117 protein-coding genes, 5 pseudogenes and 4 riboswitches (2 of these 126 only partly in view) are annotated in these 115,343 nt (G+C 41.1%); of the genes and pseudogenes, 41 read left to right on the forward strand and 81 right to left on the reverse strand.

Translation table 11 applies throughout. The annotated features are described in order from the left end of the window. The 4 genes from ACIROD_RS07060 to ACIROD_RS07075 form a co-directional block, all read right to left on the reverse strand. Positions 1–416, reverse strand: partial view of an Nramp family divalent metal transporter gene (locus tag ACIROD_RS07060; RefSeq protein ID WP_402938995.1) — the beginning only. It extends 823 nt beyond the left edge of the window; the window shows 416 of its 1,239 coding nt (coding positions 1–416); its start codon is at positions 414–416; its stop codon lies off the left edge, out of view. Positions 417–619: 203 nt separating this feature from the next. Then, positions 620–1,474, reverse strand: coding sequence for a D-amino-acid transaminase (gene dat, locus ACIROD_RS07065; RefSeq protein WP_101222980.1), 855 nt, complete (start codon positions 1,472–1,474; stop codon positions 620–622). Between the two features lie 20 nt (positions 1,475–1,494). After that, positions 1,495–2,907: a dipeptidase PepV gene (pepV, locus tag ACIROD_RS07070; protein ID WP_402938999.1), complete on the reverse strand. Its 1,413-nt coding sequence runs from the start codon at positions 2,905–2,907 to the stop codon at positions 1,495–1,497. Positions 2,908–3,231: 324 nt separating this feature from the next. Beyond that, positions 3,232–4,569, reverse strand: coding sequence for an MATE family efflux transporter (locus ACIROD_RS07075; protein ID WP_101222982.1), 1,338 nt, complete (start codon positions 4,567–4,569; stop codon positions 3,232–3,234). A 453-nt stretch (positions 4,570–5,022) separates the two neighbouring features. Here ACIROD_RS07075 and ACIROD_RS07080 point away from each other — a divergent pair, with 453 nt between their 5' ends. Further along, entirely contained in the window at positions 5,023–5,757 is a 735-nt protein-coding gene (locus ACIROD_RS07080) for an SDR family NAD(P)-dependent oxidoreductase (RefSeq protein WP_101222983.1), read from the forward strand. Positions 5,758–5,843: 86 nt separating this feature from the next. On the opposite strand, the gene ACIROD_RS07085 is transcribed toward ACIROD_RS07080, so the two are convergent. The 12 genes from ACIROD_RS07085 to ACIROD_RS07140 all read right to left on the reverse strand — a co-directional run bounded on the left by ACIROD_RS07085 (position 5,844) and on the right by ACIROD_RS07140 (position 15,337). Beyond that, positions 5,844–6,329, reverse strand: coding sequence for a DedA family protein (locus ACIROD_RS07085; protein ID WP_101222984.1), 486 nt, complete (start codon positions 6,327–6,329; stop codon positions 5,844–5,846). Between the two features lie 233 nt (positions 6,330–6,562). Further along, on the reverse strand, positions 6,563–7,111 hold the full coding sequence (lepB, locus tag ACIROD_RS07090) for a signal peptidase I (RefSeq protein ID WP_232782922.1): 549 nt from the start codon (positions 7,109–7,111) through the stop codon (positions 6,563–6,565). 94 nt (positions 7,112–7,205) lie between these two features. After that, a complete protein-coding gene (locus ACIROD_RS07095) occupies positions 7,206–7,589 on the reverse strand; it encodes a DnaJ family domain-containing protein (protein WP_402939005.1) in 384 nt (127 codons plus the stop codon). 439 nt (positions 7,590–8,028) lie between these two features. After that, entirely contained in the window at positions 8,029–9,786 is a 1,758-nt protein-coding gene (locus ACIROD_RS07100; protein WP_402939008.1) for an immunoglobulin-like domain-containing protein, read from the reverse strand. Beyond that, positions 9,767–9,910 (reverse strand): hypothetical protein, encoded by a 144-nt coding sequence (locus ACIROD_RS07105; RefSeq protein WP_402939011.1) that lies wholly within the window; start codon positions 9,908–9,910, stop codon positions 9,767–9,769. Before ACIROD_RS07105 ends, ACIROD_RS07100 begins: the two co-directional genes overlap by 20 nt. Positions 9,911–10,090: 180 nt before the next feature. Beyond that, positions 10,091–10,504 carry a DUF4064 domain-containing protein gene (locus ACIROD_RS07110; protein WP_101222988.1) on the reverse strand — a complete coding sequence of 138 codons (414 nt, stop codon included), beginning with the start codon at positions 10,502–10,504 and terminating at the stop codon, positions 10,091–10,093. 172 nt (positions 10,505–10,676) lie between these two features. Next, positions 10,677–10,850 (reverse strand): hypothetical protein, encoded by a 174-nt coding sequence (locus ACIROD_RS07115; RefSeq protein ID WP_402939014.1) that lies wholly within the window; start codon positions 10,848–10,850, stop codon positions 10,677–10,679. A 205-nt stretch (positions 10,851–11,055) separates the two neighbouring features. Next, the gene (gene cobA, locus ACIROD_RS07120; protein ID WP_402939017.1) at positions 11,056–12,504 is read right to left on the reverse strand and encodes a uroporphyrinogen-III C-methyltransferase; all 1,449 of its coding nucleotides are present in this window, start codon (positions 12,502–12,504) and stop codon (positions 11,056–11,058) included. Positions 12,505–12,517: 13 nt separating this feature from the next. After that, positions 12,518–13,333, reverse strand: coding sequence for a uroporphyrinogen-III synthase (locus ACIROD_RS07125; RefSeq protein ID WP_101222990.1), 816 nt, complete (start codon positions 13,331–13,333; stop codon positions 12,518–12,520). A gap of 350 nt (positions 13,334–13,683) precedes the next feature. Continuing rightward, positions 13,684–13,965, reverse strand: coding sequence for a hypothetical protein (locus tag ACIROD_RS07130; protein ID WP_101222991.1), 282 nt, complete (start codon positions 13,963–13,965; stop codon positions 13,684–13,686). Between the two features lie 131 nt (positions 13,966–14,096). Further along, positions 14,097–14,807 (reverse strand): DsbA family oxidoreductase, encoded by a 711-nt coding sequence (locus tag ACIROD_RS07135; RefSeq protein WP_101222992.1) that lies wholly within the window; start codon positions 14,805–14,807, stop codon positions 14,097–14,099. A 74-nt stretch (positions 14,808–14,881) separates the two neighbouring features. Further along, positions 14,882–15,337, reverse strand: coding sequence for an RrF2 family transcriptional regulator (locus ACIROD_RS07140; RefSeq protein ID WP_101222993.1), 456 nt, complete (start codon positions 15,335–15,337; stop codon positions 14,882–14,884). Between the two features lie 135 nt (positions 15,338–15,472). Between ACIROD_RS07140 and ACIROD_RS07145 the strand changes: the two genes are divergently transcribed. Continuing rightward, the gene (locus tag ACIROD_RS07145) at positions 15,473–15,670 is read left to right on the forward strand and encodes a hypothetical protein (protein WP_402939024.1); all 198 of its coding nucleotides are present in this window, start codon (positions 15,473–15,475) and stop codon (positions 15,668–15,670) included. Positions 15,671–15,790: 120 nt separating this feature from the next. Here the strand turns inward: ACIROD_RS07145 and ACIROD_RS07150 are convergent, their stop codons facing one another. Beyond that, positions 15,791–16,231 (reverse strand): ferritin-like domain-containing protein, encoded by a 441-nt coding sequence (locus ACIROD_RS07150; protein ID WP_230176719.1) that lies wholly within the window; start codon positions 16,229–16,231, stop codon positions 15,791–15,793. 121 nt (positions 16,232–16,352) lie between these two features. On the opposite strand from ACIROD_RS07150, the pseudogene ACIROD_RS07155 reads away from it, so the two are divergent. After that, positions 16,353–16,499, forward strand: a pseudogene (locus tag ACIROD_RS07155) (hypothetical protein); the annotation flags it as partial. Here ACIROD_RS07155 and ACIROD_RS07160 read toward each other — a convergent pair. From ACIROD_RS07160 to ACIROD_RS07170, 3 genes are all read right to left on the reverse strand, one after another. Further along, complete coding sequence (locus ACIROD_RS07160; RefSeq protein ID WP_402939028.1) at positions 16,470–17,234, reverse strand: TIGR03943 family putative permease subunit; 765 nt, start codon at positions 17,232–17,234, stop codon at positions 16,470–16,472. The pseudogene ACIROD_RS07155 and the gene ACIROD_RS07160 overlap by 30 nt on opposite strands. After that, positions 17,234–18,244, reverse strand: a complete 1,011-nt coding sequence (locus tag ACIROD_RS07165; RefSeq protein ID WP_101222996.1) for a permease — start codon at positions 18,242–18,244, stop codon at positions 17,234–17,236. The genes ACIROD_RS07160 and ACIROD_RS07165 overlap by 1 nt, the downstream gene beginning before the upstream one ends. 116 nt (positions 18,245–18,360) lie before the next feature. Beyond that, a complete protein-coding gene (locus tag ACIROD_RS07170) occupies positions 18,361–19,029 on the reverse strand; it encodes a YdeI/OmpD-associated family protein (protein ID WP_402939031.1) in 669 nt (222 codons plus the stop codon). A gap of 632 nt (positions 19,030–19,661) precedes the next feature. Here ACIROD_RS07170 and ACIROD_RS07175 point away from each other — a divergent pair. Beyond that, positions 19,662–20,165 (forward strand): DinB family protein, encoded by a 504-nt coding sequence (locus ACIROD_RS07175; RefSeq protein ID WP_057276759.1) that lies wholly within the window; start codon positions 19,662–19,664, stop codon positions 20,163–20,165. A 506-nt stretch (positions 20,166–20,671) separates the two neighbouring features. Here ACIROD_RS07175 and ACIROD_RS07180 read toward each other — a convergent pair. Both ACIROD_RS07180 and ACIROD_RS07185 read right to left on the reverse strand, forming a co-directional pair. Beyond that, positions 20,672–21,373, reverse strand: a complete 702-nt coding sequence (locus ACIROD_RS07180; protein WP_402939035.1) for a GntR family transcriptional regulator — start codon at positions 21,371–21,373, stop codon at positions 20,672–20,674. A 228-nt stretch (positions 21,374–21,601) separates the two neighbouring features. Continuing rightward, complete coding sequence (locus tag ACIROD_RS07185; protein ID WP_402939038.1) at positions 21,602–22,459, reverse strand: PHP domain-containing protein; 858 nt, start codon at positions 22,457–22,459, stop codon at positions 21,602–21,604. Between the two features lie 1,718 nt (positions 22,460–24,177). On the opposite strand from ACIROD_RS07185, the gene guaC reads away from it, so the two are divergent. Next, positions 24,178–25,161 carry a GMP reductase gene (gene guaC, locus ACIROD_RS07190; protein WP_101223016.1) on the forward strand — a complete coding sequence of 328 codons (984 nt, stop codon included), beginning with the start codon at positions 24,178–24,180 and terminating at the stop codon, positions 25,159–25,161. A gap of 45 nt (positions 25,162–25,206) precedes the next feature. On the opposite strand, the gene ACIROD_RS07195 is transcribed toward guaC, so the two are convergent. Next, positions 25,207–25,548, reverse strand: a complete 342-nt coding sequence (locus ACIROD_RS07195) for a zinc ribbon domain-containing protein YjdM (RefSeq protein ID WP_402939041.1) — start codon at positions 25,546–25,548, stop codon at positions 25,207–25,209. A 153-nt stretch (positions 25,549–25,701) separates the two neighbouring features. Here ACIROD_RS07195 and ACIROD_RS07200 point away from each other — a divergent pair, with 153 nt between their 5' ends. The 4 genes from ACIROD_RS07200 (at position 25,702) to ACIROD_RS07215 (ending at position 30,190) form a co-directional block, all read left to right on the forward strand. Further along, positions 25,702–26,391, forward strand: coding sequence for a response regulator transcription factor (locus ACIROD_RS07200; RefSeq protein WP_054400643.1), 690 nt, complete (start codon positions 25,702–25,704; stop codon positions 26,389–26,391). Beyond that, on the forward strand, positions 26,388–27,392 hold the full coding sequence (locus ACIROD_RS07205; RefSeq protein ID WP_260358370.1) for a sensor histidine kinase: 1,005 nt from the start codon (positions 26,388–26,390) through the stop codon (positions 27,390–27,392). Before ACIROD_RS07200 ends, ACIROD_RS07205 begins: the two co-directional genes overlap by 4 nt. A gap of 100 nt (positions 27,393–27,492) precedes the next feature. Further along, positions 27,493–28,254: an ABC transporter ATP-binding protein gene (locus ACIROD_RS07210; RefSeq protein WP_402939046.1), complete on the forward strand. Its 762-nt coding sequence runs from the start codon at positions 27,493–27,495 to the stop codon at positions 28,252–28,254. Next, on the forward strand, positions 28,244–30,190 hold the full coding sequence (locus ACIROD_RS07215; RefSeq protein ID WP_101223019.1) for an FtsX-like permease family protein: 1,947 nt from the start codon (positions 28,244–28,246) through the stop codon (positions 30,188–30,190). The genes ACIROD_RS07210 and ACIROD_RS07215 overlap by 11 nt, the downstream gene beginning before the upstream one ends. A 52-nt stretch (positions 30,191–30,242) precedes the next feature. On the opposite strand, the gene ACIROD_RS07220 is transcribed toward ACIROD_RS07215, so the two are convergent. Both ACIROD_RS07220 and ACIROD_RS07225 read right to left on the reverse strand, forming a co-directional pair. Beyond that, on the reverse strand, positions 30,243–31,307 hold the full coding sequence (locus tag ACIROD_RS07220; RefSeq protein ID WP_402939051.1) for an NAD(P)/FAD-dependent oxidoreductase: 1,065 nt from the start codon (positions 31,305–31,307) through the stop codon (positions 30,243–30,245). 257 nt (positions 31,308–31,564) lie between these two features. After that, complete coding sequence (locus tag ACIROD_RS07225; protein ID WP_402939054.1) at positions 31,565–33,205, reverse strand: PucR family transcriptional regulator; 1,641 nt, start codon at positions 33,203–33,205, stop codon at positions 31,565–31,567. Between the two features lie 445 nt (positions 33,206–33,650). On the opposite strand from ACIROD_RS07225, the gene ACIROD_RS07230 reads away from it, so the two are divergent. The 3 genes and pseudogenes from ACIROD_RS07230 to ACIROD_RS26205 form a co-directional block, all read left to right on the forward strand. Then, positions 33,651–34,772 carry an alanine dehydrogenase gene (locus tag ACIROD_RS07230; RefSeq protein WP_101223022.1) on the forward strand — a complete coding sequence of 374 codons (1,122 nt, stop codon included), beginning with the start codon at positions 33,651–33,653 and terminating at the stop codon, positions 34,770–34,772. Between the two features lie 343 nt (positions 34,773–35,115). After that, positions 35,116–36,471: an APC family permease gene (locus tag ACIROD_RS07235; protein ID WP_101223023.1), complete on the forward strand. Its 1,356-nt coding sequence runs from the start codon at positions 35,116–35,118 to the stop codon at positions 36,469–36,471. 47 nt (positions 36,472–36,518) lie between these two features. After that, positions 36,519–36,661: pseudogene (locus tag ACIROD_RS26205) on the forward strand (IS110 family RNA-guided transposase); the annotation flags it as partial. Positions 36,662–36,723: 62 nt separating this feature from the next. On the opposite strand, the gene phnX reads toward ACIROD_RS26205, so the two are convergent. Genes phnX through ACIROD_RS07260 form a run of 5 tightly spaced genes read right to left on the reverse strand, consistent with a single transcriptional unit; the run spans position 36,724 to position 42,023 of the window. After that, positions 36,724–37,539 carry a phosphonoacetaldehyde hydrolase gene (gene phnX / locus ACIROD_RS07240; protein ID WP_402939059.1) on the reverse strand — a complete coding sequence of 272 codons (816 nt, stop codon included), beginning with the start codon at positions 37,537–37,539 and terminating at the stop codon, positions 36,724–36,726. Then, on the reverse strand, positions 37,536–38,630 hold the full coding sequence (gene phnW, locus ACIROD_RS07245) for a 2-aminoethylphosphonate--pyruvate transaminase (RefSeq protein WP_402939062.1): 1,095 nt from the start codon (positions 38,628–38,630) through the stop codon (positions 37,536–37,538). The genes phnX and phnW overlap by 4 nt, the downstream gene beginning before the upstream one ends. A gap of 25 nt (positions 38,631–38,655) precedes the next feature. Then, positions 38,656–39,648 carry an extracellular solute-binding protein gene (locus ACIROD_RS07250; protein ID WP_402939065.1) on the reverse strand — a complete coding sequence of 331 codons (993 nt, stop codon included), beginning with the start codon at positions 39,646–39,648 and terminating at the stop codon, positions 38,656–38,658. Between the two features lie 13 nt (positions 39,649–39,661). Continuing rightward, positions 39,662–41,278 carry an ABC transporter permease subunit gene (locus tag ACIROD_RS07255; protein ID WP_402939068.1) on the reverse strand — a complete coding sequence of 539 codons (1,617 nt, stop codon included), beginning with the start codon at positions 41,276–41,278 and terminating at the stop codon, positions 39,662–39,664. Beyond that, entirely contained in the window at positions 41,271–42,023 is a 753-nt protein-coding gene (locus ACIROD_RS07260; RefSeq protein WP_402939071.1) for an ABC transporter ATP-binding protein, read from the reverse strand. The genes ACIROD_RS07255 and ACIROD_RS07260 overlap by 8 nt, the downstream gene beginning before the upstream one ends. A 228-nt stretch (positions 42,024–42,251) precedes the next feature. Between ACIROD_RS07260 and ACIROD_RS07265 the strand changes: the two genes are divergently transcribed. Then, positions 42,252–43,010, forward strand: a complete 759-nt coding sequence (locus tag ACIROD_RS07265) for a DeoR/GlpR family DNA-binding transcription regulator (RefSeq protein ID WP_230176695.1) — start codon at positions 42,252–42,254, stop codon at positions 43,008–43,010. A 408-nt stretch (positions 43,011–43,418) separates the two neighbouring features. Here the strand turns inward: ACIROD_RS07265 and ACIROD_RS07270 are convergent, their stop codons facing one another. From ACIROD_RS07270 to ACIROD_RS07285, 4 genes are all read right to left on the reverse strand, one after another. Beyond that, positions 43,419–43,895, reverse strand: coding sequence for a methylated-DNA--[protein]-cysteine S-methyltransferase (locus ACIROD_RS07270; RefSeq protein ID WP_402939075.1), 477 nt, complete (start codon positions 43,893–43,895; stop codon positions 43,419–43,421). Between the two features lie 29 nt (positions 43,896–43,924). Next, positions 43,925–44,497 carry a bifunctional transcriptional activator/DNA repair enzyme AdaA gene (locus ACIROD_RS07275; protein ID WP_402939078.1) on the reverse strand — a complete coding sequence of 191 codons (573 nt, stop codon included), beginning with the start codon at positions 44,495–44,497 and terminating at the stop codon, positions 43,925–43,927. 22 nt (positions 44,498–44,519) lie between these two features. After that, positions 44,520–45,281 (reverse strand): isocitrate lyase/PEP mutase family protein, encoded by a 762-nt coding sequence (locus ACIROD_RS07280; RefSeq protein ID WP_402939081.1) that lies wholly within the window; start codon positions 45,279–45,281, stop codon positions 44,520–44,522. Between the two features lie 686 nt (positions 45,282–45,967). Beyond that, on the reverse strand, positions 45,968–46,318 hold the full coding sequence (locus ACIROD_RS07285; RefSeq protein ID WP_101223034.1) for a hypothetical protein: 351 nt from the start codon (positions 46,316–46,318) through the stop codon (positions 45,968–45,970). A gap of 525 nt (positions 46,319–46,843) precedes the next feature. On the opposite strand from ACIROD_RS07285, the gene ACIROD_RS07290 reads away from it, so the two are divergent. Beyond that, positions 46,844–47,065: a DeoR family transcriptional regulator gene (locus tag ACIROD_RS07290; protein ID WP_034309346.1), complete on the forward strand. Its 222-nt coding sequence runs from the start codon at positions 46,844–46,846 to the stop codon at positions 47,063–47,065. An 84-nt stretch (positions 47,066–47,149) separates the two neighbouring features. Here ACIROD_RS07290 and ACIROD_RS07295 read toward each other — a convergent pair whose 3' ends face one another. Continuing rightward, entirely contained in the window at positions 47,150–47,872 is a 723-nt protein-coding gene (locus ACIROD_RS07295; protein ID WP_101223035.1) for a pseudouridine synthase, read from the reverse strand. Positions 47,873–47,996: 124 nt separating this feature from the next. Further along, complete coding sequence (locus ACIROD_RS07300) at positions 47,997–49,598, reverse strand: putative polysaccharide biosynthesis protein (protein ID WP_230176692.1); 1,602 nt, start codon at positions 49,596–49,598, stop codon at positions 47,997–47,999. 205 nt (positions 49,599–49,803) lie between these two features. Between ACIROD_RS07300 and ACIROD_RS07305 the strand changes: the two genes are divergently transcribed. Continuing rightward, positions 49,804–51,069 (forward strand): BaiN/RdsA family NAD(P)/FAD-dependent oxidoreductase, encoded by a 1,266-nt coding sequence (locus ACIROD_RS07305; protein WP_260358629.1) that lies wholly within the window; start codon positions 49,804–49,806, stop codon positions 51,067–51,069. 172 nt (positions 51,070–51,241) lie between these two features. Here the strand turns inward: ACIROD_RS07305 and ACIROD_RS07310 are convergent, their stop codons facing one another. The 3 genes from ACIROD_RS07310 to ACIROD_RS07320 form a co-directional block, all read right to left on the reverse strand. Beyond that, complete coding sequence (locus ACIROD_RS07310) at positions 51,242–51,574, reverse strand: MGMT family protein (protein WP_101223038.1); 333 nt, start codon at positions 51,572–51,574, stop codon at positions 51,242–51,244. Position 51,575: 1 nt separating this feature from the next. After that, positions 51,576–52,136, reverse strand: a complete 561-nt coding sequence (locus ACIROD_RS07315) for an MEDS domain-containing protein (protein ID WP_402939088.1) — start codon at positions 52,134–52,136, stop codon at positions 51,576–51,578. Positions 52,137–52,374: 238 nt separating this feature from the next. After that, positions 52,375–52,545, reverse strand: a complete 171-nt coding sequence (locus ACIROD_RS07320) for a hypothetical protein (protein ID WP_402939091.1) — start codon at positions 52,543–52,545, stop codon at positions 52,375–52,377. Positions 52,546–52,693: 148 nt separating this feature from the next. On the opposite strand from ACIROD_RS07320, the pseudogene ACIROD_RS07325 reads away from it, so the two are divergent. Then, positions 52,694–53,621 (forward strand): annotated as a pseudogene (locus ACIROD_RS07325) (SDR family oxidoreductase). 123 nt (positions 53,622–53,744) lie between these two features. Here the strand turns inward: ACIROD_RS07325 and ACIROD_RS07330 are convergent. From ACIROD_RS07330 to ACIROD_RS07355, 6 genes are all read right to left on the reverse strand, one after another. Continuing rightward, the gene (locus tag ACIROD_RS07330; protein WP_048682016.1) at positions 53,745–53,930 is read right to left on the reverse strand and encodes a sporulation protein Cse60; all 186 of its coding nucleotides are present in this window, start codon (positions 53,928–53,930) and stop codon (positions 53,745–53,747) included. A gap of 64 nt (positions 53,931–53,994) precedes the next feature. After that, the gene (locus ACIROD_RS07335; RefSeq protein ID WP_402939094.1) at positions 53,995–55,077 is read right to left on the reverse strand and encodes a tartrate dehydrogenase; all 1,083 of its coding nucleotides are present in this window, start codon (positions 55,075–55,077) and stop codon (positions 53,995–53,997) included. A 267-nt stretch (positions 55,078–55,344) separates the two neighbouring features. Further along, positions 55,345–55,656, reverse strand: a complete 312-nt coding sequence (locus ACIROD_RS07340) for a rhodanese-like domain-containing protein (RefSeq protein ID WP_260358392.1) — start codon at positions 55,654–55,656, stop codon at positions 55,345–55,347. A gap of 161 nt (positions 55,657–55,817) precedes the next feature. After that, a complete protein-coding gene (locus ACIROD_RS07345) occupies positions 55,818–56,846 on the reverse strand; it encodes an NADH:flavin oxidoreductase/NADH oxidase (protein ID WP_402939099.1) in 1,029 nt (342 codons plus the stop codon). Between the two features lie 165 nt (positions 56,847–57,011). Further along, a complete protein-coding gene (locus ACIROD_RS07350; RefSeq protein ID WP_402939102.1) occupies positions 57,012–57,854 on the reverse strand; it encodes an aldo/keto reductase in 843 nt (280 codons plus the stop codon). 181 nt (positions 57,855–58,035) lie between these two features. Next, positions 58,036–59,241 carry an MFS transporter gene (locus ACIROD_RS07355; protein WP_402939105.1) on the reverse strand — a complete coding sequence of 402 codons (1,206 nt, stop codon included), beginning with the start codon at positions 59,239–59,241 and terminating at the stop codon, positions 58,036–58,038. A 187-nt stretch (positions 59,242–59,428) separates the two neighbouring features. Between ACIROD_RS07355 and ACIROD_RS07360 the strand changes: the two genes are divergently transcribed. From ACIROD_RS07360 to ACIROD_RS07370, 3 genes are all read left to right on the forward strand, one after another. After that, positions 59,429–59,800, forward strand: a complete 372-nt coding sequence (locus tag ACIROD_RS07360) for a winged helix-turn-helix transcriptional regulator (RefSeq protein WP_063232600.1) — start codon at positions 59,429–59,431, stop codon at positions 59,798–59,800. A gap of 227 nt (positions 59,801–60,027) precedes the next feature. Then, a complete protein-coding gene (locus tag ACIROD_RS07365) occupies positions 60,028–60,333 on the forward strand; it encodes a hypothetical protein (protein WP_101223496.1) in 306 nt (101 codons plus the stop codon). A 29-nt stretch (positions 60,334–60,362) separates the two neighbouring features. Then, positions 60,363–61,514 (forward strand): CAP domain-containing protein, encoded by a 1,152-nt coding sequence (locus tag ACIROD_RS07370; RefSeq protein ID WP_402939110.1) that lies wholly within the window; start codon positions 60,363–60,365, stop codon positions 61,512–61,514. An 89-nt stretch (positions 61,515–61,603) separates the two neighbouring features. On the opposite strand, the gene ACIROD_RS07375 is transcribed toward ACIROD_RS07370, so the two are convergent. Next, the gene (locus ACIROD_RS07375) at positions 61,604–62,797 is read right to left on the reverse strand and encodes a nucleoside transporter C-terminal domain-containing protein (RefSeq protein ID WP_101223498.1); all 1,194 of its coding nucleotides are present in this window, start codon (positions 62,795–62,797) and stop codon (positions 61,604–61,606) included. A gap of 166 nt (positions 62,798–62,963) precedes the next feature. After that, positions 62,964–63,064: riboswitch (purine riboswitch) on the reverse strand. 255 nt (positions 63,065–63,319) lie between these two features. Here ACIROD_RS07375 and ACIROD_RS07380 point away from each other — a divergent pair. Continuing rightward, a complete protein-coding gene (locus tag ACIROD_RS07380) occupies positions 63,320–64,024 on the forward strand; it encodes a DUF421 domain-containing protein (RefSeq protein ID WP_402939113.1) in 705 nt (234 codons plus the stop codon). 102 nt (positions 64,025–64,126) lie between these two features. Here ACIROD_RS07380 and ACIROD_RS07385 read toward each other — a convergent pair whose 3' ends face one another. Next, positions 64,127–64,873 (reverse strand): alpha/beta hydrolase, encoded by a 747-nt coding sequence (locus ACIROD_RS07385; RefSeq protein ID WP_101223046.1) that lies wholly within the window; start codon positions 64,871–64,873, stop codon positions 64,127–64,129. Between the two features lie 310 nt (positions 64,874–65,183). Here ACIROD_RS07385 and ACIROD_RS07390 point away from each other — a divergent pair, with 310 nt between their 5' ends. Then, positions 65,184–65,504 carry a PadR family transcriptional regulator gene (locus ACIROD_RS07390; RefSeq protein WP_101223047.1) on the forward strand — a complete coding sequence of 107 codons (321 nt, stop codon included), beginning with the start codon at positions 65,184–65,186 and terminating at the stop codon, positions 65,502–65,504. Between the two features lie 397 nt (positions 65,505–65,901). Here the strand turns inward: ACIROD_RS07390 and ACIROD_RS07395 are convergent, their stop codons facing one another. Both ACIROD_RS07395 and ACIROD_RS07400 read right to left on the reverse strand, forming a co-directional pair. Beyond that, on the reverse strand, positions 65,902–66,051 hold the full coding sequence (locus ACIROD_RS07395; RefSeq protein WP_402939118.1) for a hypothetical protein: 150 nt from the start codon (positions 66,049–66,051) through the stop codon (positions 65,902–65,904). A gap of 21 nt (positions 66,052–66,072) precedes the next feature. Next, positions 66,073–66,615, reverse strand: coding sequence for a VUT family protein (locus ACIROD_RS07400; RefSeq protein ID WP_402939121.1), 543 nt, complete (start codon positions 66,613–66,615; stop codon positions 66,073–66,075). 50 nt (positions 66,616–66,665) lie between these two features. Further along, a riboswitch (PreQ1 riboswitch) is annotated at positions 66,666–66,708 on the reverse strand. A 249-nt stretch (positions 66,709–66,957) separates the two neighbouring features. Between ACIROD_RS07400 and ACIROD_RS07405 the strand changes: the two genes are divergently transcribed. Both ACIROD_RS07405 and ACIROD_RS07410 read left to right on the forward strand, forming a co-directional pair. After that, entirely contained in the window at positions 66,958–67,440 is a 483-nt protein-coding gene (locus ACIROD_RS07405) for an SRPBCC family protein (RefSeq protein WP_402939124.1), read from the forward strand. 28 nt (positions 67,441–67,468) lie between these two features. After that, positions 67,469–67,909 (forward strand): SRPBCC family protein, encoded by a 441-nt coding sequence (locus ACIROD_RS07410; protein WP_402939127.1) that lies wholly within the window; start codon positions 67,469–67,471, stop codon positions 67,907–67,909. 136 nt (positions 67,910–68,045) lie between these two features. On the opposite strand, the gene ACIROD_RS07415 is transcribed toward ACIROD_RS07410, so the two are convergent. Then, positions 68,046–69,017, reverse strand: a complete 972-nt coding sequence (locus ACIROD_RS07415; RefSeq protein WP_402939130.1) for an HD domain-containing protein — start codon at positions 69,015–69,017, stop codon at positions 68,046–68,048. A 23-nt stretch (positions 69,018–69,040) separates the two neighbouring features. Next, positions 69,041–69,364 carry a hypothetical protein gene (locus ACIROD_RS07420; protein WP_402939133.1) on the reverse strand — a complete coding sequence of 108 codons (324 nt, stop codon included), beginning with the start codon at positions 69,362–69,364 and terminating at the stop codon, positions 69,041–69,043. A 230-nt stretch (positions 69,365–69,594) separates the two neighbouring features. Here ACIROD_RS07420 and ACIROD_RS07425 point away from each other — a divergent pair, with 230 nt between their 5' ends. Then, positions 69,595–70,164, forward strand: a complete 570-nt coding sequence (locus ACIROD_RS07425) for a TetR/AcrR family transcriptional regulator (RefSeq protein WP_101223052.1) — start codon at positions 69,595–69,597, stop codon at positions 70,162–70,164. A gap of 50 nt (positions 70,165–70,214) precedes the next feature. Further along, entirely contained in the window at positions 70,215–70,562 is a 348-nt protein-coding gene (locus tag ACIROD_RS07430) for a DUF4260 domain-containing protein (protein WP_101223053.1), read from the forward strand. A gap of 52 nt (positions 70,563–70,614) precedes the next feature. On the opposite strand, the gene queE is transcribed toward ACIROD_RS07430, so the two are convergent. From queE to queC, 3 genes are read right to left on the reverse strand one after another with little or no spacing between them, the layout of a single operon-like run. After that, complete coding sequence (gene queE, locus ACIROD_RS07435; protein ID WP_402939139.1) at positions 70,615–71,343, reverse strand: 7-carboxy-7-deazaguanine synthase QueE; 729 nt, start codon at positions 71,341–71,343, stop codon at positions 70,615–70,617. Beyond that, the gene (queD, locus tag ACIROD_RS07440) at positions 71,336–71,806 is read right to left on the reverse strand and encodes a 6-carboxytetrahydropterin synthase QueD (RefSeq protein WP_402939141.1); all 471 of its coding nucleotides are present in this window, start codon (positions 71,804–71,806) and stop codon (positions 71,336–71,338) included. Before queD ends, queE begins: the two co-directional genes overlap by 8 nt. Next, positions 71,806–72,471, reverse strand: a complete 666-nt coding sequence (gene queC, locus ACIROD_RS07445) for a 7-cyano-7-deazaguanine synthase QueC (RefSeq protein ID WP_101223056.1) — start codon at positions 72,469–72,471, stop codon at positions 71,806–71,808. Before queC ends, queD begins: the two co-directional genes overlap by 1 nt. A gap of 55 nt (positions 72,472–72,526) precedes the next feature. Beyond that, a riboswitch (PreQ1 riboswitch) is annotated at positions 72,527–72,569 on the reverse strand. A gap of 185 nt (positions 72,570–72,754) precedes the next feature. Here queC and ACIROD_RS07450 point away from each other — a divergent pair. From ACIROD_RS07450 to ACIROD_RS07485, 8 genes are all read left to right on the forward strand, one after another. Continuing rightward, a complete protein-coding gene (locus tag ACIROD_RS07450; protein ID WP_402939143.1) occupies positions 72,755–74,434 on the forward strand; it encodes a methyl-accepting chemotaxis protein in 1,680 nt (559 codons plus the stop codon). A 438-nt stretch (positions 74,435–74,872) separates the two neighbouring features. Next, complete coding sequence (locus ACIROD_RS07455; protein ID WP_101223058.1) at positions 74,873–75,088, forward strand: hypothetical protein; 216 nt, start codon at positions 74,873–74,875, stop codon at positions 75,086–75,088. Positions 75,089–75,874: 786 nt separating this feature from the next. Beyond that, positions 75,875–77,056: a poly-gamma-glutamate synthase PgsB gene (gene pgsB, locus ACIROD_RS07460; RefSeq protein ID WP_101223059.1), complete on the forward strand. Its 1,182-nt coding sequence runs from the start codon at positions 75,875–75,877 to the stop codon at positions 77,054–77,056. 15 nt (positions 77,057–77,071) lie between these two features. Next, complete coding sequence (gene pgsC, locus ACIROD_RS07465; RefSeq protein WP_048687555.1) at positions 77,072–77,521, forward strand: poly-gamma-glutamate biosynthesis protein PgsC; 450 nt, start codon at positions 77,072–77,074, stop codon at positions 77,519–77,521. Between the two features lie 10 nt (positions 77,522–77,531). Beyond that, positions 77,532–78,809 (forward strand): CapA family protein, encoded by a 1,278-nt coding sequence (locus ACIROD_RS07470; RefSeq protein WP_402939147.1) that lies wholly within the window; start codon positions 77,532–77,534, stop codon positions 78,807–78,809. 69 nt (positions 78,810–78,878) lie between these two features. Further along, positions 78,879–80,462 carry a gamma-glutamyltransferase family protein gene (locus tag ACIROD_RS07475; protein WP_402939150.1) on the forward strand — a complete coding sequence of 528 codons (1,584 nt, stop codon included), beginning with the start codon at positions 78,879–78,881 and terminating at the stop codon, positions 80,460–80,462. A 69-nt stretch (positions 80,463–80,531) separates the two neighbouring features. After that, positions 80,532–80,681 (forward strand): CapE family protein, encoded by a 150-nt coding sequence (locus tag ACIROD_RS07480; protein WP_402939153.1) that lies wholly within the window; start codon positions 80,532–80,534, stop codon positions 80,679–80,681. Positions 80,682–80,750: 69 nt separating this feature from the next. Further along, positions 80,751–81,380, forward strand: coding sequence for a poly-gamma-glutamate hydrolase family protein (locus ACIROD_RS07485; protein ID WP_101223061.1), 630 nt, complete (start codon positions 80,751–80,753; stop codon positions 81,378–81,380). A 5-nt stretch (positions 81,381–81,385) separates the two neighbouring features. Here the strand turns inward: ACIROD_RS07485 and ACIROD_RS07490 are convergent, their stop codons facing one another. After that, a complete protein-coding gene (locus ACIROD_RS07490; RefSeq protein WP_402939157.1) occupies positions 81,386–82,588 on the reverse strand; it encodes a C40 family peptidase in 1,203 nt (400 codons plus the stop codon). A 394-nt stretch (positions 82,589–82,982) separates the two neighbouring features. On the opposite strand from ACIROD_RS07490, the gene ACIROD_RS07495 reads away from it, so the two are divergent. Beyond that, positions 82,983–83,207, forward strand: coding sequence for a hypothetical protein (locus tag ACIROD_RS07495; protein ID WP_402939160.1), 225 nt, complete (start codon positions 82,983–82,985; stop codon positions 83,205–83,207). On the opposite strand, the gene ACIROD_RS07500 is transcribed toward ACIROD_RS07495, so the two are convergent. The 9 genes and pseudogenes from ACIROD_RS07500 to ACIROD_RS07540 form a co-directional block, all read right to left on the reverse strand. Continuing rightward, a complete protein-coding gene (locus ACIROD_RS07500; RefSeq protein WP_101223063.1) occupies positions 83,178–83,843 on the reverse strand; it encodes a DUF2642 domain-containing protein in 666 nt (221 codons plus the stop codon). The two genes, ACIROD_RS07495 and ACIROD_RS07500, sit on opposite strands and share 30 nt — an antisense overlap. 24 nt (positions 83,844–83,867) lie before the next feature. Then, positions 83,868–85,223, reverse strand: coding sequence for an arsenic transporter (locus ACIROD_RS07505; protein WP_402939163.1), 1,356 nt, complete (start codon positions 85,221–85,223; stop codon positions 83,868–83,870). A 247-nt stretch (positions 85,224–85,470) separates the two neighbouring features. Continuing rightward, a complete protein-coding gene (locus tag ACIROD_RS07510; protein ID WP_402939166.1) occupies positions 85,471–87,552 on the reverse strand; it encodes a methyl-accepting chemotaxis protein in 2,082 nt (693 codons plus the stop codon). 284 nt (positions 87,553–87,836) lie between these two features. After that, positions 87,837–87,965: pseudogene (locus tag ACIROD_RS07515) on the reverse strand (DJ-1/PfpI family protein); the annotation flags it as partial. Positions 87,966–88,130: 165 nt separating this feature from the next. Next, positions 88,131–88,328, reverse strand: coding sequence for a hypothetical protein (locus ACIROD_RS07520; protein ID WP_402939169.1), 198 nt, complete (start codon positions 88,326–88,328; stop codon positions 88,131–88,133). A gap of 128 nt (positions 88,329–88,456) precedes the next feature. Next, complete coding sequence (locus ACIROD_RS07525; protein ID WP_402939172.1) at positions 88,457–89,707, reverse strand: MFS transporter; 1,251 nt, start codon at positions 89,705–89,707, stop codon at positions 88,457–88,459. 644 nt (positions 89,708–90,351) lie between these two features. Next, the gene (locus ACIROD_RS07530; RefSeq protein WP_402939175.1) at positions 90,352–90,837 is read right to left on the reverse strand and encodes an SRPBCC family protein; all 486 of its coding nucleotides are present in this window, start codon (positions 90,835–90,837) and stop codon (positions 90,352–90,354) included. 23 nt (positions 90,838–90,860) lie between these two features. After that, a complete protein-coding gene (locus ACIROD_RS07535; protein WP_402939178.1) occupies positions 90,861–91,397 on the reverse strand; it encodes a GNAT family N-acetyltransferase in 537 nt (178 codons plus the stop codon). 2 nt (positions 91,398–91,399) lie between these two features. After that, positions 91,400–91,918, reverse strand: a complete 519-nt coding sequence (locus ACIROD_RS07540; RefSeq protein ID WP_397315314.1) for a YfiT family bacillithiol transferase — start codon at positions 91,916–91,918, stop codon at positions 91,400–91,402. A gap of 246 nt (positions 91,919–92,164) precedes the next feature. Between ACIROD_RS07540 and ACIROD_RS07545 the strand changes: the two genes are divergently transcribed. The 4 genes from ACIROD_RS07545 (at position 92,165) to ACIROD_RS07560 (ending at position 96,652) form a co-directional block, all read left to right on the forward strand. Then, a complete protein-coding gene (locus tag ACIROD_RS07545; protein ID WP_402939182.1) occupies positions 92,165–93,265 on the forward strand; it encodes an endospore germination permease in 1,101 nt (366 codons plus the stop codon). Then, positions 93,240–94,724, forward strand: coding sequence for a spore germination protein (locus ACIROD_RS07550; RefSeq protein WP_402939185.1), 1,485 nt, complete (start codon positions 93,240–93,242; stop codon positions 94,722–94,724). Before ACIROD_RS07545 ends, ACIROD_RS07550 begins: the two co-directional genes overlap by 26 nt. Before the next feature lie 4 nt (positions 94,725–94,728). After that, positions 94,729–95,874 (forward strand): Ger(x)C family spore germination protein, encoded by a 1,146-nt coding sequence (locus ACIROD_RS07555; protein WP_402939188.1) that lies wholly within the window; start codon positions 94,729–94,731, stop codon positions 95,872–95,874. 340 nt (positions 95,875–96,214) lie between these two features. Further along, positions 96,215–96,652 carry a GNAT family N-acetyltransferase gene (locus ACIROD_RS07560; protein ID WP_402939191.1) on the forward strand — a complete coding sequence of 146 codons (438 nt, stop codon included), beginning with the start codon at positions 96,215–96,217 and terminating at the stop codon, positions 96,650–96,652. A 61-nt stretch (positions 96,653–96,713) separates the two neighbouring features. Here ACIROD_RS07560 and ACIROD_RS07565 read toward each other — a convergent pair whose 3' ends face one another. Beyond that, entirely contained in the window at positions 96,714–96,998 is a 285-nt protein-coding gene (locus tag ACIROD_RS07565; RefSeq protein WP_053536026.1) for a transition state genes transcriptional regulator AbrB, read from the reverse strand. Positions 96,999–97,484: 486 nt separating this feature from the next. Between ACIROD_RS07565 and ACIROD_RS07570 the strand changes: the two genes are divergently transcribed. The 3 genes from ACIROD_RS07570 to ACIROD_RS07580 all read left to right on the forward strand — a co-directional run bounded on the left by ACIROD_RS07570 (position 97,485) and on the right by ACIROD_RS07580 (position 99,572). Next, positions 97,485–98,456, forward strand: coding sequence for a DMT family transporter (locus ACIROD_RS07570; RefSeq protein ID WP_101223076.1), 972 nt, complete (start codon positions 97,485–97,487; stop codon positions 98,454–98,456). 287 nt (positions 98,457–98,743) lie between these two features. Then, positions 98,744–98,844, forward strand: a riboswitch (guanidine-I (ykkC/yxkD leader). Positions 98,845–98,916: 72 nt separating this feature from the next. Further along, positions 98,917–99,258 carry a DMT family transporter gene (locus ACIROD_RS07575; RefSeq protein WP_063232562.1) on the forward strand — a complete coding sequence of 114 codons (342 nt, stop codon included), beginning with the start codon at positions 98,917–98,919 and terminating at the stop codon, positions 99,256–99,258. Continuing rightward, positions 99,258–99,572 carry a DMT family transporter gene (locus ACIROD_RS07580; RefSeq protein WP_034309447.1) on the forward strand — a complete coding sequence of 105 codons (315 nt, stop codon included), beginning with the start codon at positions 99,258–99,260 and terminating at the stop codon, positions 99,570–99,572. Before ACIROD_RS07575 ends, ACIROD_RS07580 begins: the two co-directional genes overlap by 1 nt. Before the next feature lie 168 nt (positions 99,573–99,740). Here ACIROD_RS07580 and ACIROD_RS07585 read toward each other — a convergent pair whose 3' ends face one another. From ACIROD_RS07585 to ACIROD_RS07660, 16 genes and pseudogenes are all read right to left on the reverse strand, one after another. Next, a complete protein-coding gene (locus tag ACIROD_RS07585; RefSeq protein WP_402940140.1) occupies positions 99,741–100,532 on the reverse strand; it encodes a DUF817 domain-containing protein in 792 nt (263 codons plus the stop codon). A gap of 58 nt (positions 100,533–100,590) precedes the next feature. After that, positions 100,591–100,812 carry a helix-turn-helix domain-containing protein gene (locus ACIROD_RS07590; protein WP_101223077.1) on the reverse strand — a complete coding sequence of 74 codons (222 nt, stop codon included), beginning with the start codon at positions 100,810–100,812 and terminating at the stop codon, positions 100,591–100,593. Between the two features lie 10 nt (positions 100,813–100,822). Continuing rightward, positions 100,823–101,305, reverse strand: a complete 483-nt coding sequence (locus ACIROD_RS07595) for a DUF2975 domain-containing protein (protein WP_402939196.1) — start codon at positions 101,303–101,305, stop codon at positions 100,823–100,825. A 207-nt stretch (positions 101,306–101,512) separates the two neighbouring features. Beyond that, entirely contained in the window at positions 101,513–104,722 is a 3,210-nt protein-coding gene (locus ACIROD_RS07600) for a DEAD/DEAH box helicase (RefSeq protein WP_402939199.1), read from the reverse strand. A gap of 169 nt (positions 104,723–104,891) precedes the next feature. Beyond that, complete coding sequence (locus ACIROD_RS07605; protein ID WP_098186276.1) at positions 104,892–105,125, reverse strand: YczF family membrane protein; 234 nt, start codon at positions 105,123–105,125, stop codon at positions 104,892–104,894. Continuing rightward, positions 105,122–106,261 carry a GerAB/ArcD/ProY family transporter gene (locus tag ACIROD_RS07610; RefSeq protein ID WP_402939203.1) on the reverse strand — a complete coding sequence of 380 codons (1,140 nt, stop codon included), beginning with the start codon at positions 106,259–106,261 and terminating at the stop codon, positions 105,122–105,124. The genes ACIROD_RS07605 and ACIROD_RS07610 overlap by 4 nt, the downstream gene beginning before the upstream one ends. 21 nt (positions 106,262–106,282) lie before the next feature. Next, on the reverse strand, positions 106,283–107,509 hold the full coding sequence (locus ACIROD_RS07615; protein ID WP_402939206.1) for a Ger(x)C family spore germination protein: 1,227 nt from the start codon (positions 107,507–107,509) through the stop codon (positions 106,283–106,285). Further along, complete coding sequence (locus tag ACIROD_RS07620; RefSeq protein ID WP_402939209.1) at positions 107,499–109,136, reverse strand: spore germination protein; 1,638 nt, start codon at positions 109,134–109,136, stop codon at positions 107,499–107,501. Before ACIROD_RS07620 ends, ACIROD_RS07615 begins: the two co-directional genes overlap by 11 nt. 178 nt (positions 109,137–109,314) lie before the next feature. After that, positions 109,315–109,926: a DedA family protein gene (locus tag ACIROD_RS07625; protein WP_402939212.1), complete on the reverse strand. Its 612-nt coding sequence runs from the start codon at positions 109,924–109,926 to the stop codon at positions 109,315–109,317. An 83-nt stretch (positions 109,927–110,009) separates the two neighbouring features. Then, on the reverse strand, positions 110,010–110,660 hold the full coding sequence (locus tag ACIROD_RS07630; protein WP_402939215.1) for a phosphatase PAP2 family protein: 651 nt from the start codon (positions 110,658–110,660) through the stop codon (positions 110,010–110,012). A gap of 290 nt (positions 110,661–110,950) precedes the next feature. Then, a complete protein-coding gene (locus ACIROD_RS07635) occupies positions 110,951–112,186 on the reverse strand; it encodes a cytochrome P450 (RefSeq protein ID WP_402940143.1) in 1,236 nt (411 codons plus the stop codon). 655 nt (positions 112,187–112,841) lie between these two features. After that, entirely contained in the window at positions 112,842–113,021 is a 180-nt protein-coding gene (locus tag ACIROD_RS07640; RefSeq protein ID WP_230176665.1) for a DUF4083 domain-containing protein, read from the reverse strand. A 124-nt stretch (positions 113,022–113,145) separates the two neighbouring features. Then, the gene (locus ACIROD_RS07645) at positions 113,146–113,817 is read right to left on the reverse strand and encodes a DUF975 family protein (protein WP_101223087.1); all 672 of its coding nucleotides are present in this window, start codon (positions 113,815–113,817) and stop codon (positions 113,146–113,148) included. A 446-nt stretch (positions 113,818–114,263) separates the two neighbouring features. Then, a pseudogene (locus ACIROD_RS07650) lies at positions 114,264–114,452 on the reverse strand (amidohydrolase); the annotation flags it as partial. A 117-nt stretch (positions 114,453–114,569) separates the two neighbouring features. After that, positions 114,570–114,824 carry a biotin/lipoyl attachment domain-containing protein gene (locus ACIROD_RS07655; RefSeq protein ID WP_076364404.1) on the reverse strand — a complete coding sequence of 85 codons (255 nt, stop codon included), beginning with the start codon at positions 114,822–114,824 and terminating at the stop codon, positions 114,570–114,572. A 35-nt stretch (positions 114,825–114,859) separates the two neighbouring features. Then, positions 114,860–115,343 carry the 3' portion of a Glu/Leu/Phe/Val family dehydrogenase gene (locus tag ACIROD_RS07660; RefSeq protein WP_260358427.1) on the reverse strand. 782 nt of this gene lie beyond the right edge of the window, so 484 of the gene's 1,266 nt are visible here — the last part of the coding sequence; its start codon lies off the right edge, out of view; the stop codon is at positions 114,860–114,862.

The following is a 115,343-nucleotide window of genomic DNA, read 5'->3' on the forward strand; positions in this document are numbered from 1 at the left end:
GCAAAGGAACCAATCGCTGCAATTATTGCCGATGTGATAAGCGGTAAGTCAAATAGCAAATAAATCCCTAGTGCAGCTCCTATGAATTCAGCCAGGTCGGTTGCCATTATAACGGCTTCGGCCTGAATCCATAAGAAGAAAGATGTTTTTTTCGAAAATTTTTCCCTGCATAACTCTGGAAGGTTCTTTCCAGTGGCTATTCCCAATTTAGCTGATAGTGATTGAATTAGCACAGCCATTAAATTGGATGCGAAGATAACCCATAATAGCGTATAGCCATATTTTGATCCGGCTGTAATATTGGTCGCATAATTCCCTGGATCAATATAGGCCACAGCTGCTATAAAGGCAGGCCCTAGATAGGGAAGAAGTTTTTTTATTCCTCTCGAAGAAGATTGATGCAACGCATCGGACATATCTATGTCAACTCCTTTTTATACGCAACTTAAATTGTTGCGACAGGTAAACTTTTTAGGTTATTAGCAAGTATATTCCTGGTTCTTGAAAATGTCAAAAAGGGAGGATTGCATATGGAGTAATTAACTTGGAGATGTCTATCTCGCTTCCGAGTACACATAAAAAAACCCCTTTGCCAATAGTGGCAAAGGGGCTTTTTTTTCTAGTTAACGGAACCGCATTGCTTTTCGATTTCCTCGGAAAACAGGTTCTGCAGTCTTCGGGTAATCGGACCGGGTTCCCCGGCTGCAATCGATTGGCCATCGATGTTTATAATTGGTGTCACTTCGACGCTAGTGCTTGTATAAAGGACTTCGTCGGCTGCCATCATGTCTTCGACCGTGAAGGCTTCTTCGACATAGGGAATCCCATGATCCGCGCAAAGCTTCAGCATCACCTGACGGGTAATTCCATTCAGGATCAAGTTTGTGGCCGGATGCGTTTTAAGTTGCCCATCCACCACGATTGATACATTTGATGAACTACCCTCCGTCACTGTACCATCACGATGCTGGATCGCTTCATCACAGCCTGCTTCGATCGCTTGCTGTTTAGCCATTATATTACCAAGTAGATTTAAACTCTTGATATTACAGCGCAGCCAGCGTATATCGTCGGTGGTAACAGCATTGACCCCTGGCTTCATTTTGCCTGTATAAGGCATTTCCTTTGTATAGGCGACAAAGACCGGTTCCACCTCTGCAGTTGGAAAAGAGTGTGTACGCGCAGATACTCCTCTTGTCAGCTGCATATAGACGATACCGTCCTTCAGTTGATTTTCAGCGATCAGCTTTTTCATGCGGGTTTTGATTTCCGCTATGGTTAAGGGAACCTTCATCTGTATCAACTTCGCACTGTCGATCAGACGGTTCAAATGCATGTCCCCTGTAAATAATTCACCATTATAAACCCGGATGACTTCATAGACGCCATCACCGAATTGATATCCCCGGTCTTCAATATCTACCTTTACTTCGGACCTGCTTTTAAGGTCCCCGTTAAAAATGATTTTTCCCATGTCTTCTCCCTCTTTACCTCTTATTTAGCCAATTCATGAATGGCACGTGCATAAATGGACGTAGCCTTAAGCATATCCTCAATATCAATATATTCATCTTTCTGATGCGCAATGTCTTCGCTGCCTGGGAAAAGTGGGCCAAATGCAACGCCTTCTTTCAATGAACGGGCATATGTGCCGCCGCCAATCGAAAGAAGCTCGGCTTTATCACCTGTCTCCGCTTCATACACTTCCTGCAAGGTCTTGATCAAGAAGCTTTCACTGTCCACATAATGTGGAGTTGAATGCGAATTAGTCTTCACTTTCAAATTATATGCCGCAAGCCTTTCTTCCAGCGCCGCCTTTTGCTGTTCCCAATCAAACGTGACCGGATAACGCATGCTGAAACCGATCGAGCTGTCGCCTTGTTTAGAATAATTGAAAACTCCGGCATTGATCGTCAATTCTCCTGTTTGCTCATCCGAATAAGCCACACCTAAATTATTTCCGCGGGAATCTTCGAACAAACGATCCTTGATGAAAGTGAAGTAGGCTTTCGCATGCGGATCAAGAGTGAGATCAGCTAAAAATACGGCTAAATGTAGACCTGCATTTCTTCCGTTGTTCGGTTCCATCGCGTGTGCCGAGACACCATTCATTTCAAGCAGCACTTGATTTTTTTGCGGAACGGCTTGCCCCTCCAATGAGTACTTTTGCAAATAATCCTGATAGTTTGCCGCCACTTCAGCAGTGTTGTCCGTTTCCACAATAGCCGTCGCAAAATCCGGTACCATATTCGTCCTTCGACCTGAAGAAAACTCGATGACATTCACGTCTGAGTTCGTGCCATTTCCTGCATCGGCAGGATGGATAACCGAGAAATCCCAGATTCCTTTTTCCGCACTGATGATCGGGAAATCAGCATCTGGTGCGAAGCCTATCGAGGGCATTTCCTCCACTTCAAAGTACCGGTCAACGCAGCGCCAATTCGATTCTTCATCGGTTCCAATGATCATCCTCACACGTTTGTTCAAAGGTTCTCCTAGCTCCCGGACCAGCTTCATCGCATGATAGGCAGCCATCGTCGGCCCTTTATCATCGATTGCACCGCGAGCATATATGCGGCCATTGCGGATTTCAGCGCCGAACGGCTCCGAACTCCAGCCATCTCCCTCAGGTACCACGTCGACATGGCATAATATCCCGATTAACTCCTCGCCTTCACCCATTTCAATATGACCAGCAACATTATCGACATTTTTCACAGTGAAACCGTCTTTTTCGCCTAATTGAAGCATGAATTCAAGAGCTTCCTTCACCCCTTTACCGAATGGGGCCTCCTCTGTAGGATTTTCCTCATCCAGTACACTTTTTATTTTCAATAAGTTTTGAGTATCCAGTAATAAGTCCATTTTCCGTTTTTCAACTTCTTCTCGCCAATTCAATTCACTCAAAATACGACAACTCCTCTTTTATATATATTTTTCATTTTATCACTTTTACTACCACATTCGCCAAGCGTTGCTACCTATTCTTCGTATTCCCGTATTATCGCTACCGTCAAACTACCGATAAAAGCCCTTATATAAATAAAAAACACCCCGTTGATTTCCTCTCCAGGCACTTGCTTTCCGCGGGTGTTCCGGGAGCCTCCTCGGCGCTATACGCCTCCGGGGTCTCCCTTGGACGCGCTTTTCCCGCAAAAGTCTCGCACACCTTTTCCTTCATCAAAAATTTAGATAGACTTCCTTTTGTCTACAAAAAAACACCCTCTTTTATTAAAAAGAGGATGATTTCATTAAACTATCGGCATCCATAAGCTTTGTAACTTTTCGGTTTAGCCTTGGGATGTATAATGCTAAAAACAAAGAACGTCCTAAACTGAAAGCCAAGAATGCAAGCCATAATCCATGATTGCCATGATTGCTTACTGCTGCGAATTGGACTATTAGAAAAGCCATTAGTGCAAGGAGCATCGAGTTCCTTACTGGAACGGCTTCAGTCGCTCCGGTGAACACTCCATAAAAAATGAGTCCGATAAAGGCAGTGAACGGGAATAGAACTATCCAAAGTCCATATTCATGGGCCAATTCGATGACGCCGGGAATATCCGTGAAAAGGAGAATGACCTCATCGCTGAATAGATAGTAAGATGCGGCAAGTATGAACGAAGCATACAAGCCCCACCGTGCCGATAGTGAGAGTGTTTTTTTATAAAGGTTTATATCTCTCGAACCAATCGCCTTCCCGACCAGAAGACTCGATGCATTCGCGAAGCCATCAAAGCAATAGGCCATCAGGTAATGGATTTGAATGAGTACGGCGTTTGCCGCCAGTGTCTCTGTCCCGAAAGTGGCTCCCTTGGCCGTAAAAAGATTGAAAACCGTGATCAGGCAAATGGTCCTGATGAATAAATCCCTGTTGACCACCATCATTTTTTTCAGGGAAGCCCGATCGAACCCCTCCCGGAATGAAAATGAATCCGGTACGTTGACCGCTTTCCGGATCACCCACAAGCCCAGGAAAAACGCGGCAATCTCTGATATCAATGAAGCGGCAGCAACCCCTGATACAGACCATGAAAAGCCATTTACAAAAACGAGGCATAAGACTATATTCATCACGTTCATGAAAACTTGAATGAACAAAGATGTTTTTATCCTGGATTTCCCGATTAACCAGCCTAAGATGACATAATTCAATAGCGCAAAAGGTGCCCCCCATATCCGGATGCCGAAATAGTCTGCGGCAAAGGCGGAAACGTCCGATTCCGGACCGATTGCGCCTAACGAAACATTCAAAATGGGCTTCTGGATCACGATAAAAAGAAGACCGATGATCGCTGCTATGAAAAATGGCCGAACCAAGGCCATCAGGCTTTGCTTTTCATCCCTTGCCCCCTCCGCTTGTGCAGCGAAGGCAGATGTACTGACCCGAAGAAAACCAAAAAGCCAATACATCGTATTAAAAATAATGGTTCCGACAGCCACCCCGCCAATATAGGCGGGATCGCTCAACTTTCCAACCACAGCCGTATCGACCGCACCGAGCAAGGGCGTACTCATCGTCGAAATCGTAAGCGGGATGGCTAAGGAAAGATACATTCTGTTATTCATAAAATGATGACCTCCAATGTACAGAAAAGTTCTGAAAAGTTAGAATTGGAATGATGTTATAAAAATTTGTATCCAAAGTACAAAAAGTTTGCAGTATTCCATTTTAATTACTAGAATTGAACATATGGTGCTCCCCAACATGCATACGATGCCTCTACAAGATTACTTGTTAATCGGTTCAAATAGAACGGATTAAGCTATTTTAGATATTGATGATCTACGGTATCAATTTTGTAGATTAAAAGATTGATAACGCTCTCAACATGGGAATTCCTTTTTCCACAAACGTACATGAATTTTTTTACCCAGCAAGAAAAAGCAAAATCGCAAGCGAAAAAATAAAAAGCTAGACGGATTTTAAAAGGAGTTATAGTATTGCTCGTTGATAATATAACTTTTGAACTTGCTTGAACATTTATTCATCGTTATAACAACCAATTAGGAGTGATCATGATGGGAAGATTGACTAATAAAGTAGCCATTATCACTGGCGGAGCATCTGGTATGGGCAGGGAAATGGTTGACCTATTCACAAAAGAAGGAGCACAGGTCATTGCTGCTGATATCAATGAAAAAGCTGTAGCTGTTGTGAATGAATTGGATAACGTCCATGGAGCTGTACTTGATGTATCTTCAGACGAAAGCTGGAAAAAAGTGACGGATGAAGTTATCGCTAAATTTGGCAAGATCGACATTTTGGTTAACAATGCCGGTATCTCAACGGAAAAAGGCATTAACGATACGTCATTGGCCGATTGGCAGCTAATGTTAAGCATCAATGGATTTGGACCATTCCTTGGAATGAAACACGTTGTTCCTTACATGGCTAAAGAAGGTAAAGGCGCAGTCGTGAACATTTCTTCCTTTACTGCTCAAATCGGAATGGGCTTAAACTCTTATTCTGCTTCAAAAGGTGCCGTTCGTGCTATTTCCAAGGCTGCCGCAACGCAATATGGCCGCATGGGTGTCCGTGTCAACGCTGTATTCCCTGGTATCATCGAAACACCGATGACTCAAAAATTAGAAGAGTCAAAAGAGTTAGTGAACCAAATGATCAAGGCAACACCATTACAACGCTTGGGTCAGCCGGCGGATATTGCAAATGCCGTGCTTTATCTTGCTTCCGATGACGCTTCATACGTAACTGGTGCCGAGCTTGTCATCGACGGTGGATACTCAGCTCAATAATTATAGGCAGAAATGGAAAAACCCGTTTCTGGAATCCAGAAACGGGTTTTTCTGATTCAATAAAGAAATTTTGAAGTTGAAATGATTTAAGTTAACACACCAATGAAATAGCCAAAAGTCGTAAATACCAAACACCAGCTGAAAGCACCTGCTCCGGCAAAGATAAAGTACTTTCGTTTCCCCATTCCATTCATACCGGAAATGTAACTGGCGAAGTGACGGACTCCTGGGATGAAATAGGCTATGATAATGGTCCAAGGACCGTATTTATTGAACCATTTCTCCAATTTTTCCAACCTCGCGGGGGTCATTTTGATCCACTTACCATACTTCCTCAAAAAAGGCTTCCCTACCTTTTTCCCGATGAAATAACTGAAAAGCATCCCGGATATCGATCCAAGGAAACTGACAAGGAATGCTCCCTGGACATTCAAAACGGAAATGGATGACAAATAGCCGACAAAAGTCATCATGAACTCATCAGGAACCGGCAAGCCGATAATCCCAATGGCCAACAGCGCATATATCGCGAAATAACCATAGTTTGATATTAAATCCTTTACTATATCCATCTATAGTACTCCATCTCAGCACCCTTTTTTAAAGTAATCCAATTTCTTATGCGGGCCTGGGTAACGTGATTACTTCTTTTTAATAGGATAACCTAATTTAACCCAAATGAGTTGATTTTCATAAAAAAAGATAAAAAAAGTAGAATTGACACGTTTTTTGTTGAAAAACCTGTATGACAATGGAATGTAAAACGCAACAATAAAGCGGACTCTAAACCTGAGTCCGCTTCTTCTTATTTCACAATCTTTATTTCATTGATCGGCCAATACACTAGATTCGCCTTGCCTACAATTTCATCGACGGAAATCGTGCCGATTTCACGGCTATCCAAACTATTTTGGCGATTGTCCCCCATAAGGAACAGCTGACCTTCCGGCACAGTCATGCTGCCTGTAATATCTTCGAGCTTGAAGGATTCAGTCAGCGGCACCCCTGCCATCTGATTCTTATATTTGTCCAAGTATGGTTCTTCATAAGCTTTCCCATTAATATAAAGCGTATCATCTTTATATTCAATATGGTCTCCTGGCAGACCGATAACCCTTTTTATATAATCTTTATCTACCGTTGCATGAAAAACGACAATATCAAACCGGTCGATATTATCGATACTCGTTCCAAACTTGGTAAGAACAATTCTCTCGTGGTCTTGCAGAGTCGGCATCATTGACTCACCGTCCACGACAATCGGTGCAAAAATATACGTTCGAATTAAAAAAGCTAGAATGACTGCAATCAATATCGCTTTTATCCATGAAAAAACTTCTTTTCTATTTTCCAATCGAAGTCCCTCTCTCTGTTTTTTATTCATGCCATTATATCATAATCCTTTAATGATCACGTCATACAAATACCCACATTTTACACATTGTAAATTACCTCCATTTTTCATATTGGATATCGATGCTTTCCAACTCTATTTCCCTGCGCTGCATTTTGGCTGGACAAATCGCATTATATGTACGTACTTTCTCATTTATTTCATCAATTCGTTTCATTATTTCAGATTCAGGTCCATTCATTTTTTTCAATCTAACCAATCCGGATAACTCTTCCCGAATTTCTTTTTGCCATTTTATCCAAAGCGGAAGGTAGCCGGCATCCTTGGCCTTTGCCAAGAAATTGTCATATATATTTCCCGATAACGCCGACTCCGGAAGCGGTTTTCCAAAGCCAGGATTATTCTTCAACCCGCCGTCACGTTCATATTCCTTAAAAATCTGATCCATCCAGTTTACATGCCCGTGTTCTTTGCCCATAAACAATCCCCCTTCAGATCACTTTATATTACATCTATTTACAATTATAACATTTTTATCAATATCCACTCCACCCTGAAAGACACTTTCTACTATTATATATGCATACCTTTCAGCCAAATACATTTAGACATCAAAAAAGGATTCCCTATGACGGGAATCCTACAGACTGTAAACAAACTCGTAGAAAATCAAGTTTATCTACAGTTTTTATGAGGGTTTGTAAAATCTCGGATGTCGATTGAAACGTAGGGCACTCGCTATCCGCGGGCGGTCCGTTAGCCTCCTCGGCGCTTTTGCGCCTGTGGGGTCTACCCTCGACTCGCTTTTCCAGCAGGAGTCTCGCACACCCGCTCCAATCAACTTTTTTTGAAATTTAGATAAACCCTTGCCTACAAATTCAAGGATTCCCCCTATTGCGGGAATCCTTTTTTGCCATCTATTTAACTGTGATTTTCCTTTTTACTTCTGCCTTGTTCTTCGATTTATCCGTAACTGTGTAAGTCAATGTATAGTTACCTTTTTTCTTCGTATTCACAGTCCCTCTTATTTTAATCTTACTTGTTAAACTTCCATCAAGATTATCTTTCGCAGATACACCTGATTTAGGATTGAATGTCGAGTTATAGGCAATGGTTTTGCTTTTGGCACCGGAAATGACCGGCTTGGTGCTGTCTACCGTAATCTTTCTTGTGACTGTCGCAGTATTTTTCGATGAATCAGTGATTGTATACTTTAATGTATACGTTCCCTTTTTCTTGATATTCACCGTACCTGTCACTTTGATTTTACTTGTCAAGTTGCCATCAAGGTTATCTTTCGCAGAAACACCTGATTTAGGGTTGAATGTCGAATAATAGGCAACTGTCTTACTATTGGCTCCCGAGATGACTGGCTTGGTGCCATCAATCGTGATCTTCCTTGTAACTGTCGCTGCATTTTTCGATGAATCGGTGACCGTATACTTCAATGTATAGGTCCCCTTTTTCTTCGTATTGACTGTACCCGTCACTTTGATTTTACTAGTCAAGTTGCCATCGGCATTATCCTTGGCACTCACGTTCGTTTTTGGACTGAATGAAGAATTAAGTTTGATGGTTTTATTCCCGGCACCTGAAATCACTGGCTTGACTTGATCATAAACAGTTATTTTCCTTGTGACCTTGGCAACATTCCCAGCCTTGTCGGCTACCGTATAAGTCAAATTATAGGTGCCCACTTTCTTGGTATCCACCTTACCTTCAACACGTATGACACTCGTTAAGTCACCATCTTTATCATCCTTCGCCTTTATGCCGGTTTTAGGATTGAAGGTTGAGTTGAATGGTATCGATTTACCGGCAGCTCCTGAAATCACAGGCATATCCGTATCCTTGACAATCGATGGCCCATTGGAGATGTAAGCCGATGAAACATACCCCTTAATACTGTTGTCTTCCGTTTGTACGGGGTAAAAGACAAATTTATTTCCCGTAGATTCGTGATAATCAAAATTCCCTGTGATGATCATGCTTGTATTTGGTGGCACACGTACTGCACCTGCCGTAGTGCTTATTTCTTTCCTGATATTCGCACTGGATGTCGTCACAACTTTGTCTCCTGCCTTGAACCAATAAACGGAGTCATGCGTTTGATCTGTCAGTGTGTATTCAAGATTTTTAAAGATGATATTTTCGGTGCTTTCCCGGTCATATTGAAAGTCCGTTGTTTTGAATGGATATTTGGCCAGTTCTGTGCCATCCAAATAACTTTGTTTTTCTATCTCAGCAAAAACTTCCTCTTGGTAGGCACTCGCATTTCTTTGTCCGTTTTCCTGGTAAAGAGGACTGTTCACCGGTTTTGTCCCATTGTATGCCATGACAGGGAAATACCAATTTTCGATGACCCTGCGTCCTGCACCTTTGATCTTCGGCAAATCACTTCTTGAATACATGCCACTCAGGACCTCGACGCCTGCCTCGATATTGTAGACTATATCATTTTCCAGCTTTTTCTGATCATATCCAGTTTTATTGGTAAGCTGCATTAGACCGATACCGCCATCGTCGGATTTAATCGGTTTACCGTCCTCATTAAATTGCCTCCAATCCCCGTTTTCCTGTGTAGCCACCGCTTTTACCACTTCAGGGGGGATTTCAGCCTCTATTGCTGCATTCGTCAGTAAGCAGTTAATCTGCTTATGGGAAGGATTTTTCATTGGGTTGAATCTCACCGAATGATGAACACGCATTGGTTATACCAGACTCCGCAAAAGCCTGTCCATTGAACAATCCGAGTGTTAAACAGGTCAGTGCCCCAACCTTCAATAATGGTATTTTCATTGATTGAACTCCAGTCTATTTATATTTAAATCTATAATAATAGTAACATGATAGACTGGTTATTGCAGGTATAAAAAGGTATATCCTCCTATAATATCCTTACAGCAAATAAAGGAGCTTACCCGCATTTTCGGGCCAGCTCCTTTATTTTCAAATCACAGAACTATGTATGGTGTCGTATTATACGATCACTTCCACCGTTTCCCTCGGCTTCCTTACAAGGCACATGATTCCCGGTACGATGAAGAAGATAAGCGGCCAAACATGAAAAATCGTCAGAATGCCCGTAATGATCAATAAGATTCCGGCTCCCTTCGCTTTGCCGCCTTTTAATAGAAAGATAGCGATCAAACCGCCTGCCAAGGCAATGAACAGCGATATGATTCCAGCCCATAATAAGCCCATGAAAAATTTGACTGACATATCTATCTCAGATGAAGAAAACTCCTGAGAATCTGTCATTAATGAGTAGTCCACCATTTCTTTCAAATCGATACTGTTGAGATAAACGGCCGTTATGATCGTCACGATTAAAAAAATTGCAGCGATGCTCACGCCTATGATACTTAATACGTATTCCCATGTCCGTTTCATTTGCTTCGCCTCCCTGGAAAAGTCACTTATATATAATACCCAATCCGGGAAGGAATAAAAGACTTTTATTCTTTACTTCTTAAAATCTTACGAGTGTCCATTTGGCAAATGGCTAATCCAATCTACCCCTGCTATAACTCGCAAACAGGAAACCGACCCGGAGATACGGCCGTCACTCATCCTTCGTTTTCAATCGTTCATTTAATTCATCTCTTTTATTTTCAAGGTTATTCATTTTTGTCATATGTTTTATAAAGAAACGGATCGACTTCACAACCATTACGAATAGCAGAACTAGCAGGGCAAGGTAGAATAATTGCCATAAAATATCAACAATATTAAACATTAAGTCACCCCCTGTCTATGAATGGTAAACATCAATTCTGGCCAATAAAAGCAGTAAGTGATGCCTTTTTAAACTTTCCGCATTTTGTTATGTCCCGTAATTAAATGATAACACGATAGACCATAACACTGAATGCAAACAACAGTTCTGCAGGAATGATTAACGAAGCCCCTCCAAAGGAAATAGACTCTGTTATTATCAGAGCCTAAAAAACATACCTATTCACGATTAACTCCACCAATTGTTCGACAGACGGTTCAATGGGCATCATATCCAATGTAAATCCATAGTCTTTAAGTCTATTGCCGGTACTTTCCCCGATTACCCCAATGGAGGCTTGATTTAGCAGCCCTTCAACATCCACGTCTGCCTTGTTCCCATATTGCATCAGCATATCAACAGAATGCCGATTCGAAAAAAGCACCGTTCCGACAGCTTTCCCGTCCAGCATTCTCGGAAGGATTTCAAGGAATCTTTCATCGACGAATTTATCGATTGATTGAAAATAGTCTCCGTCCCCATGGGCCAGATCTCTTTGATCTCTGTTTCGATCTCCGACAACCAACAGTGTCCCGGCTTCCGCCATCTCGGATTTGAGTTCTGCCATCAGTCCCCGTTGCTGTAAAGCCTTTTTTGATTTCCTTGATAACACATAAAGTTTCGAAGAAATCCGTCGGAAATCAATAGCATGTTCAGTGAGTGAATCCAAGAATCCATGGACACTTTCGGGGGAAGTGAAGAGAATTCGATCATACGAAAGAAAAGAGAGCAGCTGACTTTCTTCCATTTTCACTTTTGCCGCATTCCATTTAGGAAACTCGATGACTTCGCCGCCAAGTTCATGCAGGGCTTCTGCCAAGGAACTCTTTGCCGTTCCGGTCCGGGCCACTAAAAACCGCTGTCCATATAGTGGCTTCTTTTCGAACCATTGCAGTTTGCCCCTTAGTGAAATGATATCCCCGACCAAGGTGATCGCAGGATTGCCAAGCGACCTTTCACTTACCCTTTCGACGATATCAGCCAAGGTCCCCTCGACACTTTCCTGACTTCCATATGTGCCCCATTGGATGACGAGTGCCGGCGTGTTCCCCGGCTTTCCATGATTGATCAAATTTTCACGGATATAAGGAAGATTGGCCACACCCATATAAAAGGCGACCGTATCTATACTTTTCACAAGCCCGTTCCAATCTATATCCTTCTTCGTTCGGTCATGGCCCGTCACCATCGCAAAGGAGCGTCCGAAATCCCGATGTGTGACAGGTACTCCTGCGTATATCGATGCAGCAATGCTGGACGTAACCCCCGGAATGACTTCGAATGGGATTCCCTCATCCTTCAACGATTCCGCTTCCTCCCCGACTCTTCCAAAAACGGCAGGGTCACCGCCTTTCAAACGGACGACCCGCTGCCCTGCCTGTGCTTTGGAAACAAGCAGCTCATTGATTTCCCCTTGACTGATGCCAGTAGTATAAGGTGTCTTTCCACAATATATCAATTCACAATTGAGGGTGGCAGCCTCCAACAGTTTGGGATTTAGCAATCTGTCATACAAAATGACGTCCGCTTTTTCAATCGCTTTTTGACCCTTTACGGTAATCAGGCCCATATCACCCGGACCTGCACCCACAAAATAGACCTTGCCCTTGGCCATGCTGAACTCACCCCTATCTGCTTGCTATTCCCTGATAATATTTCACCAGCTCCACCATTGCACTGCCCATCCGTTGATCTTCAGGATAAATGACCCGCTCGATCCCTTCATCGATTACCACCTGCGCCGTTACCTTTCCGACCGCAAGAGCAATTACATCTGATGCAAACAGGTCGGCTATCTTATCCTCCACACCTTGTTCACGGACAAATCTCATTAAATTTCGCGGCTGCGGTGCACTCGTGAACACAACCGAATCGATTTTGCCTTCAAGGAGTTCTTGGATCAGCTGCTGCATCGTTTCCTTTTCGGGCGGTATATGTTCATATGGCAGGATTTCTTTATGCTCCACTTTTTGTTCATCCAACCAGTTCATCAAAAGTGGCGCCGGATCGCCGTGAAGCTGCAAAGCGACCTTTACACCTCCTGGCAGATGGCCTTCCAGATTGCGAACAAGCCCTGCCGTACTGCCATCATCATCACGGATTAATGGCTGCAGGCCAAGCTTTTTCAGCATATTCACCGTTTTATAGCCCCTAGCTGCAATTTTCATAGACTGCAAGGCTTCTACGAAACGATCTCCCGCTTCCATCTTCACGGCCGTTTTATATAATAATTCCGTCCCCACTCCCGTCGTGAGGATAATCCAATCGAACTCCCCTTCCATCAACCGGGTGACATCCTCTTCCAAATGGGAATCATCAAGGAATACCGTCCCCTGTGCCGGGCGAACGAGCGGGACTCCCCCAAGATTTTGAACGATTTTACTAAGTTCTTCCGTCTTCCTTGCTCCCAATAAAGCAACGGTCCTGCCATTAAGCTTACTCATCCATGCCCCTCCTATATGTACATTCAATTAAATCCATCTCACCCATTATACAAATTTTCAGTCTTTGAAACTATAAAAAACCAATTCAATATCAAAATCAACGCTTTTTCTTTCTTTTATCCTATATGAAATCAATCGAAAGATGAATTAGAAGCACCTTGCTTTTTTTAAGTCCCACCCTCGTGAGTTTGGAGCAAATACTCGTGAGTTTCCAAGAAAGTAAAACTGATCTGGAGTTTACTCCAGGTTGTATACTGTGTTCATCATTTAAAAATAATTATGTAAGGGGATATAGTTTGCCTGAACACCGGCAATAAAAAAGCTGCCATCAGGACAGCGATTTACTTTTGTTAATTCTTGTTTAGTGCCCTTTGGGCAATATGTTTCTGTTCTTTTTTCACAAAAACATCATATTGAGTGGTTTCATCGCGATTTTGAAAGCTTTCAGAGCCTAAATTCATAGGCGTTTTCGTTTTGAATTGTATCCCTTCCCTTTCCAATTTCGCAACCGCCTTAAAATAATTTTCATTCCCGAATGCTGAATAAATACATGTCCAATATTTATAGGAAATTAGTTTGGCAGTTACTGCACATGCAATCACGAAGACTAGTATTCCAATCATTATATACACCATTTAGCTTCCTTTCATTTCGGACTTTTTTGAAAAGCCATCCTGTACACTATATTCTTTGCCATATATAACATTTCCTTTTTATGTAAAAAAGGAGACCCCAGTTTCGGGTCTCCTTCTTCATATCTTCATTATTTTTCCGGCACGTTACATGAATCGTCCGTACAAGCGTCGCCTGTTGCTGGATCATTCACGATCGTAAGCGGATTTTCCTCAGCCCATACTTTTTTTAGCGTATCCAGGAACGCTTCTGTTGGCTGGGCACCAGAAATTCCATACTTGCGGTTAATGACGAAGAATGGCACTCCTGTAATACCAAGCAGGCTTCCTTCTTGCTCATTTCCCCTAACCTCAGCCGTGAATGCCGTTCCTGCCAGCATGGCCTCCGTCTCGGACTTTTCAAGGCCAACCTCTTCAGCCAAACTAGCCAATGTAGCGTGATCGCCAATATGTTTGCCTTCCGTAAAGTAAGCTTTAAATAGGCGTTCATTCATTTCTTTCTCTTTACCTTTTGATTCAGCAAAATGCATCAAGCGGTGGGCATCGAACGAATTCGTTAAGACCACTTTGTCCAAATGATAATCGAGTCCCAATTCTTTGGCCTGTTGAGTCAGGTTTTGGCTGTTTGCTTCCACCTGTGCTTGAGACATGCCGTATTTCTTGGCCAGCATTTCATTTTGAGTCATATTGATATCCCGTTCAGCTTCTGGGTTCAACTCAAAACTCCGAAATGAAACCTCTACCTGTTCTTTATTTTCAAACTGCTTTAACGCCTCTTCGAATCGACGCTTTCCTATATAACAGAACGGACATTGATAATCCGACCAAATTTCCACCTTCATGTAAATACCTCCTTATTTCAAATGCAATCGCATTAAGCACATTATATATTCCTAGGTATCCTCTTGCAAGGATATTACCCTAGACACTCATTTTCAAAATTGGTAAAGTCGACTTTTTTCATGAATTCTTCCAATGTATAGCCCTTTAGCAGGCGCAATGTTTCCTTTTCGGCTTCGTTCATGATCTCCTCCAAAGCCGTATCCAGCTGTTTCCCGACTTCACCGCATTCGCTCGTTTCCATACAAACAAGACATTCCGGCCGTACCGCTTGATACACATCGGCCAAAGTCAGCTGAGAGGCAGGCACCTTCAAGCTGTATCCGCCTTCCCGCCCTTCCTTTGTTTCGACGATCCCCTCAGCTGCAAGCTGAGCCATCACCCTTCTTAAAAAAGTGGCATGTGACTTCACCTTTAAAGCGATTGCCGAACTTGTCAGGAGCTTTTCGCTTTGTGCGAGCCAAACCAGAGAGTGAATGGCAATAGCGAACCGCGGCGGCCCAATTTGATTGTTTCGATTACCTGAAGACAAGATTATCCCCCCTTACTCTTATCCATTGTAAGGCCATTATACTATGTTACGTTCTCTCGAACAAATAGGCCCCTTTGACTTAATAGGCACAATCATATAGTCTGAATAGTAAATCTTTATTACAGGATAACTTCCATGAAGGAAAAATACCCTTATTTACTCGTCATCCTTGGGGCAATGCTTTGGGGAACGACCGGAACGGCCCAGTCATTCGCCCCCGATGGAGCCCATCCCATTGCAATAGGTGGTGCGCTGCTTGCGCTGGGGGCCGGAGCTTCATATACGGTATACAAACATTTTTTCGTAGCCCAGGTGAAATCGTCAAAGAGATGATTCCGCATAAGAGCCGACTCCGATCCATTACATGGGGATATTGATGAACCAGGAGCTGTCCTAAAGTGAAAAAAAGTCAGGATAATCTCCTGGCTTTTTTTCACTTTACTTACTATTGAATCAGCCTTTGAGTTTTACTAAGTAAAACAAAAACCAGACGGCATGGTTTTGTTCATCCGCGGCAGCACGCCGGAACGCCTTTCTAATGGTTCTATCAGCCGCACCATCTGCAACATCCTGATAAAAATCTACTGTTTCCTGTTCATCTTGAACGGCAAATTCCAATCCAGCTGCATAGGAGTCCGGGCATGGTTCCGTCACTTTAGGCTGTGGCTGCATCCCGGTCAAGCTGTTGTATATCCGGGTGAATGCTTGAAAATGTTTTATTTCATCTTCCCTTATTTCAATGATTTGTTTCCTCTGCTTTTCATCCGGCGCTAATGCTGCCAATTTCTCATAACACTGGATGGCACTGTACTCGCCATTTATCGCCTTTTCAAGCTGAATCAACATATCCTGCTGTCTGTTCCAATCACCTTCATACATATCATGCCCATACATGGCATAACCCCTCTCTGTTCTTTATCCCATATAGTATGAATAACAGAGAACCAGGTGCCCATCAAATAAATGTTTGCCTTCAAAATATGAATTTGAAGAGAATTCTCACCGCCCACGTTTTCTGCCATTTGGCTGTATAAATAAAAGAGGAATGGGATCTTATGATGGTATATATGGCTTTAAGGCCTTTTTACATGAAAAGGGTGTCTTCGTACAGGCAAAACACCCCTTTCAACTTCTACTGAATGATTGGTACATTTTCATATAAATAAGCTTCTTCGGGTGCCTTTATTTTATTCGACTCTTTTAAATCGATCACCGGTACGGGTTCCCCTTTATAGCTTCCTTTTTTTAATGTTCCTGTAATCGTATACCAATCATTCGTCTTCATTCCTTCCACATTCCCGTTTACCATATATCCGTATAACGTCGCATCGACCACACAGCAGGACATGGAGAGGCGGGAGATGGCCATTTGTTTTTTTGTAAATGTATCCTCACGGTATATGAACCCCGAAATCTCTATTTCCTTACCCTCTATCGTATCGAGGTTGTTCAGTAAATCATCCAGCACTTCAAAATAATTATCATCGGTTACGGAGATTTTCTCCCCATTCGCATGTTTCCCTGAATCATAAGAACTTACCATCTGTGCCTGCTGCTTCGCCATCCCTCTTTTCGCCAGCACTTCCCCGCTTAATGTAAAATCGGTCAAGGTGAAGCCAAGAAGAATCGGAATGAAGAACAAACTATATTTCAGGACCAGTGCGGACGAGGAAGACTCTCCCTTCGATCCGCAATCACAATGTTGTTCACCCTGTTTTTGTTTTTTCATTCGGAGAAGGCTGATCACTAAAAAAGCAAAAAGCGCTGCCAATGCATATGGAACCATTTTGGGTGCAATCAATTTCGTTAAATATCCTGAAACATACAATTTAAAGATCATGAGGCCAATTCCAAGCAGCAGCAATCCTTCAAGTCTTTGGATAAAAAAACGTTTCATCAGAAGCCCCCCTTACTGATCAATCCGCCTGCAATCAGGCACAGGCTGAAGACGACTGCGAAAACAAGCAAGACATACGTGACGACGAAGCTCCGTTTAAAACAGGACATCATGATCAAAACATTTTTCAAATCCAGCATGGGGCCAAATACAAGGAAACCCAGTATCGAGCCTGGCAGAAAACTATGGGAAAAGGAGGCCGCAACGAATGCATCTGCTGATGAACAGAGTGAAAGCACAAATGCAATTCCCATCATCAACGCCGTGCCTTTTATTGGCGCTTGACCAATATCGGCCATTACAGATCGATCCATGAACACTTGAAATACACTGGCAAACAAGGCCCCGATGATAAAGTATCTTCCGACCATAAAAAATTCCTGTGAAGTATGATCAATAAAGCTTGTCCATTTACTGGACTGACTATCATGTTCATGCCCATGTACCAGTTCCAGCTTGTCCTCTTTCACCACATCTTTAGTGCTGAATAAATGAATAAATAAACCTGCTATTATGGCCGTCAGGACACAAAGTATGATTCTTCCATATAGAATGGAAGGTTTATTTTGGAACGCATAATAAGTTGAGCCGAACACGATGACATTCAATATTGGGGCTGTTACGAGCAAGACCACACCTGCATGGACCGGGACTCCTTTTTGAATCAATCTCCGGACGACCGGGATGATTGCACATTCGCAAACCGGAATGATAAGCGCCGCCGCTATCGATGCAAAAATGGCGGTCAGGGGTCTTTTTGGTATCATCCGCTGAATGATTTCTTCACTGATGAACAGCTGGATGAACGATGAAGCAATGGCCCCGAGGAACAGGAAAGGAATCGATTCTAAAAACAATCCCAAAAACACGACGAATACAGAGTGAAGCATCGGATAGCCCGAGAAATCAATCGCTTTGGGAATGAATACATCTCCTAGAAAAAAGAATGCCAGCAGCAAAAACAGCAGTATCACTAACAGCAAATTTCCCGTGTAGCGTTTCAAAAGCATATTTAACCACCTCACAAATCATAATTATTACGATTTAAGTTTGGATTCGGTCTAGTATATGCTTTTGATAGGATGATCAGAACAAGAAAAAAGAGAATGGTAGACATTCCCCACCCTCATTTATTTCTTCGATATAGATCCCTGCTTTTGTAACCCTCTCCTAAAATCATTTTCATTTCCTGGCGCCGTTTCACTTGGGTCGCCTCTTGTTTCGCACTATACACGTAACGGGCCCAATCCTTGCGATACCCTGGGGTAAGTGATTGATAGAACGCAAGCAAATCAGGAGAATCGTGTAAATCTTTCTCAATTTCAGAAATCATTTCGATATAATCATCTACTGATTGGCTTGCTTTGGTAGATGGACGGTTTCTATTTTTCGAATCTTCTTTCAGTCCGACTACCGTAAAGACATCATCCAACCCAACCATACGTGCAAACTTCAGGTCACTCGAGCCAACATAACCTTCATCATCCGCACCAAGGCCTTGCATCAGATCATCACGATGAATATATGTAGCATAGCCCTTATTCCCCTTCTTGGGGTACGCCAAATAAATATAGCCGTTTTTACTCAAATGATTCTTCTCGATTACCTTATCCACGATTCCTTTTAAAGAACCCATATCCAATACAAAGGCAAATATAAGATCATAGGCACTTTCATTAAGCTCTGTATCGTAATCCGGCAGCTCTGTTAAATAATCCGCCCCGGCTGGCAGATTCAAGACTGCTACCCGTTCATATTTATGTAAATTCAGTTTTTCGACTATTGTTTTAGCCATTGCATTCACCATCCAATCCTGGTTGATTTTTTCTACCTTCAGTTTATAAGCTTCCCATTGCGTTAGCAACTTTTCTCTAGACAGTATAAAAAGTCAAAATTCGATGTGGAAACCTTCCGTCTCTTTTCAAATAATCATTTATAGGAAAATATTAACTGTGCTATAATTCAGATATAATAATTTCTAATGTCCAGCATCTATAGATTCTTTTCCCTTTGAATGCCAGCTTCATTTTTCGGTTTATTAGCGGAGGCCCTAGGCGCAACATTCTAAGTAGGCATAAACTCAACTTTTTTGCATAGGCATGATAGGGTATCAAAGCTCCAGAAAAAATGTAGTCCCTGGAAATACAGACCGGATTCCAGATTTGCATTTCTTCCCAAAATTATAAATACCAGTGAACATGTCTTTTCGTTGTACTATAAGAGATATCTTTTAACACTCTTCATTAAATAGAAACCATGCTTCAAAACATAGTGTCGCACTCCTTCAATCATCATGAATCCACTTTAAATCAGGTGTTTTTCCCGTAGTTTTTATGCATTCTTTATGCAATCAGATATCCCTTTTTTTCCTATTTCAAAAAATTCAGTGATGCTTTCATATGTGGGTGTCACAAAAGGGGAGTTCTCATGAATTATATCGAGTATGATTTGCTATTTGAATCAAGAAAACAGTTAATTGAGGAAATTACGGAGTTGGATGAAAAAACGCTCCACCATAAGCCTGTGCCTGAAGTATGGAACATCGCCCAAATTTGCCATCATTTATATCTTACGGAACAGGTTTTTACAGAAGTTATAGCAAATGGCATTCGGGAAAGGGATTTTAATAATATCATTCAAAAAAACATTTACTTCGTTACTGATAGAACAAGGAAATTCTCATCCCCTGAGGCCATTTCACCCTCTTCAGCCCCATTTCAATTATCGAGCCTCATGGATTTGCTGGCAGAATCAAGGGATCGATTATTACAGGTTCTTTATGATATGGATTCAGATATCCTGTTAAATAGAAAGAAAGCCAAACATCCCCTGTTCGGGGACCTCTCATTGGATCAATGGATTGAGTTATTATCCTTACATGAACAAAGGCATATCAAACAGATTCAAGAAATAAAGACCGCCCTAATATAAGCCTTTCATGACAAATTAGATAATCAGCCGGAGACTTTTCAAACAAAACAAAGAGACCACGTCATTTTGTGGTCTTTTTTCATGCATGCTATGAAACGATCGTGACTGTCGGGGGCTGCACCAAGTTGATAGATTGGCAGAGCCCATATTTCCCTAGCCAGCATTCTAGTATCAAGATGATACTTTTAGTTTCCTTTTGATTTGTGTTGCGAAGATTTCAAGGCGACGATCAGGATAAAATATGTTTTAGTTTCAAGCTAACATCTTCAATGTATCTTGTTGCCAAGTGAACGTACGTTAAGAAAGAGTAAATCTTGTATGGAATGTGTTAAAGCCGGACCTACATTATTCAAATTTCGTGCTTCACTCGTGAATTCAATGCATTTACTCGTGAGTTCCGTACTTTTACTCGTGAATTCGGGACATTTACTCGTGAGTTTCTTACTTTTACTCGTGAATTCAGGGCATTTACTAGTGAATTCGACCGATATCTGGAATGGAAGTTTTTATATAACATATGTGAAACAATCGCTCCGATAGATTATGACCGTGTGCTCAAGGACTTGATTACTTCGCTTATCCTGGCATACTGATTCCACTTGCAAAAGTGGAATCAAACTTGAACACTGCAAAATATCCCGTTCGAATAAAGTAGGAAAAATCACATTCAACGTGCTGCTGCTGGATCCGAATTCTACAAAGCCACGCTGCCGATAATATTGAAACATGGAGGTTATATCCGGACCGTCCTTTTCTATTTCAGGAAATGTTGATTTTGCTACAAAAGATGTATGAAGAGCAATCGGGAAATCGTCCATTAACCTAAGCCTGCCAATTTTAAAGACCTTATCATCACTTTCCACCTCAAGGCTTAGAAAGATCTTCTGATCATAAGAAATTTCTTCGCAAAAAATAGTACTCGTTTGAAAGGAAAACTGAAATTCTTTCATTTTCTCGGTGAAACTAACATCTCCGGATAGAATTAACGGAATTTGTTTTTTTGTTTCCTGGACATAACTTCCTTTACCTTGCTTTGAATAGATAAAGCCTAAATCTTGAAGCTGCTCATATGCTTTCCTGACAACCATTCTTGGCACATTAAATTGATCGGCGAGTATATGCTCTGAAGGTAACTTTTTATCCGATTGAAAGGTTCCACTCTTAATTTCAGATATCAAATGATCCACTAAAAAGTTTTTTTCCGCCAACAGAAATCCCCCTTTACATATATTTTTCCTTGTTACTGTCAGTGTAATGAGAAAATATGAAGCTAACATGATTTTCTTGTAAAAAAAAAGTCCTGGTCAATTACCAGAACGAAAGGAATGCTTATTTTATGGATTTTTCTCAATACAACATCATGTTCAGTCTTTCAAATTCCTAATCCAGCAAATGAGCAGGCCGCTTTCACAGCAAAATTCCTGGTTTAATGAACATCATTTAATGGCCATGCTTTTTTTCCTTGATTTCAAAGCAGCCACACATTCCTTTCCTGGGCTCATACTGCCAAGACGAATCGGCTTCTCCCCATAATCCCCATGAAAATCCGAACCTCCTGTCTTAATGAGATTATATTGATCTGCATATGAAATCGCTCTTTCCTCTTCTGCATGCCCATGATGCGGGTGAAGAACTTCAATCCCTTCAAGCCCTGCTTCTACAAGCTCAGGAATAATTTCAAAGCTCCCGTATTGTCCAGGGTGAGCAAGGACCGGGACGCCTCCGGCAGCTCGAATCGCCTTTACAGCCAGAATGGCATCCACATACTCCATAGGAATAAAGGCAATGCCTGGCACTTCTCCATTTTGGCCGCGACTGAAGATTTTCTTATACAAATCACCATAGATGGAATCCGTATACCCCGATTCCCGTAGCGCTAGCATAATATGCTGTTTATAAACTCCGGTTCCTCCCCTGAATTTAGAAACCTGATCCCAAGTTATTCGATAGCCTGCATGAATTAGTCGTTCCACCATTTTTTCAGAAGCTGCATTCCTTTTTTCAATCAATGGATTACAAAGCTCCTCAAGTGCCTTATGACCAGGCTCAACAAAATAGCCCAGAATATGTACACGCCTGCCTCTTGCAAAGTCATAACCAGACACTTCTATACCAGGGATGATTTCAATTCCTATTTCCTTTCCCCGTTCCACCATCTCTTGCAACCTTATCGTTGTATCGTGATTCGTAATGGCTAAATGACCAATGCTCTCCCTTTTTGCAACCTCCAATAGTTCTTCAAAAGAACTGGAACCATCTGAAATGTTCGTATGACAATGTAATTCAACCTTCACGCCAATCCCCCCATTCTTTTTCGTTACCCATTATCATTTTAACTTAGTGCCATGTCGGTCAACGTTAAGATGATGTAAAAAAACGTAAAGGTGTAAAAGTCATACAAATTGGTGAAAATACTTAAGTATTTCAGGCTGTAGATAAATAAAAATGTTCTAGTTGATTTCAGAAATCCGCTCCCTTTCCGCCGACTGTCTGCCAAGCCTCCTCGACTTAAACGTCTCCGGGGTCTCGGCCAGCAAATTACTCGGCAGGAGTGTCGTAAATTTCTTCCATCCATTAAGGATTACAGGAAAAAAAACATGAAGGATAAACTAGTCTTAAATAGGGTTTGGAATAAGACGAGCCAGCAGTTTTTTCTTTTAAAAACTCCAGTTGATTTCAGAAACCCGCTCCCTTTCCGCCGACTGTCTGCCAAGCCTCCTCGACCGTAAACGTTTCCGGGGTCTCGGCCAGCCAGTTATTCGGCAGGAGTGTCGCAAATTTCTTCCATCCATTAAGGATTACAGGAAAAAAAACATGAAGGATAAACTAGTCTTAAACATGATTCGGAATGAGACCAACATGCAGTTTTTTCTTTTAAAAACTCCAGTTGATTTCAGAAACCCGCTCCCTTTCCGCCGACTTTCTGCCAAGCCTCCTCGACGCAAACGTCTCCGGGGTCTCGGCCAGCCAGTTACTCGGCAGGAGTGTCGCAAATTTCTTCCATCCATTAAGGATTACAGGAAAAAAACATGAAGGATAAACTAGTCTTAAATAGGGTTTGGAATAAGACGAGCCAGCAGTTTTTTCTTTTAAAAACTCTAGTTGATTTCAGAAACCCGCTCCCTTTCCGCCGACTTTCTGCCAAGCCTCCTCGACTTAAACTTCTCCGGGGTCTCGGCCAGCCAGTTACTCGGCAGGAGTGTCGCAAATTTCTTCCATCCATTAAGGATTACAGGAAAAAACATGAAGGATAAACTAGTCTTAAATAGGGTTTGGAATAAGACGAGCCAGCAGTTCTTTCTTTTATAACACAAAGTTGATTGGAACGGGTACGAGACTCCTGCGGGAAAAGCGAGTCCAGGGGAGACCCCACAGGCGCAAGGCGCCGGGGAAGCTCCCGGACCGCCCGCGGAAAGCGAGTGCCTGGAGAGAAAATCAACGTTCCCATTTTACAAACCTACAAAAAAGCTATCGGCAAATAATTATATCTAGTTTGTGAACAAAAAGGTTCTATCTAAATAAAACAAAGTTGATTGGAACGGAAGGTACGAAGACTCCTGCGGGAAAAGCGAGTCCAGGGGAGACCCCACAGGCGCAAGGCGCCGGGGAGGCTCCCGGACCGCCCGCGGAAAGCGAGTGCCTGGAGAGGAAATCAACGTTCCCATTTTACAAACCTACAAAAAAGCTGTCGGCAAATTATTATTATCTAGTTTGTGAACAAAAGGGTTCTATCTAAATAAAACAAAGTTGATTGGAACGTAAGGTGCGAGACTCCTGCGGGAAAAGCGCGGCAAGGGAGACCCCGCAGGCGGAAAGCGAGTGCCTGGAGTGGAAATCATTTTCATTGTATATTTCGCTTCCTATCCAGTTACGGATTTTCCATCAAGCTGAAATAAATCAAAATAAAACCATTAAAAATTTTGACTTACTGTCAAAAATGATGTACATTACCTATTGGGCGAACAATTTTAATAAATAAATATAAAAATATTCGTATATAGAGGTGCATAACATGGAAAACGTGTTTGATTATGAAGATATTCAATTAATTCCTGCAAAATGTGTAGTAAATAGCCGTTCTGAGTGTGATACATCCGTTACTTTGGGTAAGCATACATTCAAGTTACCTGTAGTACCTGCCAATATGCAAACGATCATTGATGAAAAGATTGCCATTTACTTGGCTGAAAACGGTTACTTTTATGTAATGCATCGTTTTGAGCCAGAAAAACGAGTGACTTTCATTAAAGACATGCATTCACGAGAATTGATCGCTTCCATCAGCGTCGGAGTTAAAGAAGAAGAATACGGTTTCATCGAACAGTTATCGAATGACAACATTGTGCCTGAATACATTACGATAGATATTGCACACGGACATTCCAATGCCGTGATAAAGATGATACAGCATATTAAAAAACATTTACCTGAAAGTTTTGTCATTGCAGGAAATGTGGGAACTCCTGAAGCGGTACGTGAATTGGAACATGCCGGTGCAGATGCTACAAAGGTGGGCATTGGACCAGGTAAAGTATGCATCACTAAAATCAAGACTGGATTTGGAACGGGCGGCTGGCAATTAGCTGCACTTCGCTGGTGTGCAAAAGCGGCAAGCAAGCCAATCATTGCAGACGGCGGCATTCGCACGAACGGTGATATTGCCAAATCGGTTAGATTTGGAGCTTCGATGGTTATGATCGGTTCACTATTTGCCGGACATGAGGAATCTCCAGGTCAAACGATCGAGAAAGATGGAAAGGCCTTTAAAGAATACTTTGGTTCAGCTTCAGAATTCCAAAAAGGTGAAAAGAAAAACGTTGAAGGCAAAAAGATGTTTGTCGAGCACAAAGGATCTTTGGAAGATACGTTGAAGGAAATGGAACAAGATCTTCAGTCATCCATTTCATATGCAGGTGGTACCAAGTTGGAAGCCATCAGGAATGTGGATTATGTGGTCGTTAAGAATTCAATCTTTAACGGTGACAAAGTTTATTAAGAAGTAACGTAAAAAAGGCCTAATCAATGGATTAGGCCTTTTTTATTACACCTTTTTAACAAATTGGGACTTTAATTTCATTGCACCAAAACCATCAATCTTACAATCAATATCATGATCTCCATCAACTAGACGGATGCTTTTGACTTTAGTGCCCATTTTTAAGACGGATGAGCTCCCTTTCACTTTAAGATCCTTGATTACCGTAACGGTATCACCATCGTTCAAGGCATTTCCATTAGCATCTTTGATCGTCTTCTTTTGATCACCATTTTCCGTTTCCGCTTCCACCGTCCACTCATGAGCGCATTCCGGGCAAACAAAAAGACTTCCGTCTTCGTATGTATATTCTGAATCACATGCAGGGCAATTAGGAAAATCAGGCATAAATTCACTTCCTCCATTCATTATGCCAATTTTAATATAATAATGGTTTACACACAACCAGTAGGTTATACTGCTCCTGTCCCCCTTCCTCTAGAACCTATAAAGGTTTTACTATATACTTTTAAGAAAAAGCTGGAAAGTGCGGTGAATCCATTGTTTAAACTTCTATTGATAGAAGATGATACGACGTTATTCAATGAAATTAAAGATAGATTGGCGCAATGGTCTTATGATATTTACGGAATTGGCGATTTTAGTAAAGTGGTTCAGGAATTCACGGACATAAAACCTGATTTGGTCATCATTGATATACAGTTGCCGAAGTTTGATGGATTTCATTGGTGCAGAATGATCCGGGCCCATTCCAATGTTCCCATCATCTTTTTATCATCACGCGATCATCCGACCGACATGGTGATGTCCATGCAGCTTGGAGCTGATGATTTTATCCAGAAGCCTTTTCATTTCGATGTACTCATCGCAAAAATACAGGCCACCCTCCGCCGGGTATATAATTACAATACCGAAAAAATCGAATTGAAAACCTGGTGCGGCGCAACTGTGGATTATGAGAAGAACACGGTATCGGCCGAGACTGGTACAATCGAATTGACGAAAAATGAAATTTTCATCTTGAAAAAGCTCATTGAACAGAAAAATAAGATCGTAAGCCGCGAAGAGTTAATCAACAGCTTATGGGATGACAAACGTTTCATAAGCGATAACACCCTTACAGTGAATGTGAACCGTTTACGAAAGAGGTTGGATGAACTGGGTTTAGGACATTTTATCGAAACGAAAGTCGGACAGGGCTATATCGCCGTAGAAGAGGCAAATGCATGATCAGAAAATATCTCATGGAAAGGTTCAGCTGGATCACATTCTACATAATTCTTCATCTATTCATTATCTTTGTCGCTTATCTTGATTCGGCTATTCCGTTAAAGCCAATACTGTATATTGCCTTTTTATCATTGCTCATGTTCAGTATCTTTTTGATTTTCCGCTATAAAAAAGAAACTTCCTTTTATAAAAGTCTAGAAGCGCGGGAAGACAACCTGGATATAACGAATATAGCCGAACCAGAGAGCCCTTTCGAAAAAATCATAGAAAACAGCATCATTAACCAAACCGAAGTATTGAAGCAATCCGCAGCAATTGGCCGAATGACTTTAGAGCAGGAGAAGGATGAATTATTATCTTGGATTCATGAAGTGAAGACCCCATTGACAGCAATGCATTTAATGATTGACCGCTTGGATGATGAATTGCTGAAATCGCATTTGACTTATGAGTGGCTGCGCATTCACCTTCTTCTTGATCAGCAGCTCCATCAAAGGCGCATGCCTTTCATCGAAAATGATTTGTATATAGAGAAAACCGATTTGGAAACAATAATCTTTGATGAGATTAAAACGCTGCAATCATGGTGCATTCAAAAAGGGATCGGCTTCGACATACAATTGGATGTAACCGAAGTGCTTACTGATGCCAAATGGCTGGCCTTCATCATGAGACAGCTCTTGACCAACTCCATTAAATACAGTGAAAATTCAGATATCACGATATATTGCCATGAACAAGCCGGACAAACGGTTCTTGAAGTTCAGGATTCCGGACGGGGCATTGACCCAAAGGATTTATCCCGCATATTTGATAAAGGATTCACTTCCACGACAAACCATCATGACAATGCGGCAACCGGCATGGGGTTGTATTTAACCAAGAATGCGGCCGAGTCCCTATTCATCTCCATTGATGTTAAATCAGAGCTTGGAACCGGGACGACCGTTACCTTGACCTTCCCAAAAAGAAATGATTTCGTGAATATCACAAGCATGTGACAAAAGTGTCACATGCTTTTATTCTTTGTTCGTCCAAACGAAGGAAAAGAAATACATGGCCTTTTATAATGAGGATATAGAAAAAAAGGAGTGTATCCAAATGAATATATTAGAAGCGAAAAAAATCCATAAAAGCTATGGTAATAAATTCAATAAACAAGAAGTCTTAAAGGGTCTCGATATAAGCATACAAGAAGGTGAGTTCGTAAGTATCATGGGTGCTTCCGGTTCAGGAAAAACGACTTTGCTGAATGTCCTTTCCTCGATAGATAAAATCAGCAACGGCACCATTACGATCGATGGAAAAGAGATTTCAGGGATGAAAGAAAAGAATTTGGCCGAATTCCGGAAAAACCATCTAGGCTTCATCTTCCAGGAATATAACCTATTGGACACACTGACTGTCAAAGAAAATATCCTTTTGCCCTTATCCATTACAAAAACGCCCGCTAATGAAGCGGCACAAAAGTTTGATAGCGTGGCGAAGGAACTGGGCATATATGAAGTGAAGGATAAATACCCAAATGAAATTTCCGGTGGTCAAAAACAGCGAACGTCTGCAGCACGGGCTTTCATCCATGATCCAAGCATCATATTTGCCGATGAACCGACTGGGGCGCTTGATTCAAAATCAGCTTCCGATTTACTGAACAAACTGAGCGAAATGAATATAAAGCGCAAAGCGACCATCATCATGGTAACCCATGATCCAGTGGCGGCCAGTTATTGCAGCCGAGTCATTTTCATTAAAGATGGTCAAATATATACCCAATTGAATAAAGGTGAAGAATCCAGACAAACCTTCTTCAAGGACATCATGAAAACACAAGGTGTATTGGGAGGGGTTCAAAATGAGCATTAATCAACTCATCTTGCGAAATCTGAAGAAAAATCTGAAGAACTATTATCTGTATGTGTTTGCCCTGGTCTTCAGCGCTTCCCTTTACTTTGCTTTTGTCACCTTGCAATATGACCCATCGCTGGATGAAGCGGAGGGTACGGTGAAAGGGGCCGCCTCCATCAAGGCTGCATCGATCCTGCTTGTTGCGATTGTTTCCATATTCCTTTTATATGCCAATAGCATTTTCATAAAAAGACGCAGTAAAGAAATTGGCTTATTCCAATTGATAGGCATGACGAAGAACAGGATATTCCGTATCCTGAGTGTGGAAAACCTGATCCTGTATTTCTGTTCCGTATTCCTCGGAATCTTTGTAGGGTTTGCCGCTTCAAAATTGATCATCATGATACTATTTAAAATAATGGGTGTCCAGGCGATCGCGACTCTTAAATTTTCTTTTCAGCCGCTAGTGCAAACCTTGCTCGTTTTTAGCGCCATCTATCTTTTAATCATGTTGATGAATTATACCTTCATTAAAAGGCAAACCATTCTATCATTATTTAGAGTGACTTCAATGACGGAAGGAAAAGTGAAAAAGGTTTCGATGTTCGAAATGATCCTCGGGATATTCGGAATCATCCTGATCATTGCTGGCTATGTCGTTTCATCCAAATTATTCGATGGAGCTTTTACAGAGATGACCGAGCTTTTTATGGCCATGATATTCATTTTGGCAACCGTCATCATCGGTACCTATCTGTTCTATAAAGGATCCGTAAGCTTCATCTTTAATATCATCCGTAAAAAGAAAAATGGCTATTTGAACATTAATGAAGTATTGTCCCTTTCATCCATCATGTTCCGGATGAAATCGAATGCGATATTATTGACGATCATCACGACCGTTTCCGCTTTGGCGATCGGGTTATTATCATTAAGCTATATCTCCTACTACTCAGCGGAGAAAATGGCACAAAGCAGTATCCCCACCGATTTTTCGATGACGGATAAGGGAGATGCGAATACATTCAAAAAAGCTTTATCCGACAGTAAAATTGATTATGACGAAAAGGTGATCGATGTCATTCAAGTGGATGTCAATGTAAAGGAAATTATGGAGACTAGCCTCGAAGGAGTGAACTTTGATCCCGACATCATGACCGTTCCCGTCATCAGTGATGAATCCGTTAAAGGAATCAACCTCGCTGAAGATGAGACCCTTTTCAGCGGATACAGTAATATGATGGAGAAGGTCATGTCCTTGAAGGATTCCGGAAAGATTGAACTGAAGGGCAAAAATGAAGTGATTCCGCAAACATATATGGGCTTGAATGATGATACCTTCCTGTCCTATTACTTCACGAATGGCGGACTGCCCGTTGCCATTGTAGACCAAACGATATTCGACCGTTTGAAAAAGGATGTCGACCCGAAAATCCAAAAAGTATCATCCGTTAATATCGGCATTGATGTGAAGGATGAAGCTGAACTTGAAAAAGCGAATGATCTATTCAATAAAATGAGTTTTAAAGAAGAACATGTGAATGATTCCCAATTTGAAATGTTCAACACCCAGAAGAAGAACATGGGGCTTATCATGTTCATCGTCGGCTTCTTAGGGTTAACCTTCCTCATCACATCCGGCTGTATCCTATATTTCAAACAAATGGATGAAAGTGAAGGTGAAAAATCCAATTATACTATCTTAAGAAAACTGGGATTCACGCGTGGTGACTTACTAAGGGGAATCCAAGCAAAACAAGTTTTCAATTTCGGCATTCCTTTAGTCGTCGGTCTGCTTCACAGTTATTTCGCAGTCCAATCAGGATGGTTCTTATTCGGGACCGAAGTTTGGACACCGATGATCATCGTTATGGCATTATACACGGCATTGTATTCGATCTTCGGAATCCTATCCGTATTTCATTACAAGAAGGTCATTAAAGAATCTCTATAAACTGCTATAAGCTCCAGGGCCCATGAGGCCCTGGAGCTTTTTCCGTTTCCCTTTAAAGTACCCCAGCCGGTTTCATCATTTCCTTGATCAATTCCCTGTTGCGCTTTTTAAAGATTTCATTATGGGAAGAAACCATTCCCACTCCGTGAGCGTCAGGCTGGATATATTGCTTTGCCTTGTTTACGGCATTTGCAGCATCTTGAAAAGTGCCTGCTATCAGGTTCAATTTACCTTCATGACTTAAGATATCACCGGCAGCGTATATTCCATCCATCGAGGATTCACTTGAAGGAGTACCTTCAATATAATAATTGTCGGCTATGGCAATATCCACTTTACTATTTCGAAGCAGAGATGTATCACGCTCATAACCATGATTTATGATGACTTCATCGATCGGAAAGTAAGAAACCTCTCCCGTTGCGTGATTCGTCAGTTCAACATGTTCAATTGATTCATGATCAGCGCAGGCGATCAGTTTTGTAATCGTGGTATTCAAGAAACAAACAGCAGAGCTTTCCATCAATTGCCTTGCTTGTGATTCATGACCTGCTAAACTATCTTTCCTGTATGTCAGATACACCTTTTTGGCGATGGGCTCCAATTCATTTGCCCAGTCTATTGCAGAATTCCCGCCGCCTGAAATGATCACCGTCTTATCCTTGAATCGATTGAAAGACTTAACAGTATAGTTTAAATTGGAGACTTCAAACCTTTCAGCCCCGTCTATTTCCAACTTTTGCGGATTCAGAATTCCGCCGCCAACCGCGACAATGATCGTTTTGGAAAAGTGCATTTGCCCTGAAGCGGTATGTAAAACGAAGATACCTTCTTCATTACGAGTGATTGATTCCACTTTTTCATTCAAGACGACTGTTGGATTGAATGTTAAACCTTGCTCCACTAACTGCTCAATTAATTTTTCCCCAGTAGTGGGTGTCAGCCCTCCTACATCCCAAATCATTTTCTCTGGATAGACATGAATTTTCCCGCCTAGCCGTGGCTGGTATTCAATCAGTTTAACTTTCATTTCTCTAAGTCCGCTATAAAAAGTGGAGTAAAGACCTGCTGGCCCTCCCCCAATAACCGTTACATCAAATAAATCTTGCTGTTCCATTTACGTCCACTCCCCGGTAATCAAATGTGATTGATTATCATTCTCATTTAATCGTACACTCTTTTCTCACTTTTTACAATATGGATTTATTAAAAACTTACCATTCATTAAGTACGTATAAATGATAAGTGGAGTATTACAATTAGTATGAAAAATTAGGTTAAAAAAGGAATAAGGGTATGGGACGTCAATGAATATTATTGCTAAAATATTTTTATCCTCGGCCTTAACATCGCCCCGTGGTTGGCGGTTGATAACTACTTCGTAGGTACTTCCACTTGCTGTATAAGTTGATATGCTTTCAAAGCCATTTCAACGTTTAATCTGTTCTCCGGCATATCAAAGTCAAGATCAAGAATCTTTTTTATCTTTTCCAGCCGATGATAGAGTGTTTGTCTTACAACATGTAATTTTTGAGCAGTAAGCTTCTTTGAGCGATCAAGCTCAAAGTATTTTGCTAATGTCAGAAGCAATTCCGTTCCATACTCCTTATCATAGGATATTAAAGGAGAGAGATAGTCTTCAATAAAATGTGCTGTATCTTGATCATGCTGAATTAATTGTATCAACCGAAAGATGCCAAGGTCTTCGTAAAAGGCACTTGTCGAAAACATACGATAATTTAAAGCTAACTGCGCTTCTCGATAACCAGTATGAGCATCCAAAAGTAACTGGTATTGTCGCCCAACGCCTATACGGATTTGGCTAGATTCACCTTCTTTAACATATAGCAAGGCATTGATCACTTTCAAGAAGCGTGCCTTAGAGGAATCGGCAGTTCCAAGATCAATAGCTAATACAATAATCTGATTTCTTACAGACGTGATATAGGGTGTAAAAGAATATTTTGCGAACCCAGACCGAATTTTTAAAGAATAATGATAAATAGCGGATTCATTTTCTTCATCCGATAAACCTAATGAAGACGGATGAAAAACATCTTCGATATCAATGATTGCTATTCGATAATGTATAGAAGCGCGCTTCGATTTTAAAGAAATAAATCCCCTTGCCTGTTCCTCATTATTGATGCGTCTATTAAGTAAATCATTTAGCCATGTAGATTCTAAACGTAATCGTTTTTCATCCAAATAATGTTTGCGCAATAAGTCTTGTGAGATTGCTAGAGAAGCACGATCAAGGATTAGGAAATCAAATTCATCCGATTCACGATCTAAAACCATAACAAGGTACGCCCAGATTTGATCCATTGCTCCGATCGGTTGGAGAAGAATAGTATGGTTCAATGCCTTCCATTCAACGGGCGAATCATTTGTAATTCGGCCATGCCAGTGTTCTTTATCTTCATAAATCGTGTGAAGTAGCTTTTCCATAAATTCATTTTTCAATCCTGGAATCGAAAAAGGTGTTCCTTCTATAGGAAGATAGATTATTGGTGCTTCTGTCTTCTGTTGCAACAACTTTAAAATATTTGATAACCCATGAGTAGTGAGTGACAAAGAATGGAACTTTCTGGAAATAGAATCTAGTGTAACCAACTTCTCATGATGAGCATTAATGATAAACGAATGTAGATCCTGTGCTATTTCGACGAAATTTATGAATTCTTTGAAAATAATAATCGGAAAGTTATACTCATTTGCCATCTCGATCATTTCTTTAGGGACCCTGTCGAAGTGGTGTCCAAGTTCTATACATAAACATGAGGCGTTGCGTTCGATTAGATTTAACAAAAATGAAGTATTAGAGGAGTCTCTCCATTCAAACCCAAATCCGGTGGAGAGTATCAGTTCCCCTCCCTGAAAGATGGTATCATCAAAAAACGGAATTTCAAGGACATGTGTCCATTTGACTTGACGGTGCAACCCGTTTGCCCCCGCAACTACCTCCGTCTTTGAAAAGAGTGAGCGCTTAAGAACATCTTGTACTGTAAGCATATGTACCTCCTCATTTAATAATGGTTAGCTGTATCATCTTATTATAACTATACTAGAAAGTCTAAGCCCATAAAATATGGTACCCTATCTTTGTTTAACCCCAAGTAATACGACCAATGTCTATAGGTAAGTTCTTTTACGTGCTTTGTTGAAAACCTTAATCAACCTGATAATCTATCATAATTCTCACCATTATTCATCAGTTATATGTGTGCATGAACGGTGGAGTACTGAAACTTTAAACGACCAAAACATTCGATAAACAATGGAAAAATCATCACTTTTCACCAATGCTATATTCATAAAAGTACAAAATGGCCAAAAGTGCTTGGTTAAAAAAAAACTAATATAAATTTAACCCCGTGTCTAATGAAAGGGTTATCATTTCCCTGTAAGATTTTAGAATGTTCAATAAATTAAATGCAATTAAAAAGGAGAATGAACAATGATAGTAGGAGTTCCTAAAGAATTAAAAACTGCAGAGACTAGAGTGGGATTAAATCCAACATGGGTAAAAAAATTAACAGCTTACGGTCATGAAGTACTAATACAAAGCATGGCAGGAGAAGCTAGTGGTTTTTGTGACGAGAAATATGTTTTGGCTGGAGCAAAAATAGTAAACACGATTGACGAAATTTATGAGAAGGCAGAATTTGTTGTTAAAGTGAAGGAACTTCAACCCTATGAATACGGCCTTCTTAAAGAAGATCAAATGATAATGGCATGGTTTCATTTGGCAGAAGATGTAAATCATGAAATGACACAGGCATTACTAGATAAAAAAGCCATTTCATTATCAATGGAATTAATCGTTTTACCTGACGGGACAAGACCTACCATTAAACCAATGAGTGAAATTGCCGGAACATTAGCAATGCTTGAAGCAGTCAAATATGCTCAATATGGTTATGGAGGAAAAGGTATACTTCTCCGGAAACTGGCCGGTTTACCGTCGAGCAATGTACTCATACTTGGTGGTGGCAATGCTGGACTCAATACTGCGCAAGTTGCTGTGGGTCTTGGATTGAATGTAACAATCATGGAAGCATCAATGAAACGCATTGATTATTTGAACAACCAGTTGCCACAGGTGGACATTTTGGGTTGGGATAAAGATATGATGTTTGAAGAACTTATTCAAAGTGATGTTTTAATTAATACAATTTATCCGATGCCAGGGGTAACCGAGCCTCTCATTACACGAGAGATGGTCAGTAAGATGAAACCTAATTCTATTATTATTGATATTGCAGGAACGGGTATAATTGAAACCTCACGTTATACGACTTTAGAGGATCCAGTTTACTACGAACAAGAAGTCCTACATTACTGTGTCCCGAATATGCCGGCTCTATGTCCACAAACCTCGACAAACATGATGCTGATGACAACCGGCCCATATATTATGAACATTGCGAATAATGGTTTGAAAGAGGTTGTAGAAAATGATGTAATAGTAAGAAATTGTATCAGCACTTTGAACGGTGAAATTGTTCATCACGAAGTTGGGATCAATCATGACATGCCTTATACAGATATAAAAACGGAGTTACTATTGTCAAAATAATAAAGCGTTCTTAGAGTCATCTCATATCCTACGTTTCATTTCGATTGATTAGAAATCAGTGTACACGTTATTGAACAAGTCGCTACTAAAGAAATTCCAGGAGTCAGTAAAGATGCCGGCGAGAAGATTTTTGCAGGAATTATCTTTGTTATTCTGCAGACGGAATTCCTTACGAGGAATGGGGAAACAAGACAACAAATTCATGGATAATTCAAAGTAGGCTCCCTAGCATCTTTCTGACTTTTTTATGATTTCTAGAAAACCACGCATTAAAAAAGATGTAATAATATTGATCCTATTTCTTGTAAAAAGTTAAATCAGGTAAAAGAGGAGAGTATTTTACATGTCAAATTTAAGTAAAACGGATAGAACACTGACACTCATTCCAGTTGTATTGTTTGGTTTTTCATTTATGGGGTTAACCACAGCTTTTACTACGTATGGTATTGCGGCCAATATTTCCCACGGTACGGTTCCGGGAGCAATGATAGTTGCTCTAGTGGTAATGATGTTTACTGCTTACAGTTATGGGAAAATGGCAATTGCGTTTCCATCTTCAGGTTCTGCATATGTTTATACGCAAAAATCGCTCAATCCCTCTGTTGGATTTCTTGTCGGATGGGTGATCTTAATGGATTATTTATTTATGCCCATGGTGAATTATTTAGTATTTGGTATTTTTTTCTCAGCAGCCTTTCCTACAATTCCAAGTTACATCTGGATTTTAGGTATGCTGATTCTCGTCACTTTTATTAATATTAAAGGATTGAAGATTGCCACAAATGTAAACGCATTCATAACGATTTTTGCTTTTCTTTTTATCGTTATCTTTATAGGTTTTTCCATTAAGGAAATTTTTATGGGAGAAAGCACGGCAACTCTTTTATCTCTTGAGCCATTCTATAATTCGAAAGAACCCTTTTCTTATACAATAGCTGGAGCAGCTTTATTATGCTTTTGTTTCCTTGGGTTTGAATCAGTTACAGCGTTTGCGGAAGAGACAGTGAACCCTAAGAAAACAATTCCCCGAGCTGTTATTTTAATTACTCTTGGTGGTGGTTTAATCTTTACAAGTGTTTCATATTTCTCGTATCTTGTATGGCCAGAGTATAACACATTTAATAATCCTGATTCGGCTGCCTACGAAATTATTAAACTTGTTGGTGGAAAGGCGATGTACTCAGTATATCTTGCGCTTTATGCATTAGCTGTATTGGGTAGTGCCATGTCGTCCCAGGCAAGTGCATCACGAGTCCTCTATACGATGGGGCGAGATGGACAGTTTCCTAAAAAGTTCTTTGGCAGCCTGCATCCGAGATATAGAACACCCGTAAATAATATACTGATCATTAGTTTTGTCTCTTTGCTTGCTTTATTTTTAAGTTTAGATCTTGTAGCATCATTTATTAATTTCGGGGCGTTTCTTGCGTACACTTGTGTTAATATTTCCGTAATTGCTCATTATTATATTAGAAATAGAGAACGTTCGGTAAAAGGAACTGTCTTATATTTATTTGTTCCTATTATTGGAGCTGCCCTTGATATTTTACTTCTTGTGAATCTTGATGCGCACTCAAAAGTACTTGGAGTAAGTTGGTTAATAATAGGCTTCATTTATTTACTTGTATTGACAAAAGGACTTAAAAAACAGCCACCAGTATTAAAAATCGAAGAAAATTATAGTGTAGATTTAAAATAAAGTCACGCTGTTTATAAAAAAGATGAAAAACGGATTAGACATAAACTATTGTCGGTATGAGACCTACAGGCCATTACTGGATTAATCTATCGAATGGTTATCTAATGAAAAGATTGATGTCGTAAGTCTATCCTCACCTTGTAAAAAGAATAAAGAGAATAGAGGTAATAACCAGTCCAAAAGTGAAAAAGTGCAGCCATCCTTCATCCCTACTCAAGGATGAAAGATGCTGCACTTTCTTTGTGATGAATGTTAGTTTGAACGAGGTCTTTTCCCGTCTGCTATAAGAAGGTTGATGGTATCTATGAGTTCAGGCAGTTCCTCCATCGTTTTGATGGTGAAGTCGGCTCCGTTTTGCATAAATGTGCCTGCCGTTTTAGAGATGAGGTTTTGTTTATCTCGTTCTGGTAAACTCGTATACTCATCCAAACTCAATCCCATCTCAGAGCTTCCGACAATGATTCCGACCGACCATACTCCAGCATTCACTGCCTCTTGCATATCGGAAAGGGTATCGCCCACCTTCACTACTTTCCATGAAGCCGCTAACTTCAATTTTTCCATATTCCTATATATCATGTAAGGATAAGGCCTTCCAATCGAATCGGTTTGATCCGGGGTTACATGGAAATCCGGCCGATACCCTTTTTGCAAAGCATTTGCTGTGACGACCTCCATCATTGTATCCGTATATCCCGTTGTCGACCCAATCTTCAGGCCCCGATTCCTTAATGCTTCCACCGTCTCGATAACCCCCGGAATGGGATCTGTATGATCCGCCAATGACATCATCAGTGCCGGTTCGAATTCAGCATATAGTTTTTCAACGTCTTCCTCATTTAATGGCCTTCCGTATTGTTCCTCCCATAACGAAGATATCCTTGGCATGGTCAGCATCGCACGAATATGGTCGATTTTCAGCATGCCCATCGGAGCTCTGGCTTCCTCCATCGTCACGTCCAGTCCAGCATTCTTAAAAATATCCACAAAAACATTCACTGGTGCAAAACATCCAAAATCCACAGCTGTTCCTGCCCAATCCAAAATGATTCCTTCTACCTTATTCATACTGTCACCACTTTCATATATTTTTCTACGATCCTGCCAAGTTCCTCGATATCTTCTTCATGGATTTCGCCAATATTGCCAATTCGGAATGTATCTATGTCAGTAAGCTTTCCAGGGTATATTACGTATCCCCTCTCTTTGATAAAATTATAGAAGTCCTCAAAATCAAAGGCTTCAGTTGGAAAAAGGAAAGTTGTAATGATAGGCGATTGTTTATCAGGTGAGATATATGCATGAATGCCCAATTTTCCCATCAACTCCCTCAGCCTGTCATTATTATTTTTATAGCGGGAGAATCTAGCTGGGATGCCGCCTTCTTCCGTTAATTCTTCCAACGCTTTAGCAAACGCGGCCACTACATGTGTTGGAGAAGTGAAACGCCATTTCCCATCCTTGTCCATCTCTTTCCACTGATCATATAAATCCAAGGACAAACTGCGGGCATTGCCTTCACAAGCCAATAATTTCTCAAGCTTTACGATGACAAAACCAAAACCGGGGATTCCTTGAATGCATTTATTTGCACTGCTGATCAAATAATCAATTCCGAGTTCAGGCACATTCATGTCAACTCCGCCAAAGCTGCTCATCGCATCAATGATCAAAATTTTTCCTTGTTCCTGTGATATCTTCGAAACCATTTCTATCGGATTTAAAATCCCTGTCGTCGTTTCACAATGAACCATTGCTATATGTGTGATGTCACGATCATCCAGTAAAATGTTCCGGATTTCAGCTTCATTTGGAAACTCATTGTACTCAACGCCATACTCCACATGATTCAGCCCGATGCACTCCGCCATTTTCACAATCCGTTTCCCATATGCACCATTCGTTATGATCAGCACTTTATCGGATTTTGAAAGTGCAGTCGTGAGCACAGATTCTACAACAAACGAGCCGCTTCCCTGCATAAGTACAGCCGTATATTCTCCGTTTGCAGCATACGCCAATTCAAGAAGCTGGGATCTGATTTTTTGTGTAATTTCTTTATAATCAATTTCCCACGTACAGCGGTCAACAAGCATTTCCTGTTTCACCGTACTTGTAGTGGTCAGCGGTCCAGGCGTTAATAGTTTATAGGTATTCATTTTACTTCACTCCTCACTGTATTCATCATTGTGCTGATTTAAAGAACTCTTGATGCTGTTTTAATAATTCAACCGTTAGGGGCTGCTTGTATTTCTTAGGATGGGCCGGTTTGTTCTTTTCCGTTACCTTTTCACCTTCATAAAGTGCGACCGGGTAATGTTTCAGCAATTCTTCTCTAGCATCTTTACTGATTGTTTCTGCCATTTTCATTGCTAAACTTGTTTTACCTTCATTATCTTTATTCACGACAGCAACGGATTCCGTGTAAGAGAAATTCCCCTCAACCGGATCGACGAATTTGATCGGTAAACCCGACTCTTTAGCCATCACGGCTTGGTAGCGTAAACCAAAACCGGCAGCCACTTCCCCTGCTTGAACTTTATTGATTGGACCTGAACCTGAGCTCTCAAGATGCGGACCGCTATTTGCTATTAAATCATGGAGAACCTTTTTCCCCTCTGCGTCACCGTATTGACTGATTATTGCTTGAACTAACAGCCACCCTGTTGAAGAGTCCAGGATATTAGGAATTGAAACGAATCCTTTATATTCCGGCTTTGTTAAATCCTTAATCGAGGTAGGCATCGGCAGGCCTTTTTGTTTAAGCACTTCCGTATTTACAAAAATGGAACCGGTATTTGCCAAAATCGGCGTGTAATAGGCTGGATTTTTTTCCAAAGCTTTTGCACTGAATGACAGGTCCTTGAACATGGAGTGCTGATCTTGGGCACTTTCAATGAAATAGGAACTCATCGTCACGACATCGGCCTCGATTTCAGCGCCTTCTGCGAGCAGTTTCCCTCCTAATTCAGATGTGCCTAATGATTGAAGGACGTATTTCCCTTCATATCCGGCATCTTTCAGGGAAGTCTCCATTGCTGCAGTGGCTTCTTCATCTCCATTCGTATAAATGACCACCTTTTCCTCATCCGCTTTGCCGCTGTTACGGCCGACCAATACAAATACCAAACTTAAAGCAACTAAAGAAAGTAAGGCTATCTTCAATGTTTTAGACATAATATCCCCCTCATTAATGTTTGAATTGTCTTTTTTGATAATGATCACAAAGCAGCTTCACGACTAGATTTGTAAAAAAGATAAGTAAAGACAGGATGAATATTTCATTGAATTTCGCAAAATGCTGAAGCTCTTTAATTTTACTGGCCACTAATGTGGTTTGGGCCGTGACCAAAAATATGATTCCGCTGATCGTCACCATACTATTGATGAAATAGTAGCTGAACATCTCGATCACCGTAGATGCCGAATTTGGCAGAATGACACGATAGATTGTCCTGATCCAGCTATCCCCCAATAGATTCCCGGTGGTTTCCCAACCAGGGTTCATTTTGGATAAAGAGTTCTTCGCCATTAAATAGGGTGTTGTAAAGAAGTGGACAATGTTACATAGAATGATGATGGCAAAGGTTCCCTTCCAGCTGCTGCCGTTGAACAGCAGCAAATACGATAAGCCCAACACCATTCCCGGTACTGTATTCGTCAGCATCGAAATGACATCCATTGACGATTTCCCCTTAAGGGGCGTCCGGACATTCAAAACCGCAGAGCTAAAGGCGATGAACGTTCCCATTACAGCCGTCATCAAGGCAACGAATAAGGAGTTTTTATAAACTGCCGTTAAATCGCTTGATTGGAATGTGTCGATAAAGTGCTTTATGGTGAACGAGAGATCGTAAGGGAAACTAGTTAAAAATGGTGTAATGAACATGACCGCAAATACAGAAAACATCCCTATCAAGACCAGCAGCGAGATACCCCCAAAACATATATCCCTTCCTATGTGCTTCGTCATTTCGATATCGCTGAACTTGTCATAATGAAAATTAAGTTTTTCGAGATAGTTTAATAGAAAAACACTGAATACTACCGGAATGAGCATGAGAATGGCAATCACTGCACCGTTATTGAAATCAGGGATTGAACCTAGCATGACTTGATACAGCTGCGTCGCAACAACGGAGTAGGTCCCGCCGACTGAAGCCGGTATCCCAAAATCGGTGAAGCTCAAGATGAATGAAAGTACAAAGGCTCCTCCCAAAGTTCCCGATAATGGCCGTATGATCGTATTCATGAAACTTCTTATCGTTCCGTCACCCATTAATTTTGAAACGATGATGAACTTTTTATCCATGTACTTGAAGGAATTATTAATGAGCAGAAAAGCTGATGGCAATGTATAAATCACATAACCTATCAATAATCCATTAAATCCGTATATATCGAATAGATTCCTTCCAAAAATCTTCGTTATGATTCCTTGATTTCCGAAAGAGTAGATGATCGCAAACCCGAAAGTTATCGTCGGAAGCAGCATCGGAATAAGGATCCCTGTTTTAATTACACTTTTTAACGGCCTATATAATCGGGTGCAATGGATGGAATAGGCCAGAAAAAAGGCTAAAACGGTCGTAATGACAGCTGTGAGCCCTGAGATTTTCACGCTGTTTCCAAATGACATCATCAGCTCTGCATTTGAAAGGACCGTTAGATAATTCGAGAGACTGATTCCATCAGCCGTTTCAAAAGAACGGACGAACAATATCCCAAGCGGCAAGAAAAGAAAAGCGGCAAATAGCAGTAAGATAGGTATATAAATGACTCTCATTGCCGGTTTTACATCAGGCATACTTTTCACCGAATAAGTTGTAAATATTTTCTCTCTTGATCTCCAGTTGTTTAAGAATGAATTCCTTCACAAAATCATTGGCTGGCTGATTGATGATTTCTTGAGGCGATCCAAATTGAGAAATATTCCCTTGATTAATGATCAAAATCTTATCGGACATCGTCAAAGCCTCTTCCGGGTCATGTGTCACTATGATCGTCGTGAGCTTAAATTCTCGGGCAATGGATTTGATGCGTTCCTTTATCGATTCCTTGATCACACCATCCAAAGCACTCAGCGGCTCATCAAGTAATAGGATTTTCGGTTTCATTACAAGAGTCCTTACGATCGAAACCCTTTGCTTCTGACCCCCGGATAATTCGCTGATCCTTTTTTTTAAATGCGGTGTTAATTCCAGGAAATCTATGTATTCTTGAAGCTCTTCCTTGGAAACGGATCCCTTCCTGTTCCTCAATCCATAAACGATATTTTCATAGGCATTCAAATGCGGGAAAAGAGCGTAATCCTGGAAAACGATATTAAATCCCCGGTCTTTCATGGGCACGTTACTCAAATCGGTATCATTGAAAATGATTTTTCCATGATTGATACCCGTCAAGCCCAAAATTATATGTAATAAAGTAGTTTTGCCGCTTCCACTTGGTCCTAATAGTGAAACGATCTCCCCCGTTTTTATTTCAAGATTTATATTATCCAAAACTGATTTTCCATCGAATTGCTTGCTAATATTTTGTAATTTTAGCAAACCGTTCACCTCCTTTAATACACCCTTAGTATAAAAGCCATTTGTAAAACGAATTTGCGATTTTTGTAAATACCCTGTAAATATTGAACACTTTATTACTAACTTAATACTAACTTTTGACCAACTAGTGATATTTTTATCATCTATATGTTGAATATGTTCGCGGTAAACAGTACACTTAAACTGAATATCAGGAAGATAGATATGAAGAATAGGCGGGTGTAACTTATGCTTCCTCTTGAAAGGCAAAAGAAGATCATCGAGTTATTAACGATTAGAAAAGTTATGAAGATTGCCGAGCTTACTGAAGAAATGCAAGTTTCCATCGAAACCATCAGAAGGGATATAAACCTTCTTACAAGGCAAGGAAAAATAGAAAAGATCTATGGCGGCGTTAAGCTGGTTCAATCGAAGTTTGGAGAGTCGACGATAGATGAACGGATGTTCAGTCAATTAGAAGAAAAGGAATCCATCGCTCAAAAATGCAGTGAGTATATCGACGATGGTGATTGCATTTATATCGATAGTGGTTCGACAACCTATCAAATCGCTAAATATATAAAACAGAAAAAGAAACTGACCGTGATAACCAGTTCGATCCCCGTTGTAAATGAGCTCATTCATAGCGACATCGAGATATTGATCATTGGCGGGAAAGTCAGGCGAAATGAACAATCCATCGTTGCATTTGACTACTTATTCAACTTTAGTGAATTGAATATTACAAAAGCATTCATTTGTGCGAGCGGCATAACCGTTGAAAAAGGCATATCCGACTATAATTTAGAAGAAGCGAACACACGAAAAAAAATCATAGATCTATCCCAAGAAGTCTATGTTGCCGCTGACAGCACAAAGTTTGGGAAAGACGTGACCATCGGGATATCTTCACTGGATAAAATCGATTACATCATAACCGACGATCATTTACATAAAGATTTCATCTCTTCGTTTAAAGAGAACGACACACATTTGATTCTTTCTTAAAAGCAAGAAAAAAACGGGAACTATACAATAGTATAATTCCCGTTTTTTTGTTCAAGTTGCAGTTGATTTCAGAAATCCGCTCCCTTTCCGCCGACTGTCTGCCAAGCCTCCTCGACGCAAGCGTCTGTGGGGTCTCGGCTAGCCAGTTTTTCGGCAGGAGTGTCGCAAATTTCTTCAATCCAGAGAGTTTTCATCCTATAAAACAGTAAAAATACGTGAAAGATAACCAAGTTTTGTTTGAAAAATGTGGTAAAAAAAACCCTCACTAAAATCATGAGAGGGATCGGGATGAGACCATTCCTAAATAAAAAACTGTGTCCTCCATCAATGGAGAGTGAAACTCAGGCTAATTTCTGGTTTTGACTCTGACCGGGCCCGGGCGATTCCCATAAAGTTGAGCCTAGTACCTCAATTAAAATTCCTTTCATGCTGAAGGAGCCATTCCTTTCTCCATAAGCCACCCGCATAACCAGTTAATTTCCCATTTGAACCTATTATTCGATGACAAGGAATCACGATGCTTAACTTATTTCTGCCGTTAGCGCTCCCTACTGCCCTAATGGCTTTTTCATTACCGATTGAAACGGCGATGTCTTTATAGGAACCCGTGTTAGCGTACAGGATTCCTGTTAATGCGTTCCACACGTTTTTTTGGAAGATGGTCCCTTCAAGTATATAAGGAAATGTAAATTCCCTGCGTTCACCTTTGTAATACTCATCAAGCTGACTAAAGCACTCCGCCAAAACCTTGGGCGTTTGCTCTTGCATAATATTTATCTTTATATCCCTTTCAGCGAACAGTATGGAACAAATGGCATCATTCGTTCCTGATATCTCGATAACTCCAATCGGCGATTCATAATCTAGTTTATATAATTCAGGCATATAAGGAACTCCATTTCTGTATATGTGGCTTACATTCGATTCTTAAGATTCATGTTACGATATTCACTTGGAGTACAATTTTTCAAACGGCGAAATACTTTATAAAAGTTTGAAGGGCTTTGGAAGCCCACTTCAAGGCAAATCTCAAGGTTCGTTAGACTTGTGCCTGTTAGAAGGTATGAAGCTTTATCCACTCTTATTTTTTCCAAGTACGAACGGGGAGTTTCTAATGTTTCCTTTTTGAACAGCCGCTCCAGATAATAGGAACTTACACCGACATGATTGGCAATATCCTTTAATTCCACTTTTTGATTATACTGATTTACCAAGAAAGCAATGATATCTCTTACAAGTCCCAACTGAGGGGAATCATCAACTTCCGGTTGGCATCGTTTGCAAGCACGGAAACCAGCCTTTTCAACTACATCGATGTCATGATAGAATTTCACATTTATTTTTTTCGGCTTCCTTGACCTGCAGGAAGGGCGGCAATATATTTTAGTTGTCTTTACTGCGGTAAAGAATAGTCCGTCATATTTAGGGTCGCAAGCAATGATCTTCTCCCACATTTCTTCAAAAGTAAGATTTATAGCAACAGCCATTATACTCCGCATCCTTTCAGGTTTAGTTCCCATATAAATGTGAGGTGTCATTTAGCTCTACTATTCGTGCTGTCTCTCGTTCTATCAATGCAAAGACTAGGGCATTTCCGAAACTGAGACGTTTTACGCCTAATTCCTCAAGCTCCTTACCATTCGTCAATCCAGGCAAAGATAATACATTAAGGGGAGCGCCTACATTCAAAGTGATTTCCTTTATATCATCATGGTTCGTTAATCCAGGGATGAATATTCCGCTGGCACCACTCTCCACATACGCTTTTGCCCGCTCTGCCGTTTCCTGGAAATGATTTTCTTTTTGAAAATAAGTATCTGTTCTAGCATTGATGTAAAAACCTTCATACCCATTATAATCCAACGCTTCCCTTATTTTTAATAGTAGGCTGCAGTGTTGAGATATATCTCTTAGACCTTTTTGTTTTTTGAATGAATCCTCAATATTGATCCCGGCTACACCGACGTCTGCCGTCCTTAACACATTATCGACAATCTTTTCTTCGGTTTCACCATAGCCTGCTTCAATTTCCGCAGTGACGGGAATTTTCACATTATCCGCAATTAGTTTAATAATACCTAAATGTCTTTCAAAATCAATCAATTCGCCATCAGAATAACCCAGGGAGTTGGCAATTCCCCAGCTTGTCGTTCCAATCGCCTTGAATCCTGATTTCTCGAGAATCAAGGCCGATAATAGATCCCAGGCATTCCCCAATATCAACAGGTCCTTCGAAAAGTGTAATTCATTGAATTCCTTAATGTTAGTCATTATAGATGCTCCTAAAATTTATTTGACCTCATTTTAACAATCAACCCAGCTCCAAATGTCCTCATTCTTGCTCTTATGGTCCATTTCAAATAATGATTGTGCTGGATTCCCGTGACAAATAAAAAAAATGCCCTTTCATACCAGGGCATTTCAGTTTGTATACAAAAGGGTTCTATCTAAAGTTATTACAAAGTTGTTTGGAACGGAAGGTACGATACTCCTGCGGGATGAGCGAGTCTAAGGGAGACCCCACAGGCGCAAGTGCGCCGAGGGCGGACCACCCGCGGAAAGAGAGTGCCTGAAGTGGGAATCAACATCTACTTTGTACAAGCCATAAAAAAACTGTAGGCAATTCCATTATTATCGGGTTTATCTACAGTATGTAAGGTGTATCATGGCACATTCCTGTTGTCGACAAAAGAGGTTTCATCTAAATGTTAAAACAAAGTTGTTTGGAACGGAAGGTGCGAGACTCCTGCGGGAAAAGCGAGTCCAAGGGAGAACCCACAGGCGCAAGTGCGCCGAGGAGGCTCCCGGACCGCCCGCGGAAAGCGAGTGCCTGAAGTGGAAATCAACGTCTAAATTTGTACAAGCAAAAAAAAACTGTAGCCAAATTCGATTTTCATCGAGTTTGGCTACAGTCTGAAATGCCCTTTCATACCAGGGCATCTTGATGATCCAATTTATTAATTTACAAATAGATATAACTTCCTATGATATTCCTCAAATGCCTGCTGGTCCTTTTCCGTGTAGTCCATCCACTTCACTTTCTTGCATCTTTCCTCTAATCTCTCATTCAGTTCATCTTCTATTTCATTCATGAAACGAATGATTTCCCCATATGGCATGTTGAAATGACGGGCTGCGAGCCTTGGCGGAGAATGCTTTACCAGCAATCTCATGAATTGATCGACCGTGTCCGCCTTCGATGCAAGATAATCTTCCTCGTTCACAATGAATTCATACACTTGTTTTTTGACGCCAGAAAGTCTGGTTACTTCGTCGCGCAATAAAAACTCCATTAATCTTTCGTTCATATGGCTCTACCTCGAATTGGTTTATATTTAAATCCTCTTGGATATGTATGAAAAGTCTATACTGCCCGATACCTCATTATGACATCGTAACCGCAAGCCATCAAGCAATTCCTATACCAATACACAAAGCGTAATTGTTACGATTTACAATCTAACATGTATATGCCTTAAAAGTCAACGTTCGTTTTGTGCGGCATCTCAGGATGCATAGTAAGCATCCTGTATTGGAAAAATATGATCATGAACAAATGGAACAGCTCTTTATTAATTTTTCTATAGGTATAGAGAATAATTTTGTTAAAATTTGATATAATAAATGTAATATTTAGTCAATTAGTATCTTTTCCTAGAATTTGCTTTTGCAAAGGGGTAGAATGAAGCTAATGACATCTTATTTTTTCTAAATGTTTCCGAGGAGTTATAGGGTGGGTATAGCAAGTACATAGTGACAGCTGAAATGCTGTCCGACATATCGGTTGTTTTCATTTGTTCAAAATAACAATGAAAAGAATAAGGAGTGATTTTTTGAAACCTTCAACAAATCGCATGTTAACCCGTATTAAATCCGTTTATATGTTCATTAGTAATAACGGTACGGTTTCTACGCAAGAGCTTGTAGAAGAATTTGGCATCACTCCTCGAACTGTGCAGCGCGATTTAAATGTCTTAGCATACAATGACCTTGTTCAAAGCCCAAGCCGTGGCCTTTGGACGACAACAAGTAAAAAGGTGAAGATGTCATCGTAAAAAGAACGACCACCCGAACAAGATCGATATGTAAAATACTTTGAGGCAGACAATATTGTCCGCCTCATTTTTTGTATCCAGCTATCATTCAGTCGGTTGGCCTGCCTTTAACTGTTCAAGCTCCTCCGCCGTCAACTCACGGTATTCACCAAGCTCAAGTTCCTCATCAAGCTGTAAACTCCCCATGGAAAGACGCTTTAGGTAGACGACACGTTTGCCAACGGACTCAAACATCCGCTTCACCTGATGGAACTTTCCTTCCATGATCGTTAGCTCGATATCCGATGTCAGACCTGATTTTAAAATGTTCAATTCACCTGGTTTTGTTTCGTATCCATCATCCAAGGTCACGCCGTTGCGGAATGCCTCGATATCCCGTTCCGTCACTTCGCCATCAATGACCGCAAAATATGTTTTAGGGACATGTTTCTTTGGAGAAAGCAGTTGGTGGGCAAGCTTTCCATCATTCGTTATTAGCAATAAACCTTCTGTGTCCTTATCAAGACGGCCTACAGGAAATGGCTCGAATACCGAATCCTCCGGCTCCAAGATGTCGATGACCGTTTCTTGGTAGTTGTCTTCCGTTGCCGACAATACGCCTGGCGGTTTATTCATCATTAAATATATGAATTCCCTGTATTCAACCCGTTCACCATGAACCGTAACTATTTCCGTTTCAGGGTCCACTTGTTCCTTCGGGTCCTTAAGAAGCCTGTCATTGACCTTCACGGCGCCGGATTTCAGGAGCTTTTTCACTTCTTTCCTGCTGCCATAACCAATATTGGATAATATCTTATCTATTCTCATCGTTTCCTCCTAAAGCCTTTTTCAGTAAAAAGCCTTGCCCACTTAAATGTCAGGCAAGGCCAATATATTTTAATCTGGGGATTCAACATTCAATACCCTTTATTTTACACATCAAACTTCCAGCTTATAATCCTAATTTAGCTTTTAACCGATCGATCCGGGTACCGAACAAACGATGGGCAAGTTTGCTTTTCAAGGAAAGCGCCGCATAAATGAGCGCTCCAAAAATTGCACAAACGGCCACGATCAAAATCGCCTGGAAGCGCCCTTCCGTTGTAAGCCAAAGCGATAATAAACTGTTCATGCCCCATGCAGCCAGTCCCATTATTATTGAAAAAACTGTGATCAAAACAGATCTTCTGATGGTAAGGCCGTAACGATATCCAGTAAAGTAGGTAATGACATACAAATTCAGCAGCACAGCAGCCAAGTAGCCGAATGCCGTAGCATAAACGGATCCTTCCGTTTCAAACAGCTTGATCAACGGGATATTCAAGCTCAATTTGATTAAAAAGCCCACAAGCAGGCTGAGCACTGTATATTTTTGCTGATTGATGCCTTGTAAAATGGCCGCCGAAACGGAAAAAAGCGCAAATAAGATGGAAACGGGCGCATATGCCTTCAGGACACTGATTCCAAGTGGATCATGGCTGTAAAAGGCACTATAGATTGGATCGGCTAGCACCGACATGCCAACGACAGCTGGAATGGTAATGAACAACAAAATTTGGAAGGCTTGGTTCAGCTGGCGGTTTAACTCTTCCGAATCCTCGCTTACATATGCCTTCGTCACCGAGGGAAGAAGCGCCATTGAAAATCCGGTTGCAAGTGTCATCGGAATCAAGACAAGCTTCTGGGCATATACATTCAACACCCCAAGGGCATCTTCTGCGACGTGCTGCAAACCGATTGAAGACATCGCCTTATTGAAAGACAGCAAGTCCGCAAACTGAAACAATGGCATCGCGATTCCGACAAATATGAAAGGAATCGACGAAAGAAATATTTCTTTATAAATCTCCTTCAGGGAAATTTCCATCGTCCCCCGGTCTTTCTTCATCAAGCTGTCCAAATGGGGTTTTTGTTTTTTCCAATACCAAAATAACACCACTAAACCGCCGACAGCCCCGACCGTTGCCGCGAAGGTAGCTACTTGGATGGCTCTCACTAACTCTCCATCCAGGACATTCAAAACAACATACACACCGGCCAAAAGGAACACGATGCGGACAATTTGTTCGATAACCTGAGAGATGGCCGTTGGTTCCATCGCTTCATGACCTTGAAAGAAGCCGCGGATGATGCTCATGAACGGTACAAAAATCAAGGCGAAGCTGACCGCCCGTATGATCTCGGTGACATCACTGACATCTTCCTGCCTGACCCCAAAGACTCCAGTAAACAGCGGGGCCATCGTATAGAGAATCAAAAAAGCGAGAAAACCTGTGACAACCATTAATTTCAGGCTCGATTTAAATAACTTCTCACCGACTGCGTATTCCTCAAGCGCATTATACTTCGAAATGAATTTAGAAACAGCAAGCGGCATGCCTGCCGTTGCAAAACTAATGAAAATGGTATATGGAACGTACCCATATTGATAGAGGGTAGCCCCTTTATTCCCAACCATATGTTCAAATGGGATAACGTAAAATAAACCAAGTATCTTGGAAATGATCGCTCCCAGCGTTAATATAAAAGCCCCTTTTAAAAACTTAGATGACATCTAATCCCTTCCTGCCTCTGTCAGTTACGTTTCACACGCTCTTTATCTTATCATATTAAAGAATTTTTTCTATAGAAAACTACACTCAAGTTTATCGTTTTCGATGATAATACACAAACAAATAATTCCTTTTCTTCTACATTCGCAATCTGACGGGCTCTTGCTATATAATGAAGGGACTGAAAATGATAAAGTGGTGATCAATTTGAAATATGATGTAGTGGTAATTGGCGGCGGTCCTTCCGGATTGATGGCAGCAATTGCAGCCGGGGAAAAAGGTGCCCATGTCTTGTTAGTGGATAAAGGCGAGAAGCTTGGCAGGAAACTTGCAATCTCGGGCGGCGGACGCTGCAACGTGACGAACAGGCTCTCAATCGATGAAATCATTCAGCATATCCCTGGAAACGGGCGATTTCTATACAGTGCATTCTCAGAGTTCAATAATGAAGACATTATTCAATTCTTTGAAAAATTGGGCGTGGCTCTTAAAGAAGAGGACCATGGCCGGATGTTCCCTGTCAACGATAAAGCGCAAAGTGTCGTGGATGCCCTTCTGACGCGCCTGTCGAATTTAAAAGTAACGATCTATAAGAACTCCCCAGTTGCGGAAGTTCTCTATGAACATGGAAAAACCAGCGGTGTCCAGTTAAAAGATGGCCAGACCATTGACACGGATGCAGTCGTGATTGCAGTCGGCGGAAAATCAGTTCCCCACACCGGTTCAACGGGAGACGGCTACGCATGGGCTAAAAAGGCGGGACATACTATTACCGAGCTTTTCCCAACTGAAGTTCCCGTACTTAGCAATGAAACATTCATTAAAAATCGAACACTTCAAGGTCTCGCACTTCGCGATGTTTCATTGAGTGTCCTTAACCCAAAGGGCAAGGCCCTGATTACACACCGAATGGATATGCTCTTCACCCATTTTGGCGTCTCCGGTCCAGCTGTTCTAAGATGCAGCCAATTCGTCGTGAAAGCGATGAAAAAATGGAACCTGTCTGAAGTGACTATGAAACTCGATGCCCTGCCGGACCGAAACAAGGAAGAGGTTTTTCAAGATATCATGAAGGAAATCAAGGCCGAACCGAAAAAAGCCATTAAAAACACCTTAAAAGGCTTAGTTCCTGAACGATACCTTCACTTCCTGCTTGAGCGAAGCGGGATCGACCTTCAAGAACAAGGAGCTACGATATCAAATGAAAAAATCCGCCGCTTTGCAGAATTATGCAAGGACTTCCAATTCGGAGTGCACGGCACCCAGCCGCTGGAAAAAGCCTTCGTCACGGGCGGCGGCGTATCCGTCAAAGAAATACATCCAAAGGAAATGGCATCCAAACTAATGGACGGACTGTATTTCTGCGGTGAAATTCTGGATATACACGGATACACAGGCGGCTATAATATCACATCGGCATTAGTAACCGGAAGACTCGCCGGAATGAATGCTGCCATGTATGCCCGTTCATAATTCGTAAAAGAGGCTGATCCGCTTGGATCAGCCTCTTTTAATGCGATTTCGTAAGCCTATACATCCATTCGGTGTTTATTGGGCTTTGATTCAGGCGAAGATGCGGTTATTTGGGTCTTCACCGTACTTTTTTGGGCCGTACCCGCGACGCCTCTATTATCCGGCTTTTTGTTTAAAATATTTCTGGATGATGGCGAAAGGCTTCAAGATCAATGGTATTCCGTTTCGTGAAAGTGACGCCTTCACTCTCGAGCATCGCCTTCTGGTGTTCTGCGGCTCCCTCCGCTTTTATGCCGATTTCTCCTTTGGCATTGATTACCCGGTGCCAAGGAAGGTCATGCTTTTTGCTGCTTGAATGAAGGATCCTTACGACCTGCCTTGCACCGCGCGGACTTCCGGCGAGCTGTCCAATTTGACCATATGTCATCACTTTACCGGAAGGGATTTGTTGTATGATATTAATTACCCGTTCAGTAAAACTTTCCAAATAACTCGCCCCTTCCATTCTATCCGTTTGCTAAAATCGTGATTTTTTCATCGGTTATCAGGACCCCATGATGCTTGATCAAGTTTATTTTAAGCTCGGCAGGCACTCTGCAGTCATCGTACGCACAAACAGAAATCAATCCTCGTTCCTTGATCAATTTGTCGATTCCTTTTTCATATTCTCCTATCGCTAAGGTGGCTTGATCGTCATGGCCCCATTCAACATGGCCCCAAGTCCGCACGTGCTGATTGCGTTCAGTATATGTAACGATATTTTCCAAGAAATAATTAACCATCGTCGAAGGATGGAAGTTTCCATGAAAACAATAAAAATCAAAATTGTTCATAAGATGCACTTGCTCCAATTGCTCCTCATTTAAATGAAGCTGCAATTTCTTGTACACAAAAGGAAAGATACGGTCATTTTCGACGACCAGAAGATGGTCTCCCTGTTCAACACCCTCAATGATGAATGTTGCCTCATTTTCAATGTAGGCTTCCAATTCATTAAAACAGTATAAGATATGTCCACCATCCGATTGCTGTAGATTTTCTATTAGTTGTTTCATATTGTTATCCAAAATGGATCTCTCCTTTAAATACACCAATCCGCTCTATGTATTATGTATAACTTTACCTATTATCTCCGTGTTTGTAAAATTCATAGATAAATATAATCAGTTTTTCTTAATGACATCTGTTATGATCCGGAACTTAGTTGAATCGAATTGAGGCTGCTTTTAGTCCACTCATCGAAAGACCAAGGCAGCCCATTTCAGCAAACTCCTTTCTTCATGCATTCCCCCTGGTACGTTGACCTTAAATCACGGGATAAAACGGCACATAGCGCGGGTTATAATAATATGGCGGTCTTGGTCCTATCAGCGGCAATTCAAAGGTATTTGGGTTGGAATCATATAACAACTCCACTTTTTCATCAGATTGATCGACCAATAACAATTTCACTTCTTCGCTATAATAATATGGCATATTGAGGCCTCCAAAAACTTTTTTTCTACACTTCAGCATATTCGAGCTGTACGGCAACGAGCCGGTACCCATACATGTTCTTCATGCACGGCATATACCTGATCGTCATAGAGTAATCCGACTAAATTCTTTTTTAGGAGGACTCCTCATGGCAGAAGATAAGAAAAAGAAATCATCATGTGAAGGCTATCCCATGCATCCGAATTATGGAAAAATCACTCGTTATCAAGACGTCCCCATCACGGTTCCGGAGCAACGCCAATTTCGCCAGCCTGGTGTAGAAAAATTAATGGTGCCACGGCCCATCATCGAAAATCCCAATTATAAGGGCAGTGGAAAATTAACAGGCAGTGTCGCATTGATAACTGGCGGAGACAGTGGAATTGGCGCTGCGGCTGCCATCGCTTTTGCTAAAGAAGGCGCAGATGTTTCCATCGCTTATCTGGATGAACATGAGGATGCCAATCGGACTAAAACGAGAATTGAAGAGCTTGGACAACGTTGCTTACTGCTGCCTGGTGACTTAAGGGATAAACAGCAATGCATCAAGATCGTGGAAGACACCATCGAAACATTTGGAAAGCTCAATATTCTTTGTAACCACGTGGGTATTCAATTTCAACAATTAAGCTTGCTTGATATTACGGATGAGCAATTCGATGATACCTTTAAGGTGAATATCTATTCCCACTTCTACACGACCCGTGCTGCCCTTCCCCATTTAAAAGCTGGGTCCTCCATCATTAATACATCTTCTGTCGTGACGTTTAATGGGAATAAGCAATTAATTGATTACACGGCGACTAAAGGGGCCAACATTGGTTTTACCCGTGCCTTGGCAAACAGTCTTGTCGATCAAGGCATCCGGGTGAACGCCGTTGCACCCGGAAGGTTTTGGACACCCCTCATCCCGGCAAGTTTCTCGGCAGACGAAGTGACAAGTCGATAACCCGATGGAGCGTCAAGGCCAGCCATTTGAACTGGCTCCCACCTTTGTCTATCTCGCTTCTGATGATTCCCGTTTTGTGACAGTACAAACACTTCATGTCAACGGCGGGGAAGCGACATCGTCCTAATTTCCACATCGTATATGCTCCCTTCCGAGGAAGTCAAAATTCTGATTTCCATAAAAAAAAGACTACCTATTGCCTGCCAGCAAGCAATAGGTAGTCTAATGTTGATTATAGGCCAGCCGGCCTTTATTTTTTTTTATAGATGATCATCGCACTAAAACAGTAGATCTGTTCCTCTTCCTCTTCACCTGTAGTGGCGACATTGTATTTGATATCGACTATTTGATTATCACGAATATCTTCAAGGAAAAAGTTCATTTCATCCTCAAGATCCTTTTCATGCTCATAATCAAATAATTTGACTTGTATCATCGGCTCTCCCCGCCCTTTTACTATAATGATAGTTATTGTGCAGGATGCCCATTTTTCAAAAATATTATACTTGATTTGTTTGTAAAGCGGATATTAATGCAACCACTTCATCCCCGACTTCTCCTGAAGAAGCTGTCCCGCCCATATCAGGGGTGAGCGCCTTTTTATCGACCATCACCTGTTCGATCACGTCCAACACTTTAGCACCCCAAACCTCATGTCCAAAGAAATCGAGAATCTGACTGGCGGACCATATGGCCGCAAGTGGATTGGCAATGCCTTGATGTGCTATATCCGGGGCTGAACCATGGATCGGTTCGAACATCGAAGGATAAATCCGTTCCGGGTTTAAATTGGCACCGGCCGCCAGTCCCATCCCGCCTGCAATGGCAGCACCTAAATCCGTGATGATGTCACCAAACAAATTGGAGGTGACCACGATTTGAAACCGTTCGGGCTGCTTGACAAAATACATGCTTGCAGCATCGACCAAATAGGAATTCGTTTCTACATCCGGAAACTCCTGTCCAATTTCTTCAAAAACCTGATCCCAAAAAACCATTGAATAATTCAAAGCGTTCGCCTTGCTTATACTCGTTAGCGTCCTGCCCGTCTTACGCGCAAGTTCATACGCATAACGGATGATCCTCTCCGTCCCTTTTCTTGAAAAGACCCCCGTCTGCAGGACGACTTCTTCCGGCTTGCCTTTAAAAAGCCAATCACCGGCACCGGAATATTCCCCTTCACTGTTTTCACGGATGACAACCATATCGATTTGGTCCCGAGTCACGTCTTTTAATGGACAGGGTGCACCTTGAAGCAATTTAACGGGTCGAACATTCACATATTGATCAAATCCCTTTCTGATTTTCAGCAGAAGTTCACGTAAAGAAATATGGTCCGGGACACCAGGATAACCGACCGCCCCAAGATACACAGCGTCAAACTTCATCAGTTGTTCAAGTCCGTCGTCGGGAAGCATTTTACCGTGCTCAAGATAATATTCACAGCCCCATGGAAAATAGGTGAACTGGAAAGAAAAATCCCCGGCAATTGCAGCTACTTCTTTAAGGACCTTTACACCCTCATCAATCACCTCAGGGCCTATCCCATCACCCGCAATGACCGCTATTTTATGAACATTCATGCTTCAACTCTCCTTTTTCTATATTTTCTGATTTTAACCCCCTAATTTTAACATATAATTTATACATTCCAGTTAGAAGAGGTCCATACAGAAAAAAGAGACCTTTCATGATGAAAGGTCTCTTTTTTTACGCCTTCAAATATGCGCGTCTTTCTGCATATTCACGGCACTGTGAACAAACCATGATCTTTTTTCTTTCTTCATTCAAATAAACCGTCACATTCCTGGATTTACGCTTACAAAAGTAACAGGTCTTTTTGAGGAACCTCACTTAACGATGACTTCGCCGTCCCATTCAAGCATTCCGCCAACCATGTTTGCCACTTTATATCCTTGTTCCTGAAGATAATGGCATACATTTTCACTGCGGCGTCCTGAACGGCAGATAAAAATATATTCTTTTTCTTTATCAAAATAGTCAAGGTTTGCCGGGATATCATTCATGCGAATATGTTTAGCGCCTTCGATCATTCCCTCTTGCACTTCTTCGTCTTCACGAACATCGACAAGTTCCATCGCTTCTCCTGCCTCAAGCTTAGCTTCCACTTCTTCAGTTGTAATGACTTTGATTTCTTCCATAATTAGCACCTCGAATTATCGTTTGATTTATCTTTTTCATTATAGCAAAATTTCCAGTTAAACATCACGTAATCGATTTCCTGATGAAAATTCCCTCAAGCCTGACTGTAAAAACGCCGGCGAATATATTATTCGCCGGCGTTTTAAAGCATGAATTCGTATTAATGCTTGAATCCCAGTTGATATTGTTCAGGGATCTCCGTTTTTTTATTCAAAGCTTTAGATGCTTCCAATGCCCAATAAGGGTTTCGCAGCATTCCTCTGCCGACGGCAACCAAATCCGCTTCTTCATTACCTATGATTGAATTTGCAAGAATCGGATCATCTAATCTACCTACGGCAATCACCGGAATATCCAAAGCTTTTTTGATTTCCCTGGCCAACGGAGTTTGATAGCTGGCATGGGTACCAGGCCTTCCGTCTGCTCCAATCGGGCCTTCTCCTCCAGAGCTCACATGGAACATATCGACGCCTGCTTCTTTAAAGACTTGTGAAAATGCAATGCTTTCTTCAATACCATATCCGCCTTCAACGTATTCTTTTGCAGAAATGCGCATGATTAAAGGCATGTCGGCAGGCATTTCGCTTTTCACTGCTTTAATGACTTCCACTCCGAATTTTGTCAGGTCTCTTCCATATTCATCATCACGTTTATTCGTAAGCGGTGATGTGAATTGGTGGATTAAATACCCGTGTGCACCATGTAATTCGATTACGTCAAATCCTGCTGTAACTGCCCTTCTGGCCGATGCCCGGAATTTATCGACCATTTCCTTCACTTCTTCCGTTTCTAAAGCTCTTGGTGTTTTGTACGCTTCATCAAACGCAATGGCTGATGGTGCCACCGGCGTTTCCGCATCCTCCGCTTTACGGCCTGCATGGGCAATTTGTATTCCGATTTTTGCACCGTATTGATGAACTTCCTTAACGATGTTGGAGAAAGCCCCAATTTGATCGTCGGACCATAATCCAAGATCGCGATTCGAAATGCGCCCATCAGGCTCCACATCGGTCATTTCAACTATAATTAACCCCGTACCGCCAACTGCCCTGCTTACATAATGCTGATGGTGCCAATTCGTTGGTATACCATCTTCCGCTTCGACGGAGTATTGGCACATCGGCGGCATGACGATCCTATTCTTCAGTTCAAGTTCTTTTATGCGATAAGGTGAAAATAAATCATTCATAATTTTTTATCTCCTTTTTTATATAATGCATGCACATGCATTTATATCATCCCAGTAATACTGTGTCAACTAATCAGATTCCCGAAGCTGTCATTGTAAATTCCGATGCAGAAATCCATAAAAAAAGAGAAAGACGGATATCCCGTCCCTCTCCTTCATACTTAATTAAAAGTCGAAATTATCAGGATCTGGACCAACACGGTGATTCTGATTCAATCCATCAATTTGGTTCATTTCCTCTTCTGTCAATTCGAAATCGAATACAGTTGAGTTTTCGACAATACGATGTTCTTTAGTTGATTTTGGAATCGTTACAATCCCATTTTGTAAATCCCAGCGTAAAATGACTTGTGCAACAGACTTGCCATGGTTGGTCGCAATTGCTTGTAATACTTCATTATCCAGCAGTTCACCTTGCATCAAAGGAGACCATGCTTCAAGTTGTATTCCTTGTTCCTTACAAAATGCCTGAACTTCTTTTTGAGTTAAACGCGGATGGCATTCCACTTGATTGACCATCGGCTTCACTTCTGCATCTTCCATCAAATCTTTTAGATGGTGAATTTGGAAATTGCTCACACCGATCGCCTTTACTTTTCCTTCTTTATATAAAGTTTCTAACGCTCTCCAAGCTTCTTTATATTTCCCTTCCACTGGCCAATGGATAAGATATAAATCCAAGTACTCCAAGCCAAGTTTCTTTAAGCTTTTTTCGTAAGCCGCGATTGTTGATTCAAATCCCAAATCAGCATTCCAGACTTTTGATGTTACGAATAATTCTTCCCTCGAGATTCCAGCTTCTTTCAATCCCTCACGGATCCCTTGTCCAACCCCTTCTTCATTTTCATAAATGGCAGCCGTATCGATGCTGCGATAACCATGTTTAATGGCCACTTTAACTGCATTTACCAGCTCCGGTCCTTCTTCCACCTTAAATACGCCCAATCCGAACCAAGGCATTTTAACTCCATTATGCAACGTAGTTGTATCTTGTAAATTTTTCACCATTATACTCTACCTCCAAATTTTCTCTTCATTGTTTTTTAAGATTGTAATGCGTTTAAGTATCAGTATCATTACATCCCTTCAAGGAACCTTCCATCATTCGCTGAAGGGATGCAATGATACTTGGTTATTGATACTCTAAACGCATAGCATGCTTTTTCTAACATGCATCACTTTTTCATTCCTATGCTATTTTGTCCGTTCCCTTGGCACGGTCTTTACTTTCCAAGGCCCGGCTCAAGCCTGTTAAAATCACTGCTGCAAACACCATGACTCCACCTATCCACGCTGTATGGATCAGTCCGATCGAATCGGTAATCACCCCTCCTAAGTAGGCACCAATGGCGATTCCCGCATTGAAGGCGGCAATATTGATGGCTGAAGCCACGTCCACTGCACTCGGCACGAAACGCTCCGCTAACATGACGACATAGACTTGAAGCCCTGGAACATTCATGAATGCAAACAATCCCATTAAAATGATCGTAATTAAACCAGCTATCTTAAACGGTGCCGTGAAGGTCAAGACCACCAGTACAATGGCTTGTATAAGAAACATATAGAATAGGGCATTAATAGGATTGCGATTGGCCAATTTCCCGCCGAGAGTATTCCCTATCGCTATGGCTACTCCATATACTAGCAAAATCAAGGCCACAGTTCCTTCTTTAAACCCTGTTACTTCCTGAAGTAATGGCGACAGGTACGTGAAGACAACGAATGTACCTCCGTATCCTAACGCTGTAATGATGAATACTAACAGCAAACGTCCATTCGTCACCAATTTGATTTGGTCACGGAACGTCGTCCGTGCAGCTTTTCTTAAATCGGATGGGACAAGGATGCCATTTCCGATGAAAGCTATCAGGCCGATTGCCACAATGATGATGAAAGCGAATCTCCAGCCGAATTGCTGCCCGATGAACGTTCCAAACGGAACTCCGGTCACCGTTGCCACCGTTAGACCTGTGAACATGATGGCGATGGCACTCGCCCTGCGGTTTTCAGGGACCAAATCAGCCGCAATCGTAGCGCCGATCGACATGAAAATACCATGTGCAAGCGCTGAAATGACACGTGCGATCAATAATACACTGATCGTGGTCGCAGAAGCCGCCAATGCATTTCCGGCAATGAACACGACCATGATCCAAAGCAATAAGGTCTTTCTCGACATATTCGATGTAAGGGATGTAAGGATAGGTGCCCCGAACATGACCCCCAAGGCGTATAGAGATACCGTCAACCCCGCCGTCGTGACTGTAATGTGTAAATCTTTAGAAATGAGCGGTAATAATCCCACGCTGATGAACTCGGTTGTTCCAATTGCAAAGGCGCTGATCGCTAAAGCGAGCAATGCCCATGTACTTCTATTTTTATTTGAAATCATATCCTCTTCTCCTTCTTGTTGTTTTGTACTATCATTGAAATTGCCTAAGCAACTTTTTTATAAATGGTACAGTGGAATTCGGTGTGCAAATGTTATTATGAGATATAATACAAATAAAAAACAGTACGTACTTTAAAGTAATATAGGTACCTTAAAGTTCCTATAAAATAAGGAGAGTATACAAAACATGCAAAAAAAGAAGTACAATATATCCGTTGAAGCAACACTGGAAGTACTGGGCGGGAAGTGGAAATGCGTAATCCTCTGCCATCTGACTCACGGAAAAAAGCGGACTAGTGAATTGAAGCGCCTAATGCCAAACATCACCCAAAAAATGCTGACTCAACAATTGCGGGAGTTGGAACAGGACGGTGTCATCAATCGGATCGTTTATAACCAGGTCCCCCCAAAAGTGGAATATGAATTAAGTGAGTATGGACAAAGCCTGGAAAGCATCCTATCCGCACTATGTACGTGGGGGGAAAACCACATAACCAGGGTGTATGGTGATAAGTTTTCCGTTCTAGAGGAAAGTGTATTGAATGATCAATTAAAGTAATCTTAAACAAAAAGGATTAGCTTGAAGTAGCTAATCCTTTTTTGTTTATAAAGAATTCTCCTGGTTTAACCAATAATTAAAGCTAGCCCCATATTCCCATAAATTCCCCATCAAGAGGCACCTGTTTTATTCCCCTCCTTCTTTTTGGTATAATATGTAATATCACATCATTTAAAGTTTTTATTTTTTAATCGAAGAAGTATAATGGTGAAACCAAGGAGTGACATATGAGGGTCTTATTAGAATTGATACGCATCATATTAATATTCGGGATAGCCGGCACAATCATTTCGAGCATTGTAAACGGCATATATATAAACATAGGAGTGAATCAGTATGGCTGGCTAGGATCGATTGCGATACTGATTTTATTATTCGTCTGGTATAGAAATAAACTTCAGTTCAGTGGCTGGTACTCGGGAAAAGGGAAGGAAAAGCTTCCAAAAACAGCCTCACAAATACTCATTCTGTGTTCACTATTTTTGTTATGTGCCCCACCTGTCTTAAGTTTTGTGCCGATGATCTTTCATTAAACGGGATTTATATCCTGGATAGAGCAGGAGTGATCGATTTGCGGAAATTGTTTAATATTGTGGTCCTCATACTCCTACTCTCTGGATTATGGTATGGATATGGTAAAGATATTCAGGAGTCTGGATTCAAAGCAGGGGTTAGTGCCTTTGCTTCAGATGTTCGTTCCTTTATAAACGGGCCCGAGGTTTCAACCGCTTTGGAAAAACTGAGTACTGGAGTCAGCAGCCTGATTGGCTCGCTGTCGGAAACATTGGATACCGCTTCTGAAAAAGAATTGCAGGAAACGGAAAAAGTGAAAAAACCAGCACTGGAAGCACCTGGTGATGCATCCTTCTCAGTCCGTAATATCGAAATTGGCGATACGAAGGATGATGTAGAAAAATTGGCTGGTAAAGCAAAACGGAATACGCGAAATGAATATGGCGTGGACTGGTTCGCCTATCACGAAAATTATCAAAACTTCTTCATGGTTGCCTATGATAACAACAATAAAGTTGTTGGTTTATATACGAACCAAGATTTGATTTCCTCAAAGGAGGGCATTAAACGCGGCACACCCAAAGAAACCGTGACTGGGAAAATGGGGGAGCCTGTAACAAAACTGCTTAAAGGAAACGTCTATTACCAAATTCGAAGTGACAGCGGCGAATACGATATGTTTGAAATGGATAATAGCTATGTGACCATTTTTTATGACAAACATGAGAAAAATACAGTCACGGCAATCCAAATCATCGACGCAAAACTCGAAAAGCAAAAGAGCGGCTATTTTGCAGAAGCCGGTCCTGGATTAAAGAAGGGCTTTGAATATCAATTATTCGATTTGACCAATGCCTCACGGGTCAATCATGAGCTCTCAGTGCTTTCATGGGATAAACAAGTGAAGGTCACTGCACAGGATCATAGTTCAGATATGGCCGTTAATCAATACTTCAACCATACAAACCTTGAAGGAGAATCCCCTTTTGACCGGATGGAAGATGACAAAATCAATTTTCGAATGGCTGGGGAAAACCTGGCTGCCGGTCAGAATAGCAGTATCTTTGCCCATGAAGGCCTAATGAATTCCATTGGACACAGGGAAAACAAATTACAGAAGGATTTTGAATCGCTCGGTGTCGGAGTTGCCTTCGATGAGGAAGATAAACCATATTATACGGAAAACTATTTGACGAAATAAACGAAAAAGCTGTGCAAGGGAAAACCTGCACAGCTTTTTTCATATAAAAGAGGGCACCCATTCATAAAAATGGATGCCCATGTGTTAAATCACCAAACGAATAATCCAACGACCATGGCACTTAGCAAGGAAACAGCCATCCCGCTAACCAGCAGCTTCCAAACATTCCTTCCGATAATGTTCGATTTCTCATCATTGAGAATGGAATTGAATGTTCCATAAATCATGCCCACTGTACTGAAGTTGGCAAATGACGTCAGATAAGTGACAGCCACAGCAACTGTATGCGGAGGCAGTGTACTGACTTTATCTTTTAAATCGAGCAAGGCAACGAACTCATTTGTGGCAAGCTTGATTCCCATCAATTGAGCAACATACATGGCATCATGTCCAGATAATCCAAGCAAGAATGCAAATGGACTAAAAATGACAGAGAAAATCTTTTGAATGGTCAATCCATCCACGAAGAAACCGAAAATGCCGTTTACGCTGGCCGTTAACGCCACATAGCCAATAACCATTGCCATGATAACGAAGACCATTTTGGCCCCAACCAGCATACTGTTGGAAATGGTGGAAAAGAAATCTTTACGTTCCTCCTTGGAAGGTACATAAACGACGTCTTCTTCTTTACTGACATCGACAGGATTCAGCATGTTAGCTATCAGCAGGGCATTTAAGCAATTCAAAGGTATCGCTACAAAAACATAGGTTGCCGGTACCATGGACAGGTAGGCTCCAATGATTGAACCGCTGATGCTGCTCATGCTCATGATTCCAAATGTCAAAAGACGCTGATCCTTAATCGCACTGAGCTGAAGGCGGAGTACGGCAAGTGCCTCAGTATTTCCTAGGAACATCATCTGAATCGAAAAGAAACTCTCAAGTTTTGGCAATCCGGATACTTTTGAGATGAGCCATCCCACTTTATCAATGATCCAGGTAAGTATACCGAAATACGATAAAACATCAAAAAACGTGATAATGAAGATAATTGGCATCAATGCGCTGAAAAAGAAATCCACTTGTTCATTTGCCATAAGTGAAGGAAAGACAAAAGAAATCCCTTCATTCGCACATTCAATCAACCAGGTGAAGAATGAAGCGATCAGATTAATGACCCACGCCCCAATTTTTGTCGATAACATGAACCATGTGATAAGCAATTCTAGAACCAGCAAGGTAAGAATGGCTTTCCACTTAACGTTCCTTTTATTAGGTGAACAAAGGTAAACGATGCCCATTACAACTAAAACACCTAATATATTCAATAAGAAATACATGCTTTCATCCCCTTTGGCTATATCATTTCCCATTCGTTTTTTTTATATAAAAAGCCCTCACCTTTTTACACCTTCAGCCGCAGGAAGAAAGTGTGAAAAAGTAAGAGCATCCATTCAAACATGTTATATGGATCACAAGCGAACCAACATGAACCTGTCCATCTCTTCTATATTCATACTTCCTTGTAGTCCGGCATTACGGCTGCCAGGTAGAAACTATCAGACCATCGTCACTGATATTATACAAGGATATTTTTTAAATAAATTTCTTAGGAAAGATATCATTTTAAATCAGTTTATTTTTAATTACAATACGTTTTAAAGTTGTTATATTAATATAAATTTTTTGAAAACATTTAAGAAAGTCTCAGAAGGACCGAGGTTGGGTAATACTTAAGAAGGAGGTGGCTTAAACTATAAACGGTTCCATCTAAAGATGTCTTAAATACGCTTCCCAGTTGTTTCAATTCATCCTACTGACCATTACATCTCCTTTAAAGGAAATAAGGACGTGAATTTTTTGTGGAATTTTTTAATAGCCAGGAAACTCTTACTGCAATCCAGTGGACTTTAAGAGCCATTATATCCTTCATCTTCTTACTTTTTTCGGTTAAATTGATGGGACAACGGTCCATTTCGCAGTTACGGTTACTTGATTTCATAATGGCATTAATTATTGGAAACATTCTTGCTCACCCTTTATCTGATGAACAGTTAGGTTTGGAGGGCTCAATGATAACAACAGGTGTATTGGTCATTTTATATATAATTAGTGTGTTTACAAGCCTTAAGTGGGGTAAACTCCGAAGGTTTTTTGACTCTGATCCCCTTCCCCTTATCGAAAATGGACAAATCATATACAAAAGCTTGGCAAGGGCCCGAATTTCGATCGATGTTTTATTATCGGAATTAAGAAAAGAAAAAGTCAAAGATATTCAAAAAGTATCACTCGCACTATGGGAACCAGATGGTACCATTTCATTGTTCTTATATCCTCAATATGAAGCGGTAACCCCAGCAGATATGCACCTAGCAACAAATGCCTTCACATTTCCTAAAACGATTATTAAAGAGGGAAAGATTGATTCTAAAGAATTAAATCGGGGCGGCAAGGACGAAGCATGGCTGAAAAACAGAATCAAAATAACATATAATGCCGACGTGAACGATATTTTATTGGCAACCATTGACAATAATGATGCCTTAAAGGTCTTTTTCTACAAATAAATCTTCAGCCAAAGTAAAATCCCCCTCAAGTATAGTGTAAAGCCTACTTATGAATGCAAGCTTTACACATATTAACTTAAAGGGGATTTATCAACTCGCTTATTACTCCGACCAGTTCAGTGTATTTAAGAACTTATACACATCTTCATACACCTGTTCACGTTCCTTGCCCAATGTGATAATATGACCTGAATTTTCATACCATATCAAGTGTTTATGCTGCGTATCGACTTCATTGAAAATCGCTGTAGCACTCTCCGTATAGTCAGGATCATCCAAGCGCCCTTGTAAAACAAGCGTTGGTGATGTGATTAAATCTAAATTTTCACCTGTCTCATTTATAATATTCAGCACATCTTTAAGTTGAGGCATAGGCTCTTCTTCCAGCAGCTTCACTTCTGCAGCAATTTGGTCTGCATTTTTGCCCTCAAACTTCTTATAAGCCTGTGCATAATTGAGCAAGCGGTTCTTTTGTCGATCGATACTTTTCCCTTGCGTCGGAGCGCACATTGAAACTACGCCTTTTACAGGCAATTCAATTCCCACTTTTAATGAGAAAACTCCTCCTAAAGAAATTCCTACAACAGCAATTTCTTCATAGCCTTCTTCTTTAAGGAATTTATAGCCATTAACTACATCTTCCCACCATTCCTTTGGACCAGTCTTAACGAGTTCCTCACCAGATACTCCATGCCCTCTATAAAGAGGTCCGTGGCAAGTATAGTCAAGATCATTCAAGTATTTCCCTAATTTCTTCATATCTCCTGTACTTCCGGTAAACCCGTGAAGTAAAAGAACAGCTCTCTTTCCACCAATATATGTGAATGGCTCTGGTGCTTTCACTTTCATCTATCTAGGACCTTCTTTCTTTGCTCTTGTTGATAAATAGAATCTAAATGATTTTTGAAAAAAAATCAATTAATACCCCTTGAGTAGTGATTCTTCTATCCTATTCCGTATTTTCATTAAAACAATTAAATCATGTATATAGTATCCTTACCACACTCTTCACAACTCATCCGTTCCGAAGCACATTTTACTATGATTAAATTTATTTAGCAATCGTCATTTAACCATTTTTTTTTAGAAAAGTAAAATGCACCTTGTGATACGATGTACAACGTATTACACTTTAGAAATGAAAAGGAGGAGAATTTATTTGGATAAAGAATTAATGAAGGGAAGCATTGACCTCCTTTTGCTTTCACTTCTTTCACAAAAAAAGCTATACGGCTATGAAATCACGAAGATCTTGAAGGAAATGAGCATGGGCAAATATCAAATAAGTGAAGGCACCCTCTACTCCGCCCTGAAACGGTTAGAAAAAAAAGAATTCATAAAAGGCCATTGGAAAGAGTCCGAGTCAGGCCGCAGGAAATATTATCATGTCACCGAAAATGGACAAACCGAACTTGAACGGAAGCGAGAATGCTTTTTCTTCCTCGAAAAATTAGTTCGGAAAACCACAGAGCAATTCTAAACAAAATACAAAGCTTCCTAGCCCCAATAATGGAACGGTGCAGGAAGCTTTTTTTGATGTTTACTCGTGAATTCGTCCTGCACTCATAATTTCGCACTGTTTATTCGTGAATTACTCTTGAGTTCGCACTGTTTACTCGTGAATTTGCGCTGTTTACTCGTGAATTCGTACTGCACACTTAGTTCGCACTATTTAATCGTGAGTTTTTCACGTTTACTCGCGAGTTTGCGCTGTTTACTCGTGAGTTTCGCACTTTTACTCGTGAGTTTGGACTGTTTACTCGTGAATTTTGCACTTTTACTCGTGAATTCGTACTGCACACTTAGTTCGCACTATTTAATCGTGAGTTTTTCACGTTTACTCTTGAGTTACTCCGTTAACGCGCAAAAAAAAGGACCTAATTTGGTCCTTTTTTGTCAATTCCTTTATGCTTGCGATAATTGGCGCAGGAGAGCTTCATGCATTCCCCTTGAACATGGGGGCCATATTTTTCACGAAAGGCCTCGAGGCAATAGCATTTATCTTCTTCCTTTTTGGTTCCTTCCATCGAGTGCACCCCTCCTGGCATTTAACTGGCGACTACACGTTTCTCCAGTTCTACGTTGATTCGTCCCAACAGTACGGCACCAATTGACTGTATGATGGTTTTAACGATGATTTGCCCGATGACCGCAGCGGGTACTGCTTCCCATGGCAATATATTGGCACCCAGTGGACTTAGGCCAATCACGACAAATATCACCGAATCGAAAAATCCTCCAACGATCCCGCTGTAAAACACCCTCCAACTCATCGGAAGCTTTAAACGGGTATAAATTTCCGTGTCCGCCGTTTCTGCGACCACAAACGATAATGCGGAAGCAAATACAATCAGTAACGTATCCCCTAATAAAAATGATACACATGCAGATAAAATAAGTGCAGTGACGATACATATATAGGTCTTCGCGCGGCCGAATTTATTCTGGACCAGATCTCGGAAGATGAAGGTTCCCCCGATGAGCAATGTCCCCATCGGGATGATGAACATGCCAAAATGTAATGGCGCAAAAGCTGCTGTAACCACATTCGCCGTGATTATGGATACTAAATACAATAAAATTCTTAACATTTCTTAATTCTCCTTATACAGAAAAAACAGCACCCTAAGAAAGAGCACTGTTCTCCTTAGTTTTTTTGAGAGGGTAGCTAGAACCTCTTCCGCCCGGGCGGATTATCATTTTCCTCATTTATCGTAGCTTGAAAACGATTGGAAATCAAGAAGTTTCCATATGGCCCTTTTATGTTACGGAGAATCCGATATTAGCAATTCACTTCAAATCTTCTTCAATGCAATGACTTTGCCGATTTCTGTCGCAAAAAACTGCTTGACCGCCTGTATATGAAAGCCGAAAATCAATGATAGAGTCATTTACGATCTTGATACCTTATTTGGCGAGGAGGAAAAAGAATTATGAAAAAAACTACGTTTGTCTATCCTATTTATATCGCAACCACACCAGAGAAGCTTTGGGAAGCCTTGACGAGTGGTGAAGTCACGAAGAAATATCACTTTGGATTGCAAGTACAGTCTGACTGGCAAGAAGGGGCAGCCGTTAAATATTTGCTGGAAGATGGGCGGATTACTGATCATGGTAATGTACTTAAATGCGAGCCGTTGCACCTGCTCTCGTTTACATGGATCATGGCAGGAGACGAAACACCTCGCGAGCAGCCTACACGGGTCACTTTTGAATTACAGAAAATGGACGATTCGACTGTGAAGTTAATTCTTAGGCATGAGGAGCTTTTGAAGACAGATTTCGTATATGATGAAAATACCTATGAAGGCTTGAATAATGGATGGCCAGCCATTCTAAGTAACCTGAAGAGCTTGCTTGAAACTGGACGGACACTGCCGTCAATATCAGTAGATTGGGATAGTGGAAAAAAATAAAAACAAATCGAAAGAGAGTTGTTTTAGTATGGATACCCAAATAATCACGAAATTTAAGATAATCAAGCCAGCTAATGAAGTGTTTGAAGCCATAGTGAATCCTGAAAAAATCAGGAATTTCTGGTTCTCATCGAGTTCGGAAAGATGGGAACAAGGCAGGACACTTACATTGAGATACAACGAATACGATGCTGAAGTGGTCATTAATGTAATGGAAGTTGAGGAAAATAGGAAAATCGTGTTTGCGTGGGGCGGAAATGATCAAGAAACGATTGTTACCATTACACTAAAAGAGTTGGATAAAACGAGTACAATCATTGAAGTAAACGAATCAGGATTGAGTGAGGACGACCCTGAAATAATAAACAAAATGATCGGACAAAAAGAAGGTTGGGTTTATACATTAACCTGTTTAAAGGGTTATTTAGAAAATGGCGTTAATACTTTGAGAGCATCATTGGTTTTTTAATTATTAAAGGGTGCTGGTTCAGATGATAAGGCATCCGTTAAGCAAGCTCCTTCCTAATGTCGATTGTCTAAATCAACTAAGGGAGGAGACCTAGATGTTTCCGAGAAAAAACTTCCCGTATGGTTTGACACGAAATTCAATCGGAAATCACTTTTAGATACATGCCCTTTGAAGCTTTTTTGTAGGCTTCAATTCCCATTTTCTTGACTTTTTCCGATAAACTGGATGCTATTACCAATTGGGTTCCTTGAATAACTGAAGGATCTATCAGGCGCATTTTATTTTTCCGATGTATATCGTATTCCACTTGATCTTCTTTCAACTTTACGTTACCATGGATCCGTTTTAATAGGTTTTGAACTTCATGGTCTTCAGTGAAGCTTAACAAGCACATGACTTCTTCATCTGTACCGAGTAAGTCATCAAGGCTGATCAGTTTTTTTGCTAAAGCCACTTTTAAGGTCTTTGCCAAGATATCATAGCCATATATATTAAGTGGGTTCATGAAAAAATCAATAACTTCGCTGTAATACGTTTTCACAAACCATTCCGCCGATTCAATATTATCCAGATACATCCTTCCATTTATTATGATTACATGTTCTAGGAATTCTTTAATGGCTTCGATGGTGATATGTCCATATTGATACATATCCCGGAGAGTATAATCTACCCGATCGGCACATAACTCAGGTGCTGGCTGTTCAAGCAATTCCCATTTTGATTGAAAAATGACTTTACGATCATATCCATATTCCTTCAGTATAAATGGGATTTCGGATTCCATAATGACTTGTTCATATATTTTTTCATGATAATCTTCATCCTTACAATCCAGAACGAAATCAATTACATGTGAGAATGCAGTGTGGGATACGTCATGCAGCAAGCCCGCGATTTGTTCCTCCAATGAACCTCCAAGCGCTTTTATTAAAAGCATCACACCAATTGAATGGTCAAATCGTGTGACATCCCACTTCTCATTAACTAAATAACTTGCCCCGCCTTGATGTATCCCCTTCAATCTTTGGACCGGTTTACTTACTATCAGCCCTTCCAGAACTCCCTCTACAATGTGTTCCCCATAGATACTATCCGAAACTATCAATAACTGCCGCCTCCACCATTAGTTTACTCATTACAGACAGGTGATTTCACTGATTTTTTTCTGCAAAAATTTTTTTCTCCCTTTTGATTTTGCTCATATTGCTTTTTTACCAAATTTTCCAATTCCTCTTCATCATTCAAATCGACATCACTCGGATTGTCCTCATCAACTCCATCTATGATCACCATTTCATTTATTATTACCTGTTCTCGTGGATACACTTCAAAAATGTCTTCTACAGGAATTGTTTTATCTTTATACGGTTTATTGAATAAAAAAAAGCCGTCAAGACTATGAAAATTGATGCCAAAATACCGAATTTCTTTTTCATTTATCCATCCCCTCAAATCTCCAATAATATCCTTATAATACCATATAAGGGTATTAAAGTTAAAAATAAAAACGCTGCAATGTCCTGAATGCTCCCCTTTGCAACACTGGTGGAATTCCGCTTCAGTAAATGGTAAAGTTTATCTTTAAAAACAGGAATTTATTATTCAATCTAATATTTGACATTTGGAAATCAGTGAGCTATCATCCTAATTAACCAGTGGTCAATTAATAAGGAGGTGACAAGATGTCGCCAAGGAAATCGGCAGGTAAAGAATTATCCAGGGACATGGTGTTGAATGAAGCTAGAAACCTTTTTGCAACGTTAGGGTATTCTAATGTCTCCATGAGGCAATTGGCTAAATCATTGGATTGCAGCCATGGAGCCATTTATTATCATTTTAAAAATAAGGCGGAAATATTTTATAGTTTGGTAAAAACGGATTTCTCCGTTTTAAATAATTTAATCGATGATATCATCATGTCGGAAAAGGATTCTTCTGTAAAAATGGAAAAGATTTTATTGTGCTTCTTGGAGTTCGGTCTAACCCAACAAAATCATTATTCCATCATGTTTTTATCGAAGGAAAAAGAAATTCAGCAGTTACTTCAATTTGATTCTAATAAAACATATGAAAAGCTCATCCAGTCCCTGACGGACCTAACGGACAACAAATTGAATCCTGCATCCATATGGTCGATTTTTCTTTCTCTTCACGGATTCATAACTTTTTATATTAATTCTGAGCTAACTTATCAAGATGTAAAAGGCTTAGCTTATTTTCATGTAAAAAATATCATCAGGAACATCATATAATTTTTTGAATATTATTGACCATAGGTCAATTAAACATTGGAGGTTTTAATATGGTAAAGAAATACCTTCATATTGAAGGACTCATGGTCCTTTTAGCGGTGATTTACATCTATTCGTTATATGAATTCAGCTGGTGGATTTTCCTTCTATTGATTTTATCGCCTGATGTTTCCATGCTGGCCTACCTGATCAATGATCGGATTGGAGCAAGGGTTTATAACTTATTTCATACTTATACTCTGTCCATCTTCATGATTTTGCTAGCCATTTTTCTAAAGTCTGATGCATTGATGCTGATTGGTTTAATTTGGACTGCGCATATTGGAATGGATCGCTTATTTGGATATGGCCTTAAATACACATCATCCTTCAAAGCTACACACATTCAAAGGTTGTAATAGCTTAAAAGGCAGTGTGATTACGCATCACACTGCCTCCGCTTTCTTTTCTTTATACGCCCCGCTTGTTACCCCATATATAGGTATGCAGCTGGGGCAGGACTTTCACATCATTCAATTCATCATCTGTTATCACTTTATCAATTAACTCTTCGTACTTCTTCAATAGGCCGCTGATCAATTGACGATCATCCGCCGTCCTGCTGTCGTCATTGCCGACCTGCAGATAAAAAGGAATTTCCGGGTAACGCCCATGTACATGTTTGGCATATTGATAATCTTCCTCGTTAAATACGACGATTTTCAATGAGACATGGTTGTCAGGATTTCGATTGGCAAGGTTCGAGATGATTTTGTCGAGCACCGTAAAGTCGGTGTTCATTCCAGAGCTCGGCGGCTTAGGTGAAATAGTCAGTTCATCAATATCGAGAAACCAATCCTGCCATCGGCTCCCTTGGGTTTCGACACCTATTTTCATTTTATTTTCATGTAAGATCGCTATCAAGCCGTTTAGGTTTTTCAACAGAGCCGGGTTTCCTCCTGATATCGTAACGAAGGAAAAAGCGGAACCCCCAATACGCTTCAGCTCATCCCATATTTCTTCGGCAGTCATCTGGACGGTATCTTCCTTACCGGAGCCATCCCATGTAAATGCGGAATCACACCAGGCACACGAATAATCGCAACCGGCCGTCCGAACGAACATGGTTTTTTGGCCAATGACCATTCCCTCCCCTTGGATGGTCGGCCCAAATATTTCCATAACCGGGAGTTTACTCACTTTCCATCCACTCCCGTCTGGCTTCGGCATAGCTTGTCGGCGTTTCGTACAGTCGAACAAATTCGACTCTAGCACCTTCATATTCTTTTAATGAAAGGTATTCGGCCATTTTTTCATAAATCCAGACAACCATATTTTCAGCTGTTGTATTCATGAGCGGCAGGGTTTCATTCAAATAACGGTGATCCAGGTGGATTTCAATTTCATTTTTCCATATATCCTTGATGTCCCCAAAATCTATCATCAACCCGCGTGAATCTGTATACCCGCTTAATCCGAAAATGACCTTATACGTGTGGCCATGCAGGTTCTTGCATTTTCCTTCATAATCATGCAGATGGTGTGCCGCATCAAAGGTGAATTCCTTACTCACGAGAACCCTCTTGTTTGTATACTTCAATTGGCTGCGCTGAATATCTTCATCTATTTTTTGGAGTTTATCAACTATCGTAAAACCGTACATCATGAAAGCACCTTCCGTCTGCTTACATAGTCATCCAGTCCTTTTTTCCGCAGATTACATGCCGGACAATCTCCACAGCCGTCGGAGATGATTCCGTTATAGCAAGTCAGGGTCTTTTCGCGCACAAAATCGAACGCGCCTAGCTGATCCGCTAGCTCCCATGTTTCCTCTTTATTAAGCCACATTAGCGGCGTATCAATGACGAATGACTGGTCCATCGACAAGTTCAAGGTCACATTCAATGATTTAATGAATACATCGCGGCAGTCCGGATATCCGCTGAAATCCGTTTCACAAACACCGGTGACAATATGTTTAGCGCCAATCTGACTCGCCAGCACTCCGGCAAACGAAAGGAACAGCAAATTCCTCCCTGGTACGAACGTCGACGGCAATTCCCCTTCTTCTCCGTCCGCCACCGCAATATCACTTCTCGTCAGCGCATTTGGTGCCAGTTGGTTCAGCAGCGACATGTCAAGGATATGATGGTTTATGCCCAATTCCTTGGCAATGTTTTGAGCGCATTCGATTTCCAAGCTATGCCGCTGGTTATAATCGAACGTCACCGCTTCCACTTCCTCAAATCTCTCCATCGCCCAGAACAGGCACGTCGTACTGTCCTGACCTCCGCTAAACACAACCACTGCCTTTTCTTTCTTCTTCATTTCTATAAAACTCCTTTTTACGGAAAAAAACAGCACCCTAAGAATAGAGCACTGTTTCTCCTTAGTTTTTTTGAGAGGGTAGCTAGAACCTCTTCCGCCTTAACACGGAATATTATATTTTTCCAAGTCAATAGTAACTTGAAAACGATAAGAAATCAAGATGTTTTTATTAAGAGAACATTGGATCTGATGGAAAATTTGGTTAACTTTTCATTGCTTAAATATCCTTTTATTTATCCGATAAAACAGTGTGAATAAAATATCGATAAAGGGGTCCAATAATTTGAAAAGCATTAAAGCAAAGGTATTGGTGGCATTTTCACTCATCATATCTTTATGTGTCATCTTAGGAGCATTCAATATCTACAGCAGCAACAAGTCACTGGTATATTCCCAGGATATCATCGAAAAGGAGCTTCCGCTTCTTATCCAAGACGAAAAGCTGCTATACAATCTAGCACAAAGAACCGCATACGCCCGGGCATATATTCTTTATGGTGACGAGAGTTATAAAGAAGGGTTCTTACAATATACCGAAGAAAGCCAGGTCATCCAGGAGGATCTTCTTGCCTTAAGCGATTCTGTTAAAGCGAAGGAATTAATCGAGAAAAGCGTGGATTGGAGCACGATGATTGTAGACCGGGTGTTTCCACAATATGAAAATGGAAATGAAGAACGCGCTAAAGAGATACTCGAAAATGAAGTGGCGCCAATAAGCAATGAAGTTATGGAGGGTTTCAAGGAGCTTGCTTCGGAACGCGAGGAATTGATTGTCGCTTCAGGTGAAACCGTCATCACCAGCGGGAAATCGGTTAAGACGACAAGTATCATCATATCCATTGCGGCAGTCCTTATCGGCCTTGTCCTTGCGGTTGTTACCGCCAACCTCATTACCACCCCCCTCCTTAAAATCAGGGATAGGATGAAAATGGTGGCTGCAGGAGAGCTGAATCATGAGCCCCTGGAGCAAAAGTCAAATGATGAAATGGGCGAACTAACGGTATCCGCCAATCAAATGCAGAAAGACCTTCGTGATACGATTGAAAAAATGCTCATTGTTTCGCAATCCGTTTCCAACCAAAGCGAAGATCTGACTCAATCAGCAAATGAAGTGCAGCAGGGCACCAAACAGATAGCGACTACTATGTATGAACTTTCGGAAGGTTCGGAGTCACAAGCCAACCTGGCATCTGAAATGGTTCGCATCATGGATGATTTCACCGGCAGGATTAAGCTTGCCCACCTAGAAGGGGTGGATGTAGCTAACAGTTCAACCGAAATCCTTTCCTTGACCAAGGAAGGCACCACTTTAATGCGCAGTTCGGTCCAACAGATGCAAAGTATTGATGGGATTGTCAAAAATGCCGTAGAGCAAGTGAAAGGGCTCGATTCTCAATCACAGCAAATTTCGCAGCTTGTGCAGGTCATCAAGGATATATCCAATCAAACTAATCTATTGGCGCTGAATGCAGCCATAGAAGCTGCTCGTGCTGGTGAACATGGCAAGGGCTTTGCCGTCGTCGCCGATGAAGTGCGGAAACTCGCTGAAGAGGTCACAGACTCCGTTGGGGATATCACCAATATTGTCTCCGCCATTCAAAAAGGTTCAAAAACGGTCGTCCACTCCCTGGAAGATGGTTATACTCAAGTGGATGAAGGCACGAAACAAATCACGCTCACAGGGCAAACCTTTGAAACAATCAATCATTCTGTCGGGAATATGGAAATGAAAATACTGCATATAACAGACGAATTGAACTATATTTCCTCAAATAGCAAAAAAATCAATCAGGCTATCGAAGATATCGCAGCCGTTTCTGAAGAGTCCGCGGCAGGAATCGAACAAGTCTCCGCCTCCGCTCAGCAATCCAGCTCTTCGATGGATGAAATCACGAATCATGCCAGTGAACTTGCATCTTCGGCAGAACTGCTCACTGAACAGGTTAAGAAGTTCCAATTATGACACTAGCAATTTCCCGAATGCGGGAAATTGCTTTTTCCCTTCCATTATAAGGGTTGTTTCATTTTCGTATATTCGGGGAATAAATAACTATACACAATAATGAACCATTAAAAAACAAATCTATCAGAAGTGGCTGGAAGTGAATATTTCCCTTTGTTTTCAGAATATTTAGTGTATAATTGATTAAAGGAATATTTTAACTTAAATATTCATTACTTCCAATACCTGCTACTGCAAATCCCGACATTTCCTTTCAACATGCACGAGAACATATACCCAGTAAGGTTCCATTGCATGCTTTCTCTCGAATCAAGCCATTCACAACTTTATTCACACAAAAACACGATTCCCACTTCAAATTTTTTAAAAAGGTTAAATTTCACTAATGATATGATACTATTAAACCAAGACCTTTTAACCCCATAAGGAGGAATTCATATGAAACGTTTTTTCAAATTCATAACAGATTTTAACGAAAGAAAAGCACTGGAACGGGAAACCGATGAATTCTTTCGCAAAGAATACGAAAATTATATGAAGATGAATCCTGACAATCAAGGAAAAAGAAGGAGATTAACTCCTAGATTTTATGTGATTGATGGCGGTAAAAAGGGCTCCAACCTTGAAATTTCTGACAGAAAGAAATCCAGTTGACCTGATTCCTTCCATAATCAGCTACCCAAACTGCAGCTCAAGACTCCCCAACGTTAAATCTCCAGATAAACGGAGATTCGTGACCATTCCATTCATTTGCAATATATAAGCCGAAAGCTCAGAAATGCTTCTGAGCTTTTTTATTTTGCATTCATCTATAAACACTATATCTATAGAAGAAACTAGGTATTTTTTTAAAAAATGGGTTAACTTTATTTTATTTCATGTTTTAGGTAAAAGATCAATGATAGACCCATGGGTATTACCTAAGGAAAAAACCGGTAAATATCAAAAAAAAGAGATGTGTTCTTTTACTCATCTTTGTCCATATTCAAAAGAGTTCAACTAATTGAGTCGTTAGATGCAATATTTCACATTGAATGACAAATGCTTAAAAATTGTTACGTTTATGTCAAACAATGGGTAGAAACAATTAACAAACTGTAATAAACCTCACTTTTCAAAAACAATTATTATTCAAATATAGCCATTATGAATTAGGTTTAAATGCTCATCAATCTATTTTGATTCTAATCAAAATGGGTTTTTATTAAACTTTCCATAATTTAGTGTAAATAAACCGATGATTCCCTTGATTTCCAGCCATATCTTTGTACTCATAAAACAATTTATCCCATTAGATACTATTACACTCCAATATACATTTATTTGAAAAAGCTGATAATAACTATATTGCAATAGAATAATTGACTCTTGCCTATTAAGTTTAAAATCATGTAGTGTGTATTCAGTAAATCAAATATTTAAAAAAAGAGAGGTTAAAAAATGGCACCAATATTTATTTGTGCGATCTTTTTGCTTGGCTATGGCATTTTCGAACAAAAGCGCCATCAGAAGCGTCTCGACTCCATCCCGGTACGTGTGAATGTGAATGGGATCCGAGGGAAATCGACTGTAACGCGTCTGATTACAGGTGTGATCCAGGAAGCTAAGTACAAAACAGTAGGTAAAACAACCGGTACATCAGCAAGAATGATCTATTGGTTTACCGACAAGGAAAAACCGATTGTACGCCGACCGGAAGGACCCAACATAGGAGAACAACGGCGTGTAATTAAAGAAGTTGCCGATTTAGGAACCGAAGCGTTGGTTTGTGAATGTATGGCCGTACAGCCTGACTATCAACTAATCTTCCAAAACAAAATGATCCAAGCAAACATCGGGGTCATCGTGAATGTATTGGAAGACCATATGGATGTCATGGGACCGACTTTGGATGAGGTTGCTGAAGCCTTCACCGCTACCATTCCCTATAATGGTCACTTAATAACCATCGAAAGTGAATACTTGGACTTTTTCAAGCAAATTGCCAAAGAACGCAACACAAAAGTGATTGTTGCAGATAACTCCAGAATTTCGGAAGAATTTCTACGCGAATTCGACTATATGGTATTTCCGGATAATGCATCCCTCGCATTGGCCGTTGCGGAAGCTTTGGGCATTGATGAAAAAACAGCATTTCGCGGCATGTTGAATGCGCATCCCGATCCAGGTGCCATGCGGATCACCAAATTCGGAGATCCCATCCAGCCAACTTTCTTTGTCAATGGCTTTGCTGCCAATGACGCGTCATCGACGTTGAACATCTGGGAACGAGTCAATACATTCGGATACAGCACAGAACCTCCTATCGTCATCATGAATTGCCGTCCCGACCGTGTGGACCGTACCGAGCAATTTGCTAGAGATGTATTGCCTTACATAAAATCTGAAATCGTCATATCCATTGGTGAAACCACATCACCGATCACTCGGGCATTCGAGCAAGGTAAATTGGATACAAAAGAGTATTGGGATTTGGAAAACTGGTCAACTGAAGAAATCGTAGCCCGCCTCCGCCCAATGATGAAAAATCGCATCGTCTACGGTGTCGGGAATATTCACGGTGCAGCGGAACCATTAATTGAAGCATTCATGAAATCTAAAACGAAGCAAAAAGCGAGTTAAGTAGGAGGAACCTTAATGTTTGGATCGGATTTATATGTAGCCCTAGTGCTAGGAGTTACGCTTAGCCTTATATTTTCAGAAAAAACGGGTGTCGTACCCGCAGGACTTATCGTGCCAGGTTATTTGGCATTGGTATTTGACCAATGGGAAATCATGCTGACCATCCTGATCATCAGTGTCGTAACTTATTTAATCGTCACTCATGGTCTTTCAAGATGGGTGATTTTATATGGAAGAAGAAAATTCGCAGCCATGATGGTGACCGGGATTTGCTTGAAGCTCCTATTGGACTTAGTCTACCCCGTCATGCCATTTGAAATATTCGAGTTTCGGGGAATCGGTATAATCGTACCTGGATTGATAGCGAATACGATTCAAAGACAAGGAATGCCATTGACACTTGGCAGCACGCTTTTATTATCCGGCTTGACTTTCGGTTTAATGAACGTGTACTACCTATTCTGAGGTGCAAAAAATGAAACGGACTTTAAATGCAAAAGAAAAAACACTTATCTTTATTAAACGCACTAAGAAAAAGAATCTTAAATACTCTGCAATCATACTACCTATATTACTAATCGCTTTGGTCATCACCACTTGGATGGGACGGGCTGAAGAAGTGAAAACAACCGCTCCAAAATCCGATCAACCATTGACTATGACAATGGTCGGTGATGTGATGATGGGACGTTATGTTGAAGAAGTGACGGAAAGGCACGGGTATGAATACCTCTTCCGGTATATGAAGCCATATTTCGCCAATTCAGATTATGTCAGTGGGAATTATGAACATACCGCTTTAAAAGAAGAGGTATCTAACTACAAGGAAGCAGATACGCCCATCCGGTTAAACTCCAATACTAGTGGTGTGGAAGCCGTTAAAGATGCTGGCTTCTCTGTGATGTCTTTGGCAAATAACCATATGATGGACTATGAAGAACAAGGACTCCTTGACACGATTGATGAATTCAAAAGTGCAGATATGCACTATGTCGGTGTTGGATCGAACACTGCGGAAGCTAAAAATAGCATCGACTATGCGGATGTTGATGGCGTACGTGTCGCAACACTTGGCTTCACAGATGTTTACGGTAAGGATGCCGTGTCAAAAAATGATAAAGCCGGACTATTAAACTCCAACCCTGATTTATTATTTGAAATGATCGGCAAAGCAAGGAATGCCAAGCAAGGCAACGCAGACTTGGTTGTGGTGAATATGCACTGGGGACAAGAGTATTCAACATCAACCACCGCTCGTCAAGAAGACTTGGCTAAAGCTATCATCGATGCGGGGGCTGACATCATCATCGGCCATCACCCCCACGTGCTTCAATCGTTTGATGTTTATAAAGATGGAATCATTTTCTATAGTTTAGGAAATTTCATATTCGATCAAGGCTGGACACGCACAAAGGATTCGGCCATGGTTCAATACCATTTAGCGGAAGACGGAAAAGCTACAATCGATGTCGTTCCACTTCAAATTGAAGAAGCAACACCAAGGCCAGCTACCTCTTCAATCGACAAATCACGTGTTTACCGGCAGTTGACGAAGGAAACGAGTAAAAAGGTCCAGTGGTCGAAAAAAGAGGATCGCATCGAGATTACCTTGGATCACAAAAAGGTAATCGACCATAAGGCACAACGTGAACAAGAAGCAAAAGCAGCGAAGGAAGCAAAGGAAAGGAAAAAAGCTGCACAAGAGAAAAAGGCAGCACAAGCTATACAACAGGACATCCAGCCCATTCAGTAAGGATCAATTGGATACTACTATGTGAAAAGAGAAACAACTTGGAAGCTCAACGAGAAGGGGGAATAATCGATGATTAACCGTATGACGAGAAAAGTGCTCATTCCCATTAGCATACTCATATATATTGCTGGATGTTCGAAGACACCCCCTATTTCTGACACGAATGATCCGATAGAGAGTAAAACGGAACAATCATATGGGGTCAGTTCTTCAAACCCAATCGCAATAGATGTAGGGATGGATATATTAAAAAATGGTGGAACGGCGGCAGATGCCGCCATTGCGGTATCCTATGTATTAGGTGTAGTTGAACCTTATGGATCTGGCGTGGGTGGCGGCGGCGGTATGCTGATTGCCCCGGAATCCGGCGATCCCAATTTTATCGATTATCGTGAATCCTCTCCGGAAGACCCAAGTTCAAGACACGATACAGGGATTCCAGGCTTAGTGGCCGGCATGCAGGTTATAAGTGATAAGTATGGGAGCGTACCGATGGAGGATCTACTTCAGCCGGCGATAGATCTGGCTGAAGACGGATTTGAAGTCGACAAATCGTTATCATCACGCTTAGAAGCAGCTCAGCCAAGGATATCTTCCGATGCGACTTCTCTTTTTTATCCTGATGGTGATGCCATTGAACCAGGCAAAACTCTCGTCCAAGAAAGACTTGCTGAAACATTGAAGCAGATTCAAAAGGAAGGTCCTGATGGTTTTTATAAAGGGGAAATTGCACGGGATATTAAAAGAGAATCAGATATCGACTTGATGGATTTAAAACGCTATGAGGTGAAGGAACGTAAGCCGGTCCAAGGAGCATTTGCCGGTTATGATGTTTTTACCGCCCCTCCGCCCTTTTCAGGAATTACAGTTCTTGAAATGTTAAAGCTCGCCGAGGAAATGAACCTAGGTGATACTTCAAGCAAATCAGCTTATATGAAAGTCTTGGGGGGCATCACGGATACTGCTTATCAAGATCGGTCCACCCATGTTGGAGATGGAATAAGTCACTCTAAAGCGGAAAAATTGCTCTCCCCCATTCATTTGGATAATCTTAAAAATAAGATCAAAAGTGAAAAATGGGACGATAAAGAATCGAATGGTTCAGAAGAACATGAAAGTACGACACACTTTGTGATAATGGACAAGTATGGCACTGTCGTTTCAACAACAAATACGCTCAGTAACTTTTTCGGATCTGGGGATTATACGAATGGATTTTTCCTTAACGATCAATTGAAAAATTTCCGGTCCGGCTTGAATTCTCAAGAGGCATATAAACGGTCAAGAACTTTCACCGCTCCGACCATTCTCAAGAAACCAGGGCAGGAATCGATTGGGATCGGCTCACCAGGCGGTGATAGGATTCCGCAAGTATTGATGCAGGTTCTTTATTCTTACACAGAGAATGAAGGCCCATTTCAGGATATCGTCGACCGTAATCGGTTCGTCTTTGATGGAAAGAAGATTTATACAGAATCCAGGCTTTCGGATGAAACAATATCAGAATTGGAAGATTCAGGATATGAAGTCATTCAGAAGATTTCCCCCATGTATTATGGCGGTGTTCAAGTACTTGTTAAAAACGAGAAAAATGGACAATTATCCGGAGCAGGGGATAAAAGAAGAAATGGAAGCTGGAAAGCTCAGCAATAAACGAGCAATCCAGCTCCTCCTTTTCTAAATATCATATGAATTTTAGCGATGAATAAGGGGACGTAGAATATGAATATCGTAAAAAAAATAACAAGCTGGGTCATACCCGTTTTTATAATAGCGGCCCTGCTTGTGACCATGAATACGTTTAAACGAACAGAAACTTTAACACCCGACGAGAAAAAAAAGATAGAACAATATACGACTGTCGAAAAATGAAAAAAGCCGGGGCATCCCCGCTTTTTTTATTTTTGCCGTCAACGAGTGAAAGATATACGGAGGATAACCATGAAGGAAAATAACTATACTGATTTTATTGAACTAGAGCAAAATGAACAAGAAGACCTCGATTACCGTATCATCGTTCATCACAGGAATCCTGATATTGCAGTTCTAGCCATACATGGCGGGAATATCGAACCAGGAACTAGCGAGATTGCAGCCGCACTTGGAGAGAGACTTTGTGCAAGCACCTATCTATTCGAAGGTCTTAAACCAAGGGGCAACCAGGTCCTCCATATAACATCCCGCTTGTTCAATGAACCGATCGGCGTTTCAATGGCAGCGAACGCACAAACCACCCTTTCCATCCATGGCCACTACGACGTACATAATGCGCTGATTTACTTTGGCGGAAGGAACGAACCCTTTAAGAACCTGATACAGCAATGCCTCAACAAAGCTGGATTCCAAACTGCTCATGCACCGCAGCACCTTTCAGGGATGAAAGGAAACAACATCACCAACATATCCAAAACGGGTGCAGGCGTGCAATTGGAACTTTCCACTAAGCTTAGAAAAAGCTTTTTCAAAGGTGATGACTTTACCAGTAAAAACAGGGTCAATCACTGTGATCTTTTTAAACGGTTCGTTACTGCCATTGAAAAAGCGACTCTTGAATATAAACAGATTGAATGATCTTCTTAGTCCATAAGGCTTTCAACTTGGCCGAAGCTTTCGAATTTCTCGGCAAAATAAACTGACGAAAGATTGGAGATATGAACGCCCGTGTTTTCCGTTGTATGGAGAAAACGGCCATCACCTAGATAAATACCTACGTGGGTCACACCCAGCCTTGTTCCTGTGTCCCTAAAAAACACTAAATCCCCTGCCTTTGGATTTTCGATTTTGGACAGTAATGAGAAGTAATCCGCTGCAGAACCCCGTTTTACTGAAAGGCCCTGTTCCTTCATGACCCAATAAATGAATCCGCTGCAATCCATTCCGATCATCGGATCTTCCCCACCGAAAACATAGTTGAATCCGCGTAGAGTGTATGCATACTTGATGACATCATATGCTTTATCATATGCAGCCTCCTGGTTTACATAAAACGGATACAACGGGTTGCTGTATAGTTGAAGATACTGCCCTTGCATCAATTCATCCGTACTTAAAGCGTTGCGACTTTTGATCGTCCTCATGGAAATGCTATAATTCTCCGATATACTTTTAAGCGTTTCTCCCGTTTGGACGATATGCTCTCCTTTAGGCGTATATGTTTTGTACGCCACTTGGTATTTTGCAAAGTAATCTTCTGTAGTGGATCTCACCTGCACCGTTTCCGCACCATATCCAGAATTGATAAAATGGTTTTTGCCGACATAAATACCCGCAGTCACGACTTTTAAGCTGTCTTTTTCCAGAAAGAATATAATATCCCCCGTTTTCGGAGTGGCTGTATCCATCCCTTGCTTATAAAAACCATCTACTGTCAAACGGTCGACCGGCACATTTTGCCGGGAAAGCACCCAATGAATCAATCCGCTCGAATCAAATCCTTTTTCAGGCGTCTCCTCTCCAGCTGTCTTTTTAAACCCTATAAAGGATTTCGCATAGTTTGCAATTTTTTTTCCTCTCTCCGACCATTGAAAGATGGAAGGAGTATACGCCGTGTGAATGATTGTCAACCTTTGGCCCACAAATAACTTATCATCCGGTAAACCATTCGTTTTCATTAATTGTTCAGCCGATATCTCATATGTCTTGGCAATCGATTCAACCGTTTCGCCAGAGGTTACAGTATGCACAGGCTCTGCTGCCTCGACCATTAAGCCAGGTAAAAAAGTGAAATTGATCATGAATACCAATGTAAGTATCATACCGCTTAATTTTCCGTTAAACATTTTAACCTTCCTTTATAGCTGAAATATTTTTAAATATACGATGTTCAAGTAAACTCCATCACACGAATCTTTTATCCTATCATCCACCCAAAAAAATGAGCCTTAACTCTCAACACTTCCATATTATCGGCGAACAGAATAAAACATTTAGCCTATTTTCACAAATTATCATCAATCCGATTCAATAAAACCACTTTAAAAACAAACCATTATTCCTATATTATGCTCTTTTACCGTCACAGTGTGACTTTCCCTATAGCTACCCAGGTCATGGAGAAATGTTCATGGTTGGAATCGGAAAATTACTAGAAGATTTTATTTTTTTGGACAGAATGGGTAAAGTTAGCTGAGGCCAGTGATGATAAAGTCGTACTAACGATATAGGAGTGAAGATATGCAACATAGTTTAGGAGGGGCAACGCATTTGAGGTTTGGCATAAACAGACCTTGCTGTAACGTGATGAACTACACATATAGCTTGGCAACTCTAAAAAAGGATCAGGAACCCGAATCCATTGATATCATCACCCATCATCTAGCAGAAGAAAAAAGGGGAAAGCTTAATGGCCTTCCCCTCGTTTCTAAGAATCTATGGCATGTACACCGTTTTAATATGTGAAAGCTTCAAAAACACATGTTCTCCACTGGCTGTCGTTAATTCAACCAAGTTGTTTTCCGCCTTTTTAAGCATACCGATTTTCATCGGGTCCTCTCCCCCATCAAATACTACTAGCTTTCCTGCATTTTTCTTTAATTGGTCTTCCAAAGAACGCAGCATTGGCACATCTGAAGGGTTGACGGGAAAACTCTCTTTACTGAGTGTATAGGGTGTGGCACTTTGATTGTACGGGGTAAGCCATTTAAGGTGATGCAGCGAGACATACATCATTTTATATACAGGCGAGTAGAATGCAAAGTAATCATTGAAAACATTGGTTATATAGCCGTGTAAAGGAATGTGTCCAGCAACATGGATTTCTGAAAAAACCCCTTTTGCGTTCATTAGTGTTTTACGATAGGAAATCGACGCCATGTCTTCCATTATGGGGGACTCCATAGGATTTTTGATCTCGTTATCAATCTCTGTACTCAGATTGAATTTATGGACGTGCAGCATAGGAAAATACAAAAACTGCTGTCCATTAAACAACACTAGAATATCCGTGCTCAGATCAGTTAGAATTCCTTTGAAAGTTTTTTTTCCTGAGATTTGGACATCAATCTGTTTACCCAGTAATGCAAACGCATCACTCATTACTATCTCCTCCTAGGGGGTTATTCAGCTAAAAATCATTTGCACCCAATAAAATAATAAGAGCAGTGTCACCACTGTCGTTATTGGTATGACTATCAGGGTTACACTTAAATAATCTTTCCACTTAATTTTCACTTTGTTTTGTTTCAGGATGTGCATCCAGATAAGTGAGGCAAGAGTACCGATGGGCAATAACAATGATCCCATGTCACTACCGATTATATTAGCTAGATAGATAGTTTTTAATGTGATCGGATCCAGTCCCATTTCGGTTAAGGTAATGGTACCTATCATTAATGCTGGATGATTATTGAAGATGTTTGATAGAATCGAAACCAATCCTCCCATGACAAAGCTCGCACTCAGTAACCCTTGATTTACAATCGGTTCGCATATCTGTACGAGCATGTCTGTAAGGCCTACATTATGTAGACCATAAATGATCACATACATGGAGAATGCGAATATCAGGATGTGCCATGGGGTCTTTTTTAAGATATCGACAGGGTTTGTCCGTAAATGGTACCACCTCCAGATCAGTAAAGATAAAGAGCCAAGTACAGCAACCCACTCGATTGGAATGGAAAAATAAGAAGCTACAAAGAGTAAACAGCGCACCACGAACACATAGAGCAATACTTTCAACATGAATTTTGTGCGTTGCCTTTTTGTTTCAACAGTCACTTTCCCCTTTAGGGGGTGGAAATTCTTAGTGAAGAAACTTTCCTCAATGTCATAAGAAATTTTTGGCAGTTTCTTGGGCAATTTTTTCTTGACCACTACGAACATCAACCATGACATGAAGACCAACCCCAAAGTTGCAGGTACAAACATCATGGCAGTATGCATATAAAGCGTCATGTGCACAATTTTCAAAGCGATTAAATTAACAATATTACTCACACCAATAGGCGCACTTGAAGCTGTTGCAATCAATGCTCCACTCAAAAGATACGGGATGGCTTCATGCGGCTTTAATCTGAGATTTTTCAAAAGCAAGATCAAGATGGGGGTCGTAATCATGATGCTGCCGTCGTTATTGAATAACAAGGTCATTAAAAAGCACAATAATTGAATGTACCAATACAGACGATACCCCGATCCTTTGGCAAGGATCGCAAGTCTCGCAGCCGCCCAGTGAAAAAATCCGAAACTTTCCAAGATGACTGCCATGACAATCGTTGCCATGATGGTGATCGATGCGCCCCCGATTTTATTGATGATATCCAAAATATCGCCTTGGGATACTGTGCCATTCAGTAAAATTATCACTGCACCGATTGAAGCTGGCCATGCTTCATTGATACCTCCTGGCCTCCACAATATAACTATCATTGTCATGACGAACACAAAAATAGTCATTCCTATTTCGAAATGCATGTTGTTCTCCCCTTTTTGGGCCTTGAGCCATTGGACCCTACTTGTCCGATTCCTATATATTATTCCCCTTTGTAAAAAAAGCATGGATACTTGACCAGTCCTTCTAAATTGTACTTTTGTACTTCTAGTGATTTTGTCCACTAAAGAGAGATGCCCAGTTCACAGAAATCAGGGTCAATGGCAATACAACAAAGGGGAGACCACTTAGTGGCCTCCCCTTTTCGAAACACTTATGTTGTCCGTTCCTCTAATCCTTTATCTGAAATTCCCCGAGCGTATGCTCCAAATCATTTATTAACTGTGATAGCTGCTGTGTATATTGAGCTAGTTCATTGGATGAAGCTGCTTGTTCCTCCATCGATGATGCAATTTCCTCTGATGAAGCTGTCGTTTGCTGAGATACGGCGGTGATTTCTTCTATTACTTTAATAACCGTTTCTTTCTGTTGATTGATGCTTTCAATGGATCGTGTTTCTTCCTGGATCGAATTAGAAATCTCCTCAACGGAATCCTCCAGCTCTTTCATGGCTTCACTTACCGTGATCACGGCATTTTTCTGATCCTTGCTGATTTGATTCGTTTCATTGGTCGTCCTCAGCAATTCCTCTGTATCTGATAGAATGCTTTGGATGATGGCTTGAATGTTTTTTGTAGCTTCTTTTGAATCATCAGCCAAGCTCCTTACTTCATTCGCCACGACGGCAAACCCTTTGCCGGACTCACCTGCCCTTGCCGCTTCTATGGATGCATTCAAAGATAACAAATTGGTTTGTTCCGATATTTTCGAGATGGCATTCGTGACATCGGAAATGGTTTTTGATTTTTCCACAAGTCTTAAGCTCATGCTGTTGACTGCAGCAAAAGCCATTTCTAATTTATGGTACGACGTTTCCAAGCCACTTACCTGTTGTTTCCCTGACTCTATTTTTTCAGATGCAAGCTCCAATACGGTTTGGGTCTCCCTCGATTTTTTTGATAACCCATCGATTTCGCCACTAAGAACCTGGATCGTGCCCGCACCATGCTCCACTTGTTCAGATTGATTCGATGCTCCCGCTGCAATCTCTTCTATCGCGCGTGAAACATCTGTAATGGCCGCACTATTCTCAGCAGCTATTTGGCTTAAGCCGGCATTGGCCTTTGTCACCGATTCCGCATTGCCGTTTACCTTGGCAACCAATCCTCTTAATTTCCCCAACATCGAGTTATAGCTTTTGCTTAAGTCCCCAATCTCATCATTGGATTTAATGGCAAATTCGGACACTAAATCCCCATTAGCTGTCTTTTCTATGATTTTTTGGAAGTCGGCTATGATCTTCGTTAACTTTCCTGCTAGATAAAGAGCACATGCCGTCCCGAATAGAAGACCTAAAATACCTGATATCACTACGATTCTATTAATGTCATCCAGCTTTGATTGCAGTATTTTATCTGGATTGAGCGCCAAAACCTTCCAGTTCACTTCAGGGACCGTACTCAATTCACCTGTATAATCTTCACCTTCCAACGTCAAGGCCTGATTCGCCTTGACGTTGCCATTATACATGTCGGCCACCCACTTGAACTCTGAATTGAATCGGTCAGTATCCGCCATGAAATCCTCCACACCTACTTCCATCCCGCTTTTTTCAGGATTCATATTCTTCCCGTCCATCCCCTGCATGAATGAACTCACAATAAAACCTTGTGAATCCAATATAACCAGATTGCTAGTGGACTCTTTTTCGATGGTTGTCCTCATTTTCCCGATTGTCGAAAGGTCGATGTCATAGCCCAGGGCTCCTGCCATTTTCCCGTCCGATAAAACGGGCGTTACAACGGAAGTCATGATCATCCCTGAAACTCCATCCTTATACACATCCATCCATTTCGTTTCTAGCCTTTCGGTCAGCTGCGTATATGTCTTGGTCTCCCTTGCATCCTGATTGAAATCCATTTGGGGCGAAGCATACAAGGAACCATCCGATCCATCCATATAATAAACAGAAATTAAATCTTCATTGTTCTTTTGAAATGCCTCTATCGTTTTTTGGATATCCTTGATTGAATCACCATTCTTGATCTGATTGGAAACTAGCTGTGATAACTGCTCTAGCGAATTCTCATACGTGGCCATGCTCAAATTGATTTGTGCCGCCGCATTTTGGGCCGAGCTTTTGTTGATGGATATACTATCTTCTTTAAAAATGGAGGTCACTTTTACCCCCATTATCGAAACGGATACGACAATAGCTAGAAAAACGGATGTGCATATAAATAATAACCATTTTATCCGGACCGATATCCTCCTCTTCACTTTTTCTTTCTTTTCAATCGATGAACTTCTCATTAATAATTTCCCCTTTTTATTTGACCTGCAAAAATGCTTCGCTTACCTGTGTGAAAACAAAGATTCAATCTATGCTCAAAATGGATCCTTCCTTATTTACGATCACTTACTTTATTTTTCCACACAAACATACTATATACCTAATCAAACCTTGTCAATTGCCAATTAAGGATAAATATGTAGGTATAAAGAACTTATTGCGTTTTCAAATTCAAAAAACCCTTGGATTACATAGAATCCAAGGGTTTCAAATGGGTAATAACAAGGTTAGCAGAAAACGAGATTTAGCGTAATGCTGCAGCTAGGCTCTCTCCGAATTCTTTTGCACCATCCGGACCATCACCTGTAATGATATCATCATGCGCAACGACATGCTGTTTTGCATATTCAACGGAATTGGCTTTCAATTCGTCAGGAACTTAGTGAACTCACTTTCCACTCCAGGCACTCGCTTTGCGCGGAGTCTCATACCTTCCGTTTTTCCAGAAAAACTTTAGACCGACAATAGAATATGTCGATCTGTTGGATTCGAAGCTGATCATTTCCCATGAAAAGGAAAGATGATAACTCAAACCAATTTACCTTTTACCCGGTTTGGTGAATTGCTGACCAATTGCACCTATTATTAAAATGATGATCGAAATGAGACTGTAGTCCTTAAAAAAGGTCGTAAATGGAATTTCCAGAAATAAAAACGCCATCGTAAGCAGTCGTCCTATAAGTAGGATCATTCCGATAACTAAAATCCAATTAAATAACTTTCCCAAAAAATCCATCTTTTCCTCCTTAGCCAATCTAATGATGACTTTCATGGTGTAATAAGAATAAAAAACTGGAGTGCTGCCCTAATATCCAATACCCTTCTGGCTCCAGTCCTTCAGCTCACATGATGTCCCGTGTACCATTACTCGGGGGCATCTTTCGAGATTGGTTTTCCGGCTTCGATCAACACTTTGCTGCCCAGCAGGAAAAAACCTTGAATGAACAGCAATAAACCAGTTCCTATAAGCAGCCACTCAATTTTAATGATGTCGGATATCGGTCCGAATACTAGCATTCCCAGGGGCATCATCGATGTCGAGATCATCCCTAAAACACCAAATACCCTTCCAAGAAGATCACCCTCTACCTTCTCCTGTAACAAGACCATGGACGGCGTATTAAAGATGGGCATCGCCAATCCGACTACCCCCATGATGATCAAGTAAATCCAGAAAACGGGGATGATTCCAAGAGCGAAAGTACAGGCGCCAATTATCAGGCTCGCAAGTGTCATCGTATGGATCTTGTTTTTAAAGCCTCCCCACGAAGCCATGAAAATCCCGCCTAGCATCATTCCGATGGCAAAAGTGATCTCTATCGCAGTCAACCGCCAAACATCATTCCCGAAAGAGCGTGTGACCTGAAGCGGTGTAAGAAATGCTACAGGTGCGGCAAGCACGAAGAAAAATCCGAAAAATATAAAGAACTTCTTAAGAAAGTCGTGATTCCTGATATAACTGAATCCTTCTTTCAAATCGGTGAAATAGCTGGTAGTTTGCTTTTGTAATGCCTTCGCATGTGCTGGAATTTTCAAATATGCCAGCAAAGTGAAGATGGCAATTGCAGCTGTAATCACATCAATGAAGAAAATGGTTTCGATTGAAGCCATCGTAAGCAGCGCGCCGCTCACCATGGGGGAAACTAGCATCACCAGCGCTTGAATGCTTCCATTTGTCCCATTCACCTTCGTAAGTTTATCCTCTGGCACAAGCTGCGGAAGAATGGCCCCGACTGCAGGAGTCTGGATTCCAGTTCCTATCGCCCGGACAGCGGACATGACGAAAAGCATCCAAAGCTCATCGTAGCCGATTAAAAACAAGATGGCCAAAATCAGCGTTGAAATGGCAATCAATGAATCCGAAAGAATGATCAGCATCTTCCGATTATAGCGGTCTGCCCATACCCCCGCGATTGGGGAGAGTATAAAGGTAGGCACGAAACCACAAACGATGGAGATCGTCATCATGACACCCGACTGTGTATTCAACGTGATATACCACATGATGGCATACTGAACTAAGGACGAACCAAAGAGGGATATGGTCTGACTGCCTAGAAAAAGAGTGATATTCTTTTTCCAATTGTCCTTTACTTGTTCATTTAATGATTTCATCTCTTAAACACCTCATTCTATTTTCAATATTTTTTTCTTAATGCCCTAAAAAAAACACAGGCTATCTGCCTGTGTTTAGAGTAAATGGATCAGAACCTATCTAAAGAAACTGAGAGGATGTTTATTTTCACGATAAAAAGTAATCTCCTACTGGCCTTCGGTTTGGTCAATACAATGGAGAATTCACCACTTTACACGTATCCAAAATGACCTCCTTGGATAGGTAAAGTATTTCTCCCCTTAATAATTCTTCTATTTTAAAGTCAACTGGAATAGCGAAACCCTTTGATCACAAAGGTTGTCGCGGCATCAGCTGGACACAAAAAAAAGAGGTTGAAATCGTCTCTTTTTTTCACTAAAGCGTAAAATGAAGGTTTCCTTAAAAATAGACAGACCATTCCCATTTACCCTGCGGACATGCAGAGCCTTTGAACGTATTCAATTAACGGTTCAAAGATTGGAAACGCAGTCTGATAAATGTCACAAGGAAAACCTCCATTTCTTAAAAGTTAAAGTCATCTTAACATGGAGCCAACTGGAATATCAATAAAAAACTGCCTTAATGGCAGAAGCCTCACTTCGGTTTTGGCCGAAATTCACTTTTCCGCTTCCTTATGCATCCACCTGCATGTCACACATTCCATTCATCCTTCAATTCGTTTGACGGCGGCCGTATATTCCTTATGCCTTTTTTCCCATTCATCCATCGGGAAGTCCTGATGATGACCATCAAGTAAATCACTAAACATATCAAGGCATATATGCCAGCCTGCCAAATCTTTTGATGTATGATCATTAACTGGCGTGATGGATTCTTTCAATACTAATGAGCATCCATCCTTTTCAGGGGATACCTCGAAACGAACCCAGCCGTCCCCCCAGTCAAAATCTAAAACGGAAAATTCTTGGAAGTCCCTGACCTTCATATCAAAAGATTTCCCTGACCCATCATTGAAATTGAATTTTATGGTCCCGTCTTTTCGAAGGTCTTTCATTTCCAGGTTGGACATCCACTTTTCCACCTTATCATTCTCCGTTAAAGCACCCCATACCTTTTCAACCGAATGATTGAGCAGGCGATCAAATCTTGCGATAATCCCATTACCTTCTTTTTCGATTACAGCTTGCAATTGGATTCCCCCCTTACAATTCGTTACCCGATTTTATTTTTATAATAAAACATGGTCGGATGTAATTCACCATTTGCAGATTTCGCATAATCAGGAATCCTGCCTGCCTGAATATATCCCAATGATGTATACAGGGAGTTAGAAGGATCCCCTTCCCTTGTATCCAGGACCAATAATGTCCGTCCCTCCTGCTTGACCCTCTTCTCAGCCTCTAGCATGAGTGAACGTCCTATTCCATTTCGTCTATAACCAGTATGCGTCATTAATTTTGCGATTTCCGCTCGATGGCCGCCGTTCCGCTTTGAACATAAATGTAACTGTACACTCCCGACTATCTTACCCTGTAATTTAGCAACTAACAGAATCACATCAGGATTTATGGCACTACTCCAATAATCAATCGCCTCAGACCGTTCCATGGGAGGTAAAAAACCGATGGACGCGCCATCATCCACCACTTGCACCAAAAGGTCGGAAAGATCATTAAGATGTTCTTCGATTGATGTTAATTGTTCGATTTTCACTTCGCCATTCACAGTAATCACACCTTTCTCAGTCATATTCACCATCCCTGGCGCTTTGATAAAGAAGTAATATGAGCCAGGTGATGGCGTCCGTGCCATGCATAAATGCCTATATTTTCACCGACCGTCACCTCTCCTGAATCAGGATGGATGAATGTTCGGCCCATGTCGTCTGCATGAAGACACGATAAAAGTTTGCACATCCGGATATGTACACTTTCGATTAGTGATAGAGAAACTTCAATCGGCAAATCATAATCAGGCAGCTCAGCCCATTGCGCCTCTTCGTACGGTTTAATGACCGGACTTTCTTCCGTAAGGGCCAATTTGAAACGAATATATGCATTCATATGACTATCGGCAACATGATGCACCACCTGGCGGACCGTCCATCCTCCAGGCCGATAAGCCGTATCAAGCCTTTTATCATCCATGTTACATACCGCTTCCCGTAGCATCCGAGGCAAAGCTTCAATCTCCTTGATCCACCCCTCGGCCACATCACTAGTAATTTCCCCGTCAAACTGAAACTTTCCAACCGGGTATCTTAAATCCATCTTCATCCCCCCTTGATGTTCAATAAAAATAGCATCCAGATATATTCTATATTCTTTATTGATTGAGACAAATCCTTTTTACCTGCTATTCTTTGTTTTGCAAGCCTGCACATGCTTTCATTAATCATCAGGAATATTAATCCAATCATTATCACGTATACTATTTCCACATTTAGCAACCATAACAAAAGAATGGCATTTGCATTAATACAATCTTTAAACAATGGAAATGGGGAAAGGATCATCTTGAAGAAAATCAGATCGATACAAACTCTTAGCATCTTCTTTTTATCAATCGGCCTTCTAAATCACGTTATCTTGATCCCTTTCCTTCTATCCACCGGCGGAAGGGATTCTTGGTTTTTTTCTATCCTGACTATTGGATTGATACCGGTTTGGGTCTACATATTATCGAGGATAATCAAGAATATGAATAATCAATCCCTTACAAATTGGCTTGAAAATAGATTTGGTAATCCTATTAAAAATATCGTTTTATTCTTTATCGTGATTTATCTGATCAGTCTTGTATTGGCCACCACAAAGGAAACGATTGATTGGATTACGACAAGCTTTCTTTTTGAAACCCCAAGTTTAGCGATTATCATTCCGTTTACACTGCTTTGCATCTTCCTTGCCCATTCAGGTATGCGCTCCATCGCCATTTGCTCTTCTGTATTATTGCCAATAGTCGTCATTCTTGGCATGTTTGTTGCGACCGGAAATATACCGACAAAAGACTATAGCCACCTCCTTCCCCTTTTCGAGAATGGCTATTTTCATGGCGTTAAAGCCATGAAATATTCTGGTTATGGTCTTGCCGAACTGATTTTAATCGCTTTTTTCCAGGAAAAGCTTACTGATAAAATCAGTCGGAAAGTATTGGTTTTCATATGCCTCGGTTTAGTGTTTTTACTTCTAGGACCATTAACAGCTGCAATTGCCGAATTCGGACCGACCTTAGCCGAAGCCATGAGGTACCCTGCATTTGAACAGTGGCGTCTGCTGACTATTGGAAAATATATCGAACATACAGATTTCTTTTCCATTTATCAATGGCTTGCTGGTGCCTATATCCGTGTTTCACTGGCATTATTCTTAATAACGGAAATCTTTAATAGGAAAACTGAAAAAATGAAGGTAGGAATTCTTTTCGCTGTCGGCTTTCTCATGGTCGTCATCTCCATCGTACCATTCAGTAATTTCAAGTTTTTGCATGTGACCCAAACTTTTTATTATCCTGGCGCTTTTTATTTCCTGTTACTTTTGTCCGCCTTTTTGTTTATCGGCACGTTCATTAGATCTAAGGAGGGTAAACGACATGAGAATGAAACGATCCAAAAATGAACCAACCCTGCCTGAATTAAAGGAGGAGACATTTCGGGAGTTATTCAGTTCAAGCTCGGATATCATATTTGACACGATTTATATTGGAGAAACCGAAAGGCCCATTCCTGTCCTTATCTTTTATTGCTCGGGTATGACCGATATCAGTTTACTGAACGAGGGGATTTTGGAAAAGTTAAACAAAATGATGGAATTGGATGAGAGAATCGATGAAGAAGAGGCAATCAACAAGCTAAAACCATTGATAGATTTGACTAAAGTGACAATTGATAGTGAATTCAATAGCGTCCAGCAGCTGATTTTCTCCGGGAATGCCTTATTATTCATTCCATCAAACCAAAAGTTATTTTCAATAAATTTGTCCAATGTTCCGAACAGGCAGCCTGAGGAGTCTTCCTTCGAGGTCTCTGTAAGAGGACCAAGAGATGGATTTGTCGAGGATTTATCCATAAATACCGCTTTAATCAGAAAGCGGCTAAAAACAAAATCGCTCGCCTATGAAGACTTTATTGTCGGCAGGCGCAGTCAAACGAAAGTCGCACTAATGTACATGGATGACATCATTGATAAAGAACTGGTCAAAAATGTGAGGTCCAAGATTAACTCCATTGATATTGATATATTGGTGAGCAGCCAACAATTGGAGGAATTGATCACTAACAGTAAATTTAGTATATTTCCACTCACTCATTATACAAGTCGCCCCGACTTTGGAGTGGAAGCACTCAATCAAGGAAGATTCATTCTAATCGTGGACGGAATGCCAACAATAATCGTGGCTCCTTCTACATTATTATTGCAAATAAAAACAGCAGAAGATTCGAATCTTCCTTATCTATTTGTAAGTCTTGAGCGACTGCTTCGCTTTATGGGGCTTGGCATTACCATTTTATTGCCGGGGTTTTGGATATCCATTTCCGCTTTCAACATTGAACAGGTGCCGTTCCCGTTATTGGCCACCATCACCCTTTCAAGGCTTGGACTTCCCTTATCCGCCACCATGGAATTCATTCTCATGCTCATTTTATTTGAATTATTCCGCGAATCCGGAGTCAGGTTACCTAAAGCGGTTGGGCAGACAGTTGCCGTTGTAGGCGGACTCATTGTCGGTGATGCCGCGATAAGGGCCGGACTGACCTCACAAACCATGCTTGTGGTTACTGCCGTAACCTCTGTCGCATCTTATACTCTTGTAAACCAGTCTTTAACAGGGGCCGTAACGATTCTGCGCATGTTTGTGCTGTTACTAAGCTGTATTTATGGAATCTATGGCACGATAATCGGTTTCCTTTCCATTGTCACTTTACTATCCAGGCTTGATTCATTCGGGATTTCATATATTGGCGGAATGAACCCGCCAATATTCACTAAACTACTGGATTCATTCATAATGAGGCCATGGAATTCCATGAGCAAACGATCCTTGGCAGCTAATGATAAGACCAGAAAGGGGCAGTAAGGCCATGTTCCGCATCTGCAAAATATTATTAACCATCCCTCTATTCCTTTTACTTTCAGGCTGCTGGGATGAAAAAACGATCCAGGATTTTCATTATATAACGGCCATCGGGATAGATTTCAAAGATGGGGAATACATTGTTTATACGCAACTTGTGGACTTCTCTGCGGTAGCTAAAACGGAGGCAAAACCCACTCAAGCCCCGCCCGTATATGTAGGGAAACAAAAAGCGCGTTCCATCTCGATCGCCATTAATAAACTAATGCGCAATACTCAACAGTCTCTCTATATAGGGCATGTTTCCACATTTGTCATCAGTGAAAATGTTTTGAAGCTGCAAAGTACAGAAATAGTGGATTATATATACAGAAACCAGTTACTTAGGTATTCAGCCAATATCTTTGCCACAAAAAGTTCCATGGATGAGCTTTTCTCCATTAATGGATATTTTAATTTATCGCCTTTATACACGACATTATATTTTCCTGAGGATGTCTACAGGAATCGATCATTCATCCAACCCATTACGGTCCAAAGGTATTATTCCAATCAACGGGAAAAAGCATCTACAACCATCCTGCCCTCCATTTCCTGGAACGATAAAGTATGGAAGGAAAAAGATAAAAAAAGAAAAAGCATCTATATGGATGGTGCTTATGTCATTTACTATAAAGTGTCCCAGCCCTGGTTCTCTGAAAAGGATTTGAGCGGTTTACGCTGGCTCAATAAAAGGACCAACAAAACACCCTTAAATATTAACATGAATAAGCAAGACATCTATGCCTCTTTCTCCCATCCGCATTATCAAGTAAAGCCTGTTCTCATGGATGGAAAGTACAAATTCAATATTGACGTTGATGTATCAGGTAAGATACTGGGGCTTGATACACAAATGGATATCGATAAAATAAAACGAAAATTCGAAAGCCAAATAAAAAAAGAAATCCAAACAACCTTCATGACAGGGATTCAAAAGAACGCGGATCCTTTAAGCTTAGGTAAAATCCTTTATATCAAAGAGACAAAATACTGGCAAAAGAATCATATAAATGATCCGAAGGACTACTTAGATAACGATTCACTACATGATATAAACGTTAAAGTTCACATCCTTAATACAGGCGGTTTAGAAGCTAAACCACTCGAGTAATGAAGGATTTGATTTATTATTTTAGGTCCCAATTTGATGATGCTCCTTTCACGAGTAAATCGGCCAAACTCACGAGTATTTGTTCTAATTTCACGAGTAAATTGCCAAAACTCACAAGTAAAAGCTTATAATTCGTGAGTTTGCTGCTGCATTTGACGTATTATCGCTTATAATCCATGAGTTTACAGCCCAACTTGGGTTTAATAGCCCTTTTCATGTAGGATGGTGCCTTTTTAGGCTCCATCCTGATTTTTGGCGCCGGAAAATGTGGTCCTGAATTTGGCGGGAAGTATGATTAAATGGTAAATTTAGAGTATTCTAACAATTGGAGGGTCCATTTATGAGCATACAAAAGACTACATTACTTGAGCTGGAATCACTGACGGAACTTTTTGATTTATACAGGGTGTTTTATGAGCAAACCTCTGATCCTGGTCGCGCAACGGAGTTTTTAAGGGAAAGGCTGACAAATGGGGAGTCTGTGGTTTTTATGGCGTTTGATGAAGGAAATCCAATTGGTTTTGTACAATTGTATCCTTCTTTTTCGTCTGTCAGTATGATGCGGTCATGGGTATTGAATGATTTATTCGTGAAGGAGTCCGCCCGCAAAAAGGGATTTGGCGAGGAGTTATTGAACGCGGCCATCAGTTTTGCACGGGAAACAGGTGCCAAAGGGGTTTCACTGGAGACAGGTAAGGATAATGTTAATGCACAGAAGCTTTATGAAAAAATTGGTTTCGTCCGTGAATCGAATCATTTTTATTATTTCACCCTTTAATATAAAAAAAAGTGTAGGGAAAACCTCCCTACACTTGGATGCTATTAATCTAGCATATTAATTATTTAGCAGTTTCCATGCTGGCTTGAATTTCTTTAATTAGAAGTTCGGCACCTTCAGGGCTAAGTATTAATTTACCGTCAGCAAGTTTCATATTGTCATCGGAAACTTCACCTGTAACCTGACAAGTCATGTTTGGTTTATATTTTTGAAGGATGATGCGCTCTTGTTCTACATAAATCTCCAGAGCGTCTTTCTCATTAATTCCTAATGTTCGGCGCAGTTCAATTGGAATGACTACCCGTCCTAATTCGTCAACTTTACGTACAATACCTGTAGATTTCATTTAATTTACCCCACTAACTTTCTTGCGAATGTTGCATTTATATATTTCGTCACCATTCGACATTATTTGCACTTCTATTAAGATACCACTACCTACCATATTCGTCAATTCTCGTATCTTCATATATTATCTGCCTCTATATGATTTTTATATAAAATATTAGTAATACCTTCATAACACGCGTCATGACAACGTTTCCCGCTTCTTTAGTTGGTATATATTGTTAAAATGAATATTAAAATGGAAACGCCTTCATTTAATTCCAACAAGCATTCTTTTTATGTCATGTCGAATCATGAAGAATGAATTTCACTAGCCTAAAAGAATCCTGTTGATTTTCTTTTGCTTTTGAAGGAAAATTTAAATTGATCGCTTATAATATTCCGAAAATTCATTCCGCTTTTAAAACAGTGGATTCAGAAAGCCGAAACGATTGCCATCCTTCCAGAGTCTTATTGACTCATAAAACAGATTGAGGTGAGTCAATTGCGTCCGATTATATTAGGTATTTGTTCTGCTTTCTTTTTTGCATTTACGTTTGTTTTGAATCAGGCCATGGAGCTGTCTGGCGGAAGTTGGATTTGGAGTGCTTCGCTGCGTTATTTCTTCATGGTGCCATTTCTGTTGTGTATCGTATTGAGCAGAAAAAACCTGCGTCCCCTTTTACAAGTGATGAGAGAAAAGCCAGGTCCTTGGCTGCTTTGGAGTTTTGTCGGATTTGGGTTATTTTATGCTCCTTTATGCTTTGCGTCCGCCTACTCACCTGGCTGGCTGATCGCCGGCACTTGGCAAATCACGATCATTTCGGGTGCGCTGCTTGCGCCGCTGTTTTTTGAAAGTGTCCAAACGAAAGATGGGATCGAAAGGCAAAGAGGAAGGGTTTCTGTGAAAGGCCTCCTCATGTCCATGATCATTCTGCTTGGGATCATCCTGATGCAGCTGGAACATACTAAACACATTTCAATGGCCAATCTTTGGCTGGGAGTGATTCCAATCGTCATCGCTTCGTTTGCATATCCTTTGGGAAATCGCAAAATGATGGAAGTATCCGAAGGTCGTTTAGATGCTTACCAGCGTGTATTGGGAATGACTTTGGCGAGTTTGCCATTCTGGTTCCTGCTTTCATTGTACGGTTTCTTTACAGTAGGGGCACCGACGAAGATGCAGAGTTTCCAATCCCTTTTGGTCGCACTATTTTCAGGTGTCATTGCCACAGTCCTTTTTTTCAAGGCGACCGATTTGGTAAGTGGAAATATGCAGAAATTAGCTTCAGTCGAAGCTACACAATCGATGGAGGTCCTTTTTGCCCTCGCCGGCGAATTACTATTCCTATCTTTACCTATCCCTTCTCCGTTATCGTGGTTCGGTATCTTTATCGTCATCATAGGAATGATCCTGCATAGCTATGTTTCACATAAAAAAGAAGGTTCATCCCGGAAACGGACAGTGAGTGCCTAAATAGCAAGTCAAAAAAGCCCCGGATAAGATTTCGGGGCTTTTTTGACCTTAAAAACAGAAACTGACTACGTTCTTTTTTTCCATTGACAGGTCATGATAAATTGATGATTTTTTAAAGTGGCAAACAGCTCACCTTCCATTTTTATCATTAAACTTTTCAGTCATCTCTGCTGCAAACGTTACGGGGCATTTGCTGATATTAGACCAAATTGGGCATGGCCTTGGCAAAAAAATCTTTATCTTGAGTAAGTTCAAAAAGTATGTATAATGAAAGGTAATTGCATATGTCAAAGGTTTTCTAGGGTTCCGCAGTGCGTCTTATTGCTGGTCTGGTCCGAGAGAAAACTCACAGCATGCTGTGTCACGGAAGGATAAAAGCCTGGGAGAAACTGTTTAACAGTTATCTCTTGGGCTTTTTTTGTTTTTTTTGGTAAAGAATAAAATCGGAGGTGCGGTATTCATGAGCACAAACTGGATTAAAGTATTCATTGCAGCTTTTTTTGAAGTATTTTGGGTGATTGGCTTAAAACATGCAGATGACTTTTGGACTTGGTCTGGAACGGTCATTTCGATCATCATCAGTTTTTACTTGATGATAATGGCTGGCAGGAAGCTTCCTGTCGGTACGGTATATGCCGTTTTTGTTGGTATGGGGACAGCCGGTACCGTTTTTTCAGAAATCATTTTCTTTGGAGAATCCTTCAAGCTGAGCAAAACGCTATTGATCCTCCTTTTATTATCAGGGGTGATTGGCTTGAAGCTAGTGACTGATGATAAGGCAGAGAAAGGGGATGAATCATAATGGCTTGGGTCTCTTTAATCTTAGCGGGGCTATTTGAAATGTTTGGGGTTGCGATGATAAATAAATTGCACAAAGACCGTAATTGGCAATCCTTGCTGCTGTTGTTCATCGGATTTGGAGCAAGTTTCCTTTTTCTTGCTTATGCCATGAAAACCTTGCCGATGGGGACTGCTTATGCTATCTGGACAGGAATCGGCGCATCAGGCGGAGCGATAATCGGGATGCTATTATATGGGGAATCCAAAGATTGGCGAAGAGTCGTTTTTATAGCCATGGTCCTTGGCGCAGCAGTGGGATTAAAACTTGTTTCATAAGAATGAGTGAAGGTGATTTTCTTTTGTCTATAGAAATTCGGAATATGACACCGCATTACCATTATGTTATCTGGTATATAAAAGCATAGAAAAACAAAGACGACACAATTTTGATATATCGAATTAATGTGTCGTCCTTACTTATTTAGTTTCTTGTGTGAAGCCATTTTATAAAAAATGATTAGCATCCATCTTAGTGGAATCTTTCCCTTTAACCTGCTTTAGCGTCGCTACTATAAGAAAGCTAACAATTACTAATAAGAGCCATGAGCTTACCTTTCCTAGATGAACAAGACTCCATGCATCGGTTTGGTTTGGATATTCCCATGCCCCAAAGAACGTTGCGATATTTTCGGCTATCCATATAAAAAATCCGATGAGCACAAAAGAAAGCGCGATTGGCATACGATATAGAGTTCCACCAACCTCGTATGTGACCCATGACCGCCAAAAGACGATGATGACAAGTCCAGATAACCACCAACGAACATCAATCCAATAATGGTGGGTGAAAAAATTCAAATAAATCGCAGCTGCAAGAGATACAACGACCAAAAACGGCGGCCACTTGACAAGTTCAACCTTTAACCTCCTCCACGCCTGGCAAAGATAACTCGCTACACTTGCGTACATGAATCCGCTATACAGAGGCACTCCAAAGATCTTAAAAATACCTTCCTCTGGATAAGTCCAGGAGCCCATATGTACCTTGAAAAGTTCAAGAGCAAGTCCAATAAGGTGGAACAATGTGATAACCTTTAGTTCATCCCGTGTTTCAAGCCCGGAACGCAGCATCCACCACTGCATCAGAAGGCAGATGATGAGCAGCCAGTCATACCGCGGCAGGAAGGGAAGCGGAATGAATTTTGTAATAGCCAAAGAAGCACAAATAGCTGCAGGAAACAAACATGACAGGGCCTGCTCCCAGCCAAACCGAACGAGTTGTTTTAGTGCTCGCATGATTGGTGTTTCCTCTTTTTTAATGGTTAAAAAATTCATGTTTTACTCCCCTTTACCATTATCCTTGGGTGTCTTCATCATTACGGTATTCTAAAATATCTCCGGGCTGACATTCTAACGCCTTGCAAATCGCCTCTAAAGTTGATAATCGAATCGCTTTTGCCTTGCCGTTTTTCAATATGGAAAGGTTAGCCATCGTTATTCCAACCCTCTCAGAAAGTTCTGTAACACTCATTTTCCTTTTAGCCAGCATTACATCAATATTGATTATAATTGCCATTTTATTCACCTCAGACTATTAAGTCATTTTCTGATTTTATATCGATGGCCTCTTGCAAAAGCCTTTGAAGAACAGCAGCAAAGACTGCAATCACCATTGAAGCAAAAATGATGACCAATCCGATTACTATGATGCCTGGGGCGTCGTCCATCTCCGCAATGAGATAAAAGAGCGGCATTCCTACCACATACAAGCAGCTGATTGTGATTGCACAATTTTTTATTGTCTTTAAAGCTCTTACAGATAATTCCGAGAAAGCTTTGTTCTTGTCAATATAGCTTAAAAGTTTAAAGGCTTGATATAGAGCGAAGTAAAAAGGTATCGCCGAAGCATACAAATCGATTAAAACGAGATATTTCAAATAAGGCATATCCGGATATAATTCTGCTGCAAAATTCGCAATCTCAGGCACCACAAAGATGCACAAAGCAAGAATCGGCATTCCAATAAGAATAACGGCTATCTTCAAAAAGATCGTTGACACTTGTTTCATAAAAAGCACCTCATTTATTTTTTATCAATTTGAATTTAACACAATTTTTATCGTTTTACAATAAAACATTGTTGTTTTTTATTATATTATTATCGTTACCGTAATATCCTTTTCTTTTAAAAATAAAAGAAGCACTCCTCATTTACAAAGGAATGCTCCATAACTGAACTATTCGATTCATTAATAAGATTACCTTCAGCTGTTCCCTTATATCATCAAGATTTCCCTGATATCCTCTTCTGTAAGTGCAGACGACGATTTGTCTCCAGGGTCGATGATTTCTTCAATAAGGTGTCTCTTTTTCTCTTGAAGTTCATTCATTTTTTCTTCGATTGTGCCACGGGCAATAAGTTTGATGACTTGAACAGCATTCTTCTGTCCCATTCGATGGGCACGGTCCGCGGCTTGTTCTTCAACTGCCGGATTCCACCAAAGGTCATATAGAATGACTGTATCGGCACCTGTCAAGTTGAGACCCGTACCTCCCGCTTTCAATGAAATGAGGAATATATCCCGCTCTCCTGCATTAAATCGATTGCAAATTTCCACACGTTCCTTTGATGGGGTTTGTCCATCCAGGTAGAAAAAAGGTTGTCCCTTCATGGCCAAATCCCTGCCGATAATTTGAAGCATTTTTGTAAATTGCGAGAAAATCAGCACCCGTCTTCCAGAATGCTTCGATTCTTCGATAATTTGCATCAGTTGCTCATATTTAGCTGAACTGCCTTTATATCCGTCCACAAACAACGCGGGGTGACAGCATATTTGCCTAAGCCGGGTCAAGCCAGCGAGGATCCTGATCCGATTTTTCCGGAGGGTGTCCTTATCCAGGTGTTTCAGCGTATCATGCCGCAGCTTCGCCAGATAGGCCCCGTACAGTTTCTTCTGATCAGGAAGCAGTTCCATCGATTCCAGCGACTCGATTTTTTCCGGAAGTTCACCCAGCACGTCCTCTTTCATTCTCCGCAGCAAAAATGGGCGGATCCTGCGGGAAATCTGCTTCCTTGAGAGATTGCTATACTCCTTTAACCCCATGAATAGTTCAGGGAATACGACGTGGAAAAGGGACCAGAGCTCTTCTAGTGAATTCTCGATAGGCGTACCAGTCAACGCGAAGCGATGTGCCGCTTTTATCTTCTTGGCCGCTCGTGCCGTTTGTGTCACCGGGTTCTTAAAGGCCTGTGCCTCATCGAAAAACACCGTATGGAAGTCCTCTTTTTCAAACGACTTGATGTCTTTCCGAAGCAATGGATAAGAGGTGATCACTACATCCACGTCCTTCATTTCTTTAAGCAGCTTCGACCTTTCCGCCTTGTCTCCATCCACGACGACGGCTTGTATATCAGGAGCGAATTTAGTGAATTCACTAAGCCAATTGTAGGTCAATGATGATGGGCAGACAATAAGCGCCGGAACCCTTTTCTTACGGATGTCAGGTAGCTCGGATAAAATGAACGTGATGCTTTGCAGTGTTTTTCCCAAACCCATATCATCAGCAAGAATCCCGCCAAAACCGTATTGTGCAAGGATTTTCATCCATTTGTAGCCGTTTTTTTGATACTCGCGCAAAATCGGGTCCAGACTATTTGGCACCTTGAACTCCAAGGCGCCCGGATTCCTGATGTTATCCAAAAACTGCCGGAATGATTCTTCCATCGTGAATGTCTGGCTGTCTTGAACGGAGTCAAGGAGCTGGAGCCCTTTTATGATTGGCATGTTCAGTGTGCTTTCCAGGTCTTCATCCTGTACGGGCAGTGCATTCAGAAAACGATTGATTTCCTCGTATTCCCTTGTTTCAAGGGAAAGCAGCGATCCATTCCTTAAACGATAGTATTTCCTTTTTTCTTCAAGCGCTGCTAATACCTCACGTATTTGTTTATCTGGGATATTATCCATTTCAAATTTGAATTCGAGCCAATTAGTACGCTCTTTTTTAATTTTCACCCTAATGCGCGGTGCAGCATTTCCACGGGAAATTCGGTTTCTTACAGCGGTCGTGGCATAGACTTGTACCAGCTTCTGGAGTTTAGGAACGATGTGGTACAAGAACTCATACTCCAACTCTTCGTTATGCAAGAAATAGCCGCCGTCCGTCTTGGCAAACTGGCTATCCTCCATCAGCTTTATTATCTCCGCCTCTTTCTCAACATCCCTTATGACCTTGGATTCCTGTTTTTCCAAAGGGTTGATCACGATATTTTCATAATGGAATTCCAGCCCGGCAAGCAGCCTGTTTTTCACTCGATCCAAGTATAGCTTTGCAACCAGCGGTGTCTTCAAAAACAATTCGGTGATGGATCTTGCTATATGGACTTCACCAAGTCTTCTCAAACCTGGTACCACTTTGTCCAGGAATAATTCCAGCTGGTCATGATGGATTGGAATTTGATTCATCCCCGAATCCTCCATCATTTGCTTCAACTCTGAAAGGCGTTGGAAATCCCCATCTTCAAGCTGAACCAATTTCCCCTCAAATAGGACCAATGTGTATGCATTCATGACGATCATCTCGTGCAGCCTTTTAATATTCAGGTGATAACCTTTGACCTCGCTTTCGGTAAAGTCAAACTGTAAAGGAAGCGGTCCGTTTGTTACACGAAAGCCATTGAATGTAAGGCCGCCATAGGCAAGCTTCACCATTGGCGCCTCTTCAAGGATGGGGACAAGCCTTCGGAAAGAAGATGGAGGCAAAAGTAATAAGTGATCGTCCAATGTATATTCAGATATATCCGTCAGGGCGTCCACGTAGACTTTTTCATCCGATATCACTGTAATGAGCTCCTGAAGCACGGAATCATTTTCATTTTGAAAACAATGCAGCACCGGGTCATATATAAATGAAGGGGACACTTGGGCAGGCTTTCCTTCTTTAACTCGCTTCAGGAAATCCCGGACATTCGACACATTGAGAGAACCGATTTTCATTTCCAGTCCTAACATATATTGGTCCATGCCCATCCATACTGGTTTACACGTAAATTCCGCTTCAAGCATCTTTCTTTTTTCAAAATGGCGCTGATGACCGCTTTTGCGTACAGGCTGATTATTGAAAAGGGTCAGCAAGCCCTCTGACAACTTCTCATGGGCTGTAGCATCAGAACCGGCTGCATGCAGGCCTTCAGGAATCGTTCCATCTCGCTGATGGTCGTATACCGACAGCAGGACAGCTGCAATATGCTGGCAATCCCTAGGGAAGGAAGCTAGCACAGGACAGCTGCATTTCGTCTGAAATCCGCCGACTGCATCCACTTCAATCGTGACATGGAAGTCTTCCTTGCCTCTAACCGATGCTTCACAGCCATCATGACGATAGCTTTCAAATGTCACTTTATTGGCACGATGAAAAGCTTCCCCTCTTTTGAAGGAGACGGCCCCGCACATGTCTTTTATGATTTTTTGATTTAATTTGATATCCAAATTGCCGTCCTCCTCCCGGGGGTTTTTTGTTGAGTGATTTTACATTCCGCTGAAAATATCTCATTTTATCATCATACTATGAAATGGGTTTACAGGGTGGAAAAAAGCAAAAAGACAAACTCCCCTATTCGGAGTTCATCTCAATTTTTCAGCAACGGGAATTGCAACTTCATTGTTGTCCTTTGACCTGGTTCTTTTTCTTTTTTTTTCGATAAAAGAAGCTGAATACAAGGAATGCAAGAAGAATGTAAAAAAGGATAAGTTCAGCGGGGTCCTTCACCAAAAATGGGTTAAAGGCATGCTTGATTGAATTATCCAGATCAAATCCCAATAGAATATCCATACCTAAAGATATGACCACTAAAGGGGTCAGAAGCAAAAGCGTAATACCGAAGAATTTCATTTTTGATCAACTCCGCCTTGGAACTTATTTTGTTGCTGGCCTTTCCTTTTTTTCCGATTCTTAAAAAAGGCAATGATCAAGAGAACTAACGGGATGATCACCTGAAATGGCAGATGGATGTAATTTGGTACGACATCTAGCCCTTCATAGATATGTTCCGTATAGCTGCTTGACATAATGATCGAAATCAATAAAATGACGATGCCAACAGGGTATGCAAGTCTGGAGGGCTGTTTAACATTGAAAACATTCGCCGTACCCGTTACCGCTACATAAGTTAATACACTTATCTTGATGAACCCGCCAATCAACAACAAAAACAAGAAGTACACATCGAGACGTTCAAGAAAGCCAGCGACCTCTATGGACTGTATGAGGGTAAGAAGAGGGTATTGCGAACGTGTCGTAAGGTCCACACCAAGTACAGCAACATTCACAGCCATTATTACCGCGAGAAAAATACCGCTTGTCGCCAAGCTCCCTATCCCAATTTTTTTCAGTCGCTGAGGTTCGTTCAAATAAGGAAAAATCATTAAAAACACTATGATCTCGCCAAATGGAAAAAATACGGTTTTAGTGAAGCCCATTTTCACCATCTCTGTCCCGCCCATTTCAAAAATGGGTTTTAAGTTGTTTAAATGGATCATGCCTGAAGCAATAATCAGAAGCATGAAGGTCATTAAAAGTAAATTCTCCAAGACAAAGAATAGTTCCCCCGTCCTCGCCAATACTTCTATCCCTTTACGGACCGTATACACCACGACTAAAATGAATGCTGCGTTCGCAACAAATAACGGAATATGAGGATAGGCAAAAGTAAGGAGTGTATCTCCGAAATCCCTCAGACACCTTGCAGCAAGATAGATCAAATAAAGGATGTATAGAAAAGCTACGATCCTGCCTAGAAAATTCCCCAATATATGTTTTACAAACTCTGTTAACAGCTGCTCAGGGTAGTATTGAAAAAGGCCATAATAAACGAAAAATAATAAAAATCCGCCTGTCATCGCAATAAGGATGACTAGCCAAGCAGCCTGCTTGGCTTCACCGGCAAGCGGAACCAAAAGTGCACTGCCCATTTCAAACATGAAAATAAGGACGAACAGCTGGTAACCGCTGATTTTTGCCTTTTCCATGAGAATGCCACTTCCTTTCCATTATTGATCTTTCTTTTTTAAATTTGAAAGAAATGGCTTATTACGTAATCCGGTACGGCGAATGAAAGTTTCTACCTGCACATCAACTTCCAGTTTAGGAAAAGTATCGTCGTCCCAGTTTTTCTCTAGTTTCTTCCATTCTTTCGGATGGGATTCGTGCATGAGCTCCCCAAAGCCAAAAATATCGGATTTATTTTTTTGTGCCCGAACGATCGCACCTTCCATCTCCTTCTTCAATTCTTTCGCTAACTTCTTTTCAATATCTATCAGAACATGCATATCGGTTAGATTCAAAGGAACATTCACCTCCCGGACATCTCCCTCTGCACGGACCTTTATCGATATTTTCGGTTTGCCGTTTACCAATTTTACCCCGACGTTGGTTTTTTGCCGAATAACTGAATAGGTGATTGCGTCTTTTTTACCCTCCCAATCAAGGTTTAAATAGGTATTTTCGATCCTATCCAATACCCACATTGATCCTGTTGCCTTATCACCATCCAGCCAGTCAATCAATTTTCCATCTTTAAAAACACCTATCCCTGCTGCAGTAGGGTTTGCCTCAATATCCGAGGACATAGTATTCTCCATTTTATTTTCCTTACCCGTGTTTCCTTTCACGGTAAAACCGCTTATTATCGGTTCTTTTCCGGTACTAAGCAGATTCTTGATCGTTTCTTGGAGATTGATGCTAATACTTTTCCCCTGGGTTTTTTCAGTGGTTTCAATCGTCCTAATGACTTTTTCAGCAGATACCTTATCGATTGCAGTTAACGTTTCTACAATATCCCTTGCTTTCACACCCCGGGCAATCACGATCCTCGTAGTTGCCCTGAATTCCGGTGAGCGCTCAAACGCATCGAAAATATCGTTGAGGCCCTCCTCTTTTGCTAGTTCCTCACCGATGACAACCAGGTTGGCATGAGCAAAATACATATCTCGGGAGATTTTCGTTGAAGCGATGCTATCCAGGTCAAGCACATTATTTCCGGTGGCCCTATAAATGGATATCGGTGGATTTGTCCCGCCGCCGCCCTGAAGAGCTCCCGCTACATTGCTTGGATTGATGATTTGGAACGTTCCCACTAACTTTCCTTCTTTATTTCTATCGAGTCCGACCGCCGAGACGATGGCCATTTCGTTTAACTCTGTTTTATCCCAACAGCCTGTGGTGAATGTGGTGGCGATTAACATCATCAAGAGCGGAACTAATCTTTTACGATTCATTGCCTTCACCTTTTTTCCCGTCAGAAGTTTTCATTCCGCGCGATTCAGGAGGCAATGGTCTTTGATTCTCGCCTTCCCTTATCAGATTATTTTCGTTGGTTAAAAATTTTGGCCTTTCCTTAAATGCCCACATGGGTCTTCTGAAGAATGTGTCACCCAATCCTTCCGGATTCAGAGGGGCGAGCGGTGTCATATAAGGAACTCCAAGTGAACGCAGGCTGCATAAATGGACAATAAGGACGATAAAGGCTAAAATCATCCCATAAAAGCCTAAAGTGCCGGCACAAATAATGAATCCGAACCGCACAATGCGTGCAGAAATCGCTATGGAATAAGAAGGGGTTGCGAAACTGGCAATCGCCGTGATCGAGACGATGATGACCATTGCCGGCGATACGATACCAGCCTGGACAGCCGCCTGCCCGATGACCAATGCTCCGACAATGGACATCGTCGAACCAACGGCCTTTGGCATCCGAAGACTTGCTTCCCGTAATATTTCAAAGGTCATTTCCATAAGAAGCGCTTCAACGACGGCAGGCAAAGGAACCGTTTCCCTTTGGGCCGCTACAATGACCAGCAACTTCGTTGGAATCATTTCCTGATGAAAAGTCGTGGCTGCAACATAGACAGCCGGCCCGACTATCGAGATGATGAAAACGATGATCCGTAAAAAACGTGTGGCTGAAGCAATGTCGAAGCGATTATAGTAGTCTTCGACAGATTGGAAAAACTGTACGAATATTGCCGGTGCCACCAGGACAAAAGGCGTTCCATTAACGAATATCGCCACTCTTCCTTCCAGAAGGTTTCCTGCGACCATATCCGGTCTTTCTGTATGGTTAAGGGTTGGGAATGGGGTCATGACCTGGTCTTCTATCAATTGTTCAATATATCCTGATTCAAGAATGCTATCGATGTTAATTCGATTTAAGCGCTTCTTGACCTCCTCGACGATCCCTTCTTTAACAATTCCATTTATATACATGATGGAAACGTCCGTTTTTGTCACCGTGCCTATTTTCATCGACTCTATCCATAAATCCGGGGTATTGATGATCCGGCGTAACATGGCAATGTTCGTTCCAATCGATTCCGTAAACCCTTCCCTTGATCCCCGGACAGTCAAATGCGTGCTTGGTTCCTGAATCGAGCGCCGCTCTCCCCCTTTTGTACTGGCAACAAGGGCTATGTTGATACCATCAACAAAAATGATGCTGTCCCCTGATAATAAGGATAAAAATAGTTTTTCCCAGTCCGTGACCGTTTCTACACCACCGAGGGAAACCACGTCCTCAGAGATTACATCCAACGCTTCTTGTGGAAGTATTTTTTCTGATAGATGAGGATTTTTCATGATTGATTCAATTAAAAAGTCCGTAACGCTTGGATTATCAATCAGACCCTGCACATACAAAATAGTTGTTTTAATCTCCGGATTTTGCCCGATTTTCAGCGTTCGGATAATGATGTCGGGACTTTTTCCCGTCTTTTTCTTCACGATTTCCAGATTGGCCGAAAGGGAACTTTCAATATAATCAGGCGTTTTGCTTTTGGATTGACTTTCATCTTCCTTTTTCTTTTCACGTTGCTTCACTTGTCTCTTTTGTTTGAAAAAAGAAGCCATAGCACCGAACCTCATTCCTTTTTCGTTTCACTCATTTTGTCCAAAGCACTCCCCCTTTATTCTGGTTCAGCCTACTTCCTTCCATACAAAAAAGGCTGTCGCAATGACAGCCTTTGATGGTCATATTCGGTTTGGGAATGAAGTGCCGATGATAACGGCCCAATCAACTAAACTGAAATTATACTTTGCCTTTATTCCTTCTAAAAATCAAAACAACGAAAGCAATCAATAGCAAGGCCAGTATCGCATATACGATGTTTGAATAAATGTCCATGTACCCTACAATATCTTCCCACGAAGAGCCAACTGCTGCCCCGATATTCACCAAGATGATGTTCCAAATTAATGTTCCGGATGTTGTGTAAAGCAGGAAGAGCCAAAAGCTCATATGGGACATCCCTGCTGGAATCGAGATCAAACTTCTGATTAGCGGAACCAATCTACAGAAAAACACGGTCCATGCCCCATACTTGTCAAACCAAGAATTCGCCTTATGGACGTCCGACACCGTTAACCGAAAAATATGGCCCCATCTTTCCACGAACTTTTCAATGACCTTCACATCAAGAAGTAAACCAATTCCATAAAGGACGACTGCCCCTGCCACTGACCCAATAGTCGCAGCGATCACGACACCCATAATCGTCATATCCGCTGTTGTCGTCATGAAACCGCCAAAAGTAAGAATGACCTCAGACGGGATCGGCGGGAAAATATTCTCCAATGCTATTAATAGAAAGATTCCCATATACCCAAAATCATTCATGAATTCCGTAATCCAGTTTTCCATTTAATACGCTCCTAACTTTCTTGAATCAACAGCTGGCATGTTACCTGCCGGCTGCTTATCTTGCAATAACCTTGCTCCCTTTATTAACGATCTTTGTTCTTCCTCCGGTCTTGATACCTTTGGAAAAACCAGATGGAAATCGCAATCCAACAACCGCCCGCCAAATACCCGGCAATGATATCACTAGGATAATGGACCCCCAAATATATTCGGCTAATACCTATCGAGAGAATCATGATCATGCTGATCAGAATCAATAGAATCCTTGCCCACCTAGCCGTAATGTGACGCCATAGCAAAAATGTAAGAATACCGTATAAAGAAAATGCATTCATGGCATGTCCACTTGGGAAACTGTACCCCCCAATTTCGATGAGTCGATGTAAATCGGGCCGGGCGCGTTGAAAGAATAGCTTAACCATCAAATTGAGAAGAGGTGAACCCACCATGACTGCAGTGAATAAGACTAGTTCCAAACGATGCTTCAAAACCCTATATAGGAAAAACAAAATGACCAAGGAAAGGATGATCAGGGAAACGGTTGAACCTATGTAGGTAAAGAACTTCATGATGTCCGTGAGAAGTGGAGACTCCCATCCCTGCACCAAGGAAATCACATCTTCATCAAATTTCAGGTATTCATTTGCACTTATGGTAAATGCCATGAAACTGAACCCGATTAAAGAAAGTACACTTACTATAAAGGCAATGGTTAATTGCTGCTTTAATTTCATAATAACATCCTTTCACTTATTTAAAACCGATTCATATGCAAATTTCCATTTTATCATATCTTCTACATTGCATGGTGAGTGTAATCGCCCGCCAACCGAATTCAGGAATTTGCCTGGGCACAAAATTTACTACTTTATCATACTACTCCATTCGTCATTGTCACCTCAACTTCAGGTTACTATAAGATTTCCCGACGACTACAGGAACATCAACTCGATTTAAAGGGTGCCATTCAACATGCAAAAAGAAAAAAACCTTATGCAGGTTAGGGCACAAGGTTTTTCGTTTTTTAAATGCGGCTTGCCTTAAGCGGTAATGATGTCAAAGTTTGCCCGGTCGCTGAATCGGTAAGATTCTCTTCTAACTGGAACGATGGCACCGCTTCAATATGCTTGAATTTCTTCAGGAAGGCAGTAAGCGCAATCTTCGCTTCCAGCCTGGCTAGCGGCGCTCCCAGGCAGAAATGCGGGCCATTTCCGAAGGTGAGATGCTTCTTATTATTAGGGCGGTGGATATTAAGGGTGAAGGGGTCTTCAAACATCTCTTCATCCATATTAGCTGCACTCATCCAAACAACCACGTTATCCCCTTCTTTCAATTCCACTCCCAATAGATCGTTATCTTCCTTTACGGTTCGATCCAATTTAATAAGATTGAATCGGAATCGGAGCATTTCTTCGACCGCCTGCGGAACTAAATCCAGGTTTTCATGTAACTCTTGATAAACTTCCTTGTCATCATATAGCAGGGAATAAAAGCTATTGGCCAGTAAATGACTAGTTGTCTCTACCCCTGCCCCTAAAATCAGCATGGTCGTCCGGACAACCTCATCATCCGTAAACATTTCCCCATCCACTTCTGACTTCAATAGATCTGAGATGATATCATCCGCCGGGTTCAATCGTTTTTGCACAACAATCGGATACAAATACTGATAGTATTCTTTTGCGGCCACTTGCTTCAATTTATCTACTTCTTCTTGTTTTTCTCTATCAAAAGGAAGAAATAAGGTATCCACCCATTTCTTAAACAATAAACGATCTTTCGAGGGAACGCCCATCAAATCCGACATGACAATGATCGGAAGCGGACTCGCCAATGATTGTACAATATCGATTTCCGTTTCCTCATCCATTTGTCCAATCAACTCATCCGTAATTTCCTGAATGCGAGGTTCCCAGTTTTGAAGACTTCTAGGTGTGAATGCTGCGGCCAACAGTGAACGGCGTTTTCTATGCTCAGGTGGATCCGCCTCAGTAATTTTGATTTTATCAGGCACAGAACCTTCCTCACTATCCGTTCCAACCGATATGGTAGCCCGTTTACGCACACTTGAAAAATGTTTATAATCACTGAGAACCCGCTTCACATCTTCATATTTAAAAACATTCCACGTATCCGTTCCTTCGTGATAACTCACCGGGTCATTTTCTAACATCCGTTTACACCAAGCGTACGGACTGAATTCCTCCGTCCGTGTTTTAAACCTAGTAATTTCTTTTACTGCAATAACTTCTTTCATGATACCGACTCCTCCCACTTCTTAAAAGTTACCTAACAAAAGGATCGAATGTTCAGCATTACCATCTCAGTCGATTTGTTAAAGGGTCGAGCATTCCTGATAGACTTTTTCACCATATCCTTAAATACACATCTATTCCATTATAGGGTAAAACCCCGCAACAAACCATGCATCTTCCATACCAGCAGCCTTACATGAAATTTGCCCCACAATCCCAACAACCCTATGTAAAACTGCTTATTTTTTACAATTCCCTTTCTTTTTCTATTTTTTTATGTCTCTCAATTGAAGCTTAAAATCCAATCCTCATTTTCATATTCGGTGAAAGTCCTTTCACTAAGTTATTTCAGTATAAATTATTTTTATAATACCCGAGTTTGATTCGGAATGAATCCACTGCATGGAAAAACGGCTGCACAATGCAGCCGTCAGGTTAGTTAATCCCTCACTGGATTTAAGTGAATTTGTGACACTCCTGCCGAATAACTGGGATGGCCGAGACCCCACAGCCGGTTGCGGTGAGGAGGCTTTGGCAGGCAATCGGCGGAAAGGTAGCGGATTTCTGAAATCAAGCTGGAAATTTTTAAAAGAAAAAAACTGCAGGCAGACTCGCTTTTCTTCGAGTTTGTCTACAGTCTGAACGGCTGCACTGTAGCCGTCAATTTTTGCCCCTTTTAATCAGTTCATGCAAATCATCCATCTTCTTTTCCATGATATCCAGTCTTGTTTTACGGTGCTTGATTGAACGGAAAAGAGATACGGTTCCCACGATGATCAGGATTAGAAATACAAGACAAAACAATTGGTATACCATATCCGCAATATTATACCCACTCACTATGTAATCCCCCTAAATGGCATTCTCAATATTCTATTATACACCAGGCAAAATGAACAATTTAACCTTTTTAAGGGGAATCGGGAATAAAAAAACCGATAGCCAGTTGCTATCGGTTGATCTTTTATACCTCTAATTGTTGATCGTCATCTTGTGGCACAATTAATTCATTATAAAATGCAGCCATTGTTGTTCCTGCATAAGGAATCAACCATAGTAAACCAATTCCCAGCGTGAACATGCTAAGGATGCCCCATCCGATGAAGCTTAGGTGCATAAGGAAATACTTCCATTTCAAGCCCTTCATCCTTTTTCTGCTTTCTGTAATGCTTTCAAGCACCGTGTATTCAGGATGATCCTTCAATAAGAAAAACACCTGCGAATAGGCGATGCCTTTGATGATACCCGGAATGATTAATAATAATGACCATAAAAAAATGAAAATACCTTGTAAGATGGATGCCCCAATAAGCTTGAAAGAGGTTTTTCCTTCTTTATAGATAGCAAATACTTCTGGAATATCAGGGTTTCCTTCCCTAACCAAATTCAGGTAGAACCAAGTGGTTGAAATGGTAAGCGGGATTAAGGCAATGGAAAAGACGAGACTGAAGATATCAGACCATATCGGTGTTTCTTCCTGCATGAGCCATTGTGAAAACCCACCGCTTCCTATCACTTCGACAATTAAAGGTAAAATGATGTTGATCAAGAACAGAAGCAACATCAGCGATACAGTTACTCCCCATTTACCTCCCAACGACTGAAGGGCGTTCCTTTTTAATTCTGAGATTCTCATACTCCTATTTAACTCCCCTTTTTTAAACAGCGGAATTCTGAATATTCACCATTTAATTGTAAAATCTGGTCGAATAAAGAAAAACCACTATTTTTTTGATGTTTAAATCCCATGTTGTATTCTAACATAATATTTCTAGCTGTGGGCTTAATTTCCTAGAAAGCACACACAGATAAAGAAAAGCTGTTGAATCGGCTTCGAGCAACCATGAACAACTCCTTTCTCGCCTTGGCTATTGGCTTGTAACAGTTTATGAAAGCGAATATGACAATATGCCATCAATCATTCAGTGCCATAAACCATTTAATTCCTTCCATTTGAAAAAACCTTCGCGTAAACATACCCAATTAAGTGTACGGTCAGCGAAGGTGCGTTTATTATGTTGGGTCATGTACTTTCTAGTTCTATTTTCCTTCTCCCAGATAGACCGGGCCACTCATTTAATTCTATCCTAAAATCATTCGAACAACGTGTATAAAAATGTTAACACCATACTCTATGGCATCTTCGTCAAAAGTAAAACGCGGATGATGGTGGGGATAGGTTATTCCCTTTTCCTTATTCCCAGCTCCTATCAAGAAATAATTGCTAGGTGCCTTTTGTTGGAAAGCCAAAAAGTCCTCAGCCCCCATCGTTTTTTCTTTTCAAACTTTTTCCTGGCTTTGTCATCACCATATAAATCATCACAACAAAAAAAAGAGCACCCCAAAGCAGAAATCACTTCCGCCTTTGGAACACCCTCTTTCCTATAATCAATCAGAGCCAGTTATAACAAAATCGTCTTGGAGCAAAGCTAAAGGAAGCTTTCTATTTATAGGATCCCCTGCCGAAACATTAATTTCAGTAATGTGACCACTGGCACCTATTGAAACATCAATCAATTTCCCATCCTCCGTTTTCACTAAAAAGAGCCTCTCCCATTCATAAACATAGGAATTCTTTTGAACGTAAACTTGTTCGACGGTCCCATCCTGAGCACACTCGATGGTATGAATCGGTTTTAACACGGAATCACTCCTCCACTCTCCATTATTTGGCTAGCTTATACCCAGCCACGGAATATCGAGGCTTCTGCCATTTTTCTGACACCCACCATATACGCTGCCAGCCTCATATCCACTTTTCTTGTCTCGGACATTTCATATACTTGATTAAATGAATTGACCAATAACTCTTTTAATTTGGTTTGGACTTCTGCATCTTCCCAATAATAACCTTGATTATTTTGAACCCATTCAAAGTAAGAAACTGTCACACCGCCTGAGCTTGCCAATACATCAGGTACGAGAAGCACATTGCGTTCCGTCAAGATCTTGGTTGCCTCCAAAGTGGTAGGTCCATTAGCTGCTTCCACAACAATTTGGGCTTTGATAAGATGTGCATTTTCTTTGGTGATTTGATTGGAAATGGCAGCAGGCACTAAAATATCACAATCTTGTTCCAGAAGCTCCTGGTTGGTGATTGTATTATCGAATAGTGTCGTTACCGTTCCAAAGCTATCCCTTTTATCAAGTAAGTAATCGATA

Origin of the sequence: Peribacillus sp. NPDC101481, assembly GCF_044767165.1 — a bacterium.
In the GTDB taxonomy this organism is placed as follows: Bacteria; Bacillota; Bacilli; order Bacillales; family DSM-1321; genus Peribacillus.

Excerpts from the sequence above, each read along its gene's own strand:
- dat (WP_101222980.1), bottom strand. The coding sequence starts at position 1,474 with ATGGGAAAAATCATTTTTAACGGGGACCTTAAAAGCAGGTCCGAAGTA.
- ACIROD_RS07075 (WP_101222982.1), bottom strand. The coding sequence starts at position 4,569 with ATGAATAACAGAATGTATCTTTCCTTAGCCATCCCGCTTACGATTTCG.
- ACIROD_RS07080 (WP_101222983.1), top strand. The coding sequence starts at position 5,023 with ATGGGAAGATTGACTAATAAAGTAGCCATTATCACTGGCGGAGCATCT.
- ACIROD_RS07085 (WP_101222984.1), bottom strand. The coding sequence starts at position 6,329 with ATGGATATAGTAAAGGATTTAATATCAAACTATGGTTATTTCGCGATA.
- ACIROD_RS07095 (WP_402939005.1), bottom strand. The coding sequence starts at position 7,589 with ATGGGCAAAGAACACGGGCATGTAAACTGGATGGATCAGATTTTTAAG.
- ACIROD_RS07100 (WP_402939008.1), bottom strand. The coding sequence starts at position 9,786 with ATGAAAAATCCTTCCCATAAGCAGATTAACTGCTTACTGACGAATGCA.
- ACIROD_RS07105 (WP_402939011.1), bottom strand. The coding sequence starts at position 9,910 with ATGAAAATACCATTATTGAAGGTTGGGGCACTGACCTGTTTAACACTC.
- ACIROD_RS07110 (WP_101222988.1), bottom strand. The coding sequence starts at position 10,504 with ATGAAACGGACATGGGAATACGTATTAAGTATCATAGGCGTGAGCATC.
- ACIROD_RS07115 (WP_402939014.1), bottom strand. The coding sequence starts at position 10,850 with ATGTTTAATATTGTTGATATTTTATGGCAATTATTCTACCTTGCCCTG.
- cobA (WP_402939017.1), bottom strand. The coding sequence starts at position 12,504 with ATGGCCAAGGGCAAGGTCTATTTTGTGGGTGCAGGTCCGGGTGATATG.
- ACIROD_RS07125 (WP_101222990.1), bottom strand. The coding sequence starts at position 13,333 with ATGAGTAAGCTTAATGGCAGGACCGTTGCTTTATTGGGAGCAAGGAAG.
- ACIROD_RS07135 (WP_101222992.1), bottom strand. The coding sequence starts at position 14,807 with ATGAAGGTGGAAATTTGGTCGGATTATCAATGTCCGTTCTGTTATATA.
- ACIROD_RS07145 (WP_402939024.1), top strand. The coding sequence starts at position 15,473 with ATGAAGGAAAAATACCCTTATTTACTCGTCATCCTTGGGGCAATGCTT.
- ACIROD_RS07150 (WP_230176719.1), bottom strand. The coding sequence starts at position 16,231 with ATGTATGGGCATGATATGTATGAAGGTGATTGGAACAGACAGCAGGAT.
- ACIROD_RS07160 (WP_402939028.1), bottom strand. The coding sequence starts at position 17,234 with ATGAAACGTTTTTTTATCCAAAGACTTGAAGGATTGCTGCTGCTTGGA.
- ACIROD_RS07165 (WP_101222996.1), bottom strand. The coding sequence starts at position 18,244 with ATGCTTTTGAAACGCTACACGGGAAATTTGCTGTTAGTGATACTGCTG.
- ACIROD_RS07170 (WP_402939031.1), bottom strand. The coding sequence starts at position 19,029 with ATGGCTAAAACAATAGTCGAAAAACTGAATTTACATAAATATGAACGG.
- ACIROD_RS07175 (WP_057276759.1), top strand. The coding sequence starts at position 19,662 with ATGAATTATATCGAGTATGATTTGCTATTTGAATCAAGAAAACAGTTA.
- guaC (WP_101223016.1), top strand. The coding sequence starts at position 24,178 with ATGGAAAACGTGTTTGATTATGAAGATATTCAATTAATTCCTGCAAAA.
- ACIROD_RS07195 (WP_402939041.1), bottom strand. The coding sequence starts at position 25,548 with ATGCCTGATTTTCCTAATTGCCCTGCATGTGATTCAGAATATACATAC.
- ACIROD_RS07205 (WP_260358370.1), top strand. The coding sequence starts at position 26,388 with ATGATCAGAAAATATCTCATGGAAAGGTTCAGCTGGATCACATTCTAC.
- ACIROD_RS07210 (WP_402939046.1), top strand. The coding sequence starts at position 27,493 with ATGAATATATTAGAAGCGAAAAAAATCCATAAAAGCTATGGTAATAAA.
- ACIROD_RS07215 (WP_101223019.1), top strand. The coding sequence starts at position 28,244 with ATGAGCATTAATCAACTCATCTTGCGAAATCTGAAGAAAAATCTGAAG.
- ACIROD_RS07220 (WP_402939051.1), bottom strand. The coding sequence starts at position 31,307 with ATGGAACAGCAAGATTTATTTGATGTAACGGTTATTGGGGGAGGGCCA.
- ACIROD_RS07225 (WP_402939054.1), bottom strand. The coding sequence starts at position 33,205 with ATGCTTACAGTACAAGATGTTCTTAAGCGCTCACTCTTTTCAAAGACG.
- ACIROD_RS07230 (WP_101223022.1), top strand. The coding sequence starts at position 33,651 with ATGATAGTAGGAGTTCCTAAAGAATTAAAAACTGCAGAGACTAGAGTG.
- ACIROD_RS07235 (WP_101223023.1), top strand. The coding sequence starts at position 35,116 with ATGTCAAATTTAAGTAAAACGGATAGAACACTGACACTCATTCCAGTT.
- phnX (WP_402939059.1), bottom strand. The coding sequence starts at position 37,539 with ATGAATAAGGTAGAAGGAATCATTTTGGATTGGGCAGGAACAGCTGTG.
- phnW (WP_402939062.1), bottom strand. The coding sequence starts at position 38,630 with ATGAATACCTATAAACTATTAACGCCTGGACCGCTGACCACTACAAGT.
- ACIROD_RS07250 (WP_402939065.1), bottom strand. The coding sequence starts at position 39,648 with ATGTCTAAAACATTGAAGATAGCCTTACTTTCTTTAGTTGCTTTAAGT.
- ACIROD_RS07255 (WP_402939068.1), bottom strand. The coding sequence starts at position 41,278 with ATGCCTGATGTAAAACCGGCAATGAGAGTCATTTATATACCTATCTTA.
- ACIROD_RS07265 (WP_230176695.1), top strand. The coding sequence starts at position 42,252 with ATGCTTCCTCTTGAAAGGCAAAAGAAGATCATCGAGTTATTAACGATT.
- ACIROD_RS07270 (WP_402939075.1), bottom strand. The coding sequence starts at position 43,895 with ATGCCTGAATTATATAAACTAGATTATGAATCGCCGATTGGAGTTATC.
- ACIROD_RS07275 (WP_402939078.1), bottom strand. The coding sequence starts at position 44,497 with ATGGCTGTTGCTATAAATCTTACTTTTGAAGAAATGTGGGAGAAGATC.
- ACIROD_RS07280 (WP_402939081.1), bottom strand. The coding sequence starts at position 45,281 with ATGACTAACATTAAGGAATTCAATGAATTACACTTTTCGAAGGACCTG.
- ACIROD_RS07285 (WP_101223034.1), bottom strand. The coding sequence starts at position 46,318 with ATGAACGAAAGATTAATGGAGTTTTTATTGCGCGACGAAGTAACCAGA.
- ACIROD_RS07295 (WP_101223035.1), bottom strand. The coding sequence starts at position 47,872 with ATGAGAATAGATAAGATATTATCCAATATTGGTTATGGCAGCAGGAAA.
- ACIROD_RS07300 (WP_230176692.1), bottom strand. The coding sequence starts at position 49,598 with ATGTCATCTAAGTTTTTAAAAGGGGCTTTTATATTAACGCTGGGAGCG.
- ACIROD_RS07310 (WP_101223038.1), bottom strand. The coding sequence starts at position 51,574 with ATGGAAGGGGCGAGTTATTTGGAAAGTTTTACTGAACGGGTAATTAAT.
- ACIROD_RS07320 (WP_402939091.1), bottom strand. The coding sequence starts at position 52,545 with ATGCCATATTATTATAGCGAAGAAGTGAAATTGTTATTGGTCGATCAA.
- ACIROD_RS07330 (WP_048682016.1), bottom strand. The coding sequence starts at position 53,930 with ATGATACAAGTCAAATTATTTGATTATGAGCATGAAAAGGATCTTGAG.
- ACIROD_RS07335 (WP_402939094.1), bottom strand. The coding sequence starts at position 55,077 with ATGAATGTTCATAAAATAGCGGTCATTGCGGGTGATGGGATAGGCCCT.
- ACIROD_RS07340 (WP_260358392.1), bottom strand. The coding sequence starts at position 55,656 with ATGGAAGAAATCAAAGTCATTACAACTGAAGAAGTGGAAGCTAAGCTT.
- ACIROD_RS07345 (WP_402939099.1), bottom strand. The coding sequence starts at position 56,846 with ATGAATGATTTATTTTCACCTTATCGCATAAAAGAACTTGAACTGAAG.
- ACIROD_RS07350 (WP_402939102.1), bottom strand. The coding sequence starts at position 57,854 with ATGGTGAAAAATTTACAAGATACAACTACGTTGCATAATGGAGTTAAA.
- ACIROD_RS07355 (WP_402939105.1), bottom strand. The coding sequence starts at position 59,241 with ATGATTTCAAATAAAAATAGAAGTACATGGGCATTGCTCGCTTTAGCG.
- ACIROD_RS07360 (WP_063232600.1), top strand. The coding sequence starts at position 59,429 with ATGCAAAAAAAGAAGTACAATATATCCGTTGAAGCAACACTGGAAGTA.
- ACIROD_RS07365 (WP_101223496.1), top strand. The coding sequence starts at position 60,028 with ATGAGGGTCTTATTAGAATTGATACGCATCATATTAATATTCGGGATA.
- ACIROD_RS07375 (WP_101223498.1), bottom strand. The coding sequence starts at position 62,797 with ATGTATTTCTTATTGAATATATTAGGTGTTTTAGTTGTAATGGGCATC.
- ACIROD_RS07385 (WP_101223046.1), bottom strand. The coding sequence starts at position 64,873 with ATGAAAGTGAAAGCACCAGAGCCATTCACATATATTGGTGGAAAGAGA.
- ACIROD_RS07395 (WP_402939118.1), bottom strand. The coding sequence starts at position 66,051 with ATGGAAGGAACCAAAAAGGAAGAAGATAAATGCTATTGCCTCGAGGCC.
- ACIROD_RS07400 (WP_402939121.1), bottom strand. The coding sequence starts at position 66,615 with ATGTTAAGAATTTTATTGTATTTAGTATCCATAATCACGGCGAATGTG.
- ACIROD_RS07405 (WP_402939124.1), top strand. The coding sequence starts at position 66,958 with ATGAAAAAAACTACGTTTGTCTATCCTATTTATATCGCAACCACACCA.
- ACIROD_RS07410 (WP_402939127.1), top strand. The coding sequence starts at position 67,469 with ATGGATACCCAAATAATCACGAAATTTAAGATAATCAAGCCAGCTAAT.
- ACIROD_RS07425 (WP_101223052.1), top strand. The coding sequence starts at position 69,595 with ATGTCGCCAAGGAAATCGGCAGGTAAAGAATTATCCAGGGACATGGTG.
- ACIROD_RS07430 (WP_101223053.1), top strand. The coding sequence starts at position 70,215 with ATGGTAAAGAAATACCTTCATATTGAAGGACTCATGGTCCTTTTAGCG.
- queD (WP_402939141.1), bottom strand. The coding sequence starts at position 71,806 with ATGTACGGTTTTACGATAGTTGATAAACTCCAAAAAATAGATGAAGAT.
- queC (WP_101223056.1), bottom strand. The coding sequence starts at position 72,471 with ATGAAGAAGAAAGAAAAGGCAGTGGTTGTGTTTAGCGGAGGTCAGGAC.
- ACIROD_RS07455 (WP_101223058.1), top strand. The coding sequence starts at position 74,873 with ATGAAACGTTTTTTCAAATTCATAACAGATTTTAACGAAAGAAAAGCA.
- pgsB (WP_101223059.1), top strand. The coding sequence starts at position 75,875 with ATGGCACCAATATTTATTTGTGCGATCTTTTTGCTTGGCTATGGCATT.
- pgsC (WP_048687555.1), top strand. The coding sequence starts at position 77,072 with ATGTTTGGATCGGATTTATATGTAGCCCTAGTGCTAGGAGTTACGCTT.
- ACIROD_RS07470 (WP_402939147.1), top strand. The coding sequence starts at position 77,532 with ATGAAACGGACTTTAAATGCAAAAGAAAAAACACTTATCTTTATTAAA.
- ACIROD_RS07475 (WP_402939150.1), top strand. The coding sequence starts at position 78,879 with ATGATTAACCGTATGACGAGAAAAGTGCTCATTCCCATTAGCATACTC.
- ACIROD_RS07480 (WP_402939153.1), top strand. The coding sequence starts at position 80,532 with ATGAATATCGTAAAAAAAATAACAAGCTGGGTCATACCCGTTTTTATA.
- ACIROD_RS07485 (WP_101223061.1), top strand. The coding sequence starts at position 80,751 with ATGAAGGAAAATAACTATACTGATTTTATTGAACTAGAGCAAAATGAA.
- ACIROD_RS07490 (WP_402939157.1), bottom strand. The coding sequence starts at position 82,588 with ATGTTTAACGGAAAATTAAGCGGTATGATACTTACATTGGTATTCATG.
- ACIROD_RS07495 (WP_402939160.1), top strand. The coding sequence starts at position 82,983 with ATGCAACATAGTTTAGGAGGGGCAACGCATTTGAGGTTTGGCATAAAC.
- ACIROD_RS07500 (WP_101223063.1), bottom strand. The coding sequence starts at position 83,843 with ATGAGTGATGCGTTTGCATTACTGGGTAAACAGATTGATGTCCAAATC.
- ACIROD_RS07505 (WP_402939163.1), bottom strand. The coding sequence starts at position 85,223 with ATGCATTTCGAAATAGGAATGACTATTTTTGTGTTCGTCATGACAATG.
- ACIROD_RS07510 (WP_402939166.1), bottom strand. The coding sequence starts at position 87,552 with ATGAGAAGTTCATCGATTGAAAAGAAAGAAAAAGTGAAGAGGAGGATA.
- ACIROD_RS07520 (WP_402939169.1), bottom strand. The coding sequence starts at position 88,328 with ATGGATTTTTTGGGAAAGTTATTTAATTGGATTTTAGTTATCGGAATG.
- ACIROD_RS07525 (WP_402939172.1), bottom strand. The coding sequence starts at position 89,707 with ATGAAATCATTAAATGAACAAGTAAAGGACAATTGGAAAAAGAATATC.
- ACIROD_RS07535 (WP_402939178.1), bottom strand. The coding sequence starts at position 91,397 with ATGACTGAGAAAGGTGTGATTACTGTGAATGGCGAAGTGAAAATCGAA.
- ACIROD_RS07540 (WP_397315314.1), bottom strand. The coding sequence starts at position 91,918 with ATGGATTTAAGATACCCGGTTGGAAAGTTTCAGTTTGACGGGGAAATT.
- ACIROD_RS07550 (WP_402939185.1), top strand. The coding sequence starts at position 93,240 with ATGAGAATGAAACGATCCAAAAATGAACCAACCCTGCCTGAATTAAAG.
- ACIROD_RS07555 (WP_402939188.1), top strand. The coding sequence starts at position 94,729 with ATGTTCCGCATCTGCAAAATATTATTAACCATCCCTCTATTCCTTTTA.
- ACIROD_RS07560 (WP_402939191.1), top strand. The coding sequence starts at position 96,215 with ATGAGCATACAAAAGACTACATTACTTGAGCTGGAATCACTGACGGAA.
- ACIROD_RS07565 (WP_053536026.1), bottom strand. The coding sequence starts at position 96,998 with ATGAAATCTACAGGTATTGTACGTAAAGTTGACGAATTAGGACGGGTA.
- ACIROD_RS07575 (WP_063232562.1), top strand. The coding sequence starts at position 98,917 with ATGAGCACAAACTGGATTAAAGTATTCATTGCAGCTTTTTTTGAAGTA.
- ACIROD_RS07580 (WP_034309447.1), top strand. The coding sequence starts at position 99,258 with ATGGCTTGGGTCTCTTTAATCTTAGCGGGGCTATTTGAAATGTTTGGG.
- ACIROD_RS07585 (WP_402940140.1), bottom strand. The coding sequence starts at position 100,532 with ATGCGAGCACTAAAACAACTCGTTCGGTTTGGCTGGGAGCAGGCCCTG.
- ACIROD_RS07590 (WP_101223077.1), bottom strand. The coding sequence starts at position 100,812 with ATGGCAATTATAATCAATATTGATGTAATGCTGGCTAAAAGGAAAATG.
- ACIROD_RS07595 (WP_402939196.1), bottom strand. The coding sequence starts at position 101,305 with ATGAAACAAGTGTCAACGATCTTTTTGAAGATAGCCGTTATTCTTATT.
- ACIROD_RS07605 (WP_098186276.1), bottom strand. The coding sequence starts at position 105,125 with ATGAAATTCTTCGGTATTACGCTTTTGCTTCTGACCCCTTTAGTGGTC.
- ACIROD_RS07610 (WP_402939203.1), bottom strand. The coding sequence starts at position 106,261 with ATGGAAAAGGCAAAAATCAGCGGTTACCAGCTGTTCGTCCTTATTTTC.
- ACIROD_RS07615 (WP_402939206.1), bottom strand. The coding sequence starts at position 107,509 with ATGAATCGTAAAAGATTAGTTCCGCTCTTGATGATGTTAATCGCCACC.
- ACIROD_RS07620 (WP_402939209.1), bottom strand. The coding sequence starts at position 109,136 with ATGGCTTCTTTTTTCAAACAAAAGAGACAAGTGAAGCAACGTGAAAAG.
- ACIROD_RS07625 (WP_402939212.1), bottom strand. The coding sequence starts at position 109,926 with ATGGAAAACTGGATTACGGAATTCATGAATGATTTTGGGTATATGGGA.
- ACIROD_RS07630 (WP_402939215.1), bottom strand. The coding sequence starts at position 110,660 with ATGAAATTAAAGCAGCAATTAACCATTGCCTTTATAGTAAGTGTACTT.
- ACIROD_RS07645 (WP_101223087.1), bottom strand. The coding sequence starts at position 113,817 with ATGAGAATCTCAGAATTAAAAAGGAACGCCCTTCAGTCGTTGGGAGGT.